The sequence below is a fragment of the Actinotalea alkalitolerans genome, from assembly GCF_023369855.1.
Classification (GTDB): Bacteria; Actinomycetota; Actinomycetes; order Actinomycetales; family Cellulomonadaceae; genus Actinotalea.
In genome coordinates this window covers 1-113,648 of sequence record NZ_JAMBPP010000006.1, presented here as the reverse complement: position 1 = coordinate 113,648, position 113,648 = coordinate 1, and the positions used below count along the sequence as shown (strand labels likewise).

At 71.0% G+C, this 113,648-nt stretch carries 108 protein-coding genes and 2 pseudogenes; 51 read left to right on the top strand and 59 right to left on the bottom strand.

Annotated features, from left to right (window positions below):
* Positions 1-240: 240 nt before the first annotated feature.
* The 6 genes from M1R94_RS20700 to M1R94_RS09060 all read right to left on the bottom strand — a co-directional run bounded on the left by M1R94_RS20700 (position 241) and on the right by M1R94_RS09060 (position 6,620).
* Positions 241-831 (bottom strand): GNAT family N-acetyltransferase, encoded by a 591-nt coding sequence (locus tag M1R94_RS20700; protein WP_249381370.1) that lies wholly within the window; start codon positions 829-831, stop codon positions 241-243.
* 29 nt (positions 832-860) lie between these two features.
* Entirely contained in the window at positions 861-1,328 is a 468-nt protein-coding gene (locus M1R94_RS20695) for a hypothetical protein (RefSeq protein ID WP_249381369.1), read from the bottom strand.
* A gap of 123 nt (positions 1,329-1,451) precedes the next feature.
* Positions 1,452-2,186, bottom strand: coding sequence for a hypothetical protein (locus M1R94_RS09075; RefSeq protein WP_249381368.1), 735 nt, complete (start codon positions 2,184-2,186; stop codon positions 1,452-1,454).
* A gap of 72 nt (positions 2,187-2,258) precedes the next feature.
* Complete coding sequence (locus M1R94_RS09070; protein ID WP_249381367.1) at positions 2,259-4,370, bottom strand: putative bifunctional diguanylate cyclase/phosphodiesterase; 2,112 nt, start codon at positions 4,368-4,370, stop codon at positions 2,259-2,261.
* Between the two features lies 1 nt (position 4,371).
* Positions 4,372-5,547 (bottom strand): FIST signal transduction protein, encoded by a 1,176-nt coding sequence (locus tag M1R94_RS09065; RefSeq protein ID WP_249381366.1) that lies wholly within the window; start codon positions 5,545-5,547, stop codon positions 4,372-4,374.
* Between the two features lie 176 nt (positions 5,548-5,723).
* Positions 5,724-6,620: a helix-turn-helix transcriptional regulator gene (locus M1R94_RS09060; RefSeq protein ID WP_249381365.1), complete on the bottom strand. Its 897-nt coding sequence runs from the start codon at positions 6,618-6,620 to the stop codon at positions 5,724-5,726.
* Between M1R94_RS09060 and M1R94_RS20290 the strand changes: the two are divergent.
* A pseudogene (locus M1R94_RS20290) lies at positions 6,619-7,110 on the top strand (dihydrofolate reductase family protein); the annotation flags it as partial. The gene M1R94_RS09060 and the pseudogene M1R94_RS20290 overlap by 2 nt on opposite strands.
* Before the next feature lie 68 nt (positions 7,111-7,178).
* Here M1R94_RS20290 and M1R94_RS09050 read toward each other — a convergent pair.
* Complete coding sequence (locus tag M1R94_RS09050; protein WP_374109452.1) at positions 7,179-8,411, bottom strand: UDP-galactopyranose/dTDP-fucopyranose mutase family protein; 1,233 nt, start codon at positions 8,409-8,411, stop codon at positions 7,179-7,181.
* Between the two features lie 61 nt (positions 8,412-8,472).
* Between M1R94_RS09050 and M1R94_RS09045 the strand changes: the two genes are divergently transcribed.
* Together M1R94_RS09045 and M1R94_RS20910 are read left to right on the top strand one after the other, a co-directional pair.
* Positions 8,473-9,195, top strand: a complete 723-nt coding sequence (locus tag M1R94_RS09045) for a LytR/AlgR family response regulator transcription factor (RefSeq protein ID WP_249381363.1) — start codon at positions 8,473-8,475, stop codon at positions 9,193-9,195.
* A 683-nt stretch (positions 9,196-9,878) separates the two neighbouring features.
* Positions 9,879-10,517 (top strand): ATP-binding protein, encoded by a 639-nt coding sequence (locus M1R94_RS20910; protein WP_374109453.1) that lies wholly within the window; start codon positions 9,879-9,881, stop codon positions 10,515-10,517.
* Here the strand turns inward: M1R94_RS20910 and M1R94_RS09035 are convergent.
* The 6 genes from M1R94_RS09035 to M1R94_RS09010 all read right to left on the bottom strand — a co-directional run bounded on the left by M1R94_RS09035 (position 10,510) and on the right by M1R94_RS09010 (position 20,812).
* The gene (locus M1R94_RS09035) at positions 10,510-11,547 is read right to left on the bottom strand and encodes a glycosyltransferase family 2 protein (protein ID WP_249381361.1); all 1,038 of its coding nucleotides are present in this window, start codon (positions 11,545-11,547) and stop codon (positions 10,510-10,512) included. The genes M1R94_RS20910 and M1R94_RS09035 overlap by 8 nt on opposite strands.
* Positions 11,544-12,188, bottom strand: coding sequence for a hypothetical protein (locus M1R94_RS09030; protein WP_249381360.1), 645 nt, complete (start codon positions 12,186-12,188; stop codon positions 11,544-11,546). The genes M1R94_RS09035 and M1R94_RS09030 overlap by 4 nt, the downstream gene beginning before the upstream one ends.
* 23 nt (positions 12,189-12,211) lie before the next feature.
* A complete protein-coding gene (locus tag M1R94_RS09025; protein WP_249381359.1) occupies positions 12,212-14,662 on the bottom strand; it encodes a glycoside hydrolase family 3 C-terminal domain-containing protein in 2,451 nt (816 codons plus the stop codon).
* Positions 14,663-14,726: 64 nt separating this feature from the next.
* Positions 14,727-17,711 carry a glycoside hydrolase family 3 C-terminal domain-containing protein gene (locus M1R94_RS09020; RefSeq protein ID WP_249381358.1) on the bottom strand — a complete coding sequence of 995 codons (2,985 nt, stop codon included), beginning with the start codon at positions 17,709-17,711 and terminating at the stop codon, positions 14,727-14,729.
* Between the two features lie 138 nt (positions 17,712-17,849).
* The gene (locus M1R94_RS09015; protein ID WP_249381357.1) at positions 17,850-18,260 is read right to left on the bottom strand and encodes a hypothetical protein; all 411 of its coding nucleotides are present in this window, start codon (positions 18,258-18,260) and stop codon (positions 17,850-17,852) included.
* A 143-nt stretch (positions 18,261-18,403) separates the two neighbouring features.
* Positions 18,404-20,812 (bottom strand): glycoside hydrolase family 3 N-terminal domain-containing protein, encoded by a 2,409-nt coding sequence (locus M1R94_RS09010; protein WP_249381356.1) that lies wholly within the window; start codon positions 20,810-20,812, stop codon positions 18,404-18,406.
* A 330-nt stretch (positions 20,813-21,142) separates the two neighbouring features.
* Here M1R94_RS09010 and M1R94_RS09005 point away from each other — a divergent pair, with 330 nt between their 5' ends.
* Both M1R94_RS09005 and M1R94_RS09000 read left to right on the top strand, forming a co-directional pair.
* Entirely contained in the window at positions 21,143-21,757 is a 615-nt protein-coding gene (locus tag M1R94_RS09005) for a SigE family RNA polymerase sigma factor (protein ID WP_249381355.1), read from the top strand.
* Positions 21,754-22,782, top strand: a complete 1,029-nt coding sequence (locus tag M1R94_RS09000) for a hypothetical protein (RefSeq protein WP_249381354.1) — start codon at positions 21,754-21,756, stop codon at positions 22,780-22,782. The genes M1R94_RS09005 and M1R94_RS09000 overlap by 4 nt, the downstream gene beginning before the upstream one ends.
* A 46-nt stretch (positions 22,783-22,828) precedes the next feature.
* On the opposite strand, the gene M1R94_RS08995 is transcribed toward M1R94_RS09000, so the two are convergent.
* A complete protein-coding gene (locus M1R94_RS08995) occupies positions 22,829-25,276 on the bottom strand; it encodes a glycoside hydrolase family 65 protein (RefSeq protein ID WP_249381353.1) in 2,448 nt (815 codons plus the stop codon).
* 126 nt (positions 25,277-25,402) lie between these two features.
* Here M1R94_RS08995 and M1R94_RS08990 point away from each other — a divergent pair, with 126 nt between their 5' ends.
* The 3 genes from M1R94_RS08990 to M1R94_RS08980 all read left to right on the top strand — a co-directional run bounded on the left by M1R94_RS08990 (position 25,403) and on the right by M1R94_RS08980 (position 27,513).
* The gene (locus M1R94_RS08990) at positions 25,403-25,759 is read left to right on the top strand and encodes a zinc ribbon domain-containing protein YjdM (protein WP_249381352.1); all 357 of its coding nucleotides are present in this window, start codon (positions 25,403-25,405) and stop codon (positions 25,757-25,759) included.
* A gap of 33 nt (positions 25,760-25,792) precedes the next feature.
* Positions 25,793-26,137 (top strand): putative quinol monooxygenase, encoded by a 345-nt coding sequence (locus tag M1R94_RS08985; RefSeq protein ID WP_249381351.1) that lies wholly within the window; start codon positions 25,793-25,795, stop codon positions 26,135-26,137.
* 260 nt (positions 26,138-26,397) lie between these two features.
* Positions 26,398-27,513: a glycosyltransferase family 4 protein gene (locus M1R94_RS08980; protein WP_308199896.1), complete on the top strand. Its 1,116-nt coding sequence runs from the start codon at positions 26,398-26,400 to the stop codon at positions 27,511-27,513.
* Here the strand turns inward: M1R94_RS08980 and M1R94_RS08975 are convergent.
* Entirely contained in the window at positions 27,471-28,277 is an 807-nt protein-coding gene (locus tag M1R94_RS08975) for a class I SAM-dependent methyltransferase (RefSeq protein WP_249381350.1), read from the bottom strand. The genes M1R94_RS08980 and M1R94_RS08975 overlap by 43 nt on opposite strands.
* 178 nt (positions 28,278-28,455) lie before the next feature.
* On the opposite strand from M1R94_RS08975, the gene M1R94_RS08970 reads away from it, so the two are divergent.
* Positions 28,456-29,178: a DNA alkylation repair protein gene (locus M1R94_RS08970; protein ID WP_249381349.1), complete on the top strand. Its 723-nt coding sequence runs from the start codon at positions 28,456-28,458 to the stop codon at positions 29,176-29,178.
* An 87-nt stretch (positions 29,179-29,265) separates the two neighbouring features.
* Positions 29,266-29,670: a hypothetical protein gene (locus M1R94_RS08965; RefSeq protein WP_249381348.1), complete on the top strand. Its 405-nt coding sequence runs from the start codon at positions 29,266-29,268 to the stop codon at positions 29,668-29,670.
* A gap of 9 nt (positions 29,671-29,679) precedes the next feature.
* On the opposite strand, the gene M1R94_RS08960 is transcribed toward M1R94_RS08965, so the two are convergent.
* From M1R94_RS08960 to M1R94_RS08945, 4 genes are all read right to left on the bottom strand, one after another.
* Complete coding sequence (locus tag M1R94_RS08960) at positions 29,680-30,183, bottom strand: GNAT family N-acetyltransferase (RefSeq protein WP_249381347.1); 504 nt, start codon at positions 30,181-30,183, stop codon at positions 29,680-29,682.
* An 86-nt stretch (positions 30,184-30,269) separates the two neighbouring features.
* Positions 30,270-30,818 (bottom strand): type 1 glutamine amidotransferase domain-containing protein, encoded by a 549-nt coding sequence (locus M1R94_RS08955; protein WP_249381346.1) that lies wholly within the window; start codon positions 30,816-30,818, stop codon positions 30,270-30,272.
* Positions 30,819-30,902: 84 nt separating this feature from the next.
* Entirely contained in the window at positions 30,903-32,132 is a 1,230-nt protein-coding gene (locus tag M1R94_RS08950) for an MFS transporter (protein ID WP_249381345.1), read from the bottom strand.
* 43 nt (positions 32,133-32,175) lie between these two features.
* Entirely contained in the window at positions 32,176-33,705 is a 1,530-nt protein-coding gene (locus M1R94_RS08945) for an HD domain-containing phosphohydrolase (RefSeq protein WP_249381344.1), read from the bottom strand.
* Positions 33,706-33,809: 104 nt separating this feature from the next.
* On the opposite strand from M1R94_RS08945, the gene M1R94_RS08940 reads away from it, so the two are divergent.
* The 3 genes from M1R94_RS08940 to M1R94_RS08930 all read left to right on the top strand — a co-directional run bounded on the left by M1R94_RS08940 (position 33,810) and on the right by M1R94_RS08930 (position 36,018).
* Positions 33,810-34,646 (top strand): alpha/beta fold hydrolase, encoded by an 837-nt coding sequence (locus M1R94_RS08940; protein WP_249381343.1) that lies wholly within the window; start codon positions 33,810-33,812, stop codon positions 34,644-34,646.
* Positions 34,639-35,250, top strand: coding sequence for a TetR/AcrR family transcriptional regulator (locus tag M1R94_RS08935; protein ID WP_249381342.1), 612 nt, complete (start codon positions 34,639-34,641; stop codon positions 35,248-35,250). Before M1R94_RS08940 ends, M1R94_RS08935 begins: the two co-directional genes overlap by 8 nt.
* Before the next feature lie 126 nt (positions 35,251-35,376).
* A complete protein-coding gene (locus M1R94_RS08930; RefSeq protein ID WP_249381341.1) occupies positions 35,377-36,018 on the top strand; it encodes a dihydrofolate reductase family protein in 642 nt (213 codons plus the stop codon).
* Between the two features lie 108 nt (positions 36,019-36,126).
* Here the strand turns inward: M1R94_RS08930 and M1R94_RS08925 are convergent, their stop codons facing one another.
* Positions 36,127-37,977 (bottom strand): hypothetical protein, encoded by a 1,851-nt coding sequence (locus tag M1R94_RS08925; protein WP_249381340.1) that lies wholly within the window; start codon positions 37,975-37,977, stop codon positions 36,127-36,129.
* Positions 37,978-38,050: 73 nt separating this feature from the next.
* On the opposite strand from M1R94_RS08925, the gene M1R94_RS08920 reads away from it, so the two are divergent.
* On the top strand, positions 38,051-38,926 hold the full coding sequence (locus tag M1R94_RS08920) for a class I SAM-dependent methyltransferase (RefSeq protein WP_249381339.1): 876 nt from the start codon (positions 38,051-38,053) through the stop codon (positions 38,924-38,926).
* Between the two features lie 46 nt (positions 38,927-38,972).
* On the opposite strand, the gene M1R94_RS08915 is transcribed toward M1R94_RS08920, so the two are convergent.
* Positions 38,973-39,203 carry an Atg1 family protein gene (locus tag M1R94_RS08915; RefSeq protein WP_249381338.1) on the bottom strand — a complete coding sequence of 77 codons (231 nt, stop codon included), beginning with the start codon at positions 39,201-39,203 and terminating at the stop codon, positions 38,973-38,975.
* A 397-nt stretch (positions 39,204-39,600) separates the two neighbouring features.
* On the opposite strand from M1R94_RS08915, the gene M1R94_RS08910 reads away from it, so the two are divergent.
* A complete protein-coding gene (locus M1R94_RS08910) occupies positions 39,601-40,179 on the top strand; it encodes a hypothetical protein (RefSeq protein ID WP_249381337.1) in 579 nt (192 codons plus the stop codon).
* Between the two features lie 359 nt (positions 40,180-40,538).
* Here the strand turns inward: M1R94_RS08910 and M1R94_RS08905 are convergent, their stop codons facing one another.
* The 6 genes from M1R94_RS08905 to M1R94_RS08880 form a co-directional block, all read right to left on the bottom strand.
* Positions 40,539-40,910 (bottom strand): fluoride efflux transporter FluC, encoded by a 372-nt coding sequence (locus tag M1R94_RS08905; protein ID WP_249381336.1) that lies wholly within the window; start codon positions 40,908-40,910, stop codon positions 40,539-40,541.
* Positions 40,907-41,404 carry a fluoride efflux transporter FluC gene (locus M1R94_RS08900; RefSeq protein ID WP_374109451.1) on the bottom strand — a complete coding sequence of 166 codons (498 nt, stop codon included), beginning with the start codon at positions 41,402-41,404 and terminating at the stop codon, positions 40,907-40,909. Before M1R94_RS08900 ends, M1R94_RS08905 begins: the two co-directional genes overlap by 4 nt.
* The gene (locus M1R94_RS08895) at positions 41,395-41,934 is read right to left on the bottom strand and encodes a universal stress protein (RefSeq protein ID WP_249381334.1); all 540 of its coding nucleotides are present in this window, start codon (positions 41,932-41,934) and stop codon (positions 41,395-41,397) included. Before M1R94_RS08895 ends, M1R94_RS08900 begins: the two co-directional genes overlap by 10 nt.
* An 83-nt stretch (positions 41,935-42,017) precedes the next feature.
* Positions 42,018-43,331: an RNA polymerase sigma factor gene (locus tag M1R94_RS08890; RefSeq protein ID WP_249381333.1), complete on the bottom strand. Its 1,314-nt coding sequence runs from the start codon at positions 43,329-43,331 to the stop codon at positions 42,018-42,020.
* 5 nt (positions 43,332-43,336) lie between these two features.
* Positions 43,337-44,038 (bottom strand): YciI family protein, encoded by a 702-nt coding sequence (locus M1R94_RS08885; protein WP_249381332.1) that lies wholly within the window; start codon positions 44,036-44,038, stop codon positions 43,337-43,339.
* Between the two features lie 85 nt (positions 44,039-44,123).
* The gene (locus M1R94_RS08880; RefSeq protein ID WP_249381331.1) at positions 44,124-44,627 is read right to left on the bottom strand and encodes a hypothetical protein; all 504 of its coding nucleotides are present in this window, start codon (positions 44,625-44,627) and stop codon (positions 44,124-44,126) included.
* A 187-nt stretch (positions 44,628-44,814) separates the two neighbouring features.
* On the opposite strand from M1R94_RS08880, the gene M1R94_RS08875 reads away from it, so the two are divergent.
* From M1R94_RS08875 to M1R94_RS08845, 7 genes are all read left to right on the top strand, one after another.
* Complete coding sequence (locus M1R94_RS08875; RefSeq protein ID WP_249381330.1) at positions 44,815-45,501, top strand: HAD hydrolase-like protein; 687 nt, start codon at positions 44,815-44,817, stop codon at positions 45,499-45,501.
* 304 nt (positions 45,502-45,805) lie between these two features.
* Positions 45,806-47,071 carry an APC family permease gene (locus M1R94_RS08870; protein WP_249381329.1) on the top strand — a complete coding sequence of 422 codons (1,266 nt, stop codon included), beginning with the start codon at positions 45,806-45,808 and terminating at the stop codon, positions 47,069-47,071.
* Between the two features lie 203 nt (positions 47,072-47,274).
* Positions 47,275-48,228, top strand: a complete 954-nt coding sequence (locus M1R94_RS08865; RefSeq protein ID WP_249381328.1) for an ABC transporter ATP-binding protein — start codon at positions 47,275-47,277, stop codon at positions 48,226-48,228.
* A complete protein-coding gene (locus M1R94_RS08860) occupies positions 48,225-49,037 on the top strand; it encodes an ABC transporter permease (protein WP_249381327.1) in 813 nt (270 codons plus the stop codon). The genes M1R94_RS08865 and M1R94_RS08860 overlap by 4 nt, the downstream gene beginning before the upstream one ends.
* A 10-nt stretch (positions 49,038-49,047) precedes the next feature.
* On the top strand, positions 49,048-50,190 hold the full coding sequence (locus tag M1R94_RS08855) for a sensor histidine kinase (RefSeq protein WP_249381326.1): 1,143 nt from the start codon (positions 49,048-49,050) through the stop codon (positions 50,188-50,190).
* Positions 50,187-50,792, top strand: coding sequence for a response regulator transcription factor (locus M1R94_RS08850; protein ID WP_249381325.1), 606 nt, complete (start codon positions 50,187-50,189; stop codon positions 50,790-50,792). The genes M1R94_RS08855 and M1R94_RS08850 overlap by 4 nt, the downstream gene beginning before the upstream one ends.
* 237 nt (positions 50,793-51,029) lie before the next feature.
* Positions 51,030-52,316, top strand: coding sequence for a hypothetical protein (locus M1R94_RS08845; protein WP_249381324.1), 1,287 nt, complete (start codon positions 51,030-51,032; stop codon positions 52,314-52,316).
* A 179-nt stretch (positions 52,317-52,495) separates the two neighbouring features.
* On the opposite strand, the gene M1R94_RS08840 is transcribed toward M1R94_RS08845, so the two are convergent.
* The 3 genes from M1R94_RS08840 to M1R94_RS08830 form a co-directional block, all read right to left on the bottom strand.
* Positions 52,496-53,509 carry a squalene cyclase gene (locus M1R94_RS08840; RefSeq protein ID WP_249381323.1) on the bottom strand — a complete coding sequence of 338 codons (1,014 nt, stop codon included), beginning with the start codon at positions 53,507-53,509 and terminating at the stop codon, positions 52,496-52,498.
* A gap of 146 nt (positions 53,510-53,655) precedes the next feature.
* Positions 53,656-54,891: a cytochrome P450 gene (locus M1R94_RS08835; protein WP_249381322.1), complete on the bottom strand. Its 1,236-nt coding sequence runs from the start codon at positions 54,889-54,891 to the stop codon at positions 53,656-53,658.
* Between the two features lie 63 nt (positions 54,892-54,954).
* Positions 54,955-55,296: a cupin domain-containing protein gene (locus M1R94_RS08830; protein WP_249381321.1), complete on the bottom strand. Its 342-nt coding sequence runs from the start codon at positions 55,294-55,296 to the stop codon at positions 54,955-54,957.
* Positions 55,297-55,389: 93 nt separating this feature from the next.
* Here M1R94_RS08830 and M1R94_RS08825 point away from each other — a divergent pair, with 93 nt between their 5' ends.
* The 3 genes from M1R94_RS08825 (at position 55,390) to M1R94_RS08815 (ending at position 58,462) form a co-directional block, all read left to right on the top strand.
* A complete protein-coding gene (locus tag M1R94_RS08825; protein WP_249381320.1) occupies positions 55,390-55,839 on the top strand; it encodes a GNAT family N-acetyltransferase in 450 nt (149 codons plus the stop codon).
* Positions 55,840-55,966: 127 nt separating this feature from the next.
* Positions 55,967-56,860, top strand: coding sequence for an aldo/keto reductase (locus tag M1R94_RS08820; RefSeq protein WP_249381319.1), 894 nt, complete (start codon positions 55,967-55,969; stop codon positions 56,858-56,860).
* Positions 56,861-57,067: 207 nt separating this feature from the next.
* A complete protein-coding gene (locus tag M1R94_RS08815; RefSeq protein WP_249381318.1) occupies positions 57,068-58,462 on the top strand; it encodes an MATE family efflux transporter in 1,395 nt (464 codons plus the stop codon).
* Between the two features lie 66 nt (positions 58,463-58,528).
* On the opposite strand, the gene M1R94_RS08810 is transcribed toward M1R94_RS08815, so the two are convergent.
* The 3 genes from M1R94_RS08810 to M1R94_RS08800 form a co-directional block, all read right to left on the bottom strand.
* Complete coding sequence (locus M1R94_RS08810; protein ID WP_249381317.1) at positions 58,529-59,122, bottom strand: endo-1,4-beta-xylanase; 594 nt, start codon at positions 59,120-59,122, stop codon at positions 58,529-58,531.
* A gap of 241 nt (positions 59,123-59,363) precedes the next feature.
* Positions 59,364-59,969 carry a response regulator transcription factor gene (locus tag M1R94_RS08805; protein WP_249381316.1) on the bottom strand — a complete coding sequence of 202 codons (606 nt, stop codon included), beginning with the start codon at positions 59,967-59,969 and terminating at the stop codon, positions 59,364-59,366.
* Positions 59,966-61,057, bottom strand: coding sequence for a sensor histidine kinase (locus M1R94_RS08800; protein ID WP_249381315.1), 1,092 nt, complete (start codon positions 61,055-61,057; stop codon positions 59,966-59,968). The genes M1R94_RS08805 and M1R94_RS08800 overlap by 4 nt, the downstream gene beginning before the upstream one ends.
* 217 nt (positions 61,058-61,274) lie before the next feature.
* Here M1R94_RS08800 and M1R94_RS08795 point away from each other — a divergent pair, with 217 nt between their 5' ends.
* The 4 genes and pseudogenes from M1R94_RS08795 to M1R94_RS20905 form a co-directional block, all read left to right on the top strand.
* Positions 61,275-61,781, top strand: a complete 507-nt coding sequence (locus M1R94_RS08795; RefSeq protein WP_249381314.1) for a hypothetical protein — start codon at positions 61,275-61,277, stop codon at positions 61,779-61,781.
* Between the two features lie 108 nt (positions 61,782-61,889).
* The gene (locus M1R94_RS08790) at positions 61,890-62,474 is read left to right on the top strand and encodes a peptidoglycan DD-metalloendopeptidase family protein (protein ID WP_249381313.1); all 585 of its coding nucleotides are present in this window, start codon (positions 61,890-61,892) and stop codon (positions 62,472-62,474) included.
* Positions 62,475-62,523: 49 nt separating this feature from the next.
* Entirely contained in the window at positions 62,524-62,994 is a 471-nt protein-coding gene (locus M1R94_RS08785; RefSeq protein WP_283253144.1) for an NUDIX hydrolase, read from the top strand.
* A 102-nt stretch (positions 62,995-63,096) separates the two neighbouring features.
* Positions 63,097-63,315, top strand: a pseudogene (locus M1R94_RS20905) (putative quinol monooxygenase); the annotation flags it as partial.
* Positions 63,316-63,491: 176 nt separating this feature from the next.
* On the opposite strand, the gene M1R94_RS08780 reads toward M1R94_RS20905, so the two are convergent.
* The 6 genes from M1R94_RS08780 to M1R94_RS08755 form a co-directional block, all read right to left on the bottom strand.
* Positions 63,492-65,786 carry an exo-beta-d-1,3/1,6-glucosidase gene (locus M1R94_RS08780; protein ID WP_249381311.1) on the bottom strand — a complete coding sequence of 765 codons (2,295 nt, stop codon included), beginning with the start codon at positions 65,784-65,786 and terminating at the stop codon, positions 63,492-63,494.
* A 28-nt stretch (positions 65,787-65,814) separates the two neighbouring features.
* Positions 65,815-66,831 (bottom strand): ABC transporter permease, encoded by a 1,017-nt coding sequence (locus M1R94_RS08775; RefSeq protein ID WP_374109450.1) that lies wholly within the window; start codon positions 66,829-66,831, stop codon positions 65,815-65,817.
* A gap of 3 nt (positions 66,832-66,834) precedes the next feature.
* Positions 66,835-67,908 carry an ABC transporter permease gene (locus M1R94_RS08770; RefSeq protein WP_249381310.1) on the bottom strand — a complete coding sequence of 358 codons (1,074 nt, stop codon included), beginning with the start codon at positions 67,906-67,908 and terminating at the stop codon, positions 66,835-66,837.
* Complete coding sequence (locus tag M1R94_RS08765; RefSeq protein WP_249381309.1) at positions 67,905-68,714, bottom strand: ABC transporter ATP-binding protein; 810 nt, start codon at positions 68,712-68,714, stop codon at positions 67,905-67,907. The genes M1R94_RS08770 and M1R94_RS08765 overlap by 4 nt, the downstream gene beginning before the upstream one ends.
* Positions 68,711-69,535, bottom strand: coding sequence for an ABC transporter ATP-binding protein (locus M1R94_RS08760; RefSeq protein ID WP_249381308.1), 825 nt, complete (start codon positions 69,533-69,535; stop codon positions 68,711-68,713). Before M1R94_RS08760 ends, M1R94_RS08765 begins: the two co-directional genes overlap by 4 nt.
* A gap of 76 nt (positions 69,536-69,611) precedes the next feature.
* The gene (locus tag M1R94_RS08755; RefSeq protein WP_249381307.1) at positions 69,612-71,276 is read right to left on the bottom strand and encodes an ABC transporter substrate-binding protein; all 1,665 of its coding nucleotides are present in this window, start codon (positions 71,274-71,276) and stop codon (positions 69,612-69,614) included.
* Between the two features lie 302 nt (positions 71,277-71,578).
* Between M1R94_RS08755 and M1R94_RS08750 the strand changes: the two genes are divergently transcribed.
* A complete protein-coding gene (locus M1R94_RS08750; protein WP_249381306.1) occupies positions 71,579-72,244 on the top strand; it encodes a TetR/AcrR family transcriptional regulator in 666 nt (221 codons plus the stop codon).
* A gap of 9 nt (positions 72,245-72,253) precedes the next feature.
* Here the strand turns inward: M1R94_RS08750 and M1R94_RS08745 are convergent, their stop codons facing one another.
* Genes M1R94_RS08745 through M1R94_RS08735 form a run of 3 tightly spaced genes read right to left on the bottom strand, consistent with a single transcriptional unit; the run spans position 72,254 to position 74,263 of the window.
* Positions 72,254-72,652, bottom strand: a complete 399-nt coding sequence (locus tag M1R94_RS08745; protein WP_249381305.1) for an antibiotic biosynthesis monooxygenase family protein — start codon at positions 72,650-72,652, stop codon at positions 72,254-72,256.
* A 41-nt stretch (positions 72,653-72,693) separates the two neighbouring features.
* Positions 72,694-73,029: an ArsR/SmtB family transcription factor gene (locus tag M1R94_RS08740; RefSeq protein ID WP_249381304.1), complete on the bottom strand. Its 336-nt coding sequence runs from the start codon at positions 73,027-73,029 to the stop codon at positions 72,694-72,696.
* A 4-nt stretch (positions 73,030-73,033) separates the two neighbouring features.
* Complete coding sequence (locus M1R94_RS08735) at positions 73,034-74,263, bottom strand: MFS transporter (protein WP_249381303.1); 1,230 nt, start codon at positions 74,261-74,263, stop codon at positions 73,034-73,036.
* Between the two features lie 56 nt (positions 74,264-74,319).
* Here M1R94_RS08735 and M1R94_RS08730 point away from each other — a divergent pair, with 56 nt between their 5' ends.
* Entirely contained in the window at positions 74,320-74,463 is a 144-nt protein-coding gene (locus M1R94_RS08730) for a hypothetical protein (protein WP_249381302.1), read from the top strand.
* 72 nt (positions 74,464-74,535) lie between these two features.
* On the opposite strand, the gene M1R94_RS08725 is transcribed toward M1R94_RS08730, so the two are convergent.
* From M1R94_RS08725 to M1R94_RS08715, 3 genes are all read right to left on the bottom strand, one after another.
* Positions 74,536-75,960, bottom strand: coding sequence for a TrkH family potassium uptake protein (locus M1R94_RS08725; protein ID WP_249381301.1), 1,425 nt, complete (start codon positions 75,958-75,960; stop codon positions 74,536-74,538).
* A gap of 129 nt (positions 75,961-76,089) precedes the next feature.
* Positions 76,090-76,776, bottom strand: a complete 687-nt coding sequence (locus tag M1R94_RS08720) for a response regulator (protein WP_249381300.1) — start codon at positions 76,774-76,776, stop codon at positions 76,090-76,092.
* Positions 76,773-78,212 carry a sensor histidine kinase gene (locus M1R94_RS08715; RefSeq protein ID WP_249381299.1) on the bottom strand — a complete coding sequence of 480 codons (1,440 nt, stop codon included), beginning with the start codon at positions 78,210-78,212 and terminating at the stop codon, positions 76,773-76,775. The genes M1R94_RS08720 and M1R94_RS08715 overlap by 4 nt, the downstream gene beginning before the upstream one ends.
* Before the next feature lie 197 nt (positions 78,213-78,409).
* Between M1R94_RS08715 and M1R94_RS08710 the strand changes: the two genes are divergently transcribed.
* Together M1R94_RS08710 and M1R94_RS08705 are read left to right on the top strand one after the other, a co-directional pair.
* Positions 78,410-79,114 (top strand): alpha/beta fold hydrolase, encoded by a 705-nt coding sequence (locus tag M1R94_RS08710; RefSeq protein ID WP_308199895.1) that lies wholly within the window; start codon positions 78,410-78,412, stop codon positions 79,112-79,114.
* A gap of 8 nt (positions 79,115-79,122) precedes the next feature.
* On the top strand, positions 79,123-80,304 hold the full coding sequence (locus M1R94_RS08705; protein WP_249381298.1) for a PP2C family protein-serine/threonine phosphatase: 1,182 nt from the start codon (positions 79,123-79,125) through the stop codon (positions 80,302-80,304).
* Between the two features lie 10 nt (positions 80,305-80,314).
* Here the strand turns inward: M1R94_RS08705 and M1R94_RS08700 are convergent, their stop codons facing one another.
* The 4 genes from M1R94_RS08700 to M1R94_RS08685 form a co-directional block, all read right to left on the bottom strand.
* The gene (locus M1R94_RS08700) at positions 80,315-80,974 is read right to left on the bottom strand and encodes an SRPBCC family protein (RefSeq protein ID WP_249381297.1); all 660 of its coding nucleotides are present in this window, start codon (positions 80,972-80,974) and stop codon (positions 80,315-80,317) included.
* A gap of 54 nt (positions 80,975-81,028) precedes the next feature.
* The gene (locus M1R94_RS08695) at positions 81,029-82,300 is read right to left on the bottom strand and encodes an alpha/beta hydrolase (protein ID WP_249381296.1); all 1,272 of its coding nucleotides are present in this window, start codon (positions 82,298-82,300) and stop codon (positions 81,029-81,031) included.
* Positions 82,301-82,357: 57 nt separating this feature from the next.
* Entirely contained in the window at positions 82,358-82,816 is a 459-nt protein-coding gene (locus M1R94_RS08690; protein ID WP_249381295.1) for a hypothetical protein, read from the bottom strand.
* Between the two features lie 149 nt (positions 82,817-82,965).
* Positions 82,966-84,252 (bottom strand): glycoside hydrolase family 32 protein, encoded by a 1,287-nt coding sequence (locus M1R94_RS08685; RefSeq protein WP_249381294.1) that lies wholly within the window; start codon positions 84,250-84,252, stop codon positions 82,966-82,968.
* Positions 84,253-84,607: 355 nt separating this feature from the next.
* On the opposite strand from M1R94_RS08685, the gene M1R94_RS08680 reads away from it, so the two are divergent.
* From M1R94_RS08680 to M1R94_RS08660, 5 genes are all read left to right on the top strand, one after another.
* The gene (locus M1R94_RS08680) at positions 84,608-85,966 is read left to right on the top strand and encodes an ABC transporter substrate-binding protein (RefSeq protein ID WP_249381293.1); all 1,359 of its coding nucleotides are present in this window, start codon (positions 84,608-84,610) and stop codon (positions 85,964-85,966) included.
* A 95-nt stretch (positions 85,967-86,061) separates the two neighbouring features.
* Positions 86,062-86,949: a carbohydrate ABC transporter permease gene (locus tag M1R94_RS08675; protein ID WP_249381292.1), complete on the top strand. Its 888-nt coding sequence runs from the start codon at positions 86,062-86,064 to the stop codon at positions 86,947-86,949.
* Complete coding sequence (locus M1R94_RS08670; RefSeq protein WP_249381291.1) at positions 86,946-87,785, top strand: carbohydrate ABC transporter permease; 840 nt, start codon at positions 86,946-86,948, stop codon at positions 87,783-87,785. The genes M1R94_RS08675 and M1R94_RS08670 overlap by 4 nt, the downstream gene beginning before the upstream one ends.
* Before the next feature lie 100 nt (positions 87,786-87,885).
* Complete coding sequence (locus M1R94_RS08665; RefSeq protein ID WP_249381290.1) at positions 87,886-89,271, top strand: NosD domain-containing protein; 1,386 nt, start codon at positions 87,886-87,888, stop codon at positions 89,269-89,271.
* A gap of 64 nt (positions 89,272-89,335) precedes the next feature.
* Positions 89,336-90,370, top strand: a complete 1,035-nt coding sequence (locus M1R94_RS08660) for a LacI family DNA-binding transcriptional regulator (protein ID WP_249381289.1) — start codon at positions 89,336-89,338, stop codon at positions 90,368-90,370.
* A gap of 52 nt (positions 90,371-90,422) precedes the next feature.
* Here the strand turns inward: M1R94_RS08660 and M1R94_RS08655 are convergent, their stop codons facing one another.
* Positions 90,423-90,887: a YbaK/EbsC family protein gene (locus tag M1R94_RS08655; RefSeq protein WP_374109449.1), complete on the bottom strand. Its 465-nt coding sequence runs from the start codon at positions 90,885-90,887 to the stop codon at positions 90,423-90,425.
* A gap of 158 nt (positions 90,888-91,045) precedes the next feature.
* Positions 91,046-92,884, bottom strand: a complete 1,839-nt coding sequence (locus tag M1R94_RS08650) for an AfsR/SARP family transcriptional regulator (RefSeq protein ID WP_249381288.1) — start codon at positions 92,882-92,884, stop codon at positions 91,046-91,048.
* Positions 92,885-92,983: 99 nt separating this feature from the next.
* Here M1R94_RS08650 and M1R94_RS08645 point away from each other — a divergent pair, with 99 nt between their 5' ends.
* The 4 genes from M1R94_RS08645 to M1R94_RS08630 all read left to right on the top strand — a co-directional run bounded on the left by M1R94_RS08645 (position 92,984) and on the right by M1R94_RS08630 (position 95,175).
* Positions 92,984-93,727, top strand: coding sequence for an AzlC family ABC transporter permease (locus M1R94_RS08645; protein WP_249381287.1), 744 nt, complete (start codon positions 92,984-92,986; stop codon positions 93,725-93,727).
* On the top strand, positions 93,720-94,043 hold the full coding sequence (locus M1R94_RS08640; RefSeq protein ID WP_249381286.1) for an AzlD domain-containing protein: 324 nt from the start codon (positions 93,720-93,722) through the stop codon (positions 94,041-94,043). The genes M1R94_RS08645 and M1R94_RS08640 overlap by 8 nt, the downstream gene beginning before the upstream one ends.
* A gap of 94 nt (positions 94,044-94,137) precedes the next feature.
* Positions 94,138-94,365 (top strand): tautomerase family protein, encoded by a 228-nt coding sequence (locus tag M1R94_RS08635; RefSeq protein WP_249381285.1) that lies wholly within the window; start codon positions 94,138-94,140, stop codon positions 94,363-94,365.
* A 69-nt stretch (positions 94,366-94,434) separates the two neighbouring features.
* Entirely contained in the window at positions 94,435-95,175 is a 741-nt protein-coding gene (locus tag M1R94_RS08630; protein WP_249381284.1) for a hypothetical protein, read from the top strand.
* A 119-nt stretch (positions 95,176-95,294) separates the two neighbouring features.
* On the opposite strand, the gene M1R94_RS08625 is transcribed toward M1R94_RS08630, so the two are convergent.
* From M1R94_RS08625 to M1R94_RS08610, 4 genes are all read right to left on the bottom strand, one after another.
* Positions 95,295-95,576, bottom strand: a complete 282-nt coding sequence (locus M1R94_RS08625) for a type II toxin-antitoxin system RelE family toxin (protein WP_249381283.1) — start codon at positions 95,574-95,576, stop codon at positions 95,295-95,297.
* Positions 95,573-95,839 carry a type II toxin-antitoxin system Phd/YefM family antitoxin gene (locus tag M1R94_RS08620; protein WP_249381282.1) on the bottom strand — a complete coding sequence of 89 codons (267 nt, stop codon included), beginning with the start codon at positions 95,837-95,839 and terminating at the stop codon, positions 95,573-95,575. The genes M1R94_RS08625 and M1R94_RS08620 overlap by 4 nt, the downstream gene beginning before the upstream one ends.
* A 95-nt stretch (positions 95,840-95,934) precedes the next feature.
* Complete coding sequence (locus tag M1R94_RS20685) at positions 95,935-97,308, bottom strand: DUF418 domain-containing protein (protein ID WP_249381281.1); 1,374 nt, start codon at positions 97,306-97,308, stop codon at positions 95,935-95,937.
* Between the two features lie 102 nt (positions 97,309-97,410).
* Positions 97,411-98,379: an NAD(P)-dependent alcohol dehydrogenase gene (locus M1R94_RS08610; protein ID WP_249381280.1), complete on the bottom strand. Its 969-nt coding sequence runs from the start codon at positions 98,377-98,379 to the stop codon at positions 97,411-97,413.
* Between the two features lie 186 nt (positions 98,380-98,565).
* Here M1R94_RS08610 and M1R94_RS08605 point away from each other — a divergent pair, with 186 nt between their 5' ends.
* From M1R94_RS08605 to M1R94_RS08595, 3 genes are all read left to right on the top strand, one after another.
* Positions 98,566-99,240 carry a TetR/AcrR family transcriptional regulator gene (locus tag M1R94_RS08605; protein WP_249381279.1) on the top strand — a complete coding sequence of 225 codons (675 nt, stop codon included), beginning with the start codon at positions 98,566-98,568 and terminating at the stop codon, positions 99,238-99,240.
* 361 nt (positions 99,241-99,601) lie between these two features.
* A complete protein-coding gene (locus M1R94_RS08600; protein WP_249381278.1) occupies positions 99,602-99,793 on the top strand; it encodes a ferredoxin in 192 nt (63 codons plus the stop codon).
* The gene (locus tag M1R94_RS08595) at positions 99,790-101,001 is read left to right on the top strand and encodes an NAD(P)/FAD-dependent oxidoreductase (protein ID WP_249381277.1); all 1,212 of its coding nucleotides are present in this window, start codon (positions 99,790-99,792) and stop codon (positions 100,999-101,001) included. The genes M1R94_RS08600 and M1R94_RS08595 overlap by 4 nt, the downstream gene beginning before the upstream one ends.
* A 409-nt stretch (positions 101,002-101,410) precedes the next feature.
* Here the strand turns inward: M1R94_RS08595 and M1R94_RS08590 are convergent, their stop codons facing one another.
* From M1R94_RS08590 to M1R94_RS08575, 4 genes are all read right to left on the bottom strand, one after another.
* Positions 101,411-103,228, bottom strand: coding sequence for an alpha-amylase family protein (locus tag M1R94_RS08590; protein WP_249381276.1), 1,818 nt, complete (start codon positions 103,226-103,228; stop codon positions 101,411-101,413).
* A complete protein-coding gene (locus tag M1R94_RS08585) occupies positions 103,212-104,042 on the bottom strand; it encodes a carbohydrate ABC transporter permease (protein ID WP_249381275.1) in 831 nt (276 codons plus the stop codon). The genes M1R94_RS08590 and M1R94_RS08585 overlap by 17 nt, the downstream gene beginning before the upstream one ends.
* The gene (locus M1R94_RS08580; RefSeq protein WP_249381274.1) at positions 104,039-104,974 is read right to left on the bottom strand and encodes a carbohydrate ABC transporter permease; all 936 of its coding nucleotides are present in this window, start codon (positions 104,972-104,974) and stop codon (positions 104,039-104,041) included. Before M1R94_RS08580 ends, M1R94_RS08585 begins: the two co-directional genes overlap by 4 nt.
* Before the next feature lie 90 nt (positions 104,975-105,064).
* Positions 105,065-106,354 (bottom strand): ABC transporter substrate-binding protein, encoded by a 1,290-nt coding sequence (locus tag M1R94_RS08575; protein ID WP_249381273.1) that lies wholly within the window; start codon positions 106,352-106,354, stop codon positions 105,065-105,067.
* 53 nt (positions 106,355-106,407) lie between these two features.
* On the opposite strand from M1R94_RS08575, the gene M1R94_RS08570 reads away from it, so the two are divergent.
* The 6 genes from M1R94_RS08570 to M1R94_RS08545 all read left to right on the top strand — a co-directional run bounded on the left by M1R94_RS08570 (position 106,408) and on the right by M1R94_RS08545 (position 113,160).
* Positions 106,408-107,652, top strand: coding sequence for a LacI family DNA-binding transcriptional regulator (locus M1R94_RS08570; RefSeq protein ID WP_249381272.1), 1,245 nt, complete (start codon positions 106,408-106,410; stop codon positions 107,650-107,652).
* Between the two features lie 128 nt (positions 107,653-107,780).
* Positions 107,781-108,824, top strand: a complete 1,044-nt coding sequence (locus M1R94_RS08565; RefSeq protein WP_283253142.1) for a LacI family DNA-binding transcriptional regulator — start codon at positions 107,781-107,783, stop codon at positions 108,822-108,824.
* A gap of 79 nt (positions 108,825-108,903) precedes the next feature.
* Entirely contained in the window at positions 108,904-110,208 is a 1,305-nt protein-coding gene (locus M1R94_RS08560; RefSeq protein WP_249381270.1) for a sugar ABC transporter substrate-binding protein, read from the top strand.
* 243 nt (positions 110,209-110,451) lie between these two features.
* Positions 110,452-111,291, top strand: a complete 840-nt coding sequence (locus tag M1R94_RS08555) for a carbohydrate ABC transporter permease (protein ID WP_249381533.1) — start codon at positions 110,452-110,454, stop codon at positions 111,289-111,291.
* A gap of 1 nt (position 111,292) precedes the next feature.
* Positions 111,293-112,213 carry a carbohydrate ABC transporter permease gene (locus M1R94_RS08550; protein ID WP_249381269.1) on the top strand — a complete coding sequence of 307 codons (921 nt, stop codon included), beginning with the start codon at positions 111,293-111,295 and terminating at the stop codon, positions 112,211-112,213.
* 5 nt (positions 112,214-112,218) lie between these two features.
* Positions 112,219-113,160 carry a glycoside hydrolase family protein gene (locus M1R94_RS08545; protein WP_249381268.1) on the top strand — a complete coding sequence of 314 codons (942 nt, stop codon included), beginning with the start codon at positions 112,219-112,221 and terminating at the stop codon, positions 113,158-113,160.
* Positions 113,161-113,648: the final 488 nt, after the last annotated feature.

Here is a 113,648-nt window from a genome sequence, read left to right as displayed (position 1 = left end):
GACCTTCCAGAAAAGTGATCAGAGGATGAGCAGTTTAGCGAGGAGGCTGGTCCTGTGGGCGCGAACCGGCCCGCCTCGACCGGAGGAGATCCCGATGCTGCGCGGACTGACCACCCTGACCTACCTCGCCGACGACGTCGCTGCCGCGACCGACTGGTACACCGAGCTGCTCGGCGTCGGGCCGTACTTCGTGCGTCCCGAGCAGGGCGATCCCCTCTACGTTCGGCAACCTCCTGGCCGTCATGCACAACCAGCACTACCTCGAGATGCTGGCCGATCGCCCGGCCGGGTGAGGGCCCCGGGTGCGGTCACGGCCTCGCGCGCCACTCCTCGTCGAGCAGCGCATAGGTGTACGCGTCGCGCCAGCGGCCGACCCGAAGGGTCGCCCGCCAGCGGCCGACCCGAAGGGTCGCGGACGAAGGCTGCGGCGCGCAGGGAGTGACCTTCTCGGCGCATGCCCAGGCGCTCGAGCAACGCCCAGGAGCGGAGGTTGGCCGGGTCGCAGTGCGCGACCACGCGGTGGGCCCCGTCGTCGAACACCGCGTCGAGCAGGGCCTGGCACGCCTCGGTGGCGTAGCCCTGTCCCCAGTGGTACGGGTGGAACACGTACCCCAGCTCCCAGGACTGCCACCACTCGGGGCCCGACGGGGCGAGGTAGAGGTTCCCGACCAGCGTCTCGGCGGCGGTCTGCACGGCCCAGAACCTCTGATCGGCCGCCCGCTGCCGGGCCAGGTCGTCGGCCTCGTCAGGTCCGACCGGCCCGTAGGGCTCGTACTCGACGGCCTCTGGGCGGGACAGGTAGCCGTGCAGTCCGGGCCCGTCCGAGTCCACGAACCGGCGAAGGACGAGGCGGGCGGTCGTCAGGCTCGCGTCGCCGATCGCTGCACGACGCCCTGGTCCGTCCCCTCGGGTCGCCGGACGTGTCGACGCCAGACGGTCGCGGCCACCACCTGCACGACGCCGACCCCGACGAACGCCCACTGCACGGGCGAGGTCCAGCCGATCAGCGGCAGCTGGAGCGTCACCCACGCGGTCAGCGCAGCACCGGCAGCAACGCCGGCGTCGGCCGCCCACCGGTGGTGTCGTAGGCCCAGGACGAAGGCGACGGCCTGAGGAAGTGCGACCACGGCCCCAAGGGCGGCCGCAGGCAGGATGCGGACCTGCACGATCGGCCATGCGTCGTGGACCTGGTCCACCAGCGGATCGAAGGCCCCGGTCAGAAAACCCTGCACCCCGGTGACGGCGCCCACGGCCGTCAGCGCCTCGAGCGAGAGCAACGTGATCCGTGCCCCACCGGGCGGGGACACTCGCTCCCTGTCGATGCTCACGATGTCAGCCTGGCACCAGCGACAGCCTGCGCCAGGGACGAAGGGCCTCGACCGCATCGCGGGTCCCCGCGACCTCCGTGGCTGGCAGCCATCATCCGACGACGACCCGAGATCACGTGGCGGTCATGACGCCGGCACCCGCGGCCGGGGCCCCACCGACGCCTCCCGCCAGCCGAGCGCCCCCGCGAGGACGGCCAGGCCCGCCGCGATCAGGACGTGCCACGCGGCATGCCCGAACCACCACCGGCTCGACGGGTCGCACAGCGGCCACCCCGGGCTCGAGAGGATCTCGACGATCCCACCGGTCGCGAGCAGGACCACGGTCCACCGGATCGTCCGTCGCAACGGTGGCCGTCTCCAGGCCCGGACCAGGCTGATGAGCACCGTGACCACCGCCACCCCACCCTGGGTCAGGTCGCCCGCCCTCGGCCAGAAGTGGATGACCGGGGCGATTGCGACCGTCGGCACGACCCACCACCACCACGAGCGTGCGCGTCCGGCAAGGTCGGCGACGGCGTCGGCGGTGATGAGCAGCAGGGTGGCCAGCAACGGGAGGTCGTGAGCCAGGTCGGCCCAGATCGGGTTCGGGCCATGCTGGACCACCGAGCCCACCCCGATCCCCGCGACCAGCGCGGCGTACGCAGCGGACGGTGGCTCGTCGAAGCCTCCCTCGACCGGCGTGCCCAGAGCCTGCCGCCGCCGTCGGGCCAGGACGACCACCACCACGCCAGCGACGACGAACGCCAGGCTCGACCAGGTCGAAACGGGCTCGCGCAGGAAGCCTTCGGCGAGGGGTTCGCAGCCTGGCCCGACCTCACCCACCGGGTCAGGCACCGTGACCGGGATGCCCGTTCCCACGGTTCCGACGATAGGCGCCGACGCGACCGGTCAGCCAGAGGACCACGGTCCCGCTCCGACCAACCGCGTTGCTCACGCGGGGCCGGGCGGGGCCGCGCCCGCGAGCGATGGCGCCGTCACGAACGCCTCGACCTGAGACACCTCGCCCGGTCGCGCGAAGTGGAACCCCTGGCCACGACGACACCCCAGCCCGAGCAGCCTGTCGCGCTGCAGCTCGTCCTCGATCCCCTCGGCGATGACCTCGACCCCGTAGGCGCGACCCAACTCGATGATCATGCGAACGAGCTGGTGCCCGTCGGTCTCGCTCGCTGGGCCGGAGACGAACGACCGGTCGATCTTGAGGATGTCGACCGGGAACCGGTGCAGGTAGCCCAGCGACGAGAACCCGGTACCGAAGTCGTCCAGGGCGATCGCGACCCCCAGGCCCTTGAGTGCACGCAACGACGTCAAGGCCACCTCCACGTCGTCGATGAGGACGCTCTCGGTGATCTCCAGGACCAGCGCCTGCCCCGGTAGACCCGCTGCCCTCAGCGCGTGATCGACCGCGTCGACGAACGCCGGATCCCGGAGCTGGTGCACCGACACGTTGACGTTCATCGTCAGATCGGGTTCGAGCCGCCTCCACCCCGCGAGGCGATGGCAGGCCTCGTCCAGCACCCAACGGCCGATGGCGACGATCACCCCCGTCGTCTCGGCGATCGGGATGAAGTCGAGCGGTGCGACGATGCCGCGCGAGGGGTGCCGCCAGCGCAGCAGCGCCTCCAGCCCGCAGGTCCGTCCCGAGTCCAGCTCGACGATCGGCTGGTACACGACGAACAGCTCGCCACGTCCCAGTGCTCCCTGCAGCTCGGCCTGGAGCTCCAGCCGAGCCAGGAGTGCGACCCGCATCTGCGGCTCGTAGGTCAGCACGCGACTACCACCGGCCGCCTTGGCCTGGTACATCGCCAGGTCAGCGTTGCCCAGGAGCTCGTCCGCGGCGCTCCCCATGCTGACGGTCGCGTGATCAGCGTGCGCGATCCCGATCGTGGCGCAGACGAGGACCCCCTTGCCATGGATCGTGAACGGCTCACGCAGTGCGGCGATGATCCGTTCGGCGACGACGACGGCTCCGATGGAGTCGCTCTGCTCGGTCAGCAGCACGGCGAACTCATCCCCGCCGAATCGGGCCGCCGTGGCGTCAGTTCGGGTGCACGCCCGGATCCGGTCGGACACCTCGCGCAGCAGAGCGTCGCCCGCCGCATGGCCGAGCGAGTCGTTCACCGCCTTGAACCTGTCCAGATCGATGAAGAGCACCGTGGTCCACGACCTGTGCGGCGCGTCGGACCGGAGCTCCGACGACACCCGTTCGAGGAACAGGGCCCGGTTGGGCAGCCCCGTCAGGGAGTCGTGGTACGCCTCCTGCATCGCCTCCACGGTGCGCGCGTCCGTCAGCGCCAGGCTCGCGTGCTCGGCGAACGCGGTCAGCAGCGAACGCTCACCCGGTCCGATCGGCGCCCCGTCCCGGCTGGTGGCGACGAGCGCCCCGGCCGGGATCCCCTCGATGTGCACCTGGACCGAGACCGAGGTCCCCTCATCGACGAGGTCCGTACCGACGGCGAGCGGGCGATCCCGTTCCAGGGCGTCATCGAGCACCAGGGAGACGGGGCAACCCTCGAGCACCGTGCTCGCCCCGTCGGTCACGGCGGCGAGGATGGTGGCCAGGGGCGCGCGGTGCGAGATGGACCGCTGGATGTCCAGCAGCACCTCCAGCACGCGGTGACGACCGCGCTCGCGCTCCAGCACGCCGATCATGTCCAGCGTCATCCCCATCGCACCGGCCATGCCGAGCAGAAGGTCGCGGTCCTCTGCGGTGAAGGGCTCTCCGGTCCTAGCCAGAAGCAGTCTGCCTTCGCTCTCTCCGGTCCACCGTGCCGCGAGCGTCTGGCACCGGCCCACAGAGTCGAGCTCGATGACGCCGGTCCCCGGCCGCATCGCGGTCAGGGCCGCGGACGGCACCGGGCGTTGGCCGAAGCCCGCCACAGCGGTCAGGACACCCCCGAGGACGACGGCACCCACCTCGGCGTCGAACTCCTCGGCGACCAGCTCCGCCGCGTTGCGCACCGCGTCGGCCGTGGTCAGGCACCGGCTGAGCGCGGTGAGGAACTCGACGAGCCGGTGGGGTGAGCAGACGTTGCCGTCGACCATGTCAGCCCAGGGCCAGGAGCACGAGCGTCGCGTTGTGGACGCCGCGAGAGCCGGTGACCCGAGCGATCTCGCCATAGGTGTAGAAGCCGGCGATCGGTACCTCCGGGGCCAGCTCGGCCAGCAATCCCATCTCGGCCGCGATGCCGTCGTCCCCGAGGATGGCGCGCCGCGAGGCGCAGTCGAAGGCCACGATGCCCAGCGGTGTGGCGCCGCCAAGTCCCTCGAGGGCCAGCTCGCAGGCCGTCCGGGTCCCGACCTGCACCGAGTCCGCATCGCCGACCATCCGCCAAATCACCGTGCCCTGCGGCACATCGCCGCAGAACAGGGACCGGTTCGCGAAGTCGAAGCCCAGCACGGCCCGTACCTCCTCGCCACCGGGTCGCGGCAACCCGAAGGTGTTCGTCAGGCCGATGGCGGACATCGCCGGGCTCTCCTCCGCGAACAACTCGGGTGCAGCACCGACCAGGGTCAGGTAGTAGTCCAGTGCCGGTTCGTCGTTCAGACGGAAGATCCGCTGCCCGTCGCTCTCGGTGACGACGATCGGCTCACCGACCCGGCGCCAGCCGTGCCCGACCCCGACGCCGATCGGCCCCTCCGAGCCGATTGCCGCACCGACGACCGCCCCGGTCAGCACCTCACCGCGGTGGAGCTGGAAGGTCTGGGACATCGCCAGGTCGTCCCCGGCGCACCCGCCGACCAGCTGGACGGCGGCCCCGGCCACGCTGTGGGCACCCCGGACCACCTCGGCTCGCCCGCCGGCCAGACCCTCGCTGAGCATCAGGAGAACCTGGTTCGGTCGGCCCAGCCCGACCAGACCCTGTGCCGCGGAACGGCCCGCCTCGCGCGACCCGTCCGCCAGGTGACCGACGGAGGTCCGGACGGTCAGGCCAGCACCACCGAGAGCCACGGCAACCACCCGGCCCGAACCGGCCGCACCCTCCTCGATCTCCCCGGACGTGGTGCAGCCGATCACCGGAACGTCACCAGGCACGGCCTCGTCGGCCGCGCGCGCCACGGCGTGCAGGTCGTAGGTGGACGACGCGAACACCATCACCAGGGCCGGCGGACGTCCGGCAGTCGCTGAGGCGACCGCCGCCGCCGTCGCCTCAGCGGCGTCCAGCGTCGACGAGGAGCCGGTCCCGAACCAACGCGCCTCGTGAGACTCCGGCTGATCCATGCCCTACTGATCGACCACCGACCACCGGACCTGAGTCGAAAACCGGTGGCGGAACCCCCAGTGGCCGGCTGTCGGACCGCCACGGCCACGAGGGGACCGAACGGTTCTAGGGCAGGGCGCGTCGTGGTCTCCCGCTACCTGGACGCGGTGCCCACTGTGGCGTGGACGGCGTGGAGCTAGGGTCGACTGGGCCGATGAGGCGTTCCTCGCCGACCAGCGGGAGTGCCAGCAGCCCGCGGGGATGATGGGCTTTGGCCCAGGGCGGTCGACGGTGTGGGGCGTCTCGCAGCGGCGAGCTCGCAGGGCGTCTCTCCGGCATACCGGGCGACCTCGCGGGTGAGGTGGCTCTGGTCGGCGTAGCCGTGCCGGACGGCTATCTCGGCCAACGGCAGCCTGCCGAGGTCCGTGGCCGCACGCTCGAAGCGGACCACGCCGGCCGCCTGGTTGGGTGTCAGACCGACCTCCTCGCGGAACCCGGTCACCACGTGCCGGTGGCTCCAGCCGATCTGCGCCACGAGGTCACCGATCCTGGCTCGCCCGCCGGTGACCTGGATCTGCCGCCACATCCAGCCCACCCAGGCCGGGGGCTCGTCTGCTCTCGCCACCTGCTGGACGAGTGCGGTCTCGACCAGTGCGAACCGCTCGGCCCAGGTCGCCGCGAACCCGAGGCGATCGGGCAGGTCGGCCATCCCGCGGACGACGTCGTCCACCGCGACTACGCGATGAGCCAGCTCACTCCCCGGGACGCCGAGGACGCGTCGTACCCCGAGCGGGGTGAGGTAGAGCTGGACACAGTCCTGGCGGCGATCGAACCGGGTGCTCGCGTGCCCGGTCGAGATCCCCGCGACGAACGACCGATCGGGGCGACCGGCACCGGTCCCGGCCGAGAGCGCGTCGATCGCCAGGGGTTCGCCGAACGAGAGCACGAGGGGAAGCAGGGTCCCGGCCGACTGACGGCGTCGGACGACACCTGGCGCGCGCTCCAACATCCTCACCACACCGGCGACCAGCGCGGCGAGCGCCGGTGCGGGGCGGTGGCGGACGAGCTCGATTCTGTCCGTCGCCGGCGTCATGCAGGGCCTCGGCTCACCCGGGGAGGACACCGACGGCGGCTTCACCCACGGCGGCTGGGGCACGCCCTACGCCGGTGCCCTCCACGAGACCGTTGCGACCGGCGGCCCGAACAGTACGTCGGCCTACTTCTTCGGACGACGCACCAACGAGAAGATGGCGGCGTTCTGGCCGCACCAGCCCGACGACGACTGGATGGCGCGACACCTGAACCAGACGCCGAAGCACGTCGCGACGCGCACCCTCACCTGTCTGGACTGGGAGGGGGCGCACGTCCTGGACGGCGAGCTCGAGCCGGCGGTCGAACGGCTCAGAGCCGGCAGCGAGGGAGACCTGGCCGTGCTCGGCAGCGGTGGGCTCGTGCACCAGCCGATGCTGCTCGACCTCGTCGACGAGCTCCGGCTGTTCATCCACCCGCTGCTCCTGGGAACCGGCAAGCGCCTGTTCCGGAACCTGCCCCTGCCCCGGCAGCTCCACCTCACGGCGTCCGGGACGACCAGCCTCGGCACGCTGGCCCTGGAGTACGAGGTGATCCGTCGAGCACCGGCCGGCACCCGGCCTCAGGGCAGATGTGCCAGGCGGTTGTCCACCAGCGCGAGGGCAGAACCGATGGCCATGTGCATGTCGAGGTACTGGTACGTACCCAGGCGTCCACCGAAGTGCACCCCGCTCTCGTTGCCGGCCAGCTCACGGTAGACGGCCAGCCGCTGCCGGTCGTCCGGGGTGCTCACCGGGTAGTACGGCTCGTCGCCCGGGCCCGCGAAGCGCGACCTCTCCCGCATGATCACCGTCGCGTCGCGGCCGTAGCCCCGCTCGGGGTGCAGGTGCCGGAACTCGTGGACGCGGGTCTCCGGGACGTCCTGGTCCGCGTAGTTCATCACCGAGGTGCCCTGGTGGTCGCCGGTCGGGAGAACCTCCTGCTGCAGGTCGAGGGTGCGCCACGACAGCGGGCCGGCCACCAGGTCGAAGTAGCTGTCCACCGGCCCGGTGTAGACGACCGGGACCTGCCCGACCACCGCGTCGCGGTGGAACGGTTGACCGGGGTCGAAGAAGTCGCTACCCAGCCGCACGTCGATCCTCGGGTGGTCGACCATGCGCGCGAACCAGGCCCCGTACCCGTCGACCGGCAGGCCCTGGTGGGTGTCGTCGAAGTAGCGGTTGTCGTAGGTGTAGCGGACCGGGAGCCGCGCGATGATCGAGGCCGGCAGGAGGCGGGGGTCCGTCTGCCACTGCTTGGCGGTGTAGCCGCGGATGAACGCCTCGTACAACGGGCGCCCGACCAGCGAGATCCCGCGCTCGTCGAGGTTGGCCGGCTCCCGGCCGCCGAGCTCGGCTGCCTGCTCGGAGATGAGCGCCCGCGCTGCATCGGGGCCGAGCGCTGAACGGAAGAACTGGTTGATCGTGCCGAGGTTGATCGGGAGGGGGTACACCTCACCGCGGTAGGTCGTCCAGACCCGGTGCTCGTACGACGTGAACGCCGTGAACCGGTTCGCGTACGCCCACACACGCTCGTTGGACGTGTGGAACAGGTGCGAGCCGTAGGTGTGGACCTCGATGCCGGTCTGCGGGTCGAACGAGCTGGCGGCGTTGCCCCCGATCTCCGCGCGGCGGTCCACGACCGTGACGTCGAGCCCGCGGTCGGCCAGCCGTTCGGCCACCGTGAGCCCGAAGAGCCCGGCGCCGACCACCACGACGTCGCTCACACATGCCTCCTTGACCCGGGGCGCTTCTCCGCACCGTCCGTCCCCGGTCGAGCGCCACGTCCGACAGCCCGCGTGGCGCGGGCCCTGCACCGAATACGGTAGTGGCCGGTGCCACAAGGCCCTGCCCGTACCGAAGCCTGAGGAGCGTGTCGTGTCCCAGGTGATCCACGTCGGTGTGGTCGAGGACGACCCGACTGCGACCGCCCAGATCCTTGCACACCTGCACCGGTTCGAGTCCGAGCACGACGTGACGTTCGCCGTGCAGACCTACCCCGACGGGCGTGACGTCGTCGAGGGCTACCAGGCGGGTCTCGACATCATCTTCCTCGACGTGGAGATGCCGCACCTGGACGGTCTCGAGGCTGCGCGTCACATCCGCACGCTCGACGCAGACGTCGTGCTCGTCTTCATCACCAACATGGCGCAGTACGCCATCAAGGGCTACCAGGTCGACGCCCTGAGCTTCCTGCTCAAGCCGGTGCCGTACTTCGCCTTCTCCCAGGAGCTGCGCCGTTCGATCGACCGGACGCGTCGCTCGCGTGGCGACTGGATCATGCTCGCCGTCGGCACCGGGATGGCGCGGGTGGACCTCGCGGACATCGTCCACATCGAGAGCATCCGACACCGGATCACCGTCCACGCCGTCGATCGCACGTACTCGCTGAGCGGGACGCTGAAGTCCTTCGAGTCCCAGCTCGCCGACAAGGGGTTCTTCCGCAGCAACAACTGCTACCTGGTCAACCTGCGGCACGTGACGGGTGTCAACGCGACGAGCTGCGTCATGGTGGGGGGTGCGGAGCTCCAGGTGAGCCGGCCTCGTCGGCGGGCGTTCCTCCAGGCGCTCACCGACCACGTGGGTGGGCGCACACCGTGATCGAGGACGTCCTGCCCGACATCCCACGGCTGTACACCGCCCTCGCCGAGTGGGCGGCGTGCATGGTCTACGTGCTGCTGATCCGCAAGCGGCTCGCCCCGGTGCAGCTGGCCGTCGCCGCCGCCCTCGGCCTCGGACTCCTCATCGGGGTCCAGCTGGTCGCGGGGACCCTGCCGATCGCGCTGTGGGTGGTGGGGATGGCCCTGGCGGTGGGCGCGATGTACCTGCTCATCGCGTTGTGCGCCGACGTCTCCCCGCTCAACGCCGGGTACTTCCTCGCCCGCGCCTTCGTGCTCGCCGAGCTGGTCGCGTCCCTGCACTGGCAGCTGCACACGTTCTTCTTCGACGGCGACCCCGGTCCCTCTCGCCTGCCGGTGATCATCCTGCTGGTGATCGTCTACGCGGCCGGGTTCTCGGCCGCGTACGGCATCGAGCGCCGTCACTTCCCCGCGGACCAGCAGTTCGAGGTCGACGGTCGCGGCGTCCTGAGCGCGGCGGCGATCGCGGTGATCACCTTCCTGATCAGCAACCTGAGCTTCCTGAGCACCAACACCCCGTTCAGCGGACGCCTCGGTCCCGAGGTCTTCTACATCCGGACGCTGGTCGACCTCGCGGGGTACGTCGCTCTCTACGCCCAGCAGGGGCAGCGTCTCGAGCTGCGACGGGCAGCCGAGGTGGAGGCGATGGACCGTCTGCTGCACTCCCAGCACGAGCAGTACCTGCAGGCCAGGAACAACATCGACGTGGTCAACCGCAAGTACCACGACCTCAAGCACTACATCAACGCGATCAGGGGGGAGAGCAGCGCCGATGCGCGCGCCTCCTACCTGGACCAGCTCGAGGACTCGATCCGGGACTACGACACGCGGGTGGAGACCGGGAACATCGTGCTCGACACGATCCTGACGACCAAGAGCGCCGACTGCGCGCAGCTGGGGATCACCCTGACCTGCGTGGCCGACGGCGCCGCGCTGGACCTCATGTCGCCGATGGATGTCGCGGCGCTGGTCGGCAACGCGCTGGACAACGCGATCGAGGCCGCCGTCGTCCTGCCGGACCCCGAGCGGCGCCTGCTGCGGGTGGCCGTCCACCGCCAGGACTCGTTCGTCATGCTGCGCTTCGAGAACTACTACGAGGGCGATCTGACCTTCGACGACGGCCTGCCCAGGACGACCAAGGGCGCCGACTCCCTGCACCACGGCTACGGGCTGCGGAACATCCGCCACATCGCCGAGCGCTACGGCGGGACCCTCACGGTGCACGCCGAGGACGGCTGGTTCACCGTTCGGGTCCTGATCCCGGTCCCGGGTGTCCTCAGTTGAAGCCGACCCGCCAGTGTGCCGCGCGGTAGGCCGCAAGGGTCACCCGGCGGCCGTGCCGCCCCGGGAGGTTGGTGATGTGCCCCAGGGCACTACGTCGCAGACGACGGTGCAGCAGCACGTCCTCCTCCCGGATACCGCGCCACAACGCCTCCTTGGTCGCGAGCGCCGCGTCCGTGCCCGAGCGCAGCAGCAGGGTGGACGACACCGCGCAGACGATCTCCAGGTAGTGCGTCATGTACCGGTACGCGGGGTGGCCGGACGGGACCGTCCGGGCGACGTGCTCCATCATCATCCGGTTGACCCGGAGCTGCTGGTCGAGGCGGCTGATCATCACCTGCTCGGCCACGGACTGCCCGGCCCGGCCGATGTAGTACCGGTAGAGGTCCACGTCCAGGTAGTACATGCGCCGCACCGCGGGCAACGGCATGTACGCGAAGATGTTGTCGACGTAGAAGGTGTGCTCGGGCAGCCGGAGCTCGACCTCGCGCAGCAGCTCCGTGCGGTACACGATCGCGTGCATGAGGAAGTACTGGGTCTTGCGGAGCCGACCCACCTGGTCCCACCCGAACACCTGGCCCCGGGGAAGCGCCCTGCGGAACCGGACGGCCCGCTTCGTCCCCCGCCCTTCCTTCTCGTAGACGAAGTTGCTCAGCACCATGTCGACATCCGCGTCGTCCGTCCCGAACCGACGCAGCGTCGACACCAGCTCGGAGAAGGCCATGAGGTCGACCCAGTCGTCGGAGTCGACGACCTTGAAGTACCGGCCCCTGGCGAGCTCGAGGCCGACGTTGATCGTCGAGCCGTGCCCGCCGTTGTCCTTGTGCACCGCACGGACGCGCCCCGGGTGCTGCTCCTCGTAGCCATCGGCGATCTCGGCCGTGGCGTCGTGCGAGCCGTCGTCGACGATGAGGATCTCGACCTCGGGACCACCGCCCGCGAGCAGCGAGTCGACGCAGCGACGCATGTAGTCGGCCGAGTTGTAGCACGGCACGACCACGGTCAGGGTCACCGCCCCAGGACGGCCGCTCATCGGGACAGCGCCCCGGAGGAGCCCGCCTCGGCGTCGGCCTCGACCTGCACCTGGCCCCCCTCGTTCTTGAAGATCACCTTGAAGATCGGGAAGAAGATCCAGAACGCGATGGCGCTGTTGATGATCATCGTGACCACGTCGGCAACGGTCTCACCTGTGCTGCCCCACCCCCAGGTGTCCATCAGCAGGGTGTAGATCGGGGCCTTGTAGAAGCCCTGGGCGGCAGCCGCTCCGAAGGTGATGAGGATGTAGGCGATGAAGTACCACATGGCCGCCTTGCCCACCGAGTTCGTGGCCTTGAACGTGATGGTGCGCTGGGCGAAGAAGTTGATGACCTGCGCGATCGCGATGGTGATCTGCACGGCCAGGAAGTACGCCAGACCGCCGCCCCCGAGCGGCAGCTCGCCCGCCGGGTAGTCGAAGACGAAGTACGGCGAGCCCCCGACCTGGGTCCCGATCTGCAGCACCTGGAAGTCGGTGTCGACCAGCGCGGTGCGGTTGAAGACCGCCTTGAAGATCGGCATGAGCGCCAGCTGGAGCACGGTGACACCGTTGCTGAGCAGGAAGAACATGAGGAACTGGGCCGTCCCGGGACGCTTGGCCTCGAGCCGGCGCCAGGCCTGGGTGATGGGCGTGAACATCGTTGTCGCCTTCGTGTGGTGGGCTAGCGAGCAGCGCTCGGGGCAGGGACGGGAACAGGCCGGGCGAGCTCGGCGGACAGCCGACGCGTCGACCGCCTGCCGCGGACGTAGCCCGCGACGAGCCCCCCGACGCCACGGAAGAACCGGCCGTTGACGACGGTGACCATCGAGTCGACCATCTCCGTGGTCACCGTGCCGTTGGTCATCTTCGCCATGGCCCGCAGCGGCATGTTGTAGAGGAAGAGCAGGTTCAGGTCGGGCTTGCCGCGGCGCATCGACCGTCCGATGAGCCGGGCGAGCACCCAGGCGGCCAGCCGGGCGAGCGGGCTGCGGGCGCCGTGCAGCGCACGAAGCGGCGCGTTGACGTCCAGCGGCCCCCTCGGCGCACGTGCCACGAGCTCTCGGCCCAGGAGCGCTGAGAACTCCGCGTCGGGCACCGCGGTCACGGCGGCGGCGTCGTAGGACGCCAGACCGGCGGGTCGGTCCGCGACCTCCTCACCGGCCACCTCGAGGACCGCCGCGAGGGGCAGGTCCTCGACGTTCGGACCGACCTGCACCGAGAACTCGCCCGCCTCGACCTGCCAGGCGTCGTGCGCCACGGCGAAGTGGCGGAACGTGTACCGGTCGAAGGGGATGGTCAGGGTGGCCGTCTCCCCCGGCTCGAGGTGAACCTTGCGGAAGCCCTTGAGCTCACGCGCCGCGCGATGCACCCCGCTCGGTGCGTGTCGTCCCACGTACATCTGGGTGACCTCGGCACCCGCGACGGCGCCGGTGTTCGTGACCGTGAAGGTCGCACCGTGGGCGTCGACCACGAGGTCCGCGTAGGCGAACGTCGTGTAGCCCAGACCGAAGCCGAACGGGAAGAGCGTCGGGACCGCGGCGGTGACCGTGTGGCGGTAGCCGACGTAGATGCCCTCGCGGTACTCGGCGGTCTCGTGCCGGCCCGGGTAATAGGCGTGGCTCGCGGTGTCCTCGAGGCGCACGGGGTAGGTCTCCGCGAGTCGACCCGACGGGTTGACCGCTCCGGTGAGCACGTTGACGGTCGCCTCGGCTCCCGCCTGGCCACCCAGGTAGCCGTGCACCAGGGCGTCGGTGTCGCCCAGCCACGGCATCTCGACCACCGAGCCTGCCGAGAGCACGACGACCACCCGGGTCGCCACCCCGCGGAGCGCCGCGAGGAGCGCGACCTGGTTGTCCGCGAGCCGCAGGTGGGTGCGGTCGTTGCCCTCCGACTCGCTGGTCTCGTCCAGCCCCAGGTAGACCAGCGCGACGTCGGCCGCCGCGGCCGCGGTGAGGGCCTCGGCCAGCAGCGACGGGTCGGCACCGCCGGTGCGCACGAAGCCCTGTGCGTGACGCACGACCTCGAGCGACGAGGCGGCGAGGGCGTCGAGGGTCGTCGTCAGTCGCGTCGGGTTGACCACCGAGGAGCCCGCGCCCTGGTAGCGCGGGGTCTGGGCGAAGTCGCCGATGACCGCGACGCGTGTGCCTGCGGCGAGCGGGAGGGTCCCGTGGTCGTTCTTGAGCAGCACCTGGCTCGCCTCGGCGGCCCGGCGGGCGAGCGCGTGGTGGGCGTCGGTGTCGACCGTCGCGTCCCGTGACGGGTCGATCCGCGCGACGAGCGAGATCATCTCGGCGACCCGGGCGTCGAGCTCGGCCTCGGTCAGCCGTCCCTGCTCGACGGCGGCGACGAGCTGGCGGGCGGAGTCCAGTCCCGGTGAGGGCATCTCGAGCGTCCCGCCGGCGCGGACAGCAGCGACGGCGTCGTTCGAGCCACCCCAGTCCGAGACGACCACCCCGTCGAAGCCCCACTCGGTGCGCAGGACGTCCTGGAGCAGATGGGCGTTCTCGTGCGCGTACGTCCCGTTCACCTTGTTGTAGGCGGACATCAGTGCCTTGGGCTGAGCGTCGCGGACCACGATCTCGAACGCGGTCAGGTAGATCTCCCGCAGGGTCCGCTCGTCGATCACCGAGTCGCTGGCCATCCGGCGCAGCTCCTGGCTGTTGACCGCGAAGTGCTTGGGGCAGGCCGACACGCCCTGGGACTGGATGCCGCTGACGTAGCCGGCGGCGAGCGTGCCAGACAGGTACGGGTCCTCGGAGAAGTACTCGAAGTTACGGCCGCACAGCGGGCTGCGCTTGATGTTCAGGCCGGGGCCGAGCACGACGTCGACCCCCAGGTCGACCGCCTCGGCGCCCAGGGCCGCACCGACCTGGTGCGCCAAGTCGACGTCCCAGGAGTTCGCGACCGTCGCAGCGGTCGGGAAGCAGGTCGCCGGCGTCGAGGCGTTGATGCCCAGGTGGTCGGAGGACCCGACCTGCTTGCGGATCCCGTGCGGGCCGTCGGCGAGGGTCATCGAACGGATGCCCAGGCGCGGCACGGCACGGGACTCCCACACGCTCGCGCCGCTGAGCAGCGCCGCCTTCTCGAGCAGGGTCAGCTCGTCGGACATCAGGGTGCCTCTTCCTGTACTCACGGACGGACGGTTCGGGTCATCGGGCCTGCGGTGCCGGGCCCGTCGGGGCGGGCCCGGCACCCGCTCAGGCCTGGGCGCCCCGACGCGGGCCGGAGCCGACCACGGGCACGGTGCGATGGCGGCGCACTCGACGCCACACCATGACGATGCCGAGGACCACCAGGAGACCGAGCACGATCGAGGCCACGATCTGGACGTAGACCCAGGTGGGCGGCGTGTAGGTGACCGTCGCCCCCGGGGCGAGACCGTCCATGGCGTTGGAGTTGGCGACCGTGAACAGGATGTTGTGGGTCGCGTTCCGGATATCGCCGACCGCCTTGGCCGACGAGGTGTCCCCGAACGACTTCGACGGCTGGAACGTCAGGGTCAGGTCGGTCCCCGCGTCGATGCCCTCGTTGGGGTTCATGTACGGGTACAGGTTGAAGTCGGAGATCGCGAAGCCCTCGAAGCCCCACTCGTCGCGGAGCACGCTCGACATGAGGGCGGGTGATCCGCCGGCCCAGGTGGCACCGATCCGGTTGAAGGAGCTCATGATGCCGCCCGCACCGACGCTCGTCTGCGAGATCGTGCCGTCCTCGTCGGAGACGTACTCCACATCCATCGAGATGTTCTTGACACCCAGCTCGAACGGCTTGAGGTACAGCTCACGGATGGTCTGCTCGGTCGCCCAGGTGGCGATGCCGTTGTTGACCCTGTTCGTCTCCTGCTCGTTCATCGCGAAGTGCTTGATGAGCGTGTAGACGCCCTTCTCGGCGACCCCGTTCGCGACCGCGGTGAGCATCGTGCCCGAGAGGTAGGGGTCCTCCGAGTAGTACTCGAAGTTGCGGCCCCCGAACGGCGAGCGGTGCAGGTTGACCCCCGGCGCGTACCAGCCGTTGATCCCCTTCTGGAGCGCCTCGTCCCCGAGCATGCGCCCCATGGCCGCGCCGAGCTCGACGTCCCAGGTCTGGGCGATGAGGAACTGGGACGGGTAGGCGACGCCGTTGATCGAGGAGTTGATGAACGAGGAGAAGCCGGCCGGGCCGTCCGGCTCGAGCGTCTGCGGCTTGGCGATCGACTCGATCGCCGCCGTCTGGTAGGCGCCGTTGAGGAGCAGGTCGGTCATCTCGCCGACCGTGAGGGAGTCCAGGAGCACGTCCCACTGCGGGTCGTCCTTGGCCAGGCCACGCATGTCGATGAGCGTCACATCCGACCGGTCGCCCGTCGTGGGCATCTCACCCTCGAACCCGGACGCCGCCGCCTCGTGGTCCCATGCGGCGAACCCGTCCGCGACCGCCTGGTCCGCGACGTAGAGGTCCGGCGTGGGAGCCGTCGGGAACGTCCCGGCGAAGTCCGCCCGGGACATCGACAGGATCTTGCCCCCCTCGGGCTCGGTGACGAACTGCGCCGAGACGTCGTCGAACTGGTTGGTGACCTCGGCGAGGTCACTGGTGCGGTGCCCCTCCCCCGAGTACACGACGTCGGAGTCGACCGTGTAGGTGATCGGCTCGGTCTGCGCGGCCACGGTGTGCGAGTCGGTGCGCAGGCTGATCAGGTAGTCGCCTGCCTCAAGGACGTACGCCCGGTTGCCCAGGTGGTCGTAGGACGCCATGTCCTCGACGACGAGCTCCACGGTGACGCTCTCGCTCGCCCCGGGCTCGAGCAGGCCCGTCTTGGCGAAGCCACCGAGCACGACCTCGGCCTTCTCGATCCCGCCGGGCGTGTAGGGCGCGGTGTAGTACAGCTCGACGACGTCCTTGCCCGCGACGTCACCGGTGTTGGTGACCTCGACCGTCACGGAGATCACACCGTCGACCGCACCCGCCTGGGTGTCGGTGACCTGCCACGTGAAGTCCGTGTAGCTCAGCCCGTACCCGAACGGGTACACGACCGCCTCCTCGTAGTCGATGAACCCTTCGGCCGCCGCGGTCTCGTAGTAGCGGTACCCGATGTAGATGCCCTCGGCGTAGTTCACGAACGGCGCGTCGGAGGTCACGGTGGCGTTCGACGTCGCCCGCTCGACCGTGGAGACCGGGAACGAGACGTCGAGGTTCTCGTACACGAACTCGCCGAAGTTGGCGAAGGTGGGGTCGGCCGTGAAGTCCGCGGCCCACAGGTCCGAGGTACGACCCGACGGGTTGACCTCTCCGCTGAGGATGCTCCCGAGGGCGTTGAACCCGGTCGCGCCCGGCGAGCCGGCCAGCAGGATCGCGTCGACCTCGGGGTCGTCCTGGAGCACGCCCATCTCGATCGTCGTCGAGGAGTTGACCACGACGACCACGGTCTCGAAGGAGGCCTTCGCCAGGTCGACCAGGTCACGCTCGTCCTGGTTGAGCTCGAGCTGGTGCTGTCCGGGCACGGCGTTGGCGTCCCAGTCGGTCATGTCCTGGGTGAGGTCGCCGCCCTCACCACCGGGGCGGCCGATGACGACGACGGCGGCGTCGGGGTAGTTCGCGAACGACGACTGCTGCGCCTCGTAGTCACCGACAGGTAGCTCACCGATGTAGTAGTTGGAGGCCCCGGGGTTGTCCATCTCGATGTGGCCCCGGGGTGCCTGCGCCGCGAACGCCTCCATGACGCCGTACACCTGGTCGTTGATCTCGAAGCCGGCGTTCTCGAGCCCGCCTCGCACGGTGACCGCCGAGTTCGTGTCGACCGAGCCCGAGCCGGATCCGCCGAAGACCGGGTCGGCAGCCGCGCGACCGAGCATCGTGACCCGCGAGCTCGGGGCCAGGGGCAGCGCGCCCGCCTCGTTCTTGGCCAGGACGATGCCGCCACCGGAGATCTCCTCGACGAGCGCCTTGGCGGCCTCGTCGACCTCCTCGATGCTCGCGAGCTCGGACCGGTTGTACTCGGTGTCCCACTCCGCAGCCGCCTCGGCGTTGGTGAAGGTGTACGTGCCGGATCCGAACTGGGACGCGACCCACCCTCCGGCGACGACGAGCCCCACGTTCGCGACGACGCCCAGCGCGGTCACCGTGGCCAGCACGGGGACCCAGATCGACAGGTACTTCCTGTTCGACATGGGCGTCTTCACGCGATCGGCGTTCTTCTGCGGTCTGGCGTTCACTGCATCTCTCCTTGGGTGCGGGCCGGCGATCGAAGATCGCGCGGTGTCGGGGCCGAGGAGCGAGTGCCCGCCCGCCCAGGGCGCGGCTGGGCGGGCACTCGGTCTGATCCGGACCGGACGAGCGAGGTACCGGGACTGCTAGTCCGTCACCTCGGTGAGGGTGCCGTCCTGGTCGATCCGCCAGGTCTGGTCCGTGGCCGCCGAGTCGGCGTCGATCGTGAAGTCGCCGTCGTCGATCGTGATGGTCCCCTGGACGCGGGAGGCCGCCTCGGAGTACTCGTAGGGGACGACGAGCAGCCCGTACTTGACCGTCGGTGCGCTGACGTCGCTGGCCAGCATGATCTGGGCCCAGCTGTCGTCCTCGGCGAGCGCGTCGGCGACTGCCTGCCGGGCGTTCTCGAGGTCGTCCGCGACGTCGACGTCGCTCGGGGTGCTCTCCGACGAGCCCCCCGAGCCGCCGTCGTCGCTCGAGCACGCGGTGAGCCCGAAGGCGCCGGTGACGGCGATCATCAGCCCGAGGCCGGTGGTCAGCACCTTGTTGTTCTTCACATCTGCTCCTTCTGAGATCTGGCCGCGGGACAACCCCGTGGCCGGTGAGGCGCACCGAGGCTCGCACAGGTGGTGGTCAGGACCGCCCGTCGGAGCCCGGGGTGGCCGGCCGCGTGCGCTGCCGGCCACCCCGAGGTGCCGTGTCAGTCGGCGATCACACCCGAGTGGTTCAGGCCGAAGCCGTAGTCGTAGACGTTGCCGAGCGAGTCCGTGTAGGGCGTCATGTCCTTCGCGACGTCCTCGAGCTGTGCCTCGACGGTGTCCATGTCGGCCGGGAACTGGATCGGCAGACGGCCCTGGGGCTCGTACATGCCCAGCGCCACCTCGATCAGCGCCTGGTCGCTCGTGCCGAAGCCGACGACGATCGCGTCGGAGGCGGCCTCGAACTCGGTCGGGACGACGGGGTTGATCGCCTTGAGGACGGTGATCACCGGGATGTCCTTGCCGCTGGCCGCGACGGCCGCCACGGCACGCTCGAACGCGTCCAGGTCGGCCTCGTTGGCGATCCGCGAGGTGTTGCCGAAGTAGGAGCGGTTCTCCTGGGAGCCGTCCTCGAGCAGGTCACCCGAGATGGACACCTGACGGACGTTCTCTCCGTCGGCGGTGTACGGGCGGTACTGCAGCGAGAGCGGGTACCACTGGCCCGACTCGGTGTCGTGCCCGATGTTGGAGAAGTTGCCGCCGTTGTCCGGGCTGTTCATGCCCACCAGGACGATGTCGACGTCGCTGAGGTCGGGAGCGGTGTACGAGATGACCTGGTCGTTCTCGTCCATCTCGGCCTCGTCGGTGAGGACGGCGGCGAAGTACTGCTCCGCGACCTCGATGGTCAGGCTGGGGGCCTCGGAGTACTCGGGAGGTCCGAACGCGCTCGCGAACCCGGTGTTGTAGGACCGCGGGATGTAGACGGTCATCTCGGACCAGTCGTCGGCCTCGGTGGCCGTGACGGTCTGGCCGTCGTTCTTGACCAGCACCACCGAGTCGAGCTGCGCGGAGTAGCCCGCCTCGACCTTGTCTGCGCTGGCCAGGATCGCCGCGGACTCCTCGGGGTCCAGGAACGCACTCTCGTACAGGCCCGGGTTGAAGAGCATGGTGAGGATGCGGGTACCGGACTCCCGGAAGCGGGTGTCGGCGTCCACCTCGACCTCACCGGCGTCGAAGCGCTCCTGCCAGACGTCGTACCCCTCGAGGATGTACGTCGCGTCGTTGACACCACCGAACATGTCGTGCCCGGTCGCCAGGACCTCGAAGTAGCGCTCGGCGGGGGTCAGCTCCTCGGCGCCCCACGCCATGCCGAAGAAGGCTCCTTCGTCGTTGGAGCCGCTCATGACGCCCCAGTCGGTGACCACGACGCCCTCGTAGCCGTTGTCCTCGCGGAGGATGGCCATCCGTCCGGAGTCGTACGCGGCGCCGGCGCGGTCCTCGAAGAGGGGCTCGCCGTCGCCGTCCAGCGCGATCGAGTAGGCGGTCATCACGGCCGCGGACCTCGGCGAGCCGAGGAAGGCCTCGGTGTGCCCCGCGAGGTTGTCCCCCGGGTAGACGCCGTACTTCCCGGCGTTCGTGTGGCCCTCACGACCGCCCTCGCCCGGACCGTCGCCGGCCCAGTGCTTGATCATGGCGTTGACGGACTCGGAACCCCACACGTCCTCGCCGCCGGTGCCCTGGAACCCGTCGACGTAGGCCGCTGCGAGCTCGGTGTTCTGCGCGGCGTCCTCACCGAAGGTGCCGCCGACCCGCAGCCAGCGCGGCTCGGTGGCGAGGTCGATCTGCGGGCTGAGCGCCGTGGTGATGCCCAGCGCGCGGTACTCGGCCGAGGACATCTCGCCGAACCTCGCGGTGTGGTCGGGGTTGAACGTCGCCGCCAGGCCCAGGCTCGAGGGCCATCGGGAGATGTCCGCGCCCTCGGCGTTGTAGCCGCCCGAGCCCGCGGTCGATCGCGGGTCGGAGCTGAAGTTGACCGGGACGTAGGGGGTGTCCGCCGTCGCCAGGGTCTCGACGTACGCCTGCATCTCGTTCACCCACGGGACCGTCGTGGCCGCGTCGCTGCCCGCGGCGTTCAGCACGTTGCGCAGGTTGGACTCCGACAGGTACGTCTTCTGGGGGTCGGTCAGGCCGTCCGCAGGGGAGCGCTCGTGGGAGCTCCACAGCATGAGACCCGCGATCTGCTCGATCGACAGGTCCTCGGCGAGGTCTGCGGCCCGCTCCTGGGCGTCGAGCCGCCAGTCCTCCCAGACGTCGAGCTCGCCGTTGGCGTTCATGTCCTTGAACGCGTAGGTCGAACCGTCGACCTCCTCCTCGAGCAGGGTGACACCGCTGTCGGCACCGTACGACAGCGTCGCACCGTCACCGGGGTTGTCGACGACCATGAAGGTGGTGGTGCCGTCGGTGACCTCACGCTCGACGTAGGCCTCGGCGGTGGCCGGGTCGGGATCCGACGTGCTCGGGGTGCATCCCACGAGCGCGATGGCCGTGAGCCCGGCGAAGGCGGCGATCCCGGCCGACGGGACGCGCCTCGCCAGCCGCCTCTCCGCGGTTGACATCTGACCAAGCTTCATCGCTCTGTCTCCTCTTCGAGTGGTGCGGTCCGAGTGCTGCCACCGGACGACGAACGGACGGGGCTGCCCCTACCCGGTCTGATCAGCGGTTCGGTCGTGCAGTGGGGCCCTGGTCGGAAGGAACACCCCGGCGATGCCGGTGCGTGCCCCCCCGTCCGGGGTGACTTCGCCATGACTCAAGCAGCCCGGCGCGGGCTGGTGGGCGTGCGGTGCACAACCTGTCGTCCTGGGCGCACAACCTGCTCGAAACACGGCGTTAGCCCCCGCCGGCCGGTCGTCCGGTTCCGTCGGGCGACTCAACCATTCGGCAGGTTCATCCGTTGAAGGGTCATGAGGGGTTCGAGGGGTACCGGCACGTCGACGCCGCCCCGTGCACCCGCGACCGCCACGGTCGAGGACACCGTCGTGGTGCCTGACGGGCGAGCCGACCCGGACGCCGAGTTCGCCGCCTTCGTCCGCGCCGCGTCACCCGAGCTCGGGCGAGCGGCCTGGTACCTGTGCGGCGACCCGGTGCGCGCCGAGGACCTCCTGCAGCACGCCCTGCTGCGCACCTACCTCGCCTGGGGACGCCTGGGCGGCGGCGACCCGGTCGCCTACACCCGTCGCATCCTGACGAACTCACGCATCGACAGCTGGCGCAAGGATCGCCGCGAGACCCTCACGGCTCCCCTCGCGATGCCCGACCCTGCCGCCGACGACGGCTCCGCGGCGCGGGCCGAGCGGGACAGGCTCGGCCACGCACTGCGGGCGCTGCCCACCCAGCAGCGGCGGGTCGTCGTCCTGCGGCACCTGCTGGGGCTGAGCGAGGCGGAGACGGCCGCCGAGCTGGGCGTGTCCCTCGGCACCGTCAAGTCCACCGCGTCCCGCGGGCTCGCACGCCTGCGGGACCTGCTCGCGGAGCCCACGGGTACGGCGACCTCGATCCCCGAGGGGAGCGCACGATGACCGAGCACCCGAGCCCGCCGGCCGACCGGGCCGAGGACCTGCGCAGACGGTTCGAGGAGGTCGCACCGGTGATCCTCGTCGACCCCGACCCGGTCGTCAGGCGCGGACGGCGCCGTCGGGCGACCGCCCGCGCGGCGGCCGGCCTGGGCGTGGTCGCCGTCGTCCTGGCCGTCGTGCTGCTCGTACGGCCCGAGGGCAGAGGCTTCGCTCCCGCGGTCAGCACCCCGCCACCGCCCGAGCAGACCCGACCCGTCGCCGTCCAGGTGGTCCCGGGGGCTGTCGCGCCCGGCGACGTCGTCACGGCCGTGCTCGTGGCCGGCGAGGCGAACGACCTGACCTTCGGTGTCGATGCGGAGGTCGACCGCTGGGACGGCGCCCAGTGGCGACGGGCCGGGTTCGCGCACCTGTGCCTGGTGGAGTGGGAGTGCGTCGGGACAGTGATGGACAGGCTCGACGCCGTCGAGGGCATCGGGCTCGGGGCCGTCCCCGGCACCCCGGCACCTGCCACGGTGCTGAGCACCGAGGGGCTCGCCGACGGCTGGTACCGGCTCGTGCAGCGTGCGGCGCTCGAGAAGGGCGTCGCCGCGGGGGTCTTCGAGGTCCGCACCGGCGCGCCTGCCGCGCCGCCGCTGCCGGCACAGGACGACGTGCGGCTGACCGTCGACCCGGTGCTGGTCCCGCCCGAGGGCGGTCTCGCCCGGGTGGTGACTCAGGTACCCGCAGGAGCCGACGGCACACTCACCGCGGAGGACATCGAGGAGGTCGACACGGGTCTGGACCCGTCCGCCCTCGTCCAGCGGTGGGACGGCAGGCAGTGGCTCGACGTGGTCGACGTGCCCGTCCAGGAGCGCGAGACCGACCTGGGGGTGGAGTGGGGCTCCCCCGTCGCGCTGCCCGCGCTCGAGGAGGGGTCCTACCGGCTGGTCCGCGAGCGCACGGACGCGACGGCGCTCTGGGGGGTGTTCACGGTCCTCACCGGAGCGCCCGCACTGGAGACCCCTGCGACTCCCGCCGCGTCCGGGTGACGCTGCACCCCTCAGGGCCTGCCCAGGCGGGGATCACCACCCTCGATCAGTGGGGCCCCGACCGCGTCGAGGCGTCGGCGCCGGGCGGGACCAGGTGGAAGCTGAGCTCCTGACCGGGGCTGATCTCCCGGATCTCACCCCGGTAGGCGATGGTGATGGGGGTCGAGGTGAACGCCCGGCTGGTCAGGCGCGCCCACTCGTGGTTGATGTCGAGATCCAGGATCTGACGGCGGTAGCGGATGTGCGTGGTCAGGCGCTCGATGTCCCGGGGCAGGTTCGGGTCGAGGTGAAGGATGTTCCCGCGCAGGTCGAGCCCCGTGTAGCAGCGCTGCATGAGGTCGACGGTGCTCGCCATCGCACCGAGGTGGATGCCCTCCCGCGTGGTCCCGCCCTGGAGGTCGTCGATGTCACTGCGCAGTGCCTGACGGAACAGGTCCCCCGACCGTGGCCGGTCGTAGCGCGCCAGGACCCAGGAGTGGACGACCAGGCTCAGCGTCGAGCCGTGCGAGGTGCGTTCGATGTAGTAGTCGATGTTCTTGCGGATGGTGGCGTGGTCCAGGTGGTACCCGAGCCGTTCGAAGATGTGTCCGAGCTCCTCGGCCGAGAAGAGGTAGAAGAGCATGAGGACGTCCGCCTGCTTGGACACCTTGTAGCGGTCCGGGGTGTCGCCGTCGACCTCGAGGACGCGGTCGAGCCGCTGGATGTCGCCATGGCGCGTCCGCACCGCATCCCAGTCGAGCTCGTCGAGGTCCTCGTACCCCTCGAACTGGCTGATGATGCCGTCGTCGTGGAAGGGGACGCGGAGCATGCGACCGATCTCGTCGAAGGACGCCACCTCGTCGTCGTCGAGCCCGATGGTCTCCCTGATCCGGCGGGAACGTTCGTCCGGCAGCAGAGCCATCACGTCGAGCGCCCGCGCCATCGTCCAGGACGCCATGACGTTGGTGTACGCGTTGTTGTCGAGCCCACCCTCACGTGACGGGTCCTTGCCCGGGTAGGCGACGTGGAACTCGTCCGGGCCCATGACCCCGCGGATGTCGTACCGGCCGTCGACCGGGTTGCGGGTCGCGATGCTGGCCCAGAACCGTGCGATCTCCAGGAGCATCTCCGCGCCGTAGTAGTAGAGGAAGTCCTGGTCGTCGGTCGCCTGGTAGTACTGCCACACGTTGTAGGCGACCGCAGCGCCGATGTGGCGCTGGCGGTAGGAGCTGTCGGCGACCCAGCGTCCGGAGAGAGGGTTGAGGTGCAGCTGCTGGCTCTCCTCGCGGCCGGTGCTGCCGCTCTGCCAGGGGAACATCGCGCCCTTGAACCCGGCCGCGCGCGCCGCCAGGCGGGCCTGGGGCATGCGGTGGTAACGGTGCGTGAGGAGCGCCCGGCTGACCGCCGGGATGCGCAGGTTGAGGAAGGGCAGGATGTACAGCTCGTCCCACATGATGTGGGCGCGGTAGGCCTCGCCGTGCCATCCCCGGGGTGGCACGCCCACATCGAGGTCGATCGAGTTGTAGCAGACGGTCTGCAGCAGGTGGAAGATGTGCAGCCTCAGCTGGAGGTTGACCGCCTGGTCCCACCGGGTCAGCGCCTGCAGGTCGCACTCCTCCCACAGGTGCCGCCAGGCGAGCCGGTGCTCGGCCAGCACGTCGTCGAAGCGCCCGAGCCGTCTGACGGCCGCGGTCGCGTCCACGCCGGGCTCCGACGTCGCGGCGTCCCCGGACGCGTACACGGCGACGAGCTTCTCGATCACCACAGGTGAACCCTCGGACACGTGCACGGTGGCGACCTGGGCGACCTCGTCCTCGCCGCGCTCGGTGTGCCGCTCAGGTTCGAGGGGCTGCCCCTCGGCGAAGAACCGCAGCCGCGCCGCCTCCGCGACCTCGCGGCGGGACTGCCGCATCCGGCTCCGCAGCAGGATGACGTCGGCTCCGTCGGAGGCCGTGGTGACCGTCTCCAGGTGGCGCCCGTCGAGCGCGGCGTAGCGCTCGACACCCCCGTTGACCACCGCGCCGTCGAGCGCGGAGCGGACGGTCAGCCAGCCGGACCAGTTCTCCGGCGTCACCTCCACCGTGAGTCCCGCGAGGTGCTTGTCGTGCATGGCGACGATCCGCCGCTCCTCCCACCGCGTGACCCGGCCCTCGACATCCCGCATGCGCACGGTCCGCAGCAGCGTCCCGTGGCGCAGGTCCAGCTCCTGACGATGGGTGAGCAGCTCGACCTGACCGGGACGGATCCAGTCGTCGTCCTCGATGCGGATCCTCAGCACCAGCCAGTTCGGCAGGTTCACCAGGTCCTCGTTCTCGACCTCCCGGCCGGCAACGGTGGTGACCAGCCGGTCGTAGCCGCCGGCCAGGTACGTGCCGGGGTAGTGGACCCCGTCGGCGATGCTGTCCGCCGCGGCGCCACGGGTGACCAGGTACCCGTTGCCGAGGGCGCACAGCGTCTCGCGGCGCCCCTCCTGCTCGGGGTCGAAGCCGTCGTAGACGAAGGACCACTCGGTCATGCCGTCCTCCCTGTGGTCAGGGGCTGGCGAGACGAACGCCCGGTCCCAGCATGGACCCGTGCGGCGACACGTGTCTGCCCATCGGCCGTCCTCCCGCTCGGGGCGGCGATCGCTATCGTTGCTGACGTGACCGACCCCCTGCCCCCGTGCCCCGCGTGCTCGAGCGGGTACACCTACGAGCTGGGTGCCCTGCTCGTGTGCCCCGAGTGCGGGCACGAGTGGGAGGGAGGCGACGAACCCGTGGAGGAGGCCCCGCGAACCGTCGTGAAGGATGCCGTCGGCAACCCGCTGGCCGACGGCGACACGGTGACCGTGGTCACGAGCCTGAAGGTCAAGGGGAACCCGACGCCGATCAAGGCCGGTACCAAGGTCCGCAACATCCGACTGGTCGACGGGGTGGACGGCCACGACATCGACTGCAAGGTCGACGGCTTCGGGGCCATGCAGCTCAAGTCCTCCGTGGTCAAGAAGGTGACGGGCTAACGGGCAGGCACGGACCGAACGGAGGAGGATCAGATGTCCCAGCTCGGCCTGGTGGTCCGGTTCACGCTCAGGCCCGGACGAGCCGAGGCGTTCGACGCGCTGATGCGCGAGACGGTCGCGGGCATCGCCGCGCACGAGCCCCGCACCGTGGTCTACGCCGTGCACGCTCTCGAGGGCGAACCCGACGTCCGTGTCTTCTACGAGCTCTACGCGAGCCAGGAGGCCCTGGACGAGCACGAGTCACAGCCCACGACCAGGCGCTTCCTCGACTCGCTCGACGAGAACGTCACGAGCCTCGAGGTCCAGCGCCTGCACCTGGTGACCGCGACCGGAGTGGCGGACCTCCCGACCGGGTCCGAGCGGCCGGACCCCGTCTGAGGCGGGCGCGACCCATGACCGGTGAGCTGGACGCCGCGACCTTCCAGGCGCGCTTGCGCACCAGGCCAGACCGGGCGCGCTTGCGCACCAGGCCAGACCGGAGCAGCGCGAGGCCTACCGCCGGTACTCCCCCGGCGACGTCGCCGAGGGACGGGGTCGCCGCGCCGCACAGGGTTCACCCGGGCGTCTCGTGCGGGACTCCCCGGACACCCCTGACGGGCAGATCACGCTGATCTGATGCGGGCGTGAAGGTCGCCGTGGTGTCCGAGACGTTTCTGCCCTCGATCAACGGCGTGACGGGTTCGGTGCTTCAGGTGCTGCGCCACCTGAGCCGGACGGGCCACAGCGCGCGGGTGTTCGCGCTGGGCGACCCGCCCCCGGTGTGCGAGGGCTTCGACGTCGTGAACCTGCCCTCCATCGGCGTGCCCGGTCACCGTCACGTCCGGGTCCCGGTGCCCGTTCCCGCCGTCCTGGCAGGCTCCCTGCCCCGCGAGCTCGCGGCCTTCCGGCCCGACGTCCTCCATCTCGCGTCGCCCTTCGCCCTCGGTGGACCCGTGACGCGGGTCGCCGCGTCGCTCGGCATCCCGGTCGTCGCGATCTACCAGACCGACGTCGCCGGTTTCGCCCGCAGGTACGGGCTCACCGCGGCGTCGAGCTCGGCGTGGCGCCACATCCGGTCGGTCCACGAGCGGGCCCGGCTCACGCTCGCGCCCTCGCCGACCGCCGCACACGAGCTCGTGCGCCATGACATCCCTCGCGTCGAGGTCTGGCCGCGCGGCGTGGACACCGCAACCTTCTCACCGGCGCACCGTGACGCCGGCCTGCGGGCCCGGGTCAGCCCCGTCGGCGACGTGCTCGTCGGCTTCGTCGGCAGGCTGGCCGCCGAGAAGCAGGTCGAGGACCTCGACGTGCTCTCGGACCTGCCCGGGGTCCAGGTCGTCGTGATCGGAGACGGGCCGGAGCGGGAGCGGCTCGAGCGGCGCCTGCCCGCAGCGCACTTCACCGGGTCGCTGTCCGGACCGGACCTGTCACGAGCGGTGGCCAGCCTCGACGTCATGGTGCACACCGGCCCGTTCGAGACGTTCTGCCAGGCAGCCCAGGAGGCGATGGCCAGCGCCGTGCCCGTCGTCGCCGTCGGCGCGGGAGGGCTCCGCAACCTCGTGGACCACAGCCGCACCGGCTGGCTCTACCCTCCGGGTGATCTTGCTGCCCTGCGGGCGCACGTCGCCGACCTGGCGGGCGACCAGGCCAAGCGGGTCGCCATGGGCCGCGCTGCTCACCTCGCCGTGCGGGCGCGGACCTGGCCGGTGGTCTGCGACCAGCTGCTGCGCCACTACGAGCGGGCCACCTCCGAGGTCGCGGCCCCGAGGCGTTGAGGACGCTCGGCGACGTACTGCACGAGCGTGGACCGCAGCTGGTGCGTCTGGCCGTCCCGGGTCTCGGTGATCGTCGAGGGGACCAGCTCCCGGCGCAGGACCTGCCACCCCTCGTACTGGACGTCGAGGGCGGCCAGGGCCTGGTCGGAGGTCCACGCGAGCTCGACGAGCGCCGGACGCTCCCGCCCGGCGCAGACCTCGGTCCGGTCGCAGAGCACCCCCAGGACGTGCATCCCGCCGGGCCGGGTCACGGCCTGCATCCGGGACAGCACCTGCGCCACGACCGCACCGCCGGCCAGGTGCTCCAAGGCGGAGAAGATCACCACCAGCCCAGCCGGGGCACGGGGGCGGAACGCCTCGAGGTCGCACCTGGAGGTCGTGACCATCGGGCCCACGCCCGCCCGGGCGGCGTTGGTCCGCAGCCGACGGATCGCGCCGTCGAGCAAGTCCACCGCGACCACCCGGGACCCCACCCCGAGGGCCCTGGCTATCGGGATCGTGTGGCGACCCACCCCCGCTCCCAGGTCGTAGGCGACCATCGACCCCCGGCCCCGCACCAGGTCCAGGCTCCAGGTGACCAGGGGGTGCGGGCGCGCGAGCCACGTGCCGGGCACCCCGAGGTCGGCCTGCGCGTAGAGCTCGTCGTGGTAGCGGACCGTCTCGTGGCGCGCACGCTCGAAGCCGGGTCCGCGCGTGATCCCGGAGCCCGCGGCGACGCTCAGGCTCCCGACCGCGCCCGGCGCTGCTCCCGACGGCTCCCCCACCCGATCGACCCTAGCGAGCCCGGCGGCGCTCGTCCTCGGCCCGGACGCTGGCGGGCCGATGAGTTCCCTGAGGTCCCGGGGTCTGATGTGATGACCGGGTCGGTTGCACCCCGGCAGCATGAGTGACGAAAGGTGCTCGCGACCTGCACCCCCGACGCCGCGCGGCAGGACGAGGACGATGACAGGTGACCTGGACGCCGCGACCTTCCAGGCGCGGTTGTGGGCTCAGGCGCGCCCGGAGCAGCGCGAAGCCTACCGCCGGTACTTCCCCGGCGACGAGTCGTTCATCGGGGTCCGGATGGGCGCGGTGTTCGCCCTCGCGAAGGAGTTCCTGGCGATGCCCCTGACGGAGATCGAGGCGTTGCTCGAGAGTCCCGTCCACGAGGACCGTGCGGGCGCGTGCTCCGTCATGGGCAAGTCCGCGACGCACAAGCGCGTCACCCCTGAGCGGCAGCACGGCCTCTACGACCTGTACCTGCGGCGCCACGACCGCATCGACGACTGGGACCTGGTCGACCTGGCGGCCCACCAGGTGCTCGGCACCTGGCTGCTCGACCGTCCCCGCGACCCGCTCTACGCCCTGGCACGGTCCGACGCCTGGCCGCAGCGCCGCAGCGCGATCGTCGCCACGGCCGCCTTCCTCAAGCACGGACAGGTGGCCGAGACCCTGGCCATCGCCCGCCTGCTCGTCGACGACCCGTACGACCTGGTCCACAAGGGCACCGGCTGGATGCTGCGCTACGCCGGCCAGGTCGACCGGCCGGCGCTGCTGGCCTTCCTCGGCGAGCACACGGCCACCATGCCCCGGGCCATGCTGCGCGCGGCGGTCGAGAAGCTCGAGCCCGATGAGCGAGCCGCATACCTGTCGGCCCACCGCGACAACCAGACCCGCGATCCCTGAGCCGCACGGCAAGGAGCGGACCGCGCTAGGTTCGAAGCACAGCGTCGGCAGGTGCGCGCCGGGACCACGCCGAGGTGGAGGGTACTCATGGACCGTCAGGAGGAACGCGCGACCACCGCGGTCTCGGTGCCGATGAGCTCGGGCGCCGGCATGAGCCCCTCGTTCGGCGTCGCGGCACCCATCGGTGCGGTGAGCCGCAAGGACCGCGAACGCGCCGCCACGACCTCGCTGCAGCAGCAGGGCCCGACCATGCTCCTGCTCCTGACCGCGCTGCCCGGTGGTGCGAGCCTGCAGCGGCGTGACCCTGATGGGAACTGGGAGACTCTCGACACGCGACCAGTGTCACGTCGCGGTCGAACGAGCATCGAGCTGCCCGCGGAGACCTCACCGACGGACACCTTCCGCGTGGTGTTCTCGCCCAAGAACCCGAACATCACGGCGTGGATCTCCCAGGACGTCGTGACCTCGCCCTCCGGCAGCCTCGACGGCTGAGCCCGACGATCACGACTCCTGACGCGCGTACCAGCGGATCGGCCCCTCCTCGTCGGAGGTCGCGCGCACCTGCTGGAAGCCACCCAGCTTGTCCAGGACCCGCAACGAGGCCGCGTTCCACGGGCGGATGGTCGCCCAGATCCGTCGGCGGCCTGTGGCGTAGGCGGCGGTGAGCACCACGCTCGCCGCCTCGGTGGCGTACCCGTTCCCCTGGGCGTCGGGCAGGATCTCGTACGCGATCTCGGGCTCTGCGACCGTGCCGCGGCCGATCACGATCGCGGCGTAGCCGACGGGCGCTCCCCCGTCCCTGGGTCGCAGCACGTAGGCGCCGATGCCACATGCGCTCGTCAGCTCGTGCATCGCCCGTACCCGCGTGCGGGCCTCGGCCGTCGTGACGGTGCCGCCACCCCGTGCGGTGAACAGGTCAGCGAGCCACGGCGCGTCATCGAGCTCTTCGGGCGTCAGGACGAACCGCTCGGTCGCGAGCTCGGTCGGCATCGCGGTGAACGTCACCCCACCAGTCAACTGCCTCGGCAGACGCAGGAGAAGGCCGCCGAGCACCGGTGCCGGCCCGACAGCGGGCCGGCACCGGAGGCCGGTCAGGCGGTCTGCCCCGCGTGCTTGCCCTCGGCGATCTCCTCGACGAGCTTGTCGTTGAAGGCCGGCAGGTCGTCGGGGACCCGGCTGCTGACCAGCCCGGCGTCGACGACGACTTCCTCGTCGACCCAGGTCGCACCCGCGTTGCGCAGGTCCGTCTTCAGGCTCGGGTAGGAGGTGAGCGTCCGGCCACGCACGACGTCGGCGTCCGTGAGGATCCAGCCGCCGTGGCAGATGACGCCCACGGGCTTGTGCTGGGCGAAGACGTCACGCACGAGGGCGACCGCCTTCTCGTCCATGCGGATCTTGTCCCCGTTCGCGACCCCGCCGGGCAGCACGAGCGCGTCGAGGTCCGCAGCGCTGACGTCAGCGGTGGTGCGGTCGACCTGCGCCTCGTGCCCGTTCTTGCCGCTGATCGTGCCGGTCTCGGTCGAGACGAGCACCGCGGTCGCGCCGTGATCGGTCACGGCCTGCCACGGGCTGGTGAGCTCGCTGTCCTCGAAGCCGTTCGTGGCGAGGAACGCGACGGTCTTGCCGGTGAGGTGTGCCATGCGGGTGCCTCCTGTCGAAGGATGTGCGGTCCTTTTCGACGGTATGTCGACTCGCGCCGCGCGGCACCCGCACGGACCGAGGCCTCAGGGGACATCGGCGGTCGAGGCTCGTGGTCGAACGCGTGTGACACGGCATGTCCTGGAGGCCAGGGAGAGCGTCCACGTGCTCCCCATGAGCGCGACGGCGGCGGCGGCGCCGAACATCCACGGGAGGCCGACGCTCTGGGCCACCACGCCGAGGAGGATCGGTCCGGCACCGATCCCGAGGTCGAGGAACGCGCTCATGGTCCCGGAGGCGGCGCCGCGCTCGCTCGGCTCGACCGTGGCGAACACCGCGGAGAAGAACGCCGGGGTGCTGAACGAGACGCCCACGGCCATCACGGCAGTCCCGGCCGTCATTCCCGCTGGGGTCTGCCAGATCGCCATGAGGGTCAGGCCTGTCGCGATCGCGACCAGTGCCGCGGCTCCCAGGGGCAGGGACGGCAGTCGGTCGGGGACCTTGGCGAAAGCGATGCGGCACGTCACCACGACCGAGCCGTACACGAGCAGCGGGACGCTCGTGCTGCCGAGCCCGATGGCAGCGGCGTGCAGCGAGGCGAAGGCGAGGAACCCTCCCATCGCGAAGACCGAGGCGAAGAAGCCCAGCGAGGGCGGGAGCGCCTTGCGGAGAAGGAGGGGCGGCCTCGCGCCGTCCTCGGCGCGACGCGGTGACCGGGTCTCACCGATGCGGGCCACCACGGCAGCGGCGACCAGCGCCAGTGCCGCGGCTCCCCACCAGGCAGCGGTGAAGCCCACCGTGGTCACGATGATCTCCCCGAGCGGGGGCCCGAGGGCCAGGCGCAGGTACAGCCCGAGCGAGTTGTAGCTGAGCGCCTCACCCAGCCGGCTCGCGGGCGCCAGGTCGGCGAGGGCCGCGAACGAGGCGACCAGGAACGCGGCCTCCGCGACACCCAGGAGCATCCGGAGCACGACGACGAGCGCCAGGGTGTCGACGTGGGCGGTCAGGGCCATGGACAGCGCGCACAGCAGGGCGCCACCCACGAGGAGCGGTCGACGTCCGCCGGTGTCGCTGAGGCGCCCCGCCCAGGGACGCAGCACGAGTGCTGTGACGGCGAACGCCCCGAACGCCAGACCTGCGCCTGCCTTGTCTGATCCCACGGGTCCGGTGACGTAGAAGGGCAGGGCGTAGATGGCGACGCCTTCGGCCGTGAAGTACGCGAGGTCGCCGAGCGTCAGCAGGACGAACGGACGGGTCAGCAGCCGTTCCGGCGCGGCGTCGGGAGCCGGGGCGAGGGAGGTGCGACGTGTGGACATGGAGCAAGGCTCGTCCGCGGCCGATCCCGCCACATGGGTAGGGCTACCAGTGTTTGTCGACCAGTCCGTGCTCCATGGCGAAGAGCGCCGCGCCGGCCCGGGAGGCGACCCCGATCCTGGTGTAGATGTCCTGGACGTGGTGCTCGGCGGTCCGGGGGGAGATCGTGAGGCGATCGGCGATCTCGCGGTTGGACATCCCCGCCGAGACCAGGCGGAGCACCTCGACCTGCCGCGAGGTGAGCCCTCCCGGGAGCGCTCGTCGCCCCCCACGCCCGCGGCCGACGGCGCTCAGCACACCGGCCACGGCGTCGCCGTCCAGGCCCCCCGCCCTGGCCTCGTCCGTGATCCTCTCGGCCGCCCGGTCGCCGTCCAGGGCAGGCTGGTCGGGTCGACCCTCGACGAGGCAGCGGTAGGCGTCCGCCACCCCCAGCACGCGAGACGCGAGGGTGAGCTGTGCCGCCCCGAGCCCCCGGTGGTAGCCGCTGCCGTCGCAGCGCTCGTGATGCTGCCCGGCCAGCCGCGCGGCGTCGGCGAGGGCAGGGATCCTCGCGAGGATCCGTTCGCTGTAGTAGGGGTGGAGCCGTGCCTGGTCACGCTCGGTCTGGCTCGGGGTGGCCTTGTCCCAGATGCGGCTGGATACCCCGATCCGTCCGAGGTCGTGCAGGTGACCGGCGATCCGCACGGTCGAGACCTGGTCGTCCAGTCCCATGGCGTGGGCCGCCGTCGCGGCCAGCTCGGCCACCCCGGCCGAGTGGCCGTGCAACCAGGGGCTCTTCAGGTCCACGAGGTGGCCGAAGGTCCGCGCGACCGCCTCGGTCTCCGCGTCGTCGACGAAGGGGACCGGATCCGGTTCCGAGTCCAGCACGGATCGGTAGGCGTCGACCTCGTCGAGCCCCTCGAGCATCTCCCGAGGGCGGCGCAGGAACACGTCGGCGAGGTCGGGGTCGAGGTACTCCCCCGCCCGGTGGCGCACCTGGGCGACCGCCTCGTCCTGGTCCGCGTGCAGCGCGAACAGGACCGCGACCGCCGCGACCTGCATGACCCGGGTGCTGGTGGGGATGTCCGTCCCTCTCGACGGCGGGAAGCCCTTGCCGTTCCACATCGTCATGGTGTGCAGGAGACCCTCCTGCACGGTCGGGGGGAGCCCGAGCTGCCTGGAGGCGTCCCGGGCGACCTCGCAGGTCGCCCGGGCACCCTCGAGGTCGACCTTCCTGCCGGCCGACAGGGTGGTCGCCAGGACGCGCAGCCGGGAGGTCCCGGTGGCTTCCGCCACACCGGGCACCCACCGCCGCCACACCTGGGTCGATGCGGTGAGGTCGGTCAGGAAGGCCAGCCGCACCACCGCGACGTCATCGCCCCACAGTGCTGCGCTCTCGTGCGAGTACGCCGTGCAGCCGAGGTGCTGGAGGAGGGAGGTGTAGATCACGTCGCTGATGACGGCCTCGTCGCAGCCGGCGGCGCGCGCGAGCCTCGTCGCGACCAGGGCCCTCGTGAGCGACTCCTCGGGGGGCGCGCCCGTACCCAGGTCGGTCGCGACGGACAGGCCGCCGAGGAGCTCCAGCAAGCGGAACACCTGACCACTGTGACACAGCGGCTGCGCCCTGGGCGTCGCGGAGCCGACCCGAGGACACTGCTTTAGCTATTGACACTAGCCACAGCGGAATGCAAGATAGCCACATGACCTCACGCCCCGCAGTCCCGGTCCCGACCACCCAGTACCTCGCCCGCCCCGAGGGGAGGATCGCCTACGACGTCCGCGGTACCGGGCCGCTCCTGGTGCTCGTCCCCGGCATGGGCGACCTCCGGTCGTCGTACCGTTTCCTGGCCCCCGCGCTCGTCGAGGCCGGGTACCGGGTCGCGACCACCGACCTGCGCGGCCACGGCGACAGCGACCCCACCTTCTCCGCCTACGGCGACGTCGAGACAGCCTCCGACATCAGTGCCCTGATCACCGAGCTCGGCGGATCGGCCGTCGTCGTCGGCAACTCGCTGGCCGCCGGAGCCGGGGTCATCCTCGCGGCCGACCACCCCACGCAGGTCGACGGCCTGGTGCTGGTCGGCCCCTTCGTCCGCAACCCTCCGACCAGCGCGCTGATGATGGCCCTGTTCCGGACGATGATGGCGCCCCTGTGGGTGGCCACCATGTGGAAGGGCTACCTGCCCACGCTCTACGCCGGGAAGAAGCCCACCGACTTCGACGAGTACCGTGCGTCCGTGATCGCGAGCCTGCGCCGACCCGGGTACGGCACGGCGTTCTCGCTCACCACGAGGCAGACCGACCACGCCCCCGCGCAGGCGCGGCTCGGTGCCGTGAGCACCCCCGTCCTGGTGGTCATGGGCGAGCGCGACCCGGACTTCAAGGACCCCGCCGCCGAGGCCCGCTGGATCGCCGAGACCCTGAACGGCGAGACGGTGATGGTCGCCGAGGCCGGCCACTACCCCCAGTCCCAGCAGCCCGAGACCACCACCGCTGCCGTGCTGGACTTCCTGGGCAGGACCGTCCACCGTGCCTAGGGCCGGCCTGACCCGCGAGAACGTGGTCGACGCGGCGGCCGTGATGGCCGACGAGGTCGGTCTGAGCCGGCTCACCCTCGCAGCCCTCGCCACGCGCCTCGGCGTCCGCCAGCCCTCGCTCTACAAGCACATCGACTCGCTGGCCGGCCTGCACCGCAGCATCTCGATCCAGGCCAAGCGCGAGCTGGGCACCGTGCTCGCACGAGCCGCGGTCGGCCGCTCGGGAGATGACGCCATCCGCGCGATGTCCCACGCCTACCGGGGCTGGGCGCTGCTGCATCCCGCCCGGTACGAGGCCTCCCACGCGATGCCGGCACCCGGCGACCTCGAGAGCGAGGCCACGTCCCTCGCGGCCGTCCAGGTGATCGCCGACGTCCTGGCGGCCTACGAGCTCGAGGGCGACGACGCGATCGACGTCATCCGCGCGTTCCGCTCGACCCTGCACGGGTTCGTCTCGCTCGAGGCCCAGGGCGGTTTCGCCCTCAGCGCCGACATCGACCGTAGCTTCGAGCGGCTCGTCGAGGGCTTCATCCTCACGCTCGACCGATGGACCGATGTCGACCTTCCCGAGATGACCCGCTCCACCGGCGTCGACCCCGCCTGACCCTGGGTCTCCGCACGGCCCCGCTCAGGACCCGTGCGACCCGCCGTGGTGCTGCCGTGCGATGAGTTCGACCGCGCCCGGAGGTCTACCTCACGACACCAGGACGACCACACCTCGGGAGCCGGCATGGGCCTTGTCCACATCGAGCTGTTCGCGACCCTCGACCTCGTCGGGCAGTCGCCAGGCCGTCCCGACGAGGACCCTCTGGGCTTCCCGTTCGGCGGGTGGCAGGCGCCCCTGCTCGACGACGTCGCCGGCGCGCAGATCCGTTCCGCGTACGAAGGCACCGACGCCCTGCTGCTCGGCCGCCGCACGCACGACATCTTCTCGGCCTACTGGCCGCACCAGGACGGTGACGCCAGCTGGATCGCCCGGCTCTTCAACGGCATCCCGAAGTACGTGGCGTCGCGCGGCAGGCCCGACCTCTCGTGGGAGGGGTCCACGCAGCTCGGTCCGGACCTGGCGGGCGCGGTCCACGAGATCCGTGACCGGCACGAGCACGTCAAGGTCGTCGGGAGCCTGAACCTGGTGCAGTCCCTGCTCCGCGAGCAGCTGTTCGACCGCCTCGACCTCTGGGTGCACCCGATCGTCCTCGGCGTCGGGAAGAAGGTGTTCGACGGCGGCGCGGTACCCACCAACCTCACGCTCCTCGAGCCCCCGGCCGCCGGCCCGCAGGGCACCGTCCACCTGCGCTACGCGCGCGGCGAGGGCGCACCCCGCACGGGAGACATGAGCGAGCCCGATCACGGGGCCGCACACGACGGCTGAGGTGGCAGGACGCGGTCGGTGCGACCCCACGTCGCCCTCGCCGGCATGGCCGCCTCCGCCACGCAGGCTCACCGTGCTGCGTCGGGGACGATGATGCCTGCTGCGGGCTCACCGCGGCCTGACGTGCCAGAACTGCCAGCCCTCGGGCGCCGGCCCCCACTCGGGTTCAGGGGCGAAGCCCGGTCCCGGGCGCCAGCCGGAGGGCGGGGCGGGCCACGAGGGCGGCACGTGGAACTCGGCCGTGAACGCCGCGGGGATCGTCCCGGCGGGCCACGCCACCGCGTGCCGGGCGACCTCCTCGTTGACGACGTGCTGCACCAGGGCGCCGGCGACCGCCACGCTGGCCAGCAGGAGGAACATGCCGATCACGAGCAGCTCGGCCATCAATGCCTCGCCCGCAAGCCCCGGGTCCTCGGCGACGGTGGCCGCCGCTTCGAGGCCGATACCCACGACCACCGTGAGGAGTATGGACAGGACCCAGAGCCCCGCGAGCGCCCGGGCAACGCCGAGCACACGACCCCTGACCACGCCTGCGACCACGGCTCGCCGGGTGACGACGGCGACGACGAGCGGGAGGGCGGCGAACGACGCCACCACGGCCCCGTACCCGACCAGCGGTCGACGACGGAGGGAAGGATCGACGGACTGCGCGCTGACCTCCTTCGCGGTGGCCACCGCCTGGCTCCGCAGGCGCACGAGGATCGCCATGCACACCGTCGAGGGCAGGAGCCAGAACGGGAGGAACGCCTCCCAGGCGGCGAAGAGGACCACCTGGGCCACCACCACCAGAGCCAGCACCTCGAGCGGCGACCTGCGGTCCACCACCCTGGCCGTCGCCGGCAGGACGAGCACCTGAGGCACCGCGTCCGGCGACGGGCCACGCCGCGCCCGAGCAGCCTGGACCAACCACCAGAAGCGGGCGGCCGGGAGCAGCACCACGTAGGCGAGGATGAACAGCCCGCTGGGAGTCAGGACCACCTCGAGGTCCACCGCGACCGCCGCCGCGATCACACCCGCGACGAGGGCGACCGCCAGCAGGCTCACGCCCAGGTCCAGCATCGGCTCCCTGGGTGCCACGCACCCGGCGCGGCGGAAGACGTCCCGCTCGTGGGCGTACACGCCGGTGGAGCGCGGCACGTGCCACGTCGACGTCGTGCGCGCCAGGCGGACGGGCGGCTCGTCGCACAGGTTGAAGAGCATCCGCTTGACGCGGAACACCGCAGACATCGACCGCAGGACGAGATACGTCGCGAGAACGACGAACCCCAGCAGGATGAGGGCATCCGCGAGCTCGACACCCTCCCAGTCCGTCAGGACCACCGCGGCGTCGCTCAGGTTCACCGACGCGAAGCTGCCCACGATGGTGATCACGCGGGCGAGGACCTCGACACCTCCCGCGGAGTCGGGAGGCCCGGCGGCGCCGAAGAGCACGAACACCCCCCGCAGCGCCTCCGAGCCCAGCACGGCGGCGAGCGCACGGGTGATGACCAGTCCGGCGAGAGCTGAGACCAGGACGATGGCCTTCCAGGGGACCGGAGGGAGCCCGGCGCGGAAGTCGGCCAGCACCTGGCGCTCGTGGAGCCCCTGGGCGTCGAGCTCGCCGAGCGCGGCCCTGCGGGCGTAGGAGCGGGACAGCGCATCGACCGAACGGGTCACGTGCCGCACCACCATCCACCTCAGCCCGAGGGTCGGGTGCGGAAGGCGGACCCACCGCGCCCACGGCGAGGACGTCGGCGGGCGGGTGCGGATCCAGAGGAGCCCCCGGCACTCCTCGCCGGCCCGTAGCACGCTGGCGTAGCCGGCGAGCAGGTCGTGGAGCGCGGCGCCCCCGTGCGTGGACCGACGGGCGGGGTCGGGCATGGACGCCTCGGACTCCACCGGACCGGGGGCGCTCGCGGACCCCGGAGCCTTGCGGGCTTCGAGGATCATCGCGCCCCCAGTGCGTCGGACGACGTCCATGCCGACGCTAATCCTCGCCGCTGACCCGGTCCAGGGCCGCGACCCACCCGGCCGCGCTGCTACCGTCCGGCGGGTGCCTGCCGAGGAGTACCTGGACGTCAACCGCTCGAACTGGGACAGCCGCGCGTCGGTCCATGCGGAGGGCTACGGGATCGACGGGCTGCTCGCCGACCCGGCCCAGCTGTCGAGCGTCGTCGAGTTCGACCGTCCACGCCTGGGGGACGTCACCGGTCTGGACGTCGTCCACCTGCAGTGCCACATCGGCACCGACACCCTGAGCCTGGCGCGGCTGGGCGCGCGCGTGACGGGTGTGGACCTGTCGGGCGCGTCGCTCGACGAGGCGCGGAGCCTGGCGCAGCGCGCGGGCGCGGACATCGAGTACGTCCGGTCCGACGTGTACGCGGCACCCGACGCGCTCGAGGGCCGGCGCTTCGACCTCGTCTACACCGGGATCGGCGCCATCTGCTGGCTGCCGGACATCCGCCGCTGGGCGCGGACGGTCGCCGACCTGCTGCGCCCGGGCGGGCGCCTGTTCATCCGCGACGGCCACCCGGTGCTGCTGTCCACGCTCGCGATGACGGTGGGCGCCGAGCACGTCGACCGCCAGCAGCAGCAGTGGATCACCGGCCCGGGAGGCCTGACCCCCGCACTCGAGCTCCCGTACTTCGAGCAGCCCGACCCGCTGGTCTGGGACGACGAGTACAGCTACGCGGGTGTCGACAAGGTCGCCCAGCCCCGTTCGATGGAGTGGAACCACGGCCTCGGCGAGATCGTCACCGCGCTCCTGGACGCGGACCTCGAGCTGACCTCGCTGACCGAGCACGACAGCGCCCCCTGGGACGCCCTTCCCGGACTGATGGTCCTGGACGAGGAGGTCGGCGAGTACCGGCTGCGCGAGCGCCCCGAACGCCTCCCGGCGACGTTCACGCTGACCGCCCGGCGACGCTGAACGTCCGCGCGACACCCAGCGCGCCCCCGACGGGCCCGCACGCGCCTCAGGTGCTCACCCCACCGACGGCGTAGGCGGTTCCGGTCACGTCGCCGGGGTGTGCGACGAGCCGCAGGCGTGCCTCCTGCAGCCGGGCGAGGTCCTCGACCCGGACCGGCTCGGCGTACCGCTCCCTGATCCACCGCACCACATGACGCACCCGGTTGAGGCCGCTGTCAGCGAGGCCCAGCTGCCGCACGGTCGCTCCCTGGTCGCCCGACATGACCAACCAGAGCATCTCCCGCTCATCAGCTCGGCCACCACCTCCGGGCGCAGCCCTGAGCCAGGCGCCGACCCACTTCATCGACGGTCTCCGGCACGAGGGGCCGATCGACGTCGACTCCGTGATCGCCGCGGTGACCGAAGCGCTGGATCGTGCGGCGGACAGCTCGCAGTCATGAGAGCCGCTCGAGCGGCGCAGTGCTGGCCCCGGTGTGATCGGCGCAGACCCGGATGCCGGCGTTCGCCTGCACCCCGGACCTGTTCCCGGACCTCATGTCCGCCGCGATCGAGCGCCGTGACCTGCAGGAATGCCCCAATACATCATTCGGGTGAATCCTGCACGCGGAGACCCCCGGCCCCACTAGCGTCGTGCTGCTCGCCCGGGGCTCTCCCGGGCCACCAGGGGGGTTCCCATGTCCGTCAACGCCGTTCCGCCTGCCGTTTCACCGACCTCCGAGCCCGCTCGTGCCAACCTCGGGCGCGGGACGCTCGCGGCCCTGCTGACCATTCCGGTGGGCGTCGTGGTCTGGGTCGTCCTGTGGAGCTTCGGGTTCATCGCCTCGCTCGTCGGTGCACTGGTCGCCTACCTCGCGCTGCGCCTGTACCTGCGAGGAGCGGGGCTGGTCAGCCGCACAGGTGCGCTGATCGTGCTCGCCGTCACGGCGGTGACCCTGCTGCTGGCCTTCTTCAGCGGGATCGTGCTCGACGCCGCGCAGGGGCTCGGAGAGGTCAGCGGACTCGGCGCCTGGGGTGCCTTCACGCACGGTGAGTTCTGGCCCACGCTCGGGACGCTCCTGCCCGAGGCCCTCCCGGACTATCTCCCCGACTTCGCGTGGGCCGTCGGCTTCGGCGCCCTCGGCTCGTTCACGACACTCCGCGGCGCCTTCGCGGCAGCTCGGGTGAGCGCGGCGCCGGTGCCCTCCGACGACGATCGGCCCGCTGCACAGGAGCCTCCCGCCCCCGAGGCTCAGGCAGCACCGGGCACGGTCTGAGCCGGGCACTCCGGTCACCGGCTCTCCCGGCCGGTGACTCACTCGCCGCTGGTCGGGTGGGGGCACGGGAGCCCCCGAGGCCGCCGTGACCCCACGATGCGCCGGTGAGCACCGGCGCCGCCTGGGCCACCGCTGGATGCAGGGTCCTGGCCGACGTGCTGGGAGGTCCGGTCACCCACGTCACGCCCCACCCGGTCCCTTCGGTCCGCACGCAGTACACGTCGAGATCGGGCTTTCCGTCGCTTTCCCGACTCGGGAAGCGGCGGAAAGCCCGATCTCGGGACCGCGGGTGACCCAGGGCGCGCGGGACGGGGAGGGAGGGAGGGAGGGAGGGAGGGAGGGAGCGGGGAGGGGACCGGTTACGAGGCGATCCAGGCTATCCACAGGCCTAGGGCGACCGCGCCCACACAGGCCGCCAGGCCGCCGAGCGCGTTGAGCACCGCGGCACGCACCTCACCGGCCTGCAGGAGGCGTGCGACCTCGACGGACGCCGTCGAGAACGTCGTGTACCCCCCGCACAGCCCGATCGTCACGGCGGTGAACCACACCGATGAGAACCCCTGGAACAGCTGGATGCCGACGACGAGCCCGAGGATCCACGAGCCGCTGATGTTGACGACGACCGTCGCCAGCGGGCCGACCCCCGACCACCGGGCCCGAACCGCACCGTCGACGACGAACCGCAGCGCTGCGCCCAGGCCACCGAACAGGGCGACCAGCAGAGCGATCACGTCGGCAGGTCCTTGCCTGTCTCGATGGAGCCCTCGAGCGACGGGTCCTCGTGGCTGGTCGACGCCGTCCGACCACGCCGTCGCATCCCCCACGCGCCGACCGCAATCCCGAGCACCGCAGCCAGTGCACCCAGGATCATGCTGCCCAGCCCGTACCCGACGGCGAGTGCCGGACTGCCCTCTGCCAGGAAGCGCTCGACCTCGAGCGCGAGGGTGCTGAAGGTCGTGAAGCCACCCAGCAGACCGGTGCCGAGCCCGAGCCGCAGGAGACGGATGCGCTCCGTCTCGGGCCCCTGCCGGAGCAGTGCCTCGAGCAGCACACCCAGGAGGAAGGCACCGACGACGTTCTCGACGAGGGTGGCCACCGGCAGGCCGTGGGGAAGGCTCAGCGTCCCCGACAGCCAGTAGCGGGCACCGCTGCCGACGGCTCCTCCCACGGCGACGAGCAGGATCAGCGGTGCCCGCAGGTGCATCGGACGAGGGCTCAACGCCACACCGTCACCTTCCAGTCGACGACCTCGAGCGGCACCACGAGGACGGGCCGGTGCTGATGGTGCGAGAGGTGCACCGCGACCGACCCCTCGACGAGCTCCCGGACCCGCGCGCCCACCCCGGGGGCCCTGGTGCCGACCACGAAGGCGCTCGCGTCGACGGCCCGCGCCAGGTGCGTCAGGGCACGGTCCGGCCTGCCCGCGAGGTAGCGGGTGTGCCACTCGACGCCCTCGTCCCGCAGCACGGTCGCCACGAAGTCCTCGATGTCCCGCTCCCGGGCCTTCCAGGAGTCCTCCACGGAGTCCGGGTCGACCGGGGCGTGGCGGACCGTGCCGTCGTCGAACTCCTCCACGGTGAAGCGCGAGGGGTCCGCGTACGCGCAGTACAGCGCGGCGCCCAGGGTGCGGGACCACCGCGCGGCCGTCCGAAGGACGAGCTCGGGCTGCCCGGGAACCAGGCCGACCACCAGCGGATGGTTGCGCGGGTCCACGATGCGATCCGTGCTGGGCTGAGGGACCGACTGGCCTGTCATCCTCTCCTCCGGATCTGTGGTGCGGACTGCTCGACGATCGTGCCGGTCGGCCCCATTCTGCCGCCCCGGCCCGGCCCCCGTGGCTACGCGGGCGTGACCTCGGTGAGCCGGCGCTCCAGGAACCGTCGCGTCGGCCCGCTCGGGGCCATTTCCAGCGCGCGCCGGTAGGCATCGGCGGCACGGTCGACCCGGCCCAGGCGACGTTCGAGGTCCGCCTCGGCGGCGGGGAGCAGGTGTGAGCCCGCGAGGTCGTCAGCGAGGCCGGGCAGCAGCGCGAGCCCCGCGGCGGGCCCGTCCGCCGCCGCGACGGCCATCGCCCGCCCGAGCCGCACGTGAGGTGTCGGCTGGATCCGCACGAGCGCGTCGTACAGGACGACGACCCGCCGCGTGTCGGTCGTGGCGGGTGTCGCGGCGGTCGCGTGGCACGCCGCGATCTCCGCCTGCAGCACGTACGGGCCGGCGGGCCGGTCGACCGCGCGGGCGACCGCGAGCGCCGCGAGGCCCTCGCGCACCAGGTCCCCGTCCCACAGCGACCGGTCCTGCTCGTCGAACGGCACGACGTCGCCGTCGGGCGTCTGCCGGGCGGTGCGCCGGGACTCGTGGAGGAGCTCGAGGGCGAGCAGCCCGTGCACCTCGGGCTCGTCCGGGACCAGACCGGCGAGTGCACGGGTGAGGCGCACGGCCTCCCCGGTGAGCTCGCCACGCACGACGGCGTCACCCGACGTCGGCGCGTACCCCTCGGTGTACAGCAGGTACAGCACCGCCAGCAGACCTGGCAGGCGTCCGCCGAGCTCGGGGCCTCGCGGCACCCGGTAGGGGATGCGGGCGTGCGCGATCTTCTGCCGGGCGCGGACCAGTCGCTTGGCCATCGCCGCGTCCGTGGTGCCGAACGCACGGGCGATGTCCTCCACGGTCAGCCCGCACAGGGTCCGCAGCGTCAGCGCGACGCGCGCGTCGAGCGGCAGGGCGGGGTGGCAGCACGTGACGATGAGCCGCAACCGGTCGTCGGGCACCTCGTCCCCCTCCTCCTCGACGTCCGCGAGGGGCGCCGTGCCGTCGTCGCGGCCGCGCGCGAGGACCGCGTGGTCGGCGAGACGGCGGCGCTGCGACGCGTCGCGGCGCATCCGGTCGAGCGCCGCGTTCCGTGCTGCCGTCATGAGCCACGCCCCCGGACGGTCCGGCACGCCGTCGCGCTCCCAGCTCACCGCCGCGCTCCCGAAGGCGTCCTGCGCGGCGTCCTCCGCGAGCGCCCAGTCCCCGGTGACACGCACCAGCGTCGCGACGACCCGGCCCCACTCGTCGGCGAACGCCCGCGTCAGGGCCGGGCCGGGACGCGACGGCGCGGGCACGGCGTCGTCGGACCGTCCCGGGGACGCGGCGGCGCGGGAAGCACCCACCTGGGTCAGAGGGGCCACATGGGGCGGATCTCGACGACGCCGTGCCGCGCAGCCGGGTGCGCGGCGGCGACCTCGAGGGCCTCGTCGAGGTCTGCGGCGTCGATGAGGTTGTACCCGTCGACCTGCTCGGGGAGCTGGGCGAACGGGCCGCGCGCGAGCACGACCTCACCGCCTCGCACCCGCACGGTCACGGTGCGGTCCGGCGGCGCGAGCAGCGAGCCACCACGGTCGACGTCACGTCCGCGCATCTCCTGGATCCACCCGACGGGAGAGCCCGCGTCCTGGGGAGCGGGCGTGGGCGAACCGGGCTCGCGGCCCATGAGCAGCAGGTAGGTGGCAGCGCCCTCCAGGACCGCGTTCGCGCCGCCTGCCGGGTCGTCGTCGTGCGGCACGAGCTCGCGCAGCTCGAGCGCGCCGAAACGGGCCACGGGGTGCGCCCCCGCCACGCCGACCGCCTCCTCGAGGTCCGCGACCTGCAGCAGGTCGAAGCCGGCGATCTGCTCGGCGATCTCGACGAACGGCCCGTGGGTGACCACGGTCTCGCCGTCGCGCACGCGGACGCACGTCGCGTCGGACGGCGGGCGCAGCCGGTCCCCTGCCAGGTGCACACCGCGGCGCGTGACGTCTTCGAACCACGCCTCGGGACTCGCGTCCTGGGGGGTCGGCTCGGCGTCCTCGGGTACCCGCACGATCATCAGGTAGGTCATGGTCGCTCCTTCGTCGTCCCGGCCCGTCCGGCCGGCTCACCCCTCCGACGCACACGGTGGCCCCACGAGGACACCCGCCGCGGCGTCAATCTGCCACGGCGCCGGCGCGCGCGACAGCCCTGGGACGACCGTCGGACGTCGAGGTGGCACCAGACCGGGTGAGCAGGTGGGACCGCGCGGCGATCAGGTAGAACACGGCGTCGGCCGCGAGCTTGCCGAGCAGCCACCCGACGACGGGGGTGGTGCCGGTGAGCATCGGACCGATCCAGAGCAGGCCCGGTCGCACGAGCAGGGAGTCGACCACCTCGGCCGGCCCGAACTCGACCACGGTCAGCGCCGCCGTCCGCAGCACCGCGTGCCGGCGCGCGACCGACCGATGCGCCCGGAGCTCGACCCGCAGGGCTCGGGCGTAGGCCACGCCGTAGAACGCGACTGCCTCGGCGACCGTCCCGGCGCCCGCGGCGACGACGAGCGATCCACTCATGCGGTAGGCGAGCCACGCGCCTCCGACGGCGCCCAGGGTCCCCGCGATCTCGTTGGGCAGGTAGCGGCGCAGCCAGTAGCGCACGGAGCGGGTCGATGCCTGCATGGCGTCCCTCCACCGGGCGTCGGCACGGCACCGGGCCCTCGCCCCTCAAGAGCACGGCGCACCTCAGGTGTGACATCGCCAGACGCCCCCGACTCACGCCGGCCGGCCCGCCCGGCCGGGGGAGGTTCATGTGGTGGTATGGGCAGGTCTCGCACGGCACGAGGCATCACCGACGGAGGGAAGACGCGTGGCTGACACGGCTGCTCGAGGCCCGCGGTACGACGTGGCGCTGTTCGACATCGACGGCACGCTGTGCGATCCCGGGACGGGCATCACCTCGGCCGCTCAGCACGCGCTGGCGCGCCTGGGTATCGACGAGCAGGATCCCGCAGCCCTGCGGCGCTTCGTCGGGCCACCGCTGGAGCACTCGTTCCGCGACTACTACGCCCTGGACGCCGAGCAGGTCACCGCCGCCGTCCGGCACTACCGCGAGTCCTACCAACGCCAGGGCCTGGACCAGTACCGCGCCTACGACGGCGTAGCGTCGCTGCTTCGGCGCCTGAGGGACGCCGGCGTGGCCGTCAGCGTCGTCACCGCGAAGATCCAACCGTTCGCCGAGCAGGCGCTGCTCAGCACCGGGCTGCGCGGGCTGGTCGACCTCGTCAGCGGCCGAGCCCCCGACGAGGTCGTCACCAAGGACGTGACGCTGGCCGCCGCACTGGCCCGCCTCGCCGTGCCACGCGACCGGGTCGTCATGATCGGCGACCGCGAGCACGACGTCCACGCCGCCCAGGCCAACGACATCGACTGCATCGGCGTCCTCTACGGCTACGGGACCCGCGACGAGCTGCTGGCGGCAGGCGCCACCCACACCGCCCGGACGCCCGACGACGTCGAGCACCTGGTGCTCGGCACGGCACCTGGCGTCCACTGAGGTCAGCCGACACGGTGGCCGGCCTCGCGGCGGCGGGTCTGGTGAGCCTCGGGGTGCTGCTCGGCCGGCGTGTGCCAGCCTCACCAGCAGCGTCGGTCACGGACCGGACGTCGGGGTCGGACGTCCGCGTGGCGACATGGATCGCCCCGGCCCCGCCGCTCGATGTCGACATACGATGCCGCTCGTCGGGTACGGGACCGGGAGGAGCCGCGATGGGCGACACGACGTTGATCGAGTCGACGCCAGAGGTGAGCGCGGCACCAGGGACGGGATCCGCGCGCCGCGCGGCAGGGGTGGTCGCCTGATGAGCGGACACGGAGTCCTCGCCCGGCGCCTGGGTACGGGTGACGCTGTCGTCATCGGCGTGGGGTCGATGGTCGGCGCCGGGGTCTTCGCCGCTTTCGCGCCGGCGGCACAGGCGGCCGGTGCGGGTCTCCTCCTCGGGTTGGCGCTGGCGGCGTTCGTGGCGTACACGAACGCGACGGCCTCGGCTCAGCTCGCTGCGCAGTACCCGACCTCCGGCGGTACCTACGTCTACGGCCGCGAGCGGCTCGGCCCGTGGTGGGGCTTCCTGGCGGGGTGGGGGTTCGTCATCGGCAAGACGGCCAGCTGCGCCGCGATGGCGCTGACCTTCGCGGCCTATGCTGCACCGGCGGGCTGGGAACGCCCCGTAGCCGTCGCGGCAGTCGTATGCCTGGCCGCAGTGAACTACCGCAGGGTCACCCGCACCGCCCGGCTCACGCGCATCATCGTGACGGTGGTGCTCGTCGCGCTGGCTGCCGTGGTCCTGTCCAGCCTCGCCGGAGGGGACCCGCAGTGGTCGCAGGTGACGGTGTGGGACGCAGCAGAGGGCAGCTGGTACGGCGTCCTGCAGTCGGCCGGGCTGCTGTTCTTCGCCTTCGCCGGCTACGCCCGCATCGCGACCATGGGTGAAGAGGTCCGCGACCCCGAGCGCACCATCCCGCGCGCCATCCTCATCGCACTCGCCATCACTGTCGTGGTCTACGCCACCATCGCCGTCACCCTGCTCGCGGTGCTCGGCGCCGACGGCACCGCCGCGACGCCCACGCCCCTGGCCGCCGCGGTGGATGCCAGTACCTGGAGCTGGGCGTCACCGGTCGTCCGGGTCGGAGGTGCTACGGCCGCGCTCGGCGCCCTGCTGGCCCTGATCGCCGGCGTGGGGCGGACCGGCCTCGCCATGGCCCGCCAGGGCGACCTGCCCCGGTGGCTCGCGGGTGTCCACCCTCGCCACCAGGTCCCGCACCACGCCGAGATCGCCCTCGCGGTCGTCGTCTGCGTCCTGGTGCTCACCGTGGACCTCCGAGGCGCCATCGGGTTCTCCTCCTTCGGGGTGCTGCTGTACTACCTCGTCGCCAACATCGCGGCCTTCACCCAGACCCCCGACCGCCGCCGCTTCCCCCAGGCGCTGCAGGTCCTGGGCGCCATCGCCTGCGTCGTCCTCGTCGTCACCCTGCCGGTCTCCTCGGTGCTCGTAGGACTGGCCGTGTTCGCCGTCGGCATCGGCTACCGGACATGGAATCTGCGCGCGACGGCACGTCGCACGACCTGACCACGACCCGTCTGTCTGCGCGCAAGCCGTCGGGCTCGATCCCCGCGTTGACTCGAGGCGCGCCGGTGAGCGACGTGCCGCTCCAGCCCTCCGCCTCCCCGGCCGGGCCGGGCGTCCACCTCCACCCACGCAAGACATCTGTCATGCCGAGGTCGTGATCACGGGCACTACTGGCGCAGCACCGGGGGCGCGAGCCTTGGGGCATGACGACGACGCAGCAGACACACGATGACCTGTCCGCCGGCCACGCCGCCCCCGTCCTGGCCGAGCTGCTCAGCGCCTCCAAGCAGTTCGGCAGCGGCGCGGCCACGGTCCAGGCGGTCCGTGGGCTGGACCTGGAGGTGCGGCCGGGCGAGCTCCTGGCCCTCCTGGGGCCCAACGGGGCCGGCAAGTCCACGGCGATCGGGATGCTGACGGGGCTGACGGCACCGACGTCGGGGAGGGCGCGCCTCTTCGGGCGTGACCCCCGCGACGTGCGGGCGCGACGGCGCCTGGGCGTGATGCTGCAGGCCTCGGGCGTACCGCAGACCCTTCGTGTGCGCGAGCTGCTCACCGAGTTCCGCGGCTACTACCCCGCTCCCCTGCCCATGGCGCAGGTCGTCACCGCGGCGGGCCTGGACGGGCTCGAGGGCCGCATGTTCGGCGAGCTGTCCGGCGGCCAGCAGCGACGCGTGCTGTTCGGGATCACCCTGGCCGGCGACCCCGACCTGCTGGTCTTCGACGAGCCGACCACCGGCCTGGACGTGGAGGCCCGACGGGGCCTGTGGGCCACGTTGCGCGACCTGGCCCGGTCGGGGCGTGGCGTGGTGCTCACCACGCACTACCTCGAAGAGGCCGACGCCCAGGCTGACCGGATCGTGGTGATCGACCGCGGCGTGGTGATCGCCCAGGGAACGCCCGCCGAGATCAAGGCCCAGGTCCCCGGGCGACGGGTCCGCGCACAGACCTCGGTGAGCGTGGCCGTGGCGAACCGCTGGCCCGGCGTGGCTCGCGCGTCACGCGAGGGCCCGTGGCTCGAGCTGCTCACCGGATCCGCAGAGCCCGCACTCCGTGCGCTGCTCGACCTGGACCCCCACGCCACGGGTGTGACCGTCGCCGAACCAAGCCTGGAGGAGGCTTTCCTCGCCCTGACCACTGACATGGAGGCAGCACGATGACCACCCCCGCCGCGACAGCGACAACCACCGGCACAGCGGCGCCTCGAACGAGCCTGGCGAGGATCTTCGTCACCGAGGCCCTGCACGAGTTCCTCAAGCTGATCCGCATACCCATCTTCGCCGTGAGCACGATCACCCTGCCGGTGATGTTCTACGTGCTCTTCGGGGTGGCTCTCGGTGGCGGCGAAGCCGGTGGGGTCGGCGCGACCACGTACATGATGGCGACGTACGGCTCCTTCGGGGTCATCGGCGCGGCGCTGTTCGGCTTCGGGGTCTCGGTCGCCCTCGAACGCGGGCAGGGCTGGATGCGGCTCAAGCGTGTCTCGCCGATGCCGCCGCAGGCATACTTCGTGGCGAAGGTCGCGATGAGCACGACGGTCTCCGCGCTGATCATCGGTGCGTTGTTCGTCCTCGGGGCCACACTGGGTGGTGTGCGCATGCCCGCCGCCCAGTGGTTCAGCCTCGGCCTGGTGCTGGTCCTGGGGGCGCTCCCGTTCTCGGCCATGGGCCTGGCCTTCGGGTACCTCGTCGGCCCGAACTCCGCACCGGCCATGCTGAACCTGTTCTACCTGCCGATGGCGTTCGCCTCAGGGCTGTGGATCCCGATCCACCAGCTGCCCGCCTTCGTGCAGGGCATCGCGCCGGCACTGCCGCCCTACCACTTCGCCCAGCTCGCCCTGGGCACCGTCGGTGCCGCTGAGGGCGGGCCTGCGGCGCTGCACATCGTCGTGCTGCTGGCGTTCACGGCGTTGTTCCTGACCGTGGCCGCGTGGGGCTTCCGGCGTGACGAGGGCCGGACCTACGGATGAGGCGCACCTGATGAGCCAAGGCCCCCCGCACCCCCACCGGTACCTGCGCTACGTCTGGCTGGTCTACCTCGGCTCGCTGTTCTTCCAGCCCGTGTTCGACTCCTCGACCGACGTCCTGGACTGGGTGGCGGTGCCGGTGCTGATCGCGCTGTTCCTGCCGATCTACGTCGCGACGTTCCGGGCTCGCGACGACCGGCAGACCCTGGTCCTCATCGCGTGCCTCGGCGCCCTGGCCCTGGCGGGTTCGCTGGTCAACAGCGGGGCGAGCGTGTTCGTGATCTACGCGGCGGCCACGGCCGGTCGCCTTCGTCCCACCCGTCGGGCCGTCAGGGTGGTCGCCGGACTGGCTGGGCTGGTCGGTCTGATGGTCCTGGTCTCCCCGGCCCCGATGCCGTGGCGGTTCGCCGCGCTCGCTCCCGCGCTGCTGTTCACCCTGGCCGTCGGTGCCGCGAGCATCTTCGACGCGGAGCGGAGCCGCGCCAACCGGCGTCTCCTGCGCGCCGACGAGGAGATCGAGCGGCTGGCGAAGATCGCTGAACGGGAGCGGATCGCGCGCGACCTGCACGACCTGCTCGGGCACACCCTCTCGGTCATCGTGCTGAAGTCCGAGCTGGCCGCACGACTGGTGCGCGCAGACCCCGACCGGGCGACGGCCGAGGTCAACGACATCGAGCAGATCGGCCGCGAGGCCCTGGACGAGGTGCGCGCCGCGGTCACCGGGTACCGGGCCCGTGGTCTCGGCGCCGAGCTCGACGGGGCACGGGTGGCGCTGGAGGCGGCGGGTGTCGAGGTCGAGGTGCACGCCGACCCTGTCGACCTGCGCCCCGAGCAGGAGTCCGCCCTGGCGATGGCACTGCGCGAGGCCGTGACCAACGTGGTGCGTCACGCCGGTGCCCGGCGCGTCACCATCAGCATCACCACGGCCGGGGCCGAGGTCCGGCTCGAGGTGAGCGACGACGGCCACGGCGTCGTGGGGCCGGCGGGATCGGGGATCACCGGCATGCGCGAGCGCATCGCGGCCCTCGGTGGCCTGGTCGAGGTGAGCGACCCGAAGGGCCACGACGACCGGCACGGGACCCTCGTCGAGGTGACAGTGCCCCTGACGGGGACGGCAGACGACGGGCACCGTGCGAAGGAGTGGGGTGGGCGATGACGATCACCGTGGTCCTGGCCGAGGACCAGCTCATGGTCCTCGGTGCCCTCAGCACCCTCCTGGGGCTCGAGGCCGACATCGCCGTGTCGGGAACCGCCCGCGACGGGGAGGAGGCCGTGCGCCTGGTCCAGGAGCTGCGACCTGATGTGCTGCTGACCGACATCGAGATGCCCACGATGACCGGTCTCGAGGTGGCCGCCGAGGTCCGACGACGGGGCCTGCCGACCCGGGTGGTCATCCTGACCACCTTCGCCCGCAGCGGCTACCTTCGGCGGGCCCTGGACGCCGGGGCCGTCGGCTACCTGCTCAAGGACGCGCCCGCCAGCACCCTGGCCCAGGCCGTCCGCGACGTGCATGCCGGAGGTCGCGCCATCGACCCCCAGCTCGCCGCCGACGCGTGGGGTGAGCCGGACCCACTGACCGGCCGCGAGCGCCAGGTCCTGCGCCTGGCCGGGGACGGGCTGACCAACGGCGAGATCGCCGGACAGCTGCACCTGTCCGAGGGCACCGTGCGCAACTACCTGTCGGAGGCGATGAGCAAGCTCGGTGCCTCCAACCGGGTCGCCGCGGCCCGGCAGGCGCGGGACCGGGGGTGGCTGTGATGTTCCCCGCTGCCACGGAGCGGCCACGAACGCTGAGGGCGGCCCCGCCAGCATCGGCGGGGTCCTGTTCGACGACCCGGACCGCATCGACGGCGTACCGCCGCGGCGATCGCCATCGTGCCGATCCGCACAGGACGCCGTCGTCCGGCAGCTGCAGGAAGGGCTGTACCCCTCCGTGATCCACGCGTACGGTCGAGGTGATCCGCATCCTGGAAGCGAGCCGGGCGGGAGGCGCCCATGGACACCGGCTTCACGGAGTTCCCCCTCTTCGACGCCATCGCCGGGCGGCGCTCGAGACGGTTCGGCCTCGGGATGGAGCTGCCGTCCGGGCCCCTCGCGCACACGTCCCGCTCGGAACCCTTCGGATTGTCCGAGGTCGAGCGGTCGGTCCTTGTCGCGGCCGCGACCGGGGTGACCGGCTGGAGCCTTGGTGTGCCGTTCGGCCCCGATCGTCCCGACGAACACGCGCACTACACGCAGCGGTTCACGGGACGAACGGCGCCGACCGCCGCGGGGATCGGGACGCCGCTGCTCTTCGCGACGGACGACTCTGGCACGTACCTGACCAACACCCGCGACCTCCTGCCGTCGCGTCCACTCCCGACGGGGGGAAGTCGCGACGACGCACTCGACACCATGGTCGAGGTCGTCCGAACGCACACGGAACAGCTGTCGGACCATCGGCTGGATCTCCCCGCGTCGCCACCCCACATGCTCGAGCCCAATCTCTGGATGGCCAACACGCCGGGCTCGACCCTCTTCATGCCGGTCGCCGATGCCAGCGAACAGGTACTGGGCCTGATGGCCATGGCCGTGGCGAACGGGAACGTCCTGTTCGACGACGTCGCCGGTCGCCCTGCCGGTGACCTGTCGCCGTTCGTCCGTAGTGGCCTCCTGCAGGAGGACAAGCGGGTCCCGATGACGGTCCTGCAGCAGATGGCCTACGAGGCCAATGTGTCCGAGCTGGCGTTCATGGGGCACAACATGGTGCTCACCATGCAGGCGATGGGGCTGGGTGGTCTGTACTTCAACGGGCTGAACCGGTGGAGCGTCTTGGGAGCCTTCGCCGAGAAGGGTGTCAAGGGGCTCGGGTTCCGCTTCGTCCAGGACGATCGTTGGCCCCTGCCCAACCCCGTCGGGCTCGACGGGCGCATCGAGTGCCTCTGCCCCCCGTACGTCTCGGACATGCGCGAGGCGGTGAAGACCTTCGTGGACCGGAAGTTTGGTCCCGCAGGCGCCTACGACCCGAGCACACCCGGCGCCTGGAGGGACGCCAGGGCCGTCAAGCAGGGCGTCACGCCGTACTCCGAGGAGTTCGTCGACTGTCTCGGCGTCGCCGCTCAGTACATCTACGACAGGTATGGGAAGTTCCCCAACACCTTCACGACGATGGTGCTCTCCGGGTACGTCCAGGCAGTGCACCTCGACAGGGACTTCTACGACGCCAACTACCAGGCGGGCACCTACCTGCGCACGCACGCCCAGCACATGGAGCGGTGGCACCGCGATCGTTCGCCGATGTGACGAGGTGCCGCACGGCCGGCGGCAGAGGTCGTGATCACGGGCACTGCTCGTGCGTCCAGCTCGACGACCTCGCCCGCCCGGGGACACGCCCGGCCCCCTGGGATGGGGCCGTGGCCGGCACTGGCTCCTCGAGGCGGGGTCGGAGACCGTGTGAGCAGCACGGGCACGTGAGCCGTGCCTCAGTCGGTCGCACCGTCCCACCACGCCAGGATCCGCGCGCCGTGGAACGTGAGCCACTTCGACGGCTCGCCCTCCGGCGCGTCGACCTCGAACCAGACCCGGCCGGGGTGGCGGCGCTCCTGCAGCCACGTACCGTCGGGTCTCCGGCGCGACCGCAGCACCTGGATCGCGTCGGCCAGCCGAGGGTCCGGGGCGAGGCCGTCGTGCAGCGCCGCGGCACGGAAGTGGTCGAGCGCGTTGATCACGCTGTAGACCCAGCGGTACGGGTAGCCGAGGCGGGTGGCCCACGGCCCGACGAGCTCGCCGGTGGACCTCCGGTGCAGGAGCCTCCGCTCGAGGAGGTACTCCTCGCCCGCGTGGCGCGCGTCGCGGAGGTCCCCGCCGCGCCCGGTGACCACCTCGTACGCGAGGATCCCCTTGACCGCGTTGAGGGTCGAGTGGAACGAGGAGCGCTCGGAGCCCGCCACCCACTGGCAGTTCCACCCGCCGTCCGCGAGCCGGTGGTCCACGAACCACTGCGCGAGGTCGGAGACGTCGGCCCCGAGCCACGCGCCGTTGGCGAGGGTCCAGGCGTTGATGCAGGCGTCGACCTCCCCCGCCCAGTACGGGAGGTCGTCGTACTCCCACCGGCTGCTCACCGCGAGCCGCTCCGCGGTCCCCGCCAGGGCGGACGCGTCGAGCCCCCACTCACGCAGGGCTGTCATGCTCCACGTCGTCGCCGTCCATGGCTGGCCGGCGTCGGCGGCCCCCTCGGGTCCGCGCGGGTCGAAGTCGCCGGGGAAGTACGCGCCCCCGGCCCACTGACCGTCCGGGTCCTGGTGGGCCAGCAGCCGCGCGCCGTACCCTTCCGTCGCGACGCGCGCGCGAGTGGCCTCCCACACCTCCGGCGGTGCGCCGACCAGGTCGCGCTCGACCTGCCAGCGCAGCGCCGGGTCGCTGTCCAGCAACCAGGCCAGCAGCTCTGGGGTGGGCGCCGGGTCGGGTGTCGCCTCGGGCACGACGTCGGGTGCCATGGGGCGAATCTAGGACACGGACCGCGAGGATCGACACCCCTCGCCCGAGGCTCGTGCGACGTCGAGCCTCCTCGACGCCTCAGTCTCCTCAGTCACCTCAGGCGTCGCCCGTTCGCCGGGACCTGCACCCCGTCGCGGCGCGCAGGTCACCGCAGGAGGAGAGGTGCCACGGTGAAACCCCCGCTGGGAGGGAGGGCGCGCTCGCGCGGACGACACAGGTCCGGCCCGATCGCTGTGGTCGCATCGAGGACGGCGCGGGTCAGGGCCCGCAGCTCCATGGTCGCGAGCGGCCGACCAGGACACACGTGCGCCCCGGTCCCCCAGACCAGGTTGTCGGACGCGTGCGTCACGGGATCGAACTCGTCCGGGTCTCCGAATGTCTGCGGGTCGCGGTTGGCGGCCGTCCAGTTCAGGACGACCTGCTCGCCCGCGAGGACCTGCCGACCACCGAGCGTCACGGCGCGCGTGGTGACGCGCCGGTTCGCGACGAACGGGTCGTCGATCCGCAGGATCTCGTCGAGGACGGCGTCGAGCTCGTGGTCGGACACTCCGGAGCGCACTCGCGCCTGCAGGTCGTGATGGTCCGCGAGGTAGGTGAGCACGACACCCGCGCACAGAGCCATCGACCCCAGGTCCCCGCCCGTCCAGTTCCGCAGGATCGAGACGATCTCCTCGTCGGTCAGCGGGCGGCCATCGACGCGGTCACGGACGAGCTCGGCGGTGACGTCGGCGGGTCCGTCCTCCCCCGCCTCTCGGCGGGCGTCGGTCAGCGACCGGACGATGGCGGTGAACCGCTCGGCGACCTCGGCGGTGCGCGACGGCTCCCGAGAACGCGTGGCCGCCTGGTTGTCGTGCACCCAGCGCAGCAGGTGCGGCTCGAGCTCGGCCGGCCACCCCAGCCAGGTGCTCTGCGCCTGCACGGCGAACCGAGCACCGAGGTGGACGGCGTCGATCGGCCCGGGGACGTCGAGCCCTTCGACCAGGCGCCGCGCCACGTCGTGGATCGCCGGCTCGAGGTCAGCCATGCGCTCAGGTGTGAAGTAGCGGTCCACGACGGCGCGGTACGCGGTGTGGGTCGTCCCGTCGAGACCGTTGGGTATCTGGAGGTGACGCGAGACAGCGTTCGAGAACGACACCGGGTCCATCGCGGTTCTCACGACGTCGGCGTGCGAGAACAGCGTCCAGGTTCCATCCGGCCCCCGCGCCACGGGGCAGCGCGACCGCATCTCGTCATAGGCGGCGACCGCATCGCGGCGGACCCGAGGACCACGGGGGTTCCAGTCCGCCGGAGGCCCGGCTCGACCGTCCTGTGACGACGACGCGACATCGACAGCCCGCACCACCGCTGGTGCGACCTCGTCGGTCGGCAGGTGGTCGGTCACGACCTCATCATGTCCCAGTCGCCCATCGCCGCGGTCTCCTGCTGGGCGCTCGTCGCGCCCTGGTCATCGAGGTGCGACCTGCTCCTCGTCCAGACCTGTCACGGTGGTGAGCAGGAACACCGAGTCCTCCAGCGCAGCCACCGCGTGCCGCTGGTGGGTGAGCAGGACCAGACGACCGGCGGGCACCTCGGCCTCGTCCACCCCGGTCACCCGCACCCTCCCGCTGAGCACCTGCAGGCTCGCCGCGTGGGGTGAGTTGTGCTCGGCGAGCTCGGTGCCGGCGACCAGGGCGATCACGGTCTGCCGCAGAACCCCGTCGTGCAGCAGGAGCTGCGCGCTGCGTCCGTTCTTGGACGCGCGTGCTGCGGCGAGGTGCTCTGCGGCGACGTCCACCAGGTCGGTCATGGGGTTCCCTTCGTCGGTCCACGCTGGACCAGGAGGCCATTGTCGCCGACCACGTGCCCCTGCCGGGGCGTGGCGGCGGCTAGCGTGGCGTGGGTGCCCGTCGCCTTCCACCGCTCCGAGACCCGTGCGATCGATCCCCTCACGCTGTACGCGATCCTGCGCCTGCGGGTCGACGTCTTCATCGTCGAGCAGGCGTGCCCCTACCCGGACGTCGACGGACGTGACGTCGAGCCCGGGGCTGAGCTGCACTGGGCCACCGACGGGTCGGACGTGCTCGCCACCCTGCGGGTGCTCCACGAGGCCGACGGCGCGTTGCGGGTGGGCCGGGTCGCGACCGGTCGGGCGGCCCGGTCACGTGGCGTCGCGTCGAGACTGATGCGCGAGGCCCTCGACCGCTGCGACGCGTTGGACGCCTCCGCGCCGGTGCTCCTGGACGCGCAGGCCCACCTGGTCGAGTGGTACGCGCGGTTCGGCTTCGAGGTCGCCGGTGACGGTTTCGACGAGGACGGCATCCCGCACCTGCCGATGCGCCTGCGCCGCTGAGCCGGGTCGCGTCGGGGTGGCGCCTGCGCCGCTGACTCGGGAGGTCGGCCACCACCGAGGGTGCGATCCTGGTCGACGTCAGCCCCCCGTGCCTGATGACGACCCACCCCTACCCGGAGGTTCCACCGTGCAGCAGCGCACGCTCGGCCCGTACACCGTGTCCGCGATCGGCCTGGGCGCGATGCCGTTGTCGATGAACAACGACAAGGTGTACCCGGAGCCGTCCGACGCGATCGCCACGATCCACGCCGCCCTGGACGCGGGTGTCACGCTGATCGACACCGCTGACATCTACGCGCCGTCCTGGGACCAGGTGGGCCACAACGAGCGGCTGGTCGGCCAGGCCCTGCGGACCTGGAAGGGCGACTCCTCCCAGGTCGTGATCACCACGAAGGGCGGCATCACCCGCGGCGAGGGGGAGACATGGGGCCGGGACGGTTCCCTGAACCACCTGCGGAGCGCCGTCGAGAGCTCCCTGCGTGCCCTGCAGCTCGAGACGATCGACCTGTACCAGTACCACCGCCCGGACCGGACGATGGTCTACAGCCAGGTCATGGAGAACCTCGCCGAGCTCAAGCAGTCCGGCAAGATCCGCGAGGTCGGCATCTCCAACGCGAACGTCGAGGAGATCGAGATCGCCCGTGAGGTGCTGGGCGACCACGGCCTGGTCAGCGTGCAGAACGAGTTCTCCCCGCGCCACCCGGGCAGCTACGACGAGCTGCTGCACTGCGAGCAGCACGGGATCACCTTCCTGCCGTGGAGCCCCCTGGGCGGCACCGGAGGCGGCGCCCGAGACGTCGGCGAGCGGTTCTCGGTCTTCCGCGAGATCGGCGACCGGCACGCAGTGAGCCCGCAGCAGGTCGTCCTGGCCTGGGAGCTGTCCCTGAGCGACGCGCTGATCGCGATCCCCGGCGCCCGTCGCGCAGCGTCCATCACCGACTCCGCCGCCGCCGCGGACCTCATCCTGGGGGCCGACGAGCTCCAGCAGTGCTCGCGCGCCGTGGGCCTGCCGATCCCCTGAGCAGTGCTGGCCTGCCGACTGAGCAGTGCGGGTCGGCGAGCTCGGTGAGGGTCCGCCGGGAACGATGTTCCACCGCCCCTCTCGGGCAGAACGCCAAGAGCCACTCGCGTTCGAAACGATTCGACTACCCTTGGCCTCGCGGCGCTGTCGACCCTCCGAGGTGTCCGTCCCGCCCAGTCCCGTCCCGTCCCGTAGCGAAGAACCGGAATGTCCAAGGACCTCACCACCGGCGCCCCCTGGCGCGTCCTGCTCGTGTTCGTCGTGCCGCTGTTCATCGGCAACGTCGTCCAGCAGCTCTACCACCTGACCGACGCCATGGTCGTCGGGCGCGTGCTCGGCGTGCAGGCGCTGGCCGCCGTCGGGGCGACCGGCAGCTTCGTCTTCCTGCTCGTCGGCTTCGCGTGGGGCATGACCTCAGGCTTCGCGATCCCCACCGCGCAGGCGTTCGGCGCCGGCGACGCGCGCGCGGTGCGCCGGTCCGTCGCCGCGGGGTCCATCCTCACCGCCGCGGTCAGCCTGCTCGTCACGGTCGCCGCCCCGCTGCTCACCGAGCCGGCGCTGCGCCTGCTGCGCACCCCCGAGGAGCTGGTCCCCCAGGCGACGACCTTCGCCCTCATCACGTTCCTGGGCACCGGCGCGACGATGTTCTTCAACTACCTCTCGGCCGTCCTGCGCGCCATCGGTGACTCCCGCACGCCGTTGGTCTTCCTGGTCATCGCGTGCACCCTCAACATCGTGCTCGTGCTGGTTGCCGTGATGGTCGCCGGGCTCGGCGTGGGCGGGGCGGCCCTCGCGACCGTCGTGGCCCAGGCCGCCTCGGTGGCCCTGTGCCTGAACCACATCCGCCGCCGCGTGCCCGAGCTGCGCGTGCGCCGCGAGGACTGGGACGTCACCTCGGTCGACCTGCGCCGCCACCTGCACCTCGGTGTGCCGATGGGCTTCCAGGCGTCGATCATCGCCCTCGGCATGATCGCCGTGCAGGTGCGCCTCAACTCCCTGGGAGCCGACGCCGTCGCCGCGTTCACCACGGCAGTTCGTGTCGACCAGTTCGCGATGGCCCTGTTCAACTCGCTCGGCATCGCTGTGTCGATGTACGCGGCGCAGAACCTCGGCGCGCGTCGGCCGGACCGCATCCGCACGGGTGTCACGCAGGCGCTGTGGATGACCGTGGCCGGGGCAGCCGTCGTCGGCGCCGTCGTCGCCCTGTCGGGGTCCTCGCTGGTGCGCCTGTTCGTCGGGCCCGGGGAGGAGGACGTCGTCACCATGGCCGCGTACTTCCTGCTGGTCAACGGCGCGCTGTACGTCGTGCTCGGCACGCTGTTCGTGCTGCGCGGTGCGCTCCAGGGTCTGGGCTACACCGCGGTGCCGACCGTCACCGGGGTGCTCGAGCTGGTCTGCCGCATCGGTGCCGCCGTGGTGCTGGGAGCGGTGTGGGGCTTCAACGGTGTGGTGTGGGGGAACCCCCTCGCCTGGGTTGCGGCGATGACCGTGCTCGTGCCCGCCTACGCGCGCGCCCGGCGCAGGCTCGAGCGCGACGAGCCCGTGGAGGTCGCCGTCGCGACCCACGGCGCCGCCGAGGACCTGGTCGCGCCGCAGCCCTGACCGGCCACGGCGGGGGTGCGCGGGCCCGGACGGACCGCGCACCACCGCAGCTGACGTCGTCGGGTGCTAGCTCTTCAGGCGGTTGAGACCCGGCGGCGTGCGCGGCGACTTGCCCGGGGTGGCCTCGGTGAGGCTCTCGAGCAGCGCGTAGTACGCGGGCTTCCTGACGTAGTCCTCGGTCATGATCGTCGCGTAGCCCTCGGGAAAGACGTCGGGGACCCACGAGCGCCCGTCGTCGAAGCCCCAGACGGTGTAGCTGGTGCAGGCGGCGACGTTCAGGCACGCCTCGAGCATCTTGTCGTACCGCTCGGCCTGGAGGGCGATCTGCTCGGCGGTCGGCTGACCGTCCTCCCCGAGCGGCATGCGGACGTCGGCCTCGGTGACGGCCACCTTGAGCCCGAGGGCCGCGAACCGTTCGAAGTTCGCCTGGATCGACTCGTCGAAGCCGTACTGCAGGCTCAGGTGGCCCTGGGCGCCGAAGCCGTGCAGCGGCGCGCCGTCGGCGAGCAGCTGGGTGGCCAGGTCGTCGTAGGCGTCGGTCTCGTTGATGCCCTCGGCGTTGCAGTCGTTGAGGAAGAGCACCGCGCGGGGGTCGGCCTCGTGCGCCCACCGGAAGGTGTGACCGCGGACCTCGTGGCGGTTGGTCCTGGCGAAGGCCATGTCGGCTCGGGCTTGGCTGCATGGGCTGCGGGCACTGCCAGTGCGACGGCGGTGACCACCGACGCGGCGACGGCGACCACCCGCCTCAGGGTTGCTGGATGGGCATCGTTGTTCCTCTCCGTTCGGGGCCCGACGGGTGCGAGCGCCCGCCGGACTGGTCCGGGCTCGAGCAAGGTCACGATGTCGCAACCGGTGGAGCGGGATGATCGGGCCGGTCTGGCCCGAGGACATCGACGACCTCTCAGATCCACCCCTGCTCCCGCGCGTAGCGCGCGGCGTCGTGACGGGTGGTGGTGTGGGTCTTGCCGATCGCGCTCGAGAGGTAGTTGCGGACGGTGCCGGGAGCCAGGTGGAGGATGCGAGAGATGTCGGAGGCCGAGTAGCCGTCGCTCGCGACACGCAGCACGTCCTTCTCGCGCTCGGTGAGCGGGCAGTCGTCGATGAGGGCCTGTGCCGAGACGGTCGGGTCCACGTGGCGCCCGCCCGCGGCGACGTGGGCGATCGCCTGCGCGATGGTGTCGGGTGAGGACTGCTTGCCGAGGAACCCGCGCACGCCCAGCCGCAACGCGCTGCGCAGCATGCCGGGGCGAGCGTGCCGGGTGAGCATGAGGATCGACTGGTCGGGATGCTCGGCAAGCACGGCGCCGGCGACGTCGAGCCCGTCCAGACCGGGCATCTCGAGATCGAGCACGAGCACGTCGGGCTCGTGCTCCGCGAAGGCGGCGAGCGCCTCGTGCCCGTCTGACGCCTCGGCGACCACCGTGATGTCGCCCTCGAGTGGGAGCAGGGTGGCCAGTGCGGTGCGGATCAGGCCCTCGTCGTCGGCCAGCACGACTCTGATCGTCATGCTGCCGCCCCGCGCACCTCGAGGCTGAGCGTGAACGAGTCGTCCTCGTGGGACACGTCCAGCACGCCGCCGGACCGTGCGACCCGCTCGCGCAGGACCGCCAGGCCCCGCTCGCGCCGGGTGGTGCCGGTGGCACCGTCGTTGCTGATCGTGAGTGCGTCGTCCCCGATCGCGATGGTGACCGTCCGTGCCGCGGGGTGGCGCAGGATGTTGGTGGTCGCCTCGCGCAGCACGAGCGCGAAGATCTCCTCGTCGGACGTGCGGTGCGGGTCGCCACCCCGCACGTCCACCCCGATGCCGGCCGCGGTCAGGAGCGCCGTCGCGTTGGCCAGCTCGGACGTGAAGGCCAGTCGGCGGGTCGAGTTGACCAGGTGCTGAGCCTGATCGATGGTCTCGCCGGTGAGTCGTTCGATCTCGCCGAGCTCGGTCGCCACTCGCTCGGGGTCGATGTGCTGGAGGCGCGCCGCGACGGCCGCCTTGAGCTTGATGACGTGGAGCGTGTGGCCCTGGATGTCGTGCAGGTCGGCGGCGAACCGCATCCGTTCCTTGACCACCGCGAGCTCGGCCGCGGTGGCGCGCATCGCGTCGAGCTCGGTGAACAGCCGCCACGCGATCTCGTTGAGCCAGAACGTGGTGACGAAGACGACGGCGTAGAAGAGCGCTCCGACCACGTAGCCCAGGGTCGAGCCCGGAGTGTTCACGAGGCTCAGCAGGGCCGTTGCGCCGATCATGACGAGCAGTGCGAGCGCCGAGAGGCCACGCGCACGGGACCGTGTCGCGACCAGGACGGCCCCGACGATGGCGACCGGGGCGACCGCCGGGACGTCGACCCCCCAGAGCACGGCGACCGCCCAGGTGACCTGTGCCAGCGCCAGGGCGGCGATCAGCACCGACAAGCGTGGAGGGTCGTGCCACCTGCTCGCGACCCACACGGCCGTGATGAGGCTGGGCGCCACGAGGACGGGGTGCCACCACGGCCCGGCCGAGAGGATGAGCCCGAGCCCACCCACGAGGATGACGGTCCCCAGCATGACCGCGGTGGTGATGCTGCGCATCCGCGTGAGCGGGCGCACCTCCGTGGCGGTCATGGGGTTCTCGGGCTCCTCTCGAGGCGGCCTGCGATCGGGCCGCGCATGCATCCTCGCCTGCGCGCCGCACGGGCACCAGTGACACCGTGTCATGCCCGGATGGTGACTCGGCGACACGTCAGCGGAAGAGCGCACCGAGGAAGGCTGATGCCGTCCAGCTCCGCGACGCCCTCGACCGACGGGACAGCGGGCTTCTCTTCGAGTGTGAGGATCACACGTGCTCTTCGATGGTATCGGCGACTTCTTCGTCCAGCTGCTCACGTTCGTGGGCGACCTCGAGTCCTGGCAGCAGATCGGCGCGCTCCTCCTGGTCAGCGCCATCCCCTTCATCGAGTCCTACCTGGGCAGCTTCATGGGCATCCTGGTCGGGATCGCGCCCATCGTCGCTGTCGCCGTCGCCTCCGTCGGCAACGCGATCTCGACCTTCCTGCTGATCGCCGGCGCTGCTCGCGCCCGCTCTGCCGTGATGAGCGGGCGCGCGAGCGCCGACGCGGCGGCACCGTCCAAGCGCCGGCAGAAGGTCGCGAAGTACATGGACCGGTTCGGGGTCCCCGGCGTCTCGCTGCTCGGTCCGCTGGCCCTCCCCAGTCAGTTCACCGGTCCCACGATGGTCGCGATCGGTGCCTCGGCACGCAGCGTGTACGTCTGGATGGGGATCTCGATCATCGCCTGGGGCGTCCTGTTCGGGTTCTTCAGTCACTTCGCCGTCCGCTGGTTCGGCTGAGCACGGGCAGGGTGCGGGGCTCGCGCGACCTGGGAGGCTGACGAGATGGCCGCCCGACTGACCGGAGATCTCGTCCCCTTGGCGCTTCCGTTCCGAGGGTCCTGCCGCGTGCAGAACAGTCCGGCGAACCGGGTCCCGAGCCACGGCACCGACGCGTTCGGGTCCGCCTTCGCGATCGACCTCGTCCCGGTGGACGAGCGGGGACGCTCGGCGCCACGCACCTGGCGAGGGCTCGTCGCCCCAGAGCCGCCCGAGATCTTCGTCGGGTTCGGCCGCCCGATCCAGGCTCCCGTCACCGGAGTCGTGGCACACGTCCACGACGGCGAGCCCGATCACGCTGGGCGCCGATCCCAGGTCGCCCTGCTGCCCTACCTGTGGGGACAACGAGGACGGGCCGCCCTCGGGGCGCCCGGTCTCGCCGGGAACCACGTCGTGCTGGCGATCGGTCCCGGCGGTCCGTTCGTGCTGCTGGCGCATCTCCAGCACGGCAGCGTGCGCGTGCAGCCCGGCGAGGAGGTCGTCCTCGGTGCCCCTGTGGCGCGGTGCGGGAACTCGGGCAACAGCACCGAGCCCCACCTCCACCTGCAGGTGAGCGACACGATGGACTGGCCCCGGGCGCGAGGGCTGCCCTTCGTCTTCGTCCGGGGCGACGTCTCGTGGCTGCCCAGAACCTCTGAGCTCGTGCGCGGATAGCGCGACGCCGACGGCGCGAGGCAGCACCCGCCGCGGAGCGGTCAATCCCATGCTCGGTGATGCCGACAAGCGATCCGCCCGAAGGAGCCGACCGTGCGCGATCGATCCGATACGGTCGCGGGATGGAACCGTGGCGGTTGCTCGGGCAACGCCCTGGTCCGGCTTGCTTCTCCTGCTGGAGCCTCCCGGCGGGATGGTCGAGGAGCACGAAGGCATCCTCGAGGCCGCTGCCCGGGAGCTCTCGGAGGAGACGGGGTTCGCAGCGGCCGACCTGAGGCTGGTCGGCCAGACGTGGCTCGCCAGCTACGCCACGCACCGGCGCTACGCCGTCCTGGCAACAGGATGCCGACGGGTGGGTGAGCAGCGCCTCGACCAGGACGAGTTCTCCGAGGTCGCGACGATGACGCTCGGGGAGTTCGTCTCGCACCTGCGCACCGGTCAGCTCACGGACGTCGACATCGCCTGGATGTGCGTCGACCGGATGACCCCCTGGCCGATCGACGAGGCCGCCATCGGCTGAGCCGGCCACCCGTCGACCCGCCGGCGCCGGGCCACGCGTGGGAGGGTCGGACCAGTGGCAGGTCGGACCAGTGGCAGGGTCGGACCGCACTAGGAGTCTCAGATGTCCCAGCTCGGTCTGGTGGTCCGGTTCGCGCTCAGGCCCGGACGAGCCGAGGCGTTCGACGCGCTGATGCGCGAGACGGTCGCGGGCATCGCCGCGCACGAGCCCCGCACCGTGGTCTACGCCGTGCACGCTCTCGAGGGCGAACCCGACGTCCGTGTCTTCTACGAGCTCTACGCGAGCCAGGAGGCCCTGGACGAGCACGAGTCACAGCCCACGACCAGGCGCTTCCTCGACTCGCTCGACGAGTACGTCACGAGCCTCGAGGTCCAGCGCCTGCACGTCGTGACCGCGACCGGCGTCGCAGGCCCCCGGCCGAGTCCGCGCAGACGACCCCGGCTGAGCCGGGCGAGGACCGGAGGCCGGTCCGACGGAAACCGTGGGTCGTCTGCCGCTCAGGCGCCGACCACCACGAACCCGGCCCGCAGCTGGTCCTGCGCCCGGGAGGACGCACCGACCCGCAGCTCGAAGTCCCCGGGCTCGACCACGCGCGCACCGGAGGCGTCGACGATGGTGCACTCCGTGACCGGGAGCTGGATCCGCACCCGGCGCTCCTCCCCCGGCGCCAGCTCGACCTGGAGGAACAACTTGAGCTCCTGGTCCGCCCAGCTCACCGACGTGACGCTGTCGCTCACGTAGACCTGCACGGTCTCGCGGGTGGGGCGAGAGCCCGTGTTGAGGACGGTCACCTCGGCCTCCAGCAGGTCTGTCGACCCCAGGGTGGGCTCCAGGACGCGCAGGTCCCGGTACTCGACGGCCGTGTAGGACCGTCCCTCGCCGAAGACGAAGGCCGGGCGCTGGGTCAGGTCGGCGTAGCGGTCGCCGTGCTGCCCACGCACCTGGTTGTAGTAGGTGGGCTGCTGACCGACGTGCCGCGCGAACGAGAGCGGCAGCCGACCCGAGGGCTCGACGAGCCCGAGGACCACCTCGGCGATCGCCCGTCCTCCTGCCATCCCCGGGTTCGCCACCCACAGCAGGGCGGACGCGTCGAGGGCGGCTGCGGGCAGCACCAGGGGTTTGGACGCGAGCAGCACCACGACCACGGGCGTGCCCGTCGCCGCGAGCGCCTCGAGCAGCGCGACCTGGCCGCCCATCAGCTCCAGGGTCGCCGTCGAGCGGCCCTCTCCCACGAGCTCGATCCGGTCGCCCACCACGGCGACCACGTAGTCGGCCTCGCGTGCCGCGGCGACGGCCCGGGCGATCGCGGCGTGGTCCACGGGTGCCGGGAGCACGACGGGCGGACGCGGCTGCCCGTCGGGGAACCGCTCGCCCTCGTGGTGCGGCTCGAGGGTCAGGATCTCGGCGCCCTGCTCGTACGTGACGGTCCAGTCCGCCGGCACGTGCGCGCGGAAGCCGTCGAGCACGGTCGTGATCATCGAGCGCGGGTGCCCGTCGGGGATCCACCCGGCCTGGCCCGAGCTGCCGGCCCAGTCCCCGAGCTGGTTCTGCGCGTCGTCGGCGAGCGGACCGACGACGGCGACCCGGGCGGGCCGGGCCCCGGGCCCCTCGACGGCACGCCCGTCGGCGCCCGCGGTGAGCCCTCCCGCCCACGGGAGCACACCGTCGTTCTGGAGCAGCACCACGGAGCGGCGCGCGACCTCGAGGTTGAGGTCGCCGTGCTTCCCGAGCACCGCCTCGATGCGCTCGGCGGACGGCCGGCGCGGGTCCTCGAACAGCCGGAGCTCGACCTTCAGCGTCAGGATCCGCCGCACGGCCTCGTCGAACACGTGCTCGGTGAGCATGCCTCGCTCGACGGCCTCGAGCGCGCCCTCGAAGAAGCCCGGGGTGGTCATGATCATGTCGTTGCCGGCGCGGACGGCTGCGGCCGCCGCGTGCGCGTAGTCGGGCTGCACGCGCTGCTCCCAGACCATGCGGCCCACGTTGTCCCAGTCGGTGATGAGGGTGCCGGTGTAGCCCCACTCGCCGCGCAGCACGTCGTTGAGCAGCCAGTCGTTGACGGTGATCGGGACGCCGTCCATCGACTGGTAGCCGAGCATGAACGTGCGGCAGCCCTCACGCGCGACGCGCTCGAACGGCGGGAGGAACCACGCGCGCAGCTTGCGGCGGCTCAGGTCGGCCTCCGAGGCGTCGCGCCCACCCTGCGTCTCGGAGTACCCCGCGAAGTGCTTGGCGCTCGCCAGCACGGCCGTCGGGTCGGCGAGCCCGTCACCCTGGTAGCCGCGCACCATGGCCGAGGCGAGCTCGCCGATCAGGTGCGGGTCCTCGCCGAACGTCTCGTTGACACGCCCCCAGCGCAGGTCGCGGGTGACGCAGAGCACGGGCGAGAAGGTCCAGTGGATGCCGGTCGCGGCGACCTCGACGGCGGTGGTCCGCGCGACCCGCTCGAGCAGCGCGGGGTCCCAGGTCGCGGCCATGCCCAGCTGCGTGGGGAAGATCGTGGCGCCCTCGAAGAACGAGTGGCCGTGGATGCAGTCCTCCGCGATGAGCAGCGGGATGCCCAGGCGCGTCCGTGCGGTGAGCTCGTGCGCGCGCAGAACGCGCTCGGGGGACGCGTGCAGCACCGAGCCCACGTGCCGCCGCAGCACGTGGTCGTCGAGGTCGTCGCGTGCGTCGAGCTGGAGCATCTGGCCGATCTTCTCGGCCAACGTCATCCGCCCCAGCAGGTCCTCGACCCGCTCGGCGACGCCGAGGGTCGGGTCCTGGTACGGCGCGATCGTCGTGACGGTCATCGAGGTCCTTCGGTGGTGGTGGCGGCGGTCATGCGCGTTCCTGGGCGGAGGTCGCCGGGCGCACGGCGGTCACGGGGTCGTTGACGTCCAGGCCCCGCTTGCGCATCGCGCGGGCGCGTTCACCGGCGGACCGCAGTCGTGGGTTGACGTACTCGTCGATGCCGAAGTTGATGAGCGACAACGCCACGCCGATGGCTGCGATGCACAGCCCCGGGGGCATGAACCACCACCACTGGTTCTGCCGGAACGCCCCCTGGGCACTCGCCCAGTTCAGGATCGTCCCCCAGTTGTAGGTGTTCACCGGGATCACCCCGATGTACGACAGCGTCGTCAGACCGAGGATGGCGGCGGTCACCGTGCCGACGAAGCTCGCCGCGATGAGCGCCATGAGGTTGGGCAGCATCTCCTTGCCGATGATGCGGTGCAGCGGTTCGCCGTTCGCGCGGGCGGCCTGGATGAAGTCGCGGTTGCGCAGCGACATCGTCTGGGCGCGCAGCACCCGGGCGCCCCAGGCCCAGCCGGTGAGGCCCAGCACCGCGGCGATCACCACCAGCGGGGGGTTGTCGAACATCGAGGCGACGATGATGATGAGCGGCAGCCCGGGGATGACGAGGAAGACGTTCGTCAGCGCCGAGAGGCTCTCGCTGCGCCAGCCGCGAAGGTAGCCCGCGACGACCCCGACGACGACCGCGATGATCGTCGCCATGATCGCGGCGAGGAAGCCGACGACGATCACGCCGCGCGTGCCGTAGATGACCTGGCTGAGCACGTCCTCGCCGAGGTGGGTGGTGCCGAGCCAGTGCTCGACCGACGGCGGCTGGAGGCGCGCGGCGCTGTCGACCTTGGTGGGTGAGTACGGCGCGAGGACGTCGGCGAGGATCGCGACGAGGACGAAGAACCCGAGGATCGCCAGGCCGGTGATCGACTTGCGGTTGCGGAACATCGCGAACGAGGAGCCCAGGCGAGCGCGGAACGTCGCCCTCGGGCGCGGTGGCCGCACCGTGGGGAGGTCTGCTGCCCGCTCCGTGCGAAGGTCGGTGGTCATGGTTCAGGCCTCCGTCTGGCGGGTGCGCGGGTCGAGGAACGCGTAGGCGATGTCGGCCAGGATGTTGGCGACGAGCACCGACAGCGTGATCACCAGGAACACGCCCTGCATCAGGGCGTAGTCCTTGGCGTTGGTGGCGTCCAGGAGCAGCTTCCCGACGCCGGGGTAGCTGAAGACCATCTCCATGACGATGGTGCCGCCGACGATGAACCCGATCGACAGCGCGAAGCTCTGGATCTGCGGGAGCACCGCGTTGCGCGCGGCGTAGCGCCACAGCACCCGCTTGTTCGGCAGGCCCTTGGCCTGCGCCACCATGACGTAGTCCTCGTCGAGCACCGTGAGCATCATGTTGCGCATGCCGAGCATCCAGCCGCCGAGCGAGGCGATGACGATCGTCACCGCGGGCAGCGTGCCGTGGTGGATCACCTGGCCGATGAACTCCGCCGTCCACTCCGGCCGCATCCCCACGCCGTAGGCCTTGCCGATGGGGAACCAGCCGAGGTTCACCGAGAACACCGCGATCGCCAGGAGCCCCAGCCAGAAGTAGGGGATCGTGGCGAGGAACGTGGTGACGGGGATGAGCCCGTCGAGGCGGCTGCCCCGGCGCCAGCCGACGATCCCGCCGCCGATCGTCCCGATCGCGAACGAGACGAGGGTTGCGAAACCCACGAGCCCGACCGTCCACGGCAGCGCCTGGCTGATCACCTCGGTGACCGGGCGCAGGCCGTGCAGCAGCGAGACACCGAGGTCGCCCCGCAGCAGCAGGCCCCAGTAGTCGACGTACTGGTGCAGCAGGGCCTTGTCGGTGTCCAGGCCCAGCAGCGACCGCAGCGCGTCGGCCGCCTCGGGGCTGACGTTGCGGTTGCGGGACAGGTACTGGCTGACCGCGTCGCCCTTCATCATGCGAGGCAGGAAGAAGTTGATGGTGATCGCGGCCCAGAGGGTGAACAGGTAGAACGCGGCGCGTCCGGCGAGGAACCGCCACGGGATGCGCGAGCGGCCCTTGACGGCGGTGGTCGCCGTGGTCCCGACCTCGAGGGCGTCCTGGGTGGGCATCTGGGGCTGGACGGCGGTCACAGCACACCTCCGTGCTGGCCGGACACCGAGGCGAAGTGCTTCTCGGGGTCGGGGGACGCCGCGCGCAGCTCGCGCGTGTAGGGATCCTGCGGGCGGAGGATGACGTCGTCGGCCGGGCCGCTCTCGACGACCCGTCCCTGGTTGAGCACCATGATCTCGTCGCTGAAGTGGCGGGCGGTCGCCAGGTCGTGGGTGATGTAGAGCACGCCGAGGCCCTCCTCGCGTCGCAGGTCGGCGAGCAGGTTGAGCACCCCGAGACGGATGGAGACGTCGAGCATCGAGACCGGCTCGTCGGCCACGAGGAGGAGAGGTCGGGAGGCCAGCGCCCGGGCGATCGCGACCCGTTGCCGCTGACCGCCCGACAGCTCGTGCGGGCGACGGTCGATCACCGTCTCGGGCTCGAGGCGTACCCGTTCCAGCAGCCGCCGCACCTCGTCCTCCAGCGCAGCCTTGGGGACCACGGCGTCGAGGCGCAGCGGACGCTCGAGGTGGTAGCGGACCGAGTGGTACGGGTTGAGCGACGCGAACGGGTCCTGGAAGACCATGCGCAGCTTCTGCCGGTAGGCCCGCAGTCCCGCGCCGCGGCGCGGGATGGGTTCCCCGTCGAGGCGCACCTGCCCGCTCGTGGGCGTCTCGAGCTGGGTGAGGATCTTCGCGATCGTCGACTTGCCGCTGCCGGACTGGCCGACGAGCCCGATCGTCTGGCCGGACGTCAGGGTGAAGCTCACGTCGTCGAGCGCCTTGATCTGACCCGCGCCGCGGACCGAGTAGATCTTCGTGACGCGGTCGAACTCCAGGACGGTCATCGCACGACCACTCCTCTTTCTCCGGTCAGACGGGGGAAGGACGACAGCAGCGTCTTGGTGTAGTCGTCGCGAGGGCTCGTCCAGATGCGCTCGGCGGTGTCGAGCTCGACGATCTCGCCCTCGCGCATGATCGCGATGCGGTCGCTGATCTCGAGCAGCAGCGGCAGGTCGTGCGTGATGAACACGACGGTGAAGCCGAACTCGTGGCGCAGCTGGGAGATCTGCTGGAGGATCTCGCGCTGGACGAGGACGTCGAGCGCGGTCGTCGGCTCGTCCATGATCATGAGCTGCGGGCGCAGGGCGAGCGCCATCGCGATCATCACGCGTTGCCGCATGCCCCCCGACAGCTCGTGCGGGAACGAGCGCCGACGCTGCCGGCCCACCTTGACGATCTCGAGCAGCTCGACCACGGCCTCGCGTCGCTCCGCCCGGGACATCGTGGGGCGGTGCACCTCGAAGACGTCCTCGAGCTGCGACCCGATGGTGGCCACGGGGTTCAGCGCATTCATCGCTCCCTGGAAGACCATGGAGATCTTGTCCCAGCGGAACTGGCGCATCTGCTCGGCGTCGAGGCGGTCGACCTCGATGTCCTCGCCCGAGCTGTCGTGGAACACGACCGAGCCGCTCGTGATCACGGCGGGTGCCTTGAGCAGGCGCTGCACCCCGTAGGCCAGGGTGGTCTTGCCGCAGCCGCTCTCACCGGCGAGCCCGAGGATCTCACCGCGGTGCAGCTCGAGGGTGACGTTCTTCACGGCCTCGACGGGAGGGTCGACGTCGTACACGACCGAGAAGTCGCGGACGGTCAGCAACGAATCACGCATCGGTGCGGCTCGCTTTCGTGGTTGTCGGCAACGACGGGGCGGGTGCGCGCGGCACCCGCCCCGTCATGGACCCGGACTACTTGGCGGGCTCCAGGTTCACCAGGACCTGGACGATCGCCGGCTGGGTCGGGTCGGCGGAGGCGTACTGGTCCTCCTCGGTCGGCCACCCGACGTAGTTGCGGGTGTTGTACTCGCCGAGCAGCGGGTGCGAGCCGAGCGGGATGGCCGGCACGTTCTCGACGAACGCCTTCTGCAGCACGGCCGAGGCGGCCGCCCGCTCGTCGTCGGAGGACGCGGTGGCGTAGGTGTCGAGCGCGGCGGTGACCGCGGGGTCCTCGAAGCGACCGAAGTTGAACTGCGCCCGGTCGTCGACGATCCACTTGGGGTCCATCGTCGAGGTGTACATCCCGTACGCGTTCCCGGTGTCCTCGAGCCAGTGGATGATCGCCTGGAAGGTGCCCTCCTGGCGGGCGGCGTCCCAGCCGCCCCAGTCGGGCTGGTCGACGATGACCTCGATGCCCAACGCCTCGTTGAGCTCCTCGGCGATCAGCGCCTGCTCGGTGTTCCAGTCGCTCCACCCGGCGGGCACGGAGATCGAGAACGAGACCCGCTCTCCGTCGGGGTCCGTCAGGGCCTCGCCCTGCCAGGTGTAGCCGGCGTCGGTGAGGATCTGCCGGGCCTTGTCGATGTCGACCGAGTACGACGCGCCTTCGAGCTCGGGGATGATCTCGTCCTCCAGCACGGCGCCCAGCCCGGTGGCGTGCCAGACGGCCTCGCTCGCGCCCTCACGGGCGACGTCGACGTAGGCCTGACGGTCGATGGTCCACGCGAGCGCCTCGCGCAGCGCCACGTCGTTGAACGGCTTGGTCTGCAGGTTCATGAACAGCGTGCCGGCACCTGCGGTGGGTGAGACGAGGAAGTGGTTGTCCTCGTCGGCGGCCAGGTAGCTGTCCTGGATCTGCGGGATGAACGCCTGCGCCCAGTCGGCCTCGCCCGAGACGAGCGCGGTGGTGAGGGCGGCGTTGTCGCCGTAGGAGACGTAGTGCAGCTGGGGCACCGCCAGCTCGCCGCCCCAGTAGTCAGGGTTCGCGGTGAGGGTCACGGACTCGGTCGACCAGGAGTCGAGCACGTACGGGCCGGTGCCGACGGCCAGGCCGTCCTCGGTGAGCGGGTCGGTGTTGGGGTCGGCGATGTTCTCCCAGATGTGCTGGGGCACGATCGGGGTGTGCAGCACCCGCGACTGCGCGGTGTACATCGACTCCTCGAACTCCAGGGTGATGGCCTGGCCGTCGACCGTCGCGCCCTGGTAGCCCAGCCCCGAGGTGTCGGTGAGCGTGCCGTCGAGGTACTGGTCGAAGGTGAAGACGATGTCGTCACCGGTGAAGTCGGTGCCGTCGCTCCACGTCACACCGCTGCGCGGGACGACCGTGACCTCGGTGTAGTCGTCGTTCCACTCCACCGACTCGGCGAGCCACGGGGTGGTGCCAAGGTCGCCCGTGGGGTTCACGAGTGCGAGCGGCTCGAAGATCACCTTGGCGTACCCGTACTTCGAGGCGGACGAGTCGCCCAGGTAGGGGTTGTGGGACTCGGTGGTGATCGCGCCGTCCGGCTTGGCGATCGTCAGGGCGGCGCCCGATCGAGGGGCGTCTGGGTCGGGTGTGCCGCTCCCGCCCGACGAGCAGGCGGCGAGCAGGAGCGCTGTCGCGACGCTCAGGGGGACGAGGGAGGTCCGTAGCCTCATTGCTTCTCCTTCGATGTGCGGGGATGCGGTGCTGCCGCGGCCCCTGGCGCTCTCCACGATGAGGCGCGAGCCAGAACTTACCGACTTGTCAGTAAGTTGTAAACACCGGCCGGCCAGGGGATCACGTTGATGCTGAACCGTGACCTTGGGACGCGCGGAGAGGGAGGTCAGGGCCGTGGCCGGCTCGTGCCGAAGCCCGTCTCGACGGCCGTGCGGGCGGCCTACACTCGATCGTGCAGGACGGGCCACGGCACGCACCTGCGAGCCGTGGCACGGACACCCAGAGGGAGGGCGAGGACGCGATGACCGAACGGCGCGCTCCCCGCGCCCGAGCCACGACCCTCGTCAAGCGCACCGAGATCCTGCACGCGGCCACAACCACGTTCGGGGCCAAGGGCTTCAAGAACGGGCCGCTGACCGAGATCGCGGAGCAGGTCGGCATGACGCACGCCGGGATCCTGCACCACTTCGGCTCGAAGGATCAGCTGCTCCTCGAGGTCCTGAAGCTCCGGGACGCCGAGGACGTCGCCGACCTCGAGGGTGCACACATCCCCGAGGGCGTCGAGCTCTTCCGCCACCTGGTCCGCACGGCCTTCGCCAACGAGGCGCGTCCCGGCATCGTCCAGGCGTACGCCGTCCTCTCCGCGGAGTCCGTGACGGACGACCACCCGGGCCGCCCCTACTTCGAAGAGCGCTACCGGACGCTGCGCCAGGAGATCGTCGACGCCTTCACCTCCATCTGCGTCGAGCGAGGCCTCACCACTCCGCACACCCTCGGCCTGGCCGCCGCAAGCATCCTCGCTGTCATGGACGGCCTCCAGGTCCAGTGGCTCCTCACCCCTGACGACGTCCAGCTGGCCGAGGCGAGCGCCTTCGCCATCGAGGCCATCGCTGCCCGGGCGCTCTCCCCGCAGGAGCTGCCCCTCGACCTGGGCTCAGCCAGGGCCTCGGCCGCACCCCGAGCCTGATCCGGGGACTCAGCCCTCGCTGCCGCCGTCGCCCTCGGCGCCCCCGTCCGAGCCGCCGGCCACCCGGTAGGACCACAGCTCGCTGCTCATGCCGACGGGGCGCTGCTCGCCGGCCCCCTGCGCCACCCCTTCTCCCCCAGACGTACGCGCCGCGCCCTCACCACCGGCTCCTGCCCTTCTGTGCCCGTGGCCGAACGCCGGGGACGACATCCACGCCCCGAACGCCTCCTCGTCCCGCCAGCGGGTCACGACCAGCCAGGTGGTCCGGCCGTCCGTCGGCGCGAGGAGCTCGAAGCCCTCGAAACCGTCCTGCCCGTCGACGGCCCCCGCGCGGGCGGCGAACCGGCGCGCGAGCTCGTCACCGCTGTCCTCGGGGACGGTGATCGCGTTGATCTTCACGATGCTCATGCCCTCATCCTCCTCCCGGACACCGCCGTGAGCCACGACGCCTACCGGTGGTGCGGCGGGTGGTCGTAGTGGAGGTGCTCGGCCTGGTGGAGGACGTTGCGTACGAGGGCGTCGACGTGCTCGTTGGCGTGCCGGTAGTACACCGTGGCGCCGTCACGTCGGGTGAGGACCAGCCGACCGGCGCGCAGCCGCGCCAGGTGTTGGGAGACCGCCGGCACGGGCCGGTCGAGCTCGTCCGCGATGGCGCCGACCGACAGCTCGCGATCGTGGAGCAGGTGCAGGATGGACAGCCGGGTCTGGTCGGCGAGCAGCCGCAGCACGTCGACGGCGGTGTCGAGGTCAGGTGGGACGACGGGCTCCGGCTCCGAGACGCTCACGACGTCACCCTGCCACGGCATGCACGCGCCGCGGGCCGGTGCGGCGCGGCCAGAGGGTCGCGGTGCCGGCCACCGCGAGGCCCGCCACGACCGCGAGGCCTGCTGCGGCTGCAAGGAGGTTGACCGTCCCGAGCCACCCGGCGACCGGGTAGGTGATGAGCCAGCAGGCGTGGGAGAGGGAGAACTGCGCGGCGAAGACAGCCGGCTGGTCGTGGTCGGGGACGCACCGGGTGATGATCCGCCCCATCGGAGTCTCGGCGGCCGCCCATCCGCCGCCGACCACAGCGAACAGGGCACCGACGAGGAGGAGACCTGCGAGCCCGGGCACCGCGAGCGCCGCACCGATGGCCGCAGTTGCCACGGTGACCAGTCCAGCGCCGCCGAGCATCAGCGTCCGCTCAGGGATGGACTCGAGCGCCCGTGGGAGAAGCACCGCCACGGCGATGGACCCGGCACCCAGGGCCGCCAGCAGCAGGGCGGCGGTGCCGTCTCCACGGTCGAAGACAGCGCGGGCGATGACCACGTACTGCACGAGCGCGTAGGCGCCGCCGGCCGCGACCGCGACGTTGAGAACCAGCACGGCCCGCAGTGCGGGGGTGCGGACCATCAGCTCCACCCCACGCAGGGCCCGTCGCCCGAAGGGCTGTGACCGGGCAGCGGCGGGGGCACGGCCGAGTGTGCTGCGCATCACGAGGACGGCCGAGATCGCGAAGCCCGCTGCGGTTCCGACGAACAGTCCCGAGCTCGGCACCACGAGGAGCAGAGCTGCGGCGAGCAGCGGGGACAGCAGCATCTCCAGGTCTTCCGCGAGCCTGGAGAGCGACAGTGCCTGGGTGTAGCGGGGCACGTCGGGCAGCACGCGTGGCAGCAGGGCCTGGTAGGTCGGGGTGTGCACGGCCGACGCCGCCTGGAGGACGAGCACCAGCACGTAGACCTGCGACACCGACGTCACGAAGGGAAGGCCGAGGACGACCACCACCCGCGCGAGGTCGGCCAGGACGAGCACCAGACGCGGGGGCGCGGCGTGCACGAGCGCCGCAGCGACGGGTGCGACAGCGACGTACGCGGCCATCTTGATCGCGAAGACCGTCCCCAGCACCAGGCCCGCGCCCTTGCCCGCGATGGCGTAGGCCAGCAGACCCAGCGCCACGGTGGCCAGGCCCGTACCGGCAAGGGAGATCGCCTGCGCGGCGAACAACCGCCGGTAGTTCCGATCGGTCGGCAGTCTGAGCACCACAGCAGTCTTGCATACTTGCGCGAGTACGCAATATCAGGTCACGCAGCTCCTCCATGGCCTCCTCCTGGCTCGCCGAGATGGACTGGCTGATCCAGGACATCGACCGCAACGGGTTGGCGACGACGCCCGAGGAGGCGGGGGCGCGCCCGGTCCCGACGTTCGAAGCATCCGCCGACCGCGCCTGCGCCACAGACTGACTCGTCCGATGACGCCCGGACGGCCGGCGGACCCAGCGGAGGCCTTGGGCTCAGCGGTGGTCACGGCGGTCCTCAGCCCACGATCGGCGCCCCCTCGGGCATGCGGAAGAGGCGCTGCCGCTCGCGGACGGCGAGGGCGGCTCCGAGGGTCACCGGTCCCAGGCGCCCGATGAACATGAGGATGACGAGCAGAAGCTGATGTGGGGGGGCGAGGTCGTCGGTGATGCCGGTGGAGAGCCCGACGGTGGCGAACGCGGAGACGACCTCGAAGAGGGTCTCGTTGACGCCGAACTCCGAGGTGGTGGTGATGACCATCGTCGCGACGATGACCGTGGCAACACTCAGGAGGGCGACCGACAGGGCTTGACGCTGGATGGCGGGGGTCATCCGGCGGTCGAAGATCGTCGCGTCGGGGTCACCGCGGAGCTCGGACCAGATGACGACGAGCAGGACGGCGAAGGTGGTGACCTTGATGCCGCCCGCGGTGCCGGCGGGCGCACCGCCGATGAACATGAGCACGACGGTTCCGAGCAGGGTGCCGTCACTCATGGCGGCTGTGTCGAGGCTGTTGAAGCCCGCGGTGCGGGGCATGACGCCCTGGAAGAAGCCGGCGAGGAGCTTGCCAGGCGTGTCCAGCGCACCGAGTGTCGAGGGGTTGTTCCACTCGGTGGCGAGCATGAACACCCAACCGCCGACCAGCAGGATCAGCGTCATCAGAACGGTGATCTTGGTGTGGATGCTCCAGCGCTTGGGCCTGCGGTGCTGCCGGTGCAGCTCGAGCAGCACGGGGAAGCCGAGCCCGCCGAGGATGACAGCGATCGCGATGGGGAGGGACACCCACGGGTCGGTCGCGAACGGGATGAGACTGTCGCTGTACAGGGCGAAGCCGGCGTTGTTGAACGCTGAGACCGAGTGGAACACGCCGTGCCACAGGGCTCTGCCCATGGGCATGTCGTAGCCGGCGGCGAAGCGCATCGTGAGCACGAGCGCGGTGGCGCCCTCGACGATGAGAGTGGCGCGGGCGACGCCGAAGAGGACCGTGCGGACGTCTCCCATGCCGACGCTGCGGGTGGACGCTGCCGCCACGCGCCGGGACTGCAGGCCAAGGCGCCGGGAGATGAGCAGGCCCAGCAGGGTCGCCAGGGTCATGATCCCCAGCCCGCCGACCTGGATGAACAGCAGGATGAGGGCCTGCCCGACCCCCGTCCAGTGCGTCGCGGTGTCCACGACGACCAGGCCCGTGACGCACACCGCCGAGGTCGCGGTGAAGAGCGCCTCGAGGACGGTGGCGGGCCGCTCGGCCGACGCGGCCGGGAGGAGCAGCAGCAGTGTCGCGACGAGGACGGCACCCGCGAAGCCGGCGACGATCACCAGGCCGGGGCGGCGCGCGAAGCCGCGGTCAGGGCGGCCCTGGAGGTCCGGGAGCCGGCCTGTGACGGTCCGCGTCAGCCATGACGATTCACTGGGCGCGGCTGAAGCAGCGAAAGGACGGGACATCTGGGCGCGGCTCCACGGTGCAGGCGCCGACCACTCATGGACGGCTGACCTCTCACTGTGACCGGCACCGGCGTGGCCTGAGCGCAGCCTGCGCGGGGGTGGGCCCGGATCTTGACGTTTCCCTAACGCCTACGCCTCGAACAAGTACCCACGGCCTGGCCGCGTGACCAGGTGGACCGGGTGGGCCGGGTCCTCCTCGAGCTTGCGGCGCAGCTGGGCGGCGTAGACGCGCAGGTAGTTGCTCTCCGTCCGGTAGGACGGTCCCCAGACCTCTCGGAGCAGGTCCGGGCCGGAGACCACCTCGCCCCGGTGACGCACCAGGACCTCGAGCATCGACCACTCGGTGGGTGTGAGCTTGACCTCGACGGCACCGCGGTGGACTCGCTTGGCGGCCAGGTCGATCGCCAGAGCCCCGGCTCGGACGACCGCACCCTCCCGGTCGTCGGCCGGGGTTGCTCGGCGCACCGCCGCCCGCAGGCGCGCCAAGAGCTCCTCGACCCCGAACGGCTTGGTGACGTAGTCATCGGCCCCGGCGTCCAGCGCGAGCACCTTGTCGCCACCCCCCTGGCGCGCCGACAGCACCACGATGGGTGTGATCATGGTCTCCCGGAGCCGCCGGATGACGTCCACCCCGTCGAGGTCGGGCAGCCCGAGGTCGAGGACGATGACGTCGGGCCCGACGCGGTTGGCCAGCTCGACGGCCTCGTCACCGTCCCGGGCCAGGACCGGCGACCAGCCGTGGGCGCGCAGCTGGATCCCCAGCACGCGCCGCAGAGCAGCGTCATCGTCGACCACGAGCACCACGGGTCCGGTCATGGCGCGCCCTCCCCGGTGCCTGCGAGCGGGACGGAGACCTCCATCGTCAGCCCTCCGCCGGGTGTCTGACGCGCCTCGACCTCGACGCCGAGCGCGTCCGCGAGGCCACGGACGACCGCCAGCCCGAGGCCGAGGCCACCGGACGGTCGTCGTCGCTCGTGCGAGCCGAGGCGCTCGAAGGCCGCGAAGGCGCCCTGAACCTCACCGTGAGGCATCCCCGGGCCGAAGTCGGAGACCGCGATGACCATGCGATCACCACGAACTCTCGCGGTCACGCGGGCCGGCGAGCCCGACGGGCCGTGCAGGACCGCGTTCGCGGCGAGGTTGGCGACGATCCGCTCCAGGAGCCCGGCATCGGTCAGGACCAGCGGGAGGTCGTCCAGCAGGTCCAGCACGATGGCGTCCGGGCTGAGCCCCTCCAGAGCGAGCGGGACGACCTCCTCGAGGCTGACGGCGCTGGTCTGGGGGTGCACAGCTCCCATCTGCAGTCGGGACAGGTCCAGCAGGTTGTCGGTCAGCCGCTCGAGCCGTGCAGTACCGACCTCGACCGCGTCGAGGAGCGAAGCCCGGTCCTCCTCGTCGAGCGCAGGCCCGTGCGCGCCGAGACCGTCCACAGCAGCACGGACCGCCGCCAGCGGCGTCCGGAGGTCGTGGGACGCGGCGGTCAGGATGGCGGTTCGAGCGGCGTTCAGGTGCTCCAGCTCTCGCGCCCGGTCGGCTTCCCGGCGAAGGCGCGCCCGGTCCAGGACCACGGCGGCCTGCTCGGCGAACGCGGTGAACACCCGCCCGTCGGCCGCGGTGAGCCGGTGTCCCGGCAGAGCCAGCGCGACGTCACCCGCCACGCGGTTCGGGACGACGTCCCCCAACGACACCTCAGGAGTGGCGGGTGCCCCCGAAGGGTAGGAGGCGACCGTGGTCCAGCCCGACGGACCGGCGGCGTCGCGGTGCAGCACGAGACCGGTGCCGGCGTCGAACCGCTTCACCAGCTCCTCGACGATCCCCTCGGGGGTGTCCCGGCCAGCCAGCACAGCGCGGGAGAGATCGGCAAGGGCGGCGGCCTCCGCCCGTGCCTCCCCGGCATCGGCCCGGCGCCGCTCAGCCAGACCGACGACGGACGCCACGGCGGTCGCGACCAACGCGAACACCACGAGGGCGAGGGCGTTCTCCGGGTCGGCGATCGTCAACCCACCGGTGGGCTCGGTGAAGAAGTAGTTGAGCAGCCAGGCCGCCAGCAGCGCGCAGGACAGGGACGGCGCCAGCCCTCCGATGAGCGCCGTCGTCACCACGAGGGTGAAGAACATCATCAGGTCGCTCGCCAGACCGAGGACGTCTCGCTCTTGCAGCAGCACCGCGGTCAACGCAGGAGGACCAGCCAGCGCGAGAGCCCAACCCGTCACCGTGCGGCGCACGCTCAGGGCGCCACGTCGCCTGCTCAAGACCGAGTGACGGTCTTGACTCGTCACCTGCGCGGTGGAGATCACCCACCCAGCGTGCCAGCAAGGTGCCGATGGCCCTGGTACTCGAGCGGCTAGCCTCAGCGCATGGGCATGGTCGATCGACACAACGTCAGCATCACGGGGGTGCCCGGGGCTCAGCCCATCGTCTTCGCCCACGGTTCGGGTGCGACCAGAACATGTGGCGGCACGTCGCCCCGCAGTTCGAGGATGCGTTCACCGTCATCACGTTCGACCACGTCGGCGCGGGCGGCTCCGACCTCGCGGCGTACGACCCGGTGCGGCACGGGTCGTTGCACGGCTACGCCCAGGACGTCCTGGCGATCGTCCACGAGCTCGACCTCGAGCACGTCGTCCTGGTGGGTCACTCGGTCTCGGCGATGATCGCGGTGCTCGCCGCCACCGCCGAGCCCGACCGCTTCGACAAGCTCGTCCTGGTGGGTCCCTCACCGCGGTACACCGACGACGACGGCTACACCGGGGGCTTCACCGAGGCGGACATCGCCGAGCTGCTCGAGTCGCTGGACAGCAACTACCTGGGTTGGTCCAGCGCGATCGCCCCGGTGATCATGGGCAACCCCGACCGCCCGGCGCTGGGTGCCGAGCTGACCGCGAGCTTCTGCCGAGCCGACCCTGAGATCGCACGCCGGTTCGCGCACGTGACGTTCCTGTCCGACAACCGCGCCGACCTGGCCGGCGTCACGGTGCCGACGCTCGTCCTGCAGTGCACCGACGACGCCATCGCCCCTGTCGCCGTCGGCGAGTACGTCCGCGACGCGATCCCCGGTGCCCAGCTCGTGCTGCTCGACGCGACCGGCCACTGCCCCAACCTCAGCGCACCCGAGGCGACGACGGCCGCGATCTCCGCCTTCGTCCGCGGCTGAGCCGGCCCGTGTCCACCCCACCGGGCGAGGGCTCTGACGCCGCCCTCCAGGAGGCCCTCCTCCAGGACCTGGCGCTCTTGTACGACCACGCACCGTTCGCCTACCTCTCGACCACGCCCGACGGTCTGATCGTGCGGGTCAACGAGACGTTCCTCTCGTGGACCGGGCACCGACGCGAGCACCTCGTCGGCCGGCGCCGGTTCATCGAGCTGCTGACCGTCGGCGGCCGGATCTACCACGAGACCCACTACGCACCCACCCTGCGCCTGCAGGGCACTGCCCGGGAGATCGCGCTCGAGATCGTGTGCCCCGACGGCCGACGACTGCCCGTGCTCGTGAACTCGGTGCTCGACCGCGACGTCGACGGCACCCCTCGCGGCATCAGGACGGCGGTCCTCGATGCGACCGAGCGACGTCGCTACGAGCAGGAGGTGCTCGCGGCCAAGCGCCGCGCCGAGGAGTCCGAGGCGCGTGCGCTCCAGCTCGCACAGACCCTCCAGCAGACCCTGATCCCACCGGCGCCGCCGCACATCCCCGGCCTGGACGTCGCCGCCGCGTACCGGCCCGCGGGCGATGGGCGCCTGGTCGGCGGCGACTTCTACGACGTCTTCCAGATCTCGACCGACGACTGGGTCATCGCGCTCGGCGACGTTCAGGGCAAGGGCGCCGCGGCCGCCGTCGTCACCGCGCTCGCGCGCTACACGGTGCGTGCCGCATCGGTCGACCACGACTCCCCCAGTGACGTCCTGCACACCCTCGACACGGTGCTCCACCACGCTGAGACCGACCGCTTCTGCACCGCGGTGCTCGTGCGACTACGCCGCACCGCGGAGACGTGGTCGGCGACGGTCGCCTGCGGCGGCCACCCGCTCCCACTGCTGCGCCGACCGGGACGCAAGCCTGTCACCGTGGGCGAGTACGGTCCGCTCCTCGGCGCCCTGCCCGGCGTCAGGTTCACCGACACCGAGGTCACGCTCGGGCCCGGCGACGCGCTCGTCCTCTTCACCGACGGCGTCACCGAGGGTCGACGCCGTGGCCACTTCTACGGCAACGCACGCCTGGTCGCCGTCATCGACGAGCACCGCGGGACCGCTGCGGACGTGACCGGCGCGATCCTCGCCGACGTCATGGCGTACCAGTCCGACAACGCACGCGACGACATCGCCGTCGTCACGGTCGCGGTGAACTGACCGTCGACCGCTACGCAGCCAGAGCAAGCCTCTCGGCGCGTTCCTTCACTCCCCTGAGGTGGTCACGTGCCATCACGAAGTCCGCCGGCACGATGCCCAGCCAGCTGCCGAGCGTGAGCCACCAGGGCGCGGTGACCCACCGCGAACGGAAGTGGTAGCGGGTGCGCCCGCCATCGACGGGGGTCAGCACGAAGGTCCACGTCCAGTCGACCATCGCCCTCTCGCGCCAGCTCATGGGCAGGTGGCTGTTGGACCGGAGGACCAGCGCTCGTTCGGGCTGCAGCGCCACGACATAGAGGCCTGTCTCCGTCTCCGGCTTGCCGTCGGGGATGAACCTACCGACGGAGATGTCCTGGAGCTCCGGCACGATGCGTTCCGCACTCGGCCCGTTGGCCGGGAAGAGCAGCCGGTCGACCCATCGAGCGGTGTACCAGGCACCGCGGCCCCAGCCCATCTGTACCAGCCAGGGCCACACAGCAGACGGTGGTGCGTCGATGGTGATGGCGTGGTCGGTCTGAACGCCCGCATCAGGGATGAGGTCGTCACCGGGAAGTCGCCTGCGCCGTTCCTCCCCGCTCGATCCGTACGTGAGGCCGAGATGGATGAGGCCGATCTCGACAGTCGCCGCGACCGCTGCCACACCGACGACAACCCGCCACGTGGGGTACATCGCACACCTCCTGGGTCACTGGGTGTTCCGCTTCTCGCTCGTCATGGTCGAAGGTCAGGGTTCGGCGAGCGCGACGTCCAGCCGACCGCAGACCGTCGTCCGCCACCACTCCTCGTCCTCGGCGAGCGCCCCGACATGGGCCGTACCGGGCAAGGAGATGACGTCCACGGCGCCCGGCGCAGCCTCGCGGTACCAGCGGACCTGTTCGTCCTCACCGGCGCCCGCGATGAGGAGCATCGGCCGCGGTGCGATCTCGCGGACGGCCTCGCGGAGCGGCAGCGGAGGGTGCGCGCTCGACAGGACGTCTGCGATCCCCATCCCCAAGGCGGTGACCGTCCGCTCGAGCCTGCCGTGCCAGCTCGTGCCGGCCGCCTGGGCGTCCGCGGCTGATCGGCGTCCGACTCCCTCTGCCACCACGACACGCACCCTGTGGTCCTCGGCGGCCGCGGTGAGGGCCTGCTCCCCGCCCATCGACAACCCCACCAGGCCGATCGCGTCGACCTCCGGCCGTGCTGCCAGTGCGTCGACGGCTGCCCGCACGTCAGCGGAGCCGAACCACCCCAGCTCCATCGGCAGGCCGGCGCTGTCACCGTGACCACGCGCGTCGAGCATCAGCACCCCGTACCCGCAGCGGCTCAGCACCTCGGCGTGCGGCAGCGTCGCTGCGCGTGTGGAGCCGGCACCGTGCAGCAGGACGACGGCCGCGCCGTTGCTGGACGGGAGATCCCAGGCGGCGAGCTCGACCTGGTCGGCGGTCACGAGGCGCAGGTCCTCATACTCCAGGCCGACGTCGGCCGGCGTGAGGGCGGTGGCGGGGATCGGCTGCCTCGCGGAGGCCAGGACTCCAGCCAGCACCGGTTGGACGACGAGCTGCAGCAGCACCAGGCCGACGGGCACGACCACCCACCGCCGACGAGCACGCATCGGTCCGAGCAGCGCCGCGGCACCCGACCCCACCAGGACCGCCCCAGCCACCAGCCCGGCCGCGCCGGCCACCACCTCAGCCGCTGAACCCCCTCGCACGACGGCGTCGCCGAGCAGCACGCCCGTGCCGACCCCACCGACCAGCCCGACGAGGACCGCCACCCAGGCTCCCGCCCTGCGCATGCCGAGATGCGCCGTGAGGAGCAGCGTCGCGCTGACGACCACCGTCACCGTCAGGCACGCCAGCAGGCGCGTGCCGAGCGTCGCCGAGGGGCGCAGCAGGACCAACCACCCGACGGCCACCCCGAGGACCGTGCCGAGCGCGGCCCGCGTCGGTCCGCTCCGCGACGCTGGTGCCCGGGCCCGGCCGGCCCGCTCCGACTCGGGGTCGCGGGCAGTCACGTCAGCCCCGCGACGCCGACCGCCGGCTCGGCACAGCCGCCGATCCCTCGCCTCCGCTCACGCCGACAGCGCGGCACGACCGAGGTCCGAGGTCGTGGATCGCCCTTCCTGGCGGCGCCAGACGACGGCGGCCACCACCTCCATGACGCCAATCCCGACGAACGCCCACTGGACCGGCGAGGTCCAGCCGATGAGCGGCAGCTGGAGCGTCACCCACGCGACCAGCGCCGCACCCACGGCCAGGCCGGCGTCAGGGGCCCACCGGTGGCGGCGCAGGCCGAGGACGAAGGCGCCGGCCTGAGGTAGTGCGACTGTCGCGCCCAGGGCGAGCGCCGGCATGATGCGGCCCTCCACGATCGGCCACGCGTCGTGGAGCTGGGCCACCAGCGGATCGAAGGACCCGACGACGAAACCCTGCACCCCGGCCGCGGCGCCCACGGCCGTCAGCGCCTGGAGCGCGAGCGTCGTGATCCGTGCCGCGCGTGGGGAGGACACCTGCACCGCATCGATGCTCATCCTCCCAAACTGACACGCACGACGATCGGCGCCAGGGACGAAGGTCCACCCTTGCCCTCGGTGGCGATGAGACAGGCGCGCCTGGACGATGAGCGCACGCCGTCGTCGTGACGGAGGTCGGCGACAGCGTGCCCTCCGACTCGTCGTTCTCAGGCCAGTGCGTGGGCGGTGAGGTGGGACTCCCCGGTCAGCGTGACCACCCGCAGGCGTCCTTCACTGGGGACGGGGAGCGCCATCACCCCCGTGGTGGCGAAGATCTCGACGACCGGCCCGTCGACGAGGACGCGGACGTCCCGGTCGGTCAGCGGCATGGTCCAGCTGTTCGCAGCGACGGTGGCTGTCAGCTCACCGTCCGAGACGGTGAGACGGAGCTCCTCGCGGCCTGACTCGGCGCCAGTGACCACGAGCACCGCCTGCACGCTGGGCCCTGTGAGTCGCCACTCGAGGTCGCTGACCCAGCCGATCTCGAGAGTCCCGCCGGAAGACTCGACGGGCTCGCCCACCCGCGCGGCGACCAGTGCCGGGTGCGGTTCTGCGACGACTCGATCCCCGGCGAGGCTCAGCCGGTGGGGCACGGAGTGCGCGCTGGCCCATCGCCCGGCCGGGTCGTCGACATCGCGCAGCCAGTAGATGAGGCCGCGGTGTGCGTCGTGGTCGGCGAACACCGAGGCGGCGTAGTACGACGGGCCATAGCTCAGCCGACCCCAGGACTGCGCGGTGAAGCGTCCGTCCACCAGGTCACCGATGGCGTAGGCCTCGTAGTGCGGGACGTTCGGCTCCCACACCGAGCACGTCAGGACCCACGTGTCACCGAGGCGGAACAGCTGGGGGCACTCCCACACGGCCCCCATCCACAGCGGCTCGGTCTCCGTGCGATGGCGGCTGGCGAGCAGGCCGTCGTAGTCCCATCGCTCCAGGTCGGTGGAGCGGTAGGTCAGTGCGGTCGCGGTGCCGTCGGCCAGGCCGGCACCCATGAGCATGCGCCACACGGTCCCGTCGTGGAAGACGTAGGGATCGCGGTAGGCGACCACGTCCAGGCCGGTCGGCAGCTCGGCGACCACGTCCTGCTTCACCCAGGAGGTCCAGGTCTCGTCCGTCGGGCGGGCCAGGCGCGCCTTGCCGACCTGGACGTCGTCCAGGTTCACCGTCGTGTAGAACAGCGCGGCCGGGCCGACGTCCGGGACGGCGATGGAGCCGGACCACACCCCGTCGTCGCCGTCACCGGGCTGCAGTGCGACGGGTTGCTCGGTCCAGTGCAGGAGGTCGTCGCTGGTCGCGTGCCCCCAGCACTGGTCCGGGCCCCACTGCGTCTGGCCCGGGACGTACTGGAAGAACAGGTGGTAGCGCCCGCCGTGGAAGGTCAACCCCAGCGGGTCGTTGATCCAGCCCTCGTGCGCGGTGAAGTGCAGTCGTGGCCGGGTGACGTCGATGTCCACCTCGTCGTTCCCTTCGAAGCTGTGGGCCCTCGTCCACGCGGGCGGTGACGGATCGGCACTGAGGCGTGCCAAATCGTTTGCGCTCCAGCGTGGGGCACCGAGGGGAGGCCCGTCAAGTCACGCGCGCAGCGAGGCGCCGCGCTCGATCCGGCTGCTCGCTCGGCGCGGCTGGTGGCCGACGTCTCGGCATCGCCGGGACACCGGGGCGACGGTGGGTCACGATGTGGTCACGGCGCGAACCACCCTCTTGACCCTCTCGACCGGCCGATGTTAACTTCGCCAAAACGTTTGGGCAGAACGTTTTGGCTCCGGCGCAAGCCGGTCCGCCACCCACTGCCGACAAGGAGCTCACGCAATGAAGCTGTGCAGTCTTCCCGCCGCCCGTCCGTCGCGCCGACGCGCGACGTCCGGCGCGATGGCCCTCACCCTGAGCGCCGCCCTAGCCCTGACCGCCTGCGGCGCAGGCGGCGCCGACGACGACACCTCGGACGACGGCGCCGAAGGCGCTGCCGCGAGCGGTGCGATCACCGTCCTCGTCGAGGGCGGTGGCCTGGCTGAGCTGCAGCCCGTGGCCGACGCCTGGAAGTCCGAGACCGGCAACGAGGTCACGTTCGTCGAGCTTCCCTACGGTGGCCTGTACGACCGACTGTCCACCGAGCTGGCCTCGGGCAGTGTCTCCTTCGACGTGGCGGCGCTGGACGCGATCTGGCTCCCGGCGTTCGCCGACGGGGTCGAGTCCCTGGACGAGATGTTCACCGACGACGTCACCGCTGACCTGTTCCCCGCGCTCCTCGAGGAGGCCAGCGTCGATGGCCGGTACATCGGGATGCCGGTGTGGACCAACGCGCAGGTCCTGTTCTACCGGGCTGACCTGCTGGAGGACCCGGCCGAGCAGACCGCCTTCGAGGCCGAGTACGGCTACCCGCTCGCGGCGCCCACCACGTGGGAGGAGTACCGCGACGTCGCCACGTTCTTCACCCGTGACACCGACGGGGACGGTGCCACCGATCTGTACGGCACCGACGTCAAGGGCGCCGTGGAGACCGAGTGGCTGGCGAGCGTGCTGCAGGCCGGCGCTGACGGCATGGTCCTGGACGCCGACGGCAACGTCATCATCAACGATGCCGCCCACAAGGCCGCCCTCGACTTCTACGTCGCTCCCCTGCTCGAGGACGGGTCCGCCCCGCAGGGGGCCGCACAGATCGACTGGGCCGCGGCGCAGAACCTGTTCTACCAGGGCCAGACGGCCATGATGCGCTTCTGGGCCCACGCCTACACCCAGACACCCGAGGACTCTGAGGTCTTCGGCAAGGTCGGCGTCGCTCCCATGCCGGCCGGGCCCGGCGGGCTCGCCGGCGTGCCCGGCGCCTGGTACCTCTCGGTCCCGACGGCGACCAAGAACACCGAGCTCGCCAAGGAGTTCATCCAGTTCGCGTTCGACAACAACGCGCTCGGCCTGGACACCGCGCTGGGCCTGGCCGCCACGAAGTCCGCCCTCCAGTCGCTCGTCGGCGTGGAGGGTCACGAGAACCTCGCCCCGCTCATCGAGACGCTCGAGGCCGACGGGACCATGCCCCGACCGGCCACCGACAAGTGGCAGCAGATCGTCGACACCGTCCTGATCCCGATGCTCCAGGCCGCCGTCGCCGGTGGCGCCGACAACCAGCAGCTGCTCGACGACGCCAAGGCGCAGGTCGAAGCGATCCTCGGCTGACGGGACCGGCGGCCGGTCGGTCCCCCGACACCGGCCGGCCGCCAGCAGCCACCCACACACCCACGACCACCGCACCGGAGCGGGAAGGGTTCGACGTGCACCTCTCGGACAAACGATTCGCCGCGTTGCTCATGGCGCCGGCCGCGCTGTTCCTCGCCGCCTTCGTCGCCTGGCCCCTCGGACGGCTCGTCGCCGACAGCTTCTTCGACATCTCGCCCATCAGGGGTGGACCGCGCGACTTCGTCGGGCTGGCCAACTACGCCCAGATCCTGACCAGCGAGTCGTTCCTCGGTGCGGCCCGACGCACCCTGGGATACACCGCGATCGTCGTGACGGCCGAGTTCGTCCTCGGCCTGGCCACGGCCCTGCTGTTCAGTGCGCTGGGTCGGCGATCCTCCGTGCTGCGCACGGCCTTCCTCTACCCGCTGATGATCGCCCCCGTGGTCGCCGGTCTGCTGTGGCGGTTCCTGCTCATCGACAACTCGGGGATCGTCAACCACCTGCTCTTCCGGGCAGGCCTGCTCGACTCACCGACGCAGATCGGCTGGCTCTCCGACCCCGACATCGTCCTGTGGGCGGTGGCCATCCCGGACATCTGGCTGACCACGTCGTTCATGACGCTCGTCCTGTTCGCCGGGCTGCAGAACATCCCGGGCGACCTGCTCGAGGCGGCGCGACTGGACGGGGCGAGAGCCTGGACGATGCTGGTCCGGATCATCGTGCCCCTGCTGCGCCCGGTCATCGCGGTCGCCCTCATCGTCCGCGGCATCGACGCGGCCAAGGCGTTCGACATCATCCTGATCCAGACCGGCGGTGGTCCGCAGAACGCCTCGCAGACCCTCAGCCTGCTCATCTACCAGACGATGATCCGGTTCGGTGAGCCCGGCCTGGCCAGTGCGATGGGCACCCTGTACCTGCTGGCCATGCTGGCGGTCGCGACTGCGGCGGTCTGGTTCATCTGGCGGCCGGGAGCGGACCTGTGAACGGCCTGGAGACCCGCCGACCGGTGACCCGCGCGCTGCTCTGGGCGCTGCTGACCGCGGTCGTGGTGCTGTACGGCCTCCCGTTCATCTACCTGCTGCTGACGTCGTTCAAGACCCCGCTGGCGACGAACGCCGTGCCTCCGACGATCCTTCCGCCCGTGTGGACGTTCGAGAACTACGGCGCCGCCCTGCAGCGCTCCGGGGTCATCGCGTCGTTCATCAACTCCGTCTCGACCGCGACGATCAGCACCGTGCTCAGCCTGGCTCTGGGCGTGCCCGCCGCCTACGGGATCACACGGTTCCGCACCCGGGTCGGCCGCGTCTTCATCATGGCCGCGCTCGTCACCCGCATGGTCCCGCCCGTCGCGGTCGGCGTCCCGCTGATGTCGACCATCGCCTACCTCGGCCTGACCGACACCCCGACCGGCCTCGCGATCGCCCACACGACCATCTCGCTGCCCTTGTCGATCTGGCTGATGGCGAGCTTCTTCGAGGCTGTCCCCTCCGAGCTCGACGAGGCTGCACGAGTGGATGGCTGCTCCCGGCTGACCGCCCTGTGGCGCGTGATCCTGCCGGTGGTCTCCGGTGGCATGGCGGTGACCGCGATCTTCGCCTTCCTGGCCTCCTGGAACGAGTTCCTCTTCGCTCTTCTCCTGACCGCGGTCAGGGCGCAGACCACCCCGATCGTCATCGCGAACTTCCAGACCCAGTTCGGTCTCGACTGGGGCCCGATGACCGCCCTCGCGACTCTCTACTCCGTTCCCGTGATCCTTCTGACCCTCGTCCTCCAGCGGCACATCGTCGCCGGCCTCACCCTTGGCGCGGTCAAGGGCTGAGCGAGTCCGGGGGTCAGTCGACACCGGGCGTCGCCGTCCGGGAAACCCCGAGCACCACGCCTGCGCATGTGCGAGCGATCTCCCCAGGAAGGGCAGGACATTGGCCAGCACCAACTGCTACGACGTCACGACGTGGCCGACCGGCGACCCCCTCGAGGACATCGGCGAGGTGATCAACAGCATCATCGCCGACATCAAGAGCCGGCAGACGGCCACTGACGTGCGCGACGGCGGCAGACCAGGCGCGGTGATCTACATCCCGCCCGGGGACTACCGCCTGCGGACGCAGGTGCTGATCGACATCAGCTACCTCAGGATCGAGGGTTCCGGGCACGGCTTCACCTCGTCGAGCATCCGCTTCAACGTGCCCCAGGACGAGTGGCGGCACCTGCAGGAGCTGTGGCCGGGCGGGAGCCGGGTGCTGGTCGACCTCGCACCGCAGGACGACGCAGGGGACACCTCGGGAGCCGCGTTCCTGGTCGAGCGCCCCGGGAGCCCTCGAGTCAGCTCGGTCGAGTTCGCCAACTTCTGCATCGACGGGCTCCGCTTCTGCGAAGACGGCTCTGGCATGCCCGCCGCGAACACCTACCGGAACGGGAAGACCGGCATCCGCGTGGCGAGCGCCAACGACTCGCTCCGCATCACCGGCATGGGGCTCGTCTACCTGGAGCACGGCCTGGTGATCCACCATGCCGACGCCTTGTCCGTCCACGACAACTTCGTCGCCGAGTGCGGCAGCTGCATCGAGCTGCGCGGCTGGGGGCAGGCCTCGAAGGTCACCGACAACCTGATCGGAGCGGGCTTCCACGGGCCAGCGGTGCTCGCAGAGAACCACGGCGGACTGCTGATCGCCTCCAACAACATCTTCCCCCGCGGAGCCAGCAGCATCGAGCTCGCCGGTGTCACGCGCTCACTCGTCTCCGGCAACCGCATGCACTCGTTCTACCCCGGCATGGTGGTTCTCCGAGCGGGATCCTCGGAGAACCTGATCACCTCCAACCACCTCTTGCGCGACGACGAACCGTGGGCACCCTTCGTGGGCGTGGACAACGGCCTGGACGACCCCTACGGGATCCTCGTCATCGAGGGGGGGCAGAACTCGGTCATCGGGAATCACTTCTCGGAGGTCGTCGATGCCCGCAAGATCAGGCCGTCGGGAGCGACGCCGGTGATCGTGCACGTGGTCTCGGGCAGCGGCAACTACGTCGCCAACAACCATGTGGTGGCCAAGGACGTCCGCGTCGCCACAGGGGACTCCTGCTTCGCCGCACAGGTGGACGCCCTGCTGGCCACCGAGGCGTCGGGAGAGCTCGCCGTGGTCACCGTCCTGATCGACGCCCAGTCCCGCGACAACGTCGTCCTGGACTCGGGAGCCGATCACCAGGTCGTCATGGACAGGGCCGTCAATGCCTTCAGGCCGACCCCGGCGATCGGGGCCGGCCCCGCGGCGCCGCGGGGCGCGGACCTGTTCGGGACGGGGCGGTGATCTCCTTCGGGACGGGTGAGTCGCTAGCCTGTCCACACACTTCACGCTCACGGGGGAGACACCGGTGACCAAGCACGTCGGCATCCGGGACGTCGCCCACGCGGCCGGCGTCTCGGTCACCACCGTCTCCCACGTGCTCAACGAGACCCCGCACACCAGGGTCAACGCCGAGACGCGCGACCGCGTCAAGGCCGTCGCAGCCGAGCTGAACTACCGACCGAACCGCCTGGCACGGGGCCTGCGGACCAAGACGTCCGGGATGATCGGCCTGCTCACGGAGGAGATCGCCACCACACCCCACGCCGGCCGCATCATCCTCGGCGCCCAGGAAGCCGCCAGCCGCCACAACCTCACCCTGGTGATCATCAACTCTCCCCTGCTCGCCGACGCCGACGCCCGCCGCGACGACGTCCGAGCGCTGCTCGACCGCCAGGTCGACGGCATCATCTACGCCACCGTCTTCCACGACGTCGTCCACCCCCCGCGCGAGCTCGCGAACGTCCCGGCCGTCCTGATCGGCGCGACCGACGACGCACACCGCCTGCCATCGGTGACACCCGACGAGGAGGGTGGCGCCCTCAAGGCAGTCGGCGCGCTCCTCGGTGCCGGGCACCGTCGCATCGGGTTCACCGCAGGAGTCGAGAACGTGCCGGCCACCCGCGGACGGCGCCGCGGCTACGACCGCGCCCTGCGCGAAGCCGGACTCCCCCTCGAGGAGGACCTCGTCGCCGCCGGGGCCTCCGAGGCATGGGGCGGGTACGAAGCAGGCCACACGCTGCTCACCCGCCCAGACCGACCCACCGCGATCTTCTGCTACAACGACCGGATGGCGATGGGCGTCTACCGGGCCGCCACCGAGCTGGGACTCCGCATCCCCGAGGACGTCTCCGTCGTGGGGTTCGACAACCAGGACCCGATCGCCGCCAGCCTCTTCCCCGGCCTGACAACCATCGGGCTTCCGCACTACGAGATGGGCGCCTGGGCCGTGGACACCCTGGCCGTGCACCTCGACGGCGAGGCGCCGACCCCGCCCGAGGAGCTCAGGCTCGACTGCCCCGTCGTCGTCCGTTCGTCCGTCGCACCGGTCGCCTCCGGCTAAGCACGCCGCCCGCCCAGGGCTGCGAGCACCGACCGTCGGGCTGCGGTCCTCCCTATCGCACGACGGAGGGCGTTCCTCCGGTGAGGCGGAGCAGCTCGGGGTAGGAGGTGCGGAACATCGAGAGGTGGTCACCCGCGCCGGCCCACAGCTCGTCGTGCTGCTCGAGATCCGTGTCGACGAGGGTCCGCAGGGGGTGCGGGTGCCCGACGGGCGCTACGCCGCCGACCTCCTGTCCGGTGTGCTCGAGGACGAACTCGGGCGACGCCCGACGGACCCGGCCGCCGACGAGCTCCGAGACCTTCCCCGTGTCCACCCGGGCCGCACCGCTCGCGACCACGAGCAGCGGCGCCTCACCGACCCGGAAGACGAGGCTGTTGGCGATGGCTGCGACCTCGCAGCCGAGCACCGCGGCCGCCGCTGCGGCCGTCGGGACGGACGACGCGAACCGCAGCGGCTCGTTCACGACGCCGGCCGCACACAGGGCTCGGACGACGGCGTCGGCAGCGGGCGAGGACACCCGCCGATCATAGGGACCGGTACGTTCGTGCGCGTGACCACCGCCGTACGAGGTCCGGCCGAGCTGCGGGCGTACCTGAGCGTGCTGCTGACCGCGGTCAGGGGGGAGCCACGGCGCCGGGGGCTGACCGCGCTGCACACCGTCGCCAGCCGGAGCGCTCAGGCGGGCATCTCCTGCGGTCGTGCCCGGCCGACGAGGCCCTGCAGCACGGGGTTGTCGATGTCGGCCGCCAGGACCGCGGCGAGCTCGACAGCGCCCGGCTGGCCCAGGGCGGCGCGGTGCAGGGCGGCTCGGGCGACGAGCTCGCGCAGGCCCCGCCGGGAGGCGAAGTCGTCCAGGTCGCGGACCCACCCGGGTGCGGTGCTCAGGCCGTGCGCCACCCCGAAGCTGCACAGGGCCTCCATGCAGTGCCCCTCGACCCAGTCGTGCGCGTCCGGGAGGCGTCGGCACGCGGCCGGGGCCGCGACGAGAAGATCCAGCGCCAGGGCGTCCTCGCCTCGTGCGGCGGCGAGAAGCCCGCGGCCGCGCAGGGAGTAGCTCTCCCAGCACGGGTCCCCGACCTGGCAGGCGAGGGCGTAGGAACGGTCGAAGGCGGCCTCCGCCGCCCCGAGGTCGCCGTCCAGGAGCAGCACCTCGGCCAGCAGCGCGCGCGGGAACGGCAGGAAGGACAACCACCCGATGCCGGCCGCGACATCGCACGCCGACTCCAGCGCCGACCGCGCCGCAGCGGTCTCACCTCGCAGCAGGTGGAGCCGGCCGAGGGCCGTGGCGACGTACGTCCCGGCCCGCTGGTCCCCCGCGGCCCGCGCGAGCCCGGCCGCCCGCTCCAGCACGGTCCGTGCGGCCGGGTAGTCGCCCACGTCCGTCGCTCCCATCCCGGCGAACAGGTCGACCCAGGCGAGGAGGGCCGGGTCGCCGTCGGCCAGACCCCGCGCCTCCTCGAACCAGACTCCGGCGCGCGCGTGGTGGGCCCGCAGGGTCTCCACATGACCGAGCTCGAGCGCGGCGTGCGCCGCGGTTCCGTCGTCGGCGATGGACCGGGCGAGCAGGACGGCCTCGTGCAGTGCCGAGACGGCCTCCTCGTCGCTGCCACGCACCCCTTGGACGAGGGCGGCGCCCAGGTCGACGAGACCACGAGCGAGCCGGCCCGGGTCACCGTGCCGGCGGGCACCCTGGACCGCGGACCTCAGCAGTGGCAGTGCGTGGTCGTACGCGCCCACGTGCGCGGCGCCGGCGCCGCCCTCCAGCGCGGCATCGATCGCCCCGAGGCTCGCGGTGCCCGCCGGGGCCGGCTGCGGACGGAGGGCAGCCGCCACCGCCGGGGAAGGGTCGGTGCCGAGCTCCCTGCGGAAGAGCGAACGGCACTGCGCCACCCGGGCCTCTGCGGCGCGCCGGTCGCCGCGGGCCACGAGCGCGCGGACGAGGAGCTCGTGGCTCCGTTCCGCCAGCGGGTCGGATGCGACCAACCGGGCGGCCAGGTCCGCGGCGGACGCCGCGTCACCCTGCGCCAGGCGGGCGTGTGCGGCCTCGTGGAGCACCGCCGCCGTCTGGCCCGCGACCCGCCGGCGTTCGGTGGACAGCCACAGGTCGAAGGCCGGACCCGTACGCGGGTTCACGCCCTCGAGGAGAGCACCGCCGAGCTGCGGCAGGAGAAGCGCCTCCCCCCACAGGCCGTGACCGACCACCTCGACGTCGATCAGGGTGTCCGGTGCCGGCGTCAGGGCGAGCGGGTCGCCACCGACGTCCGCGACGCCCTCCAGCGCGCGGCGGAGCTGGGACAGCGTCCACCGCAGCGCCGCCGCGGGGTCGTCCGCCTGGTCGAACATCAGGTCGACGATGCGTGATCGCGGGACGGGACCCCGTGCCAGCGCCAGGTAGGCCAGCAGCGCCCACGCCTTGCTGCCGCGCGGACCCGTGACCGGCTCCCCGCCACGTTCGATGCGGGGTGGACCGAGGAGGCAGATCATGGCCACCACGTCCACCTCCCAGGGAGTCACGGCTGTGCAGCGCACACGTCGACGCACACGCCCGACGACGAGGCTCGGCCCTGAGGCGGCATCGTCCGCCGCCCTCGAGTCTGCACCCCTGGAGCACCCATGGTCACGTCCTCCGCCACCCGACAAGGACTGCGCGACGCGCTCTCTGTCGTCGTCGGCTACATCCCGTTCTCCATCGCGCTGGGGGCAGCGCTCGGCGCAGCCGGCGTCAAGCCCCTGACCGCGTGGCTCACCTCGCCGCTCGTCTTCGCCGGCACGGCGCAGCTCGTGTCGGTGCAGATGCTCGGTGCCGGCGCCGGAGGTCTCGTCGTCGTCGCGACCGCGCTGGTCATCAACTCGCGGCACCTGCTCTACAGCGCGTCGATGATCCCCCACACCCGGACCTGGCGACGCCGCGACCGCTGGGCCGCTGCGTACTTCCTGGCGGACCCCGTCTTCGCGGTCGCGGATGCGCGGTACCGCTCCAGCGGCTGGTCCGATGCCCGCGCCGGCCGGCACTACTACTTCGCGCTGGCGGCGACGTGCTGGACGGCGTGGCTGCTGCTCACCGGGACCGGCGTCCTGCTCGCAGGATCGCTGCCGCCGGGGCTGCGGCTGGAGGTCGCCGCCCCGCTGACGTTCCTCCTGCTCCTCCTGCCCACGATGGACAGCACACCCAGCCGCGTCGCCGCGCTGGTCGGGGGAACCGCCGCGGTCGTGGCCTCCGGGCTGCCCCTGGGGACGGGCCTGCTTCTCGGGGCCGCCGTCGGGATCGCCGCCGGACGGCTCGCGGCCTCGGCGCAGCACCCCGTGGCGAGCGACCCGGCCACCGGCGAGCAGGGAGAGGAGGCGGCCCGTGCGTGACCTCCTCGTCATCGTCGCGGTCGGTGTGGGGACCCTGGCGCTGCGCGCCGCGTTCATGGTCCGCGGCACGTCGGCCCTGCCCCGTCGCACCGCATCCGTCCTCCCCTACGTCGCGCCCGCTGTCCTCGCGGCGATCGCCTTCCCTGCGCTGCTGTCCCTCGGGACGACGGGCGCCGTCCTCGACGCCGTCGCCGCCGTGGCTGCCGTGGGAGCGAGCGCCGCGGTCTGGTCGACCACGCGCCGCTTCCCCGCCGCGCTGCTGGCCGGTCTCGCGGCGTGGTGGCTGGTCCTCGGCGCCGTCGCGATCTGGCCGTGAGGTCGCTGCTGCGCGCACACGTCTGGTCACACGGCCGTGGTCGAAGGTCGAAGAGCCGGAACCGGCACACACAACACAGAGAGGAGCCGGTGTCATGCCGTTCGTCAACGTCAAGGTCATCGAGAACGTCTTCACCGACGAGCAGAAGCAGGAGATCCTGAACCGGGTCACCGAGGCCATGGTCTCGATCGAGGGAGAGGCCATGCGCGGTGTCACCTGGGTCGTGGTCGAGGAGGTCAAGAGCGGGGACTGGGCGATCGGCGGCCAGTCGCTCACCACCGGCGCCATCCACGAGATGGCCGGAGCCACCACCACCCGATGAACGCCCCGGGGGGGACCGGCGCAGCGCTCCGGTCCCCCCCGGGTTCACCCCGAGCAGTGAGGACAGCACATGGTCGCCGTTCCCCCCCGCGAGACGAAGGACGGCGTGCGCCACCGACGCACCCGCCTCCTCGACCTTGCGGTCCTGGACAACGCACGGTGGTGCCACCTCGTCAGCGCCACCTGGGGTGCGCCGGGAACCACCGACGAGGACGCGTGGACAAGCGCCACCCGGACCCCGCCCGGATACCCCGATGCCGTCACGCTGCGCCCAGGAGTCAGCGCCACCGAGCTCCTCTCCCGCATCGACACCTCGGCCCCCGGCTGCTCGGTCAAGGACAGCTACGCCGACCTGGACCTCTCCCCGCACGGATTCCAGCAGCTGTTCTCCGCGACCTGGATCGGGGGCAGCGGCACACCATCACCACCCCCGCCCGGCACGACGCCGTGGCAACCGATCGGCCCCGGGGACCTCGGCGCCTGGCAAGCGGCGTGGGCGGGTCAGCCGGATCCAGAGCCGCGCTTCCGCCCCGAGCTCCTCGCAGCCGTCGGCGTCACACTCCTGGGAGCCAGGCGCGGACGCGGGTTCACCGCCGGCTGCGTCCTGACGGGCGATGACTCGGCGGTCGGCGTCTCGAACGTCTTCGACACGGGCGGCGCCCTGGAGACGGCCTGGCACGCCATCCTCAGGTGGACGGCGCTGCACCACCCCGCCAAGCCGGTGGTGGGCTACGAGATGGGTGCGGACCTCGCGGCCGCTCTCCACGCCGGGCTGCGCCCGCTCGGGCCGCTGACGGTGTGGGCTACCTGAGCCAGTGACAGGGAGACCGGAACCGACACGGACCCGGCAAGGCTCCCGATGGTGCCTCGGCACCCGCGCGGACAGCCGGGCCGGACGGTGACGGCGCGCCCGTGCGGCGGCTGATCGGGTCAGTGCGGACGATAGACGTCGGCGCGATGCTCGATCCGCAGGACGACGACCTCTCGCGAGTCGTCGTTGATCCGGTAGAGGACTCGGTAGGTCCCGCGCCGCGCTGAGTGGATGCCCGCCAGATCGCCGCGCAGTGGTGTGCCGACGCGACGGGGATTGCTGACCAGGGCACCGGTCCGGAACTCGATCACCGCGACTGCCACACGCTCGGGCAGCCGGGGGCGGATCGCGCGGACCGCCGGCGGCGTCAGGACCAGTTCGTAGGGTTCCGACTCGGTCACGGGCGCAAGGCACGAACGGCGTCGACGCCGCGCACGACATCGCCCGAGGAGTACGCGCGATCAGCCTCCCGGATGTCTGCCAGAGCTTCCGGGTCGCTGAGGACCGCGAGGGTCTCCTCGAGCTCGGCGAGATCCTCCGGACTCACGATGACCGCCGCGGCACGTCCGTTGCAGGTCACGGTCACCCGCTCGTGCTCCCGCTCGACCCGGTCGACGACGTCGCTGAAGTGGTCGCGGACCTTGCGTAGCGGCTCGACACACATGACCACAATTGTGGCGCCCGCGCGCCCGCGCGCCCGCGCGCCCGCACTGCAAGCCTCGCGTGGCATCCGCTGTTCGGCGAAGCCGCGAGACACGGCTAGCGAGCGTCACGGCACGCTCGGGCTGGTGGGTGCGGGCGGAGCGGCAACGGATGCCGGAGCGGAGATGGACCCTCCCGGGTGCCGCCGCCGGACGGGGCACGGTGTCCCGGGCCATACGTGACGCGTCGGAGGAGTGCGTCGAACGGCCCCCGCCGCCCGGCCCGATCCAGGGCGACCGACCCGAGCAGGGTCACGGCCCAGGCCGCCGTCGCCACCGCGAAGGCCCCGGCGTAGCCCAAGCCCTCACCGAGGCCGAGGCCCCAGGCGGCGAGCAGCGGCGCCATGAGGAACGACTGCGCGAGGTACCCGCTCAACGACCGCTCCCCGAGCGCCGCGAGGGCTCCTGGGAAGCCTCGTCGACCCCGCGCAGCCCACCGGTGCGCCAGCAGCGCGAAGCCGCACACGTAGGCAAGCCCGCCGACCATGCCGCCGGCGACCGTGAGGTAGACGGCCCCCGCCCAGCCGCGGGCGTCAGGGTGCCACGCGCCCAGCGCGAGGAGCGCGACGGGCGTCGCGCTGAGGACGTTGACCGTCATCGCGATCGCCACCGTGCGGCGCAGGCGGGGGAGGTGCTCGGCAGGTCGGGACAACCAGCCCAGGCGATGCACGAGCATGCCGGCGACGACGAGTGGGACGAACGTCAGGAACAGGAGTGCCATGCCGATCTGGACCGTAGCGCCTGTGGCGCCCATGACCATGTGTTCCAGGTAGGTGTCGCCGTAGAGCGGCTCACCGGGGGGTGGGGCGGGGAACGGGATGACCCCGGAGACGAGCAGGGCGAGCACCGGGGTCTGCACCAGGAGCACGTAGATGCCGGTGACCCAGAGCCACCGGCGCAGCGCCCGGTCCGATCGGTGGACCAGGGCGAGCGCGACGAGTCCGGTGGCGCCGTAAGCACTCAGGATGTCGCCGAAGAACAGCAGCAGCGCGTGCAGGACGCCGAGGCCGATGAGGGCGAGGCTGCGGCGAGCGAGTACGCGGCGCACGCCCGCTGGGGCCACGCCCCGGCGTGCCAGGTTGTCGGCCATGACCGCGATCCCGAAGCCGTACAAGATGGCGAACATCGGCCGGGAGCGGTCGGCAACGAGCAGCTGCTCTGCGACGTGCAGGGCGCGGTCGATGACGGTGCCGTCGGCGATGTGGCCGTACGTGTCCAGCGGCCGGTTCCACAGGTACAGCGGCACGTTGGCGAGCGCGATGAAGAGGAGCATCGCGCCCCGGGCGATGTCGGGGGCGAGGGAGCGTTCTGATCCGGCGATCGGGGCCGCGTGGCCCGGTGAGACACCCGCCACAACCGGTCCGGCCGGCGCGCCGGGGGACGGGGTGATGGTCGGCTCTGGCGCGGTGAGCTCTGCGGTCTGGGTTCTCACGTCGTCACTCCTTCGCTTCGGTGGGTTGGCGGGTAGCCAGCAGGTTCGGGGCAGGTCTGGCGTGCCGACGCCCGGGTGGGGTCGTTCTCGTCGGTCCGGTCGTCAGACGGTGACGACGACCTTCCCGCGGGTGTGGCCGGCCCCGACGTAGCGCAGGGCGTCGGCTGCTTCGTCGAGGGGGTAGGTGCGGTCGATGACCGGTCTGATCTGCCCGGTCGCGAGCAGGTCGGCCAGGGTGAGCAGGTCCTCGCGCTTCCCGAACGACGTGAAGGGCTTGAGCTGCTGACGGGTGAACCCGGACAGCACACGCGCTCTGGCGATGCGACCGAGGGGGCCGAGCCAGCGGCCACCACGTCCGCTGTTGGGGATGAGGGTGCCGGTGGGCGCCAGCGCTCGGCGCACATCCGACAGGGGCTGGGCTTCCACGTTGTCGAGGATGACGTCGTAACGCGTGCCGGTGCGGGTGAAGTCGGTCCTCGTGTAGTCGACGACGTGGTCGGCACCGAGCGACCGGACCAGGTCGACGTTGCGGGTGCTGCACACCCCCGTCACCTCGGCGCCGAACGCCTTGGCGATCTGAACGGCGAAGGAGCCCACGCCGCCCGACGCGCCCGTGACCAGCACCGTCTGGGCCCGTCGGACGTTCGCGATGTCGCGCAGTGCCTGCAACGCCGTCATGGCCGACGTGGGGACCGCTGCCGCGTCCACGACCGACAGGTTGGCAGGCAGGGACGCAAGCTTGCGCGCCGAGACGCAGGCGTACTCCGCGAGCGCTCCCGCGCTGCTCCAGCCGAACACCTTGTCGCCGGGGCGGAAAGCGGTGACATCCCTCCCGACCGCGGCCACCACGCCAGCGAGGTCCATGCCAGGGATGCCGTGGCGCGGCCGGCGGAGCCCGAACACCAGGCGCACCATGTACGGCTCGCCGGTCATGACGAAGTAGTCGCCGGGATGGACGGAGGCCGCGCCCACCTGGACGAGCACATCGCCTCGACCGGGCTGCGGTCGCCCGACCTCGCGCGACTCGAGCACTGAGGGCGGGCCGTAGCGGTGCTGGACGGCGGCCCGCATCGTCGCCGCCTCTGCCGGACTCGCCCCCGGCACCAGGCGGCCTCCGGCATTCGATCGGTGTTCGGCTCCCACAGCAGTCTCCTGACGTCCGAGGTGGACCAGCGCTGGCTCGTACGCTGTACGCGTACGCCGTACTATGGGCGTACACTGTACGATTGTCAAGCCGTCGAGGGAGAGAGGAGACCTGTGTCCGTGAGGAGACAAGGCCAGGTCGGGTCAGACGCTGGGCTGAGCAAGCAGCGAGTGGTGGTCGAGGCGGTCCGGCTCGCCGACAGCGAGGGGGTCGACGGGCTGAGCATGCGCCGTCTGGCTGGCGCGCTCGGCGCGGGAGCGATGTCGCTCTACCACTACGTGGCGAGCAAGGAGGAGCTGCTGGACGCCATGATCGACGTGGTGTTCGAGGAGATCGAGCTCCCGCCCGAAGGGACCGACTGGCAATCGGCGATGCGACGGCGGGCGGTCTCCGCCCGACACGTTCTCGCACGCCACCCGTGGGCGATCGGCCTGATGGAGTCGCGGACATCGCCGGGGCCGGCGAACCTGCGCCACAGCGAAGCGGTCACCGCCTGCCTGCGGAGGGCTGGCTTCTCGGTCGTGATGGCGACCCACGCCAACTGGTTGCTCGACAGCTACGTCTACGGACACGCCCTGCAGGAAGCCAGCCTGCCGTTCGACACCGCCGATGAGCTCGCGGACATGATCGAGGACGTCTTCCTGCCCCAGCTTCCTCCTGACGAGTTCCCCTACCTCAACGAGTCCGCCGCGGCGCTCGTCGCTGCCGGCTACGACCCGGCAGAGGAGTTCATCTTCGGCCTCGACCTCGTCCTCGCCGCCCTCGAGCCCCTGAGATCCCCCGCATAGCAACGCCCACGGACCGTCGCCCGCCCTCTGCACCGCAGCTCCGATCCTGACCGCCACACCACCGGCGGCCCTGATGTTCATGGCGTCCGAGGCAGACTGACGGCCTCGCGTATCCGCACCGCGGTGTCCGTCGGCTCGCCGGTCTCCGGATGGCCTTGAGAGGCCAGCTCACGATCGCCATGGATGGCGTGGTGGCCACGCCCGTTGCAGCGCGTCGCAGGGACTCTGAACGCCGCCTCTCCCGGAGAGACCTTTCGGTTATCGTGCAGAGTCGTCGCCGTGTGTGCGGCGCCCGTCGTCACGCATGCCGGGGCGTCGGCTCGACGAGCGTGCCGCACGGCTCGCCATGAAGGAGGTTCCCATGGAGGTGCGGATCGACACCGCCGCCTGTGCCGGGCACGGGGTGTGCGAGGCTCTCGCTCCGCACATCTTCGAGGTCGATGACGAGGGCAAGGCGCAGGTCGTCGCCCAGACGCTCGACGAAGCGGACCGGGTGGACGTCGAGAACGCCGTCAACCAGTGCCCGGAGCAAGCCCTGCGCCTGATCGGATGAGCACGGCCGGGCTGGTGGTCGTCGGGGCCGGCCTGGCCGGGGTGCGCGCTGTCGAGGGCGCTCGACGCAGCGGCTTCACCGGGCCCGTGACCCTTCTGGGCACCGAGACCGACGCGCCGTACGACCGTCCTCCGCTGTCCAAGGCGTTCCTGACCGAGAGTGCCGCCCTCAAGTACCTGCGCACCGCGGAGAGCCTGCGCGGCGAGCTGGATGTCGATCTCCGGCTCGGCGAGACCGCCACCGCGGTGGACCCGGCCACGAGGACCGTGACGGTCGGTGCGGAGGAGCTCCCGTACGCCGGGCTGGTGATCGCCACCGGTTCGACCGCGCGACTGCTGCCGGGGATGCACGGGCCAGCTGGCGTGCACACGCTGCGCAGCCATGCTGACGCGCTCGCCCTGCGTTCGGCGGTACGCCCGGGGAGTCGCGTCGTCGTCATCGGCGCAGGCTTCATCGGCTCCGAGTTCGCCTGCTCCGCGCTGCACGTCGGCGCGCACGTGACCGTGCTCGAGGCTGCCGACGTGCCCCTCGTGCGGGCGGTCGGTCCCGCGATGGGCGAGGCGCTCGGTGGTCTGCGCGGCCGGCACGGCATCGACGTGCGGTGCGGTGCTGTCGTCGAGGCGGTGATGGGCGAGGACACCGTCGAGGCGGTACGGCTGGCCGACGGCCAGGTGCTGCCGGCGGACGTCGTGCTCGTCGGGGTCGGCGCTGCCCCCGTGACAGAGTGGCTCCGCGGCTCAGGCCTGACGATCGAGGATGGCGTCGTGTGCGACGCGACGCTCAACGCCGGCGCCCCCGGCGTGTACGCGGCCGGGGACGTCGCCCGGTGGCACAACCCGACGTTCGACCGGTCGATGCGCCTGGAGCACTGGACCTCGGCGGCGGAGCAGGGCGCGGTCGCCGGCCGCAACGCCGTCGGAACGGGTGAGCCGGTGACCTGTGACGTCGTCCCGTACTTCTGGTCGGACTGGGTGACCGACCGCATCCAGTTCGTCGGGGTACCGGAGAGCGACGAGGTCGTCACCGTCGCCGGCTCGGCCGAGACCGGCGACCTGCTAGCCCTCTACCGCACCGGCGACCGGGTGACCGGCGCCCTGGGCGTCAACCAGCGCCGAGCCGTCCTGCGCCTGCGGCTCATGATCGGTCAGCACGCGGGCTGGCAGGAGGCCGTCGAGCTCGCCCGGTCGACCACCGTCCGCAGCTCCTGACCGTCGCTTCGGCGTTCCCGGTAGGCGAGCAGCGCGGGGACGACGTGCACCTGGATGGAGTCCACTCGACGGCTGTCCCCTGGGGCCCAACACCCGGCTCTGCTCCCAGCCGTCGTTGCTGCCCCCACGGCTGCGCGCTCATCGGCCATGGCCGAGCACATGCCGGAGCGAACGCGCGCGAGGTGTGAGCCCACGGCCGTCGGCGCTGACCGTGCTCTCGATTCGAAAGCGGTGCTCGCGTCAACCATGATCACGGACCCGATACGGACCCGAAGCCACGCCGTCACCGTGGCGCCGCGCTGCTACGAGCGACCCGGCCGAGACTCCCGACGCCGCGTCGGCTCCTCGTTGTATCAACCTCAGGGCCGGTGCCAGGCGAGGCTCCGTCCAGGTGCCCAAGTGGTCGCTCTCACTGCGGCTGTCGACGACTCGCCGCGCGGCTCTCTCGGTACCCCGCCCAGATCCGGCGAAGGTCCGCGTAGTCCTCTGGCCTTATCGCTTCCATCGACTGCGCGATCCCTGTCGCGTAGTAGGTGTCCGGGATGCCGAGGTGTGGCTGGAGCTCGGCGTAAGCGAGCCACCGATCTCGGTCGACCATGAGGTCGTCGTCCGTGTCGATGAGCCACTGCGGCGAACAGATCGCGGCGAGCGCTGCGCGATTGCTCATGACACCCAGGACGTCCTGGCAGTCGCCGTCCAGGTCGTTGAGCCTGAGGACGTCGACGACGTCGGCGAAGTACGGGTTGGCGGTGTGCGCCATCACCATGGCGTCCGGCTTTGCGCTCTTGGCGCCCCGGTGCACCAGCTCCATCGCACGGCGGACGATCTCGATACCCCACGCAGATCCGTGCGTCGTCACGAGGGAGGTCCGGCCCGTCGAGAGCCGGGGATACATCAGCGTCACGTCGCTCTCGTTGATCAGACCGCCAAAGTGCTGCATCCGATTGACGAAACGGCCGTCTTCAGACGGCACGCACTGCGTGAAGTCGATCTTCAAGCCGTCCGCGTTGAGACACCCTGGCTCGCTCGAGAGCATCGTGTGGAGCTCTGCGGCCAGGATCTGCGCGTAGACGGGCGAGGTCGGGTCGGGAGCGACGATCTCGTCGCCGAGCGTCATGCACGCCTCGACGGGTAGCCCCTCAGCCACGAAGGGCGTAAACCACAGGAGCACCTTGCGACCGCGTGCGTGCTGCTCGTTGACGAAGCCCCGCAGGTCAGCCCAGCGGTCCGGGTCGGGGGCGGCCCTGGCCGCCTCGCGCGCCCACCCCATGTCGACGACGATCGTCCCGGGGTTGACGCCAGCCTCCTCGAGCGCCGTCAGGTAGTTGCGGTAGCGCAGCTCGGTGCAGTACGAAGTGACGTTGATGAAGTTCCCGTTCTCGTGCCCTTGGTGGTCGCGGCGGTAGTCGTAGCGCATCTGACCCCAGCCGCAGAAGATCGGCTCGCTCCACCATGCGGGCACCTCGGACCGAGAGATCGCAGGCAGGAACCTGCGGTCGCGGGCCCAGGTCACCGAAGCGCCGACTGCGTCGTTTCCCGGCCCCGCACCGAAGCCAAGGACTAACGCGGGCAGGTCCAGGACGCCGTCGACCACCGTGTGGGCCTCGTAGGTGAGGCGGAACGACGGACCACGCCCGCCGGTGTAGTCGAAACTCTGGAAGTCGTAGGCGCCAGGCTCGGGGACCACCGCGCACCAGACCGACTCCACACCTTCCCCTTCGTCGCCGCTGAGCACGTAGGTCAGCGGCGGCGGGCTCAGCCACTGCTGGACACCGAGGCTCTCCTCCCGGTCGGGTGCGACCCGGGGCTCGGCGTCGAACCAGTCGAACCGTGGGGCGTAGACGGACGTCATCCCCGTGACACCCGGAGGCCTGGCGCGGTCGACGAAGTACCCGGCATCCAGGACCCGCTGACCGTCACCGGCGACCCGCACCCGGTACACGACGTGGTCCGCGCCGAGCTCCACCTCGATCTCCTTGCGACGCCAGACGTCAGAGCCGACCTCGAGGATCAGGACCGTCGACCCGTCGCGCGACGTCTCGACGAGCTCGCCCATGGCTTGTCCGCCCGCCTCGGGGTGGCCCCACGCGTCGACGGCGGAGTCGAGCGGTACGTCCAGGACGAGGAGCCCGGAGGAGGTCCGGACCTCGAGCCGCGCGTGGCCCAGATCGAGGACGACCTCGTAGTGCGCGGTCCGGTGGACCACGGCTTCAGCCCTTCTCAGCACCGGCGATCATTCCTTTCATGAAGTACCGCTGGAGGAACAGGTAGGCGACGAGAATCGGTGCAAGCCCGATCAAGGACGCCGCAGCTGCGGCGCCGAGGTTGCTGCTCTGCTGCGAGAAGAACGCCCCGATGGCCGGGGCGATCGTGCGCATGTCCGAGGTCGTCAGCATGTAGAGCGACATCTGGTAGTCGTTCCAGATGAAGACTCCCGCCAGGATGACGACTGTCGCGGTCACCGGCTTGAGCAGTGGCAGGACGATCCGGAAGAAGATCTGGAAGCGGTTGGCGCCGTCGACGAGGGCCGCTTCCTCGAGCGAGATCGGGATGGTCTGGATGAACGAGGCGTAGAGGAAGATCGCCAAGGGCAACTGGCCGCTGACCATGATCGCGACGATTCCCCAGTAGGTGTTGACCCCGTCGATCCTGTTCATCAAGGTGTAGATCGGCACCAGGACGCTCAGCGGCGGGATCATCAGTGACCCGAGGAAGGCCAGGAACACCAGCTTGTTCAGGCGGGTCCGGCGACGCGCCAGCGGATAGGCCGCCAACGCGCCGAGGACCACCACCAGGATGGTGGCCAGCAACGTGACAATCACGCTGTTCTTCACGGCCGTGAGCATCTGGCCACGCTCGATCGCCCGGGCGAAGTTGTCCCAGTAGATGCCGTCCATCGGCGGCAACCAGCGGGAGGAGAGATCGGTCCTCGGCTTGGTCGACACAGTCAGGGCGACGTAGAATGGTGCTAGCTGGACGGCGGCCATGCCGACGAGGAAGACGCCGACGACGCCGCCCCATGCGCGACGAGAGAGAGTCATGAGTCGAGCCTCCGCCGGTTGAGGAGCCCGTTCAGCGCAAGCGTCGTCGCCATGATCATGACGAAGAGGACGATCCCCATCGCCGAGGCGTACCCTGCGCTCTGGGCGTCGAAGTAGGTGACTCCGATGAAGGTCGAGACAGAGTTGGTCGAGTAGCCGGGCCCGCCGTTGGTCAGCACCTTGATGATGTCGAAGAGCTTGAGCCCGCCGATGAGGTTGAGGATCACGCTGGTGGCTATCGCCGGGCGCAGCAGCGGCAAGGTGATGTGTGCGAAGAGCTGGCGGCCTCGCGCCCCGTCCAGGCTCGCGGCCTCGTAGTACATCTCGGGGATCGACTGCAGTCCGGCCAGGTAGATGATCATCGACAAGCCGACGAACTGCAGGGAGTTGACCAGGACGATGATTGCCACCGAGCCGTTCGCCGAGCTCAGCCACGCGAAGGGGCCGGCACCGACGAGGCCGACCAGGTCGTTGAGTGCCCCGTTGTTGTACTGCAGGAGCAGGTAGTACATCGTTCCCATGATCACCGGCGAGACGAGCACCGGCAGGTACACGATCGCGCGGAGCACCCCCCGGCCCCGCATCGGCCGGTCGAGCGCGAGGGCGAGGGCGAGCCCCAGCACCTGTTGGATCAGGGTGCTGCCGACGCCATAGACCACGGTGTTGGCCAGAACCTGGCGGAAGGTCGTGTCCTGGAGAAGCCGGGCGTAGTTCTCCAGCCCAACGAACGAGCGCGCGGCGCTGTACCCGTCCCAGTTGGTGAAGGACATCTGGAAGCCGCTGATCAGGGGGTACACGGTCAGTGCGACGAAGACCAGCAGCGCCGGCACGTAGAAGAGGTTGATCGACATGCCGCGCCATCGACGTGGCGTGCGGCGGGGACTGGCGGGGACCGGCGCGGCGAGGCGCGCGGGCGCGATGAGCGTGGACACTCGGCGTCCTTCCTTGGCCTGTGCTGCACGCAGCGACGTGGGGATCACGCCGTTGCGTGCAGCATCAGGTCGTCGGGCGGCGTGGAACGGTCAGGACTGGGCCTGCGCAGTGAGGGAGTCGAAGTCGGTGGCCACCTTGGCCATCGCATCGGACACCGACATCTGGTTCGTCAGCACTCCCTCGGTCGTCGAGACGATCGTGTCCCAAGCGCCGTTCGGCATGTACACGCGGTCGAAGTACGGCACGGACGGGACCTTCCCGACCCACGCGTCATGGCTCGCCTGCAGGGCACCGAGGTCGGACGTCGCCGTGGTGAGACCGGGCGCGCTGCCGGAGGCCTTCGCCAGGACCGACCCGTTGTCAGGCTGCGCGAGGAAGGCGAGGTACGCCCTGGCTGCGTCGGGGCTCTCGGTGGTGCTTGAGATACCGATGGCGTTCTTCTCACCGACGACCAGGTACGGGTCGCCGCCGCTTGCCGAAGGGATCGGCATGAAGCCGACGTTGGCATCGGGGTTGTACGTGTAGGCGGTGACCGCGACGAAGTTCATCAGGAAGCTGAAGCCGGTGTCGCCCTGAGCGAGGGCAAGGGAGATGTCGTCGCTGGTCGCCGAGGTGTAGTCCGGGTTGAAGTAGCCGGAATCACGGAACTGGGCGACCTTGTCGAGCGCGACCTGGTAGCTCTCTGGGACGAGCGTCCCGTCGGCCTGCGTGCCCAAGGCGGCCTCGTCGTAGGCGCCCGGCGCGATCCAGTCGACGAAGAGACCGGTGGGCCAACGATCCTTGCCGGCGGTGTAGATCGCGGTCTTGCCGGCTGCCGTGATCTCGTCGCAGGCAGCAGTGAAGTCTTCCCAGGTCCGGATGTCCTCCGGCGTGACACCCACGGACGCCAGGACGTCGGCGTTGTACAGCAGTCCGGCGACGTCCACGTCGAGCGGCAGGGCGTAGATCGCGCCGTCCCCGTCGCGCATCGCCGGGTCGAGCGCGGGGTTGACGTCCTTGGCCCAGAGCTCATCAGTGAGCGGCATGAGGAACTCGGAGTAGCGCAGCAAGGACCAGCCGTGGGTCATCCACAGGTCGGGAGTGTTTCCCGAGGCAAGTCGCGTCTTGACCTCGCCCTCGTGATCAGTGCTCGAGGGCACCAGTTCGATCGAGACGTCAGGGTTCGCGCTCTCGAACGCCTCGGTGATGTCCTCGTAGGCGAGGTAGAGCTCGGAGTCGATCGATGTCCCGGTCATGAACTCCAGCGCCCCGGACAGCGCCTCCACCTCCGTCGTGGCCGCATCGTCGGGGGCCGACGTAGCCGAGTCACCGGTACCGCTGGAACAACCTGCCAGGGCGAGCGCGGTGATCGCCGCCAGTGCCGTGGTCCGTGTGCGCATCTGTGTGTCCTCCTTGACGTCGGCCCGACCGCTTCGTCTCCGATGACGAGTGTGTGACCGTTCACATGAACGTAGGGCCTCCACAACCGGGACGTCAATCCCCCCACCCGTCCAGTTCCGGTGATGGCGCCGAGCGCGTACTCTCGGAACCACTACGAACGAGGGAGAACCGCGTGAAGCGCAGCGCACCAGAGGGAACCGGGGCGCCGGCGAACCAAGCACCCACCGGCGACACCACACGGGCAGCCACAGATGCGCACGGTCACATCGACGCGCCTGCAGGTCGAACGTCCTCCCCGGGCCGTCCGCCCTCGCTGCGCGATGTTGCGCGGCTCAGCGGGGTCACCTACCAGACGGTCTCGCGCGTGATCAACGACAGCCCAAAGGTGCGTGACGAGACCCGTCTCCGCGTGCTGGCTGCCATCGAGCAGCTTGGGTTTCGCCCGAACGGTGCCGCCCGCGCCCTCGCCTCCGGCCGCACTCAGGTGCTTGGAGTCCTCAGCCTCGGGACGAGCGCGTACGAAACCCCGTCCACGCTCGAGGGAATCGAGTCGGCAGCGGCCTCTGCTGGGTACACCGTCACCTTTGCCGGTACCCGCGCTCCCCAACTTGCGGCGATGCGCAAGGCAGTCCACGCCCTGGTCGACCAGCGGGTCGACGGCGTCATCCTCATCGCCCCGCTCATCTCGATCGACGTCGACGCCCTCCCGCTGCCACCGTCGCTGCCCGTCGTCGCTGTCGAAGGAGCCCCAGGGTCACGCGTCTCGGCCGTCGTGATCGATCAGGTCGGCGGTTCGCGCGCGGCGACCAAGCACCTGCTCGGGCTCGGCCACCGCAACGTGTGGCATATTGCCGGCCCGCAGGGATGGTTCGACTCTCGCGGGCGCGAAGAGGGCTGGCGCTCGGCCCTTGCCGAAGCCGAGATCGAACCGCCGCCGCTTCTCGTCGGCGACTGGGGGCACACTTCGGGGTACGAAGCCGGCCGCATCCTGAGCGGGCTCGCCGAGGCCACCGCCGTCTTCGTCGCCAACGACGACATGGCTCTCGGACTGCTCCGCGCGCTGCACGAGGGCGGACGCCGCGTCCCGGAGGACGTCAGCGTCGTCGGGTTCGACGACCTTCCCGAGGCCGCCTACATGCAACCGCCCCTCACCACCGTGCGCCAGGAGTTCTTCGAAGTGGGCCAGCAGAGCATCCGCCTGCTCCTCGACCAGATCGACGGGCGGACGTCAGCCGAGACGCGCCCGGTCGTCCCGACCCGCCTTGTCCTCCGGCAGAGCACGGCTCCACCCTTCTGAGCTCAAGACGCTCGGGCGTGCCCACCCATGAAGCGGTGCACCGGCGCGGGTGACCGCCTCTTGACGGCGCGATCCATGCGCGCTACCTTCTGCCTAATCCATTAGGCCTAATCGGTTAGGCAACCACCATGAGGGTTCGAATCAAGGATGTCGCCGCTCTCGCGGGTGTCTCGACTTTCACTGTCTCCGTCGTGCTCAACGACGTCGAGGGCGCTCGAGTGGCAGCAAGTACCCGCAAGCGCGTCGAGGCTGCCGCCGTCGAGTTGGGGTACGCGCCGAACCATCTGGCGCGCGGGCTGCGCACCCAGCGCACTCACACGATCGGGATGCTCAGCGATCAAGTGGTGACGACTCCCTACGCCGGGCGGATGATCCTCGGCGCACAACAAGCAGCCTGGGAGGCCGGCTACCTGTTGCTGCTCGTCAGCACTGACGGCGACGTGCGCATGGAGGCCGAGGCGATCCGGGAGCTCAAGGCTCGACAGGTGGACGGGCTCCTCTACGCGACCATGTACCACCAGCTCTTGGAGCTGCCTGCGGGCCTGTCCACCAGCTCGACCGTCGTTCTGGACGCTGATGTGGTCGACGGGTCAGTGCCGCACGTCGTGCCCGACGACGAGCGTGGGGGGTACGAGGCGACCAGGGAGCTGCTCCGTCACGGACACACGAGGATCGCCTACCTGGCTAATGCCCACGACGTGCCCGCCAACCAGCTCCGCCTGGCCGGATACCGTCGTGCCCTCGCCGAGGCTGGCATCACCTTCGATCCCACCCTCGTCATCGCGGAGGCCGCGTTGAGCGCTGGTGGTGAGCGGGCTGCGGCCGCCCTGCTGTCCCGACGCCATCGCCCCACCGCGATCTTCGTGTTCAACGACCGCATGGCGGTAGGCGTCTTCCGAGCCGCGCGCCGCGCCGGTCTGTCGGTTCCGGACGACATCAGCATCGTCGGTTACGACGACCAGGAACTCGTCGCGTCTGACACCGACCCCGGCCTGACCACCATGGCTCTGCCGCATCTCGCGATGGGCCAGTGGGCCGCGAATCGCCTGATCGCGATGATCAACAGCTCCGACCCCAGCATCGACGGGCACACCGAGCCGCGCAAGCATCTCGAGCCGTGCCCGCTGGTCGTTCGGGGGTCGGTCGGTCCACCGCCACGAAACGAACCGTGACGGTGGACCAACCCCAGAATCGGCCGCACAACGCGGCCAACTACACACCCCGTTGCACCGGGGTGGGACAGGAGTAGCGATGCGACGCAACCCCTGGCTCGGCATCGTAGCCGGGCTCGGAGCAGTAACCCTTACGCTGGCGGGCTGCGGGAGCAGCGACGGCAGCACCGATGACGGCGGGGCCGGCGGTAACGGCGGACTGTCCACCTTGAAGCTGTGGTACCACGGGGCAGGCAATGACGCCGAACGGACCGTCGTGGAGCAGCAGATCGCGGACTTCAACGCCTCTCAGGAGGACTACGAGGTCGTTCTGGAGTCCTTCCCGCAGGCGAGCTACAACGACTCGGTGGTCGCCGCCGCCGTGGCCGGCGACCTCCCCTGCCTGCTCGACATGGACGGCCCGATCGTGCCGAACTGGGCGTGGGGTGGGTACGTCCAGCCCATCGAGGTGGACCAGGCGATCCTCGACACCTGGCTGCCCTCGGCGATGGGCTACTACCAGGACGATCTCTACGCGATCGGCTACTGGGACGCGGCCATCGGCATGTACGCCCGACAGTCGGTCCTTGACACGTACGACATCCGCATCCCGACCTCCGACGATCCCTGGAGCGGCGAGGAGTTCGAGGCCATCCTGCAGACGATCACCGAAGGCGGTGAGTTCGACTACGCCCTCGACCTGGGGGTCAACGACGTCAGCGAATGGTATCCGTACGCCTTCTCCCCACAGCTGCAGAGCTTCGGCGGCGACCTGATCGACCGCGACACCTACCTCACGGCCAAGGGTGCGCTCAACGGGCCAGAGGCCCTGGAGTGGGGCAACTGGTGGCAGGGGCTCTTCGAGAAGGGCTACGCCAGCACCACCGAGCAGGACGGGAACCCTGAGTTCCTCGAGGGCAGGGTCGCGCTGCAGCTCAACGGCAACTGGGGCGGAGTCCAGGCGCTGGAGGAGTTCGGGGACGACATGCTCTTCCTGCCGATGCCCGACTTCGGTGAGGGCCCGGTCATCGGCGGGCAGTCCTGGATGTTCGGCATCTCGGCCACCTGCGAGCATCCGGAGGGCGCGAACGCGTACATCAACTTCTCGCTCAAGGACGAGTACGTCGCCGACTTCACCACGGCACTGGGCCTCATCCCGACCACCGAGGCTGCGGCCGCAATGACCGAGTACTACCAGCCCGGAGGCGCGCTGGAACCGTTCAAGGAGTACTCGGAGCGCTTCGCCCTGATCCGGCCGCCGACACCGGCGTACTCCGTGATCTCGTCCGTGTTCACCAAGGCGGCCGAGGACATCAAGAACGGTGCGGATGTGAAGGCCACACTCGACCAGGCAGTCGCTGAGATCGATGCCGACATCGCCGCGAACGACGGTTACGGCAACTAGCTCCTCCTCCCACGGGCCCGACTGCCGAACGCGTGCACCACGCGCAGTCGGACCTCGCACGCTCACGGTGCTCGGGGCCGGCCTCTCGTGCCGGCCCCGAGCACGCCGATCCAGGAGAGACTCATGTCCACATCCGGCACACCTTCATCGAGGAAGGTCGCTGCTCGCGCAGGAGCCAGGTCAGTGCTGACGGCCATCCGTCCTCACAGACCGGCAAGCACCGAAGAACGGACCGGGTGGGTGATGGTGGCCCCGGCCGCCATCCTGTTCGCCCTGTTCCTCATCACTCCCGTGATCCTCACCCTGATCCTGTCGGTCACCAACGTCCGGCTCATCTCGCCGAACCCGCCCTCGTTCCAAGGCGTCGACAACTTCGTCCGCGCCTTCACGGCAGACCCGACGTTCCTGGCATCGCTGCGCAACACCCTGATCTTCGCCGTCGTGATCGTCCCGTTGCAGGGAGGTCTGGGACTAGGGCTCGCGCTGCTGATCAACCAGAAGATTCGAGGGATCAACGCGTTCCGAACGATCTACTTCGTGCCCGTCGTGACGTCGATGGTCGTCCTATCCATGCTCTGGAAGTTCATCTACCAGGCAGACGGCCTCCTCAACTCACTCATCAGCACGGTGACGTTCGGCGCTCTCAGCGGGACCGACTGGCTCAACAACACCAGTACCGCGCTCCCCGCAATCATCGCGATGTCGGCCTGGGCAGGGGTTGGTTTCCACATGGTGATCTGGCTGTCTGGCCTGCAGACCATCCCCGAGTCCCTCTACGAGGCGGCCGACCTCGATGGTTGCTCACCGTGGCAAAAATTCGCCTTCGTCACGTGGCCCGGGCTGCGACCAACGTTCGTCTTCGTCCTGGTGACCATCACCATCGCGGCATTCTCGCTGTTCATCCAGCCCCTGGTGATGACCAATGGCGGGCCACTGAACGCCACCGTCACGATCGTGCTTCACGCGGTCAACACCGGCTTCAGCAAGCAGCAGACGGGCTACGCGGCAGCCATCTCGCTGATCTTCTTCCTACTCGTGCTGGTCGTCTCGCTGATTCAGCGACGCCTGACCAAGGAGGACTGACATGACCACCTCACCTACGTCCCGGCAGATCTCGGACCCCACCCACCGACCGTCGCGACGCTCGCGCGTCTGGCCCCGCTACATCCCGCTGGTCGGGGTGGCGATCGTCTTCATCTTCCCACTGCTGTTCATGTTCATGTCCAGCCTGAAGCCCGATGCGCAGATCCTTGCGGACGTCAGGTCTTTCAGAGCCTTCCTCCCGGTGGGAGAACTCTCAACAGACAACTACTCCGCGGTCTTCGACCGGGTACCGGCGTGGAGGTTCATGGCGAACACCATCTTCGTCGTGGCCATGGTCGTCGGATTCGGCCTGATCGTGAACTCCATGGCGGGATTCGCGCTGTCCCGCCTCCAGTGGCGCGGCCGCGGGATCGCGCTCTCGATCATCTTGGCAACGCTCATCGTTCCCTTCGAGACGATCGCGGTCCCGATGGTGTGGTGGGTGGCAAAACTCCCCTGGATCGAGTTCCAGGACTTCATCCCGACCCTCACGACGGGCTGGCTGAATACCTACCGCGTGCAGATCATCCCGTTCATTGCCAACGCGTTCTCGATCTTCCTCTTCGCCCAGTACTTCAAGTCGATCCCCAAGGAGCTGGACGAGGCCGCTCGCGTCGACGGGGCGAGCTGGTTCACGATCTATCGGAAGATCATCGTCCCGCTATCAGGGCCGGCCTTCGCCACCGTCGCGATCCTCACCTTCTTGCCGGTCTGGAACTCCTTCCTCTGGCCGATCATGGTCGTTCAGCAGGAGGCACTGCGGCCGGTCCAGGTGGGTGTGCAGTACTTCTTCCAGCTGGAGACGGCGTGGGGCGAGGTCATGGCCTACACGTCCTTCATCACCATCCCGGTCCTACTGTTCTTCCTGGTGTTCCAGCGTGCGTTCGTCAGCAGCATCGCCTCCGCCGGCGTCAAGGGCTGAGCGGCGTGCTGAGATTCGACGATGCATGGGTGTGGGACTCGTGGTCGGTCGACGACGGGGACCTCTTTCACCTGTTCTACCTTCAGGCACCCCGCACCCCCGAGGACCAGCGTCTGCGCCACTTCAGCGTCTCGGTCGGCCACGCGGTCAGCCGCGACCTGACGGAGTGGCGCGTGCTGCCCGACGCGCTGTGCCCGGCACCCGCGCAACGCTGGGACGACATGTCCACATGGACCGGATCCGTGGTGCGGGCGCCCGACGGGACGTGGCTGATGTTCTACACCGGGGTCTCGCACCGGGACCTCGGCCTCGTCCAGCGCATCGGCGTCGCCTCGTCGCCGGACCTGGTCACCTGGCACCGCCTCGACGAGCCGGTGATCGAAGCCGATGCACGCTGGTACGAACGGTTGGAGCAGGCCGCGTGGCCCGACGAAGCCTGGCGTGACCCCTTCGTCACCGCGGATCCCGACGGCGACGGATGGCACATGTTCCTCACAGCCCGAGCGACCCTTGGCCGCCCTGATCGCAGGGGTGTGATCGGGCACGCCCGCTCGAGGGACCTGAGAACCTGGGAGGTCCAACCTCCGCTGACCGAGCCAGAGTCCTTCGGTCACCTGGAAGTCCCTCAGGTTGTCCGGATCAACGGAACGTACGTCCTGATCTTCTCCTGCGACGTCTCGGAGATCCCAGCCGACCTCCGTAGAGCAGGACACGCTGGCGGAGTCTGGTCGACTACTGGAGCCAGCATCACCGGCCCCTTCGACATCGACAAGGCAGAGCTTTTCCCCCACGAGAGCCTCTACGCCGCCAGACTTGTGCAGGATCGCGCCGGGCAGTGGAACCTCCTGGGGTTCCGGAACTTCGAAGGGAGCCGCTTCATCGGTGAGATCGCCGACCCGATCCTGGTGACGCTCGACGCAGGTCGCCTCGTGCCTCTGGTCTTCTGACACCGATCCTGGAGCCCACCTCGGCGACTGCATGGCCGGGCCTTGGCCCAGCCATGGAGTCGATCATCACCACCCGGGCGGGGCTCGCCGACGATGCCCTGTTCACGTCAACGAGCAGCGCTCGGCGACCGGCCGACGTCAGCAGGAAAGGGGACGACGGCATCCACGCGGCCTCGTAACATGGCGCGTGGCAGGCGGTCCTGTTCGGGTTCGGCGGACTCATGTTCAGCGCCAACGCCTCGTTGACCACCCACCCAGCCCACCGGGAGCGCCGATTACCACTACCTCGCCTGGCAACGGATCGCAGACGAGGAGGGCATGAGCATCGGACTCGGCCCCGCCGAACGCGTCGGCGCCGCTGCCCTCGTACTGCCGAGCTTCGCCGACACGACGCTTGCCGAGGTCCTTGAGTGAACCGCCCCGGGTTCCGTAGAGGCTCTCAATCCACGGAGGATGAGAGTCATGGCAGCACCGAGGAAGTACCCGGA

Coding starts and splice junctions, on each gene's coding strand:
- M1R94_RS09070 (WP_249381367.1), bottom strand. CDS start 4,370: ATGGTCGACGGCAACGTCTGCTCACCCCACCGGCTCGTCGAGTTCCTC.
- M1R94_RS09065 (WP_249381366.1), bottom strand. CDS start 5,547: ATGGATCAGCCGGAGTCTCACGAGGCGCGTTGGTTCGGGACCGGCTCC.
- M1R94_RS09060 (WP_249381365.1), bottom strand. CDS start 6,620: ATGACGCCGGCGACGGACAGAATCGAGCTCGTCCGCCACCGCCCCGCA.
- M1R94_RS20910 (WP_374109453.1), top strand. CDS start 9,879: ATGGACCGTCTGCTGCACTCCCAGCACGAGCAGTACCTGCAGGCCAGG.
- M1R94_RS09035 (WP_249381361.1), bottom strand. CDS start 11,547: ATGAGCGGCCGTCCTGGGGCGGTGACCCTGACCGTGGTCGTGCCGTGC.
- M1R94_RS09030 (WP_249381360.1), bottom strand. CDS start 12,188: ATGTTCACGCCCATCACCCAGGCCTGGCGCCGGCTCGAGGCCAAGCGT.
- M1R94_RS09010 (WP_249381356.1), bottom strand. CDS start 20,812: ATGAAGCTTGGTCAGATGTCAACCGCGGAGAGGCGGCTGGCGAGGCGC.
- M1R94_RS09005 (WP_249381355.1), top strand. CDS start 21,143: ATGAGGGGTTCGAGGGGTACCGGCACGTCGACGCCGCCCCGTGCACCC.
- M1R94_RS09000 (WP_249381354.1), top strand. CDS start 21,754: ATGACCGAGCACCCGAGCCCGCCGGCCGACCGGGCCGAGGACCTGCGC.
- M1R94_RS08995 (WP_249381353.1), bottom strand. CDS start 25,276: ATGACCGAGTGGTCCTTCGTCTACGACGGCTTCGACCCCGAGCAGGAG.
- M1R94_RS08985 (WP_249381351.1), top strand. CDS start 25,793: ATGTCCCAGCTCGGCCTGGTGGTCCGGTTCACGCTCAGGCCCGGACGA.
- M1R94_RS08970 (WP_249381349.1), top strand. CDS start 28,456: ATGACAGGTGACCTGGACGCCGCGACCTTCCAGGCGCGGTTGTGGGCT.
- M1R94_RS08965 (WP_249381348.1), top strand. CDS start 29,266: ATGGACCGTCAGGAGGAACGCGCGACCACCGCGGTCTCGGTGCCGATG.
- M1R94_RS08955 (WP_249381346.1), bottom strand. CDS start 30,818: ATGGCACACCTCACCGGCAAGACCGTCGCGTTCCTCGCCACGAACGGC.
- M1R94_RS08950 (WP_249381345.1), bottom strand. CDS start 32,132: ATGTCCACACGTCGCACCTCCCTCGCCCCGGCTCCCGACGCCGCGCCG.
- M1R94_RS08940 (WP_249381343.1), top strand. CDS start 33,810: ATGACCTCACGCCCCGCAGTCCCGGTCCCGACCACCCAGTACCTCGCC.
- M1R94_RS08930 (WP_249381341.1), top strand. CDS start 35,377: ATGGGCCTTGTCCACATCGAGCTGTTCGCGACCCTCGACCTCGTCGGG.
- M1R94_RS08925 (WP_249381340.1), bottom strand. CDS start 37,977: ATGGACGTCGTCCGACGCACTGGGGGCGCGATGATCCTCGAAGCCCGC.
- M1R94_RS08915 (WP_249381338.1), bottom strand. CDS start 39,203: ATGCTCTGGTTGGTCATGTCGGGCGACCAGGGAGCGACCGTGCGGCAG.
- M1R94_RS08910 (WP_249381337.1), top strand. CDS start 39,601: ATGTCCGTCAACGCCGTTCCGCCTGCCGTTTCACCGACCTCCGAGCCC.
- M1R94_RS08895 (WP_249381334.1), bottom strand. CDS start 41,934: ATGACAGGCCAGTCGGTCCCTCAGCCCAGCACGGATCGCATCGTGGAC.
- M1R94_RS08885 (WP_249381332.1), bottom strand. CDS start 44,038: ATGACCTACCTGATGATCGTGCGGGTACCCGAGGACGCCGAGCCGACC.
- M1R94_RS08880 (WP_249381331.1), bottom strand. CDS start 44,627: ATGCAGGCATCGACCCGCTCCGTGCGCTACTGGCTGCGCCGCTACCTG.
- M1R94_RS08870 (WP_249381329.1), top strand. CDS start 45,806: ATGAGCGGACACGGAGTCCTCGCCCGGCGCCTGGGTACGGGTGACGCT.
- M1R94_RS08865 (WP_249381328.1), top strand. CDS start 47,275: ATGACGACGACGCAGCAGACACACGATGACCTGTCCGCCGGCCACGCC.
- M1R94_RS08860 (WP_249381327.1), top strand. CDS start 48,225: ATGACCACCCCCGCCGCGACAGCGACAACCACCGGCACAGCGGCGCCT.
- M1R94_RS08855 (WP_249381326.1), top strand. CDS start 49,048: ATGAGCCAAGGCCCCCCGCACCCCCACCGGTACCTGCGCTACGTCTGG.
- M1R94_RS08850 (WP_249381325.1), top strand. CDS start 50,187: ATGACGATCACCGTGGTCCTGGCCGAGGACCAGCTCATGGTCCTCGGT.
- M1R94_RS08845 (WP_249381324.1), top strand. CDS start 51,030: ATGGACACCGGCTTCACGGAGTTCCCCCTCTTCGACGCCATCGCCGGG.
- M1R94_RS08840 (WP_249381323.1), bottom strand. CDS start 53,509: ATGGCACCCGACGTCGTGCCCGAGGCGACACCCGACCCGGCGCCCACC.
- M1R94_RS08830 (WP_249381321.1), bottom strand. CDS start 55,296: ATGACCGACCTGGTGGACGTCGCCGCAGAGCACCTCGCCGCAGCACGC.
- M1R94_RS08815 (WP_249381318.1), top strand. CDS start 57,068: ATGTCCAAGGACCTCACCACCGGCGCCCCCTGGCGCGTCCTGCTCGTG.
- M1R94_RS08810 (WP_249381317.1), bottom strand. CDS start 59,122: ATGGCCTTCGCCAGGACCAACCGCCACGAGGTCCGCGGTCACACCTTC.
- M1R94_RS08805 (WP_249381316.1), bottom strand. CDS start 59,969: ATGACGATCAGAGTCGTGCTGGCCGACGACGAGGGCCTGATCCGCACC.
- M1R94_RS08800 (WP_249381315.1), bottom strand. CDS start 61,057: ATGACCGCCACGGAGGTGCGCCCGCTCACGCGGATGCGCAGCATCACC.
- M1R94_RS08785 (WP_283253144.1), top strand. CDS start 62,524: ATGCTCGGTGATGCCGACAAGCGATCCGCCCGAAGGAGCCGACCGTGC.
- M1R94_RS08780 (WP_249381311.1), bottom strand. CDS start 65,786: ATGACCGTCACGACGATCGCGCCGTACCAGGACCCGACCCTCGGCGTC.
- M1R94_RS08775 (WP_374109450.1), bottom strand. CDS start 66,831: ATGACCACCGACCTTCGCACGGAGCGGGCAGCAGACCTCCCCACGGTG.
- M1R94_RS08765 (WP_249381309.1), bottom strand. CDS start 68,714: ATGACCGTCCTGGAGTTCGACCGCGTCACGAAGATCTACTCGGTCCGC.
- M1R94_RS08760 (WP_249381308.1), bottom strand. CDS start 69,535: ATGCGTGATTCGTTGCTGACCGTCCGCGACTTCTCGGTCGTGTACGAC.
- M1R94_RS08755 (WP_249381307.1), bottom strand. CDS start 71,276: ATGAGGCTACGGACCTCCCTCGTCCCCCTGAGCGTCGCGACAGCGCTC.
- M1R94_RS08750 (WP_249381306.1), top strand. CDS start 71,579: ATGACCGAACGGCGCGCTCCCCGCGCCCGAGCCACGACCCTCGTCAAG.
- M1R94_RS08745 (WP_249381305.1), bottom strand. CDS start 72,652: ATGAGCATCGTGAAGATCAACGCGATCACCGTCCCCGAGGACAGCGGT.
- M1R94_RS08730 (WP_249381302.1), top strand. CDS start 74,320: ATGGCCTCCTCCTGGCTCGCCGAGATGGACTGGCTGATCCAGGACATC.
- M1R94_RS08725 (WP_249381301.1), bottom strand. CDS start 75,960: ATGTCCCGTCCTTTCGCTGCTTCAGCCGCGCCCAGTGAATCGTCATGG.
- M1R94_RS08720 (WP_249381300.1), bottom strand. CDS start 76,776: ATGACCGGACCCGTGGTGCTCGTGGTCGACGATGACGCTGCTCTGCGG.
- M1R94_RS08710 (WP_308199895.1), top strand. CDS start 78,410: ATGTGGCGGCACGTCGCCCCGCAGTTCGAGGATGCGTTCACCGTCATC.
- M1R94_RS08700 (WP_249381297.1), bottom strand. CDS start 80,974: ATGTACCCCACGTGGCGGGTTGTCGTCGGTGTGGCAGCGGTCGCGGCG.
- M1R94_RS08690 (WP_249381295.1), bottom strand. CDS start 82,816: ATGAGCATCGATGCGGTGCAGGTGTCCTCCCCACGCGCGGCACGGATC.
- M1R94_RS08680 (WP_249381293.1), top strand. CDS start 84,608: ATGAAGCTGTGCAGTCTTCCCGCCGCCCGTCCGTCGCGCCGACGCGCG.
- M1R94_RS08645 (WP_249381287.1), top strand. CDS start 92,984: ATGGTCACGTCCTCCGCCACCCGACAAGGACTGCGCGACGCGCTCTCT.
- M1R94_RS08635 (WP_249381285.1), top strand. CDS start 94,138: ATGCCGTTCGTCAACGTCAAGGTCATCGAGAACGTCTTCACCGACGAG.
- M1R94_RS08630 (WP_249381284.1), top strand. CDS start 94,435: ATGGTCGCCGTTCCCCCCCGCGAGACGAAGGACGGCGTGCGCCACCGA.
- M1R94_RS08620 (WP_249381282.1), bottom strand. CDS start 95,839: ATGTGTGTCGAGCCGCTACGCAAGGTCCGCGACCACTTCAGCGACGTC.
- M1R94_RS08610 (WP_249381280.1), bottom strand. CDS start 98,379: ATGCGGGCCGCCGTCCAGCACCGCTACGGCCCGCCCTCAGTGCTCGAG.
- M1R94_RS08600 (WP_249381278.1), top strand. CDS start 99,602: ATGGAGGTGCGGATCGACACCGCCGCCTGTGCCGGGCACGGGGTGTGC.
- M1R94_RS08595 (WP_249381277.1), top strand. CDS start 99,790: ATGAGCACGGCCGGGCTGGTGGTCGTCGGGGCCGGCCTGGCCGGGGTG.
- M1R94_RS08585 (WP_249381275.1), bottom strand. CDS start 104,042: ATGACTCTCTCTCGTCGCGCATGGGGCGGCGTCGTCGGCGTCTTCCTC.
- M1R94_RS08575 (WP_249381273.1), bottom strand. CDS start 106,354: ATGCGCACACGGACCACGGCACTGGCGGCGATCACCGCGCTCGCCCTG.
- M1R94_RS08565 (WP_283253142.1), top strand. CDS start 107,781: ATGAGGGTTCGAATCAAGGATGTCGCCGCTCTCGCGGGTGTCTCGACT.
- M1R94_RS08560 (WP_249381270.1), top strand. CDS start 108,904: ATGCGACGCAACCCCTGGCTCGGCATCGTAGCCGGGCTCGGAGCAGTA.
- M1R94_RS08555 (WP_249381533.1), top strand. CDS start 110,452: ATGGTGGCCCCGGCCGCCATCCTGTTCGCCCTGTTCCTCATCACTCCC.
- M1R94_RS08550 (WP_249381269.1), top strand. CDS start 111,293: ATGACCACCTCACCTACGTCCCGGCAGATCTCGGACCCCACCCACCGA.